Source organism: Rhizobium sp. 10N427, from assembly GCF_056394605.1.
The window spans coordinates 230,687-344,134 of record NZ_JBFTID010000001.1; the positions used below are offsets into that span (position 1 = coordinate 230,687).

Consider the following 113,448-nt stretch of genomic DNA (forward strand, 5'->3'; position numbering starts at 1 on the left):
CGGCGGGGTTTACGCCCTGCCGCATCGCCGGCCCGGTGGGGAGTCCAAGAGACGGTCCGGCAATGAATATCGCATGAATTCTGGTTGGGCCGGGGTGGCCCGGCCCATGCGTCAAACTCGGGAGGAGAAACCATGACTTTTACACGCAGACTGACCCTTGCGGCCTTCGCGGGCGCCCTTTCGCTCGGCGTTGCCATGCCGGCATTTTCGGCTGATCTGATCGCCATCATCACGCCGGCCCATGACAACCCGTTCTTCAAGGCTGAAGCCGTCGGCGCCGAAGCAAAGGCCAAGGAACTCGGCTACGAAGCGCTCGTCATGACCCATGACGACGACGCCAACAAGCAGTCGGAAATGATCGACACGGCCATCGGCCGCGGCGCCAAGGCCATCATCCTCGACAACGCCGGCGCCGACGCCTCGGTCGCCGCCGTCAAGAAGGCCAAGGATGCGGGCATCCCCTCCTTCCTGATTGACCGCGAAATCAATGCGACCGGTGTTGCCGTCGCCCAGATCGTTTCCAACAACTACCAGGGTGCACAGCTCGGCGCGCAGGAATTCGTCAAGCTGATGGGCGAGAAGGGCAACTATGTCGAGCTCGTCGGCAAGGAATCCGACACCAATGCCGGCATCCGCTCGCAGGGCTATCATGACGTCATCGACGACTATCCGGATCTGAAGAGCGTTGCCAAGCAGTCGGCCAACTGGAGCCAGACCGAAGCCTACGCCAAGATGGAAACCATTCTCCAGGCAAACCCTGACATCAAGGGCGTCATCTCCGGCAACGACACGATGGCCATGGGCGCGATCGCCGCTCTCCAGGCTGCCGGCCGCAAGGACGTGATCGTCGTCGGTTTCGACGGCTCCAACGACGTTCGCGACTCGATCAAGGCGGGCGGCATCAAGGCCACCGTTCTGCAGCCGGCATACGCCCAGGCCCAGATGGCCGTCGAGCAGGCTGACGCCTACATCAAGAACAAGACGCTGCCGAAGGAAGAAAAGCAGCTGATGGATTGCGTTCTGATCAACGCCGACAACGCCTCCAAGCTCGAAACCTTCGCGATTTCGAAGTAACCGGCATAAAACACACCGCAGAGGGTCCGGGAAACCGCGCCCTCTGCGGCCTATTTCACGAAATTCGAGGTTCACAGCATGTTGAGGATCAGGGGCGCCCTGATCGCCGCTCTCGTGGCGGCGGCATTGCCAGGCTGCAAGATCATCAAGACGCCGACTGCCGAGGAAAAGGCAGCGGCGGCCGCAAAGACCGCATTCGATCCGAATGCCAAGGTCGAGGCCATCTGGCAGTCGCAGGCTGTTCCCTATTATCAAAAGCGCGCCGGCGAATTGAAGGACGTCGTGGCCGCTGTTGCCGCGGGGCCCGATCAGGCAGGTGAGAAATACGGCAATCCGAGAAAGCAGGCGAGCGCGCCCTGGACCTATGCGGTGAAATTCACCGGCAAGGTCGTGGCTGCGGACACGCAATCGCGCGCCGCAACGCTCGACGTCGATGCCGATGGCGACGGCAAGGCGGATGCCAAGGTACAGATCGGCCCGGCCCTGCGCGGCACGGCGCTGCGCGACACGCTCGACTTCGTCAATTTCAACGAATTCAAGAACCAGATCGAATGGGCCCAGTTCGGCAAGGCCTTCAACGAGAAGGCCAACACCGCTTTCCTGTCGGCCGTGCCGCGTGACGGTATAACCGGCAAGACGGTCACAGTCGTGGGCGCCTTCCCGCTGCCATCGGGGAGCGATCTGCCGCTGGTCACCCCTTCTGAGCTGACGGTGGCGCCATGACTGAAGACGCCGCCAAGGACGATATCATCCTGCGCCTCGACGATGTCTCGAAGGTCTATTCGGGCATCGTTGCCGTCAAGCGCGCCAATCTTGAGCTGCGCCGCGGCGCGGTCAACGTTCTCGTCGGCGAGAACGGTGCCGGCAAGTCGACGCTGATGAAGATCATCGCCGGCGTGGAGCGCCCGACGCTTGGCAAGATCATTCTCGATGGCAAACAGGTCTCCTTCGACAGCCCGGCCGATGCGCAGGCGCACGGCATCGGCATGATCTTCCAGGAACTCAACCTCTTCGCCAACATGACGGTGGCCGAAAACATCTTCGCCACCCGCGAGATCACCCGCGGCGTGCTGGGTATCGACCACAAGGCGCAGGTGGAAAAGGCCAACGGCTTCCTGAAGCGCCTCGACGCAGGGATCGACGCCGAAACCATGGTCGAAGACCTGCCGATCGGCCAGCAGCAGCTGGTCGAGATCGCCAAGGCCATGTCCCTTGATGCCCGCATCCTGATCATGGACGAACCGACCTCGGCGCTTTCTGCGGCCGAAGTCGAAATCCTCTTCAAGGTCATCGGTGAGCTCAAGGCGCAGGGTGTGGCGATTGTCTATATCTCGCATCGTCTCGAAGAGCTGATGCGGATCGGCGACTACATCACCGTGCTGCGCGACGGCCAGATCACTGGCCAGGCGATGGTGAAAGATATCGACACCCGCTGGATCGTCCGCTCGATGATCGGTTCGGATGCCAAGGATTTCGCCAAGGCAGACAATCACGCTCTCGGTGGCGAAATGTTCCGCGCCGAGGATATCTCGCTGCCGCGCCCGACCGGCGGGCTTGCCGTCGATCACGTCTCGCTCTCGGTCAAGTCGGGCGAAATTCTCGGCATCTATGGCCTGATGGGCGCCGGACGCAGCGAGTTCTTCGAATGCGTCATCGGCCGCCACATGCATTCCACCGGCAAGATCTTCATCGACGGCCAGGAAGTCCGCGCCCGCGACACAACCCGGCGCATCCGCCGCGGCCTGGCGCTGATCCCTGAGGATCGCCAGCGCGAGGGTCTGGTGCAGGTTCTGTCGATCGCCAGCAATCTGACGCTGGCAAGCCTCGGCCGCTTCGCCCGCTTCTTCCATATCAGCGCATCGGCGGAGAAGAATGCGATCCGCGAAGCCATCAAGGACCTCTCGATCAAGGCGCCCAACCCGGATTTTGAGGTCACCTCGATGTCGGGCGGTAACCAGCAGAAGGTGGTCATCGGCAAGGCGCTGATGACCAATCCGAAAGTACTCCTGATGGACGAGCCGAGCCGCGGCATCGATGTCGGCGCCAAGGCCGACGTCTTCCGCACCATGCGGCGGCTGGCGGCCAACGGGCTTGCCATCTTGTTTTCGACTTCTGACCTCGAAGAGGTCATGGCGCTTTCCGATCGCATCGCGGTCCTGAGCAACGGACGGCTGATCGCCGTCTTCGATCGCAGCGAAGCGACGGAAGATGCCATCATCGCGGCTTCGGCCAAGGGACACGGACAGCAGACAGGGAAACTCGCGTCATGACGGCGGCTACCACGACTACCACAGCGCCGAAGAGCGCCAACGGCTCCGCACTTCTGACGCTGATGAAGCTCAGAACCTTCATCGCGCTGTTTGCCGTCATCATCTTCTTTGCGATCTTCGCGCCGAACTTCACCTCGACGGGGAACATGATCCTGATGTCGAAGCATGTGGCGCTCAACGCCTTTCTCGCCATGGGCATGACCTTCGTCATCATCACCGGCGGCATCGACCTCTCGGTCGGCTCGATCGTCGGCCTCTGCGGCATGGTCGCCGGTGGCCTGATCCTCTACGGGATCGAACTGCCGATCGGCTATACGATCTTCTTCAATCTCTTCGAGATCGTGCTGATCACGCTTGCCGTCGGCCTCGCCATCGGCCTGATCAACGGGCTGCTGATCACCAAGCTCAACGTCGCGCCCTTCATCGCGACGCTCGGCACGCTCTATATCGCCCGCGGCCTGGCGCTGCTCTCCTCCGACGGCCAGACCTTCCCGAACCTCGTCGGCCGCCCGGAATACGCGACGACCGGCTTCGACTTCTTCGGTGCCGGCCGCATCCTCGGCCTGCCGGTGTCGATCTGGATCCTGATCGTGCTGGCGCTCGTTGCCGCCTATGTGGCGCGCTCCACGCCGATCGGCCGCCACATCTTCGCCGTCGGCGGCAATGAGCGGGCGGCGCGCATGTCCGGCATCCGGGTCGATCTAGTCAAGATCTTCGTCTACATGTTCTCCGGTCTGTGCGCCGCGATCGTCGGGGTCGTCATCTCCTCCGAACTGATGGCAGCGCATCCGGCAACCGGCGAAAGCTTCGAACTGAACGCGATTGCGGCAGCCGTTCTCGGCGGCACCTCGATGTCGGGCGGCCGCGGCACGATCGGCGGCACGATCATCGGCGCGTTCGTCATCGGCATTCTGTCGGACGGACTGGTGATGATGGGCGTATCGTCCTTCTGGCAAATGGTCATCAAGGGCCTTGTCATCATCATCGCCGTCGTCGTCGACCAGGCACAGCGCCGCCTGCAGCAGCGCGTTACCCTCATGCAGATGGCAAAGGCAGGTTGAAATGACGGAATTGAAAGGTGCTCTGATCGGTTGCGGCTTCTTCGCGGTCAACCAGATGCATGCCTGGCGCGACGTCGAGGGCGCTGAGATCGTGGCGATCTGCGACCGCGATCCGGCCCGCCTGAAGGCTGTCGGCGACCAGTTCGGCATCGAACGGCGCTACGCGGATGCGGCCGAACTCTTCGCTGCTGGCGGCTTCGATTTCGTCGATATCGCAACGACCGTTCCGAGCCACCGACCGCTGGTCGAGATGGCGGCCAGGCATAAGGTTCCGGTCATCTGCCAGAAGCCATTCGCGCTGTCGCTGGCGGATGCCAAGGCAATGGTGACGGCCTGCCGCGAGGCCGGCATTCCGCTGATGGTGCATGAGAATTTCCGCTGGCAGACGCCGATCCAGGCGGTGCGCCGGCTGCTCGACGCCAAGGCGATCGGCACGCCCTTCTGGGGCCGCTTCTCCTTCCGCTCGGGCTACGACGTCTTCTCGGGCCAGCCCTATCTGGCCGAAGGCGAGCGTTTCATCATCGAAGATCTCGGCATCCACACGCTCGATATCGCCCGCTTCATTCTCGGCGACGTCAAGACGCTGACGGCGCGCACCAAGCGGGTCAACCCTGACATCAAGGGCGAGGACGTCGCGACGATCCTGCTCGATCACGAAAGTGGCGCGACCTCGGTCGTCGATGTCAGCTATGCAACGAAGCTCGGTACCGAGAATTTCCCGGAGACCCTGATCGAACTCGACGGCACCGATGGCACCATCCGCCTGTCATCCGGGTACCGCCTCGAAGTCACCAACGCGGCTGGCACCGTCGTCTCCGATGCTTCGCCGCAGCTGCTCTCCTGGGCGTCGCGCCCTTGGCACAATATCCAGGAAAGCGTCTATGCGATCCAGGAACACTGGGTCGAGCGTCTCAGGAACGGCGGCGAGCCCGCCACCTCCGGCGCCGATAACCTGAAGACTTTCGCGCTTGTCGAAGCGGCCTATGAAAGTGCGGCCTCCGGCAAGACTGTCGATATCGAGGCGATGCTCGGATGACATCGGAAACCTTCGCCCTCTATGGTACGCACGAGGCCGAAGAGCAGCCGGTGACGCTTTCTGCCGGGCGGCTTTCCGCCGATCTCGCCAACGGCAATCTGCGAACGATCAGATACAATGGTATCGAGGTGCTGCGGGCCGTTTCCTATCTCGTGCGCGATCGCGACTGGGGTACCTACAGCCCGCGCATCGACGATCTGACCGTAGAACAGGGCGATGGCCGCTTTGCCGTTCGGTATACCGCCCATTGCGTCGGCCCTGATGGAAGCACGCTCGCCATCGCCGTGCGAATTGCCGCCACGGAAACCGAACTGACATTCGAGGCCGATGCGCTTTCGGCGACCGGCTTCGAAACCAACCGTTGCGGCTTCTGCATCCTGCATCCGATCGTCGGCGTGGCCGGAGCTCCAGTCAGGGTCGAGGATGTCGATGGCCACGTGGCCGACACGGTCTTCCCCGACCTGATCGATCCCTGGCAGCCCTTCAAGGATATGCGATCCATCACGCATGCCGTTGCCGAAGGCATCCTGGCAAAATGCCTGATGGAGGGCGACACGTTCGAAATGGAGGACCAGCGCAACTGGTCCGACGCTTCCTATAAGACCTACGTGCGCCCGCTGGCGCTTCCCTGGCCTTACAGGATCGGCGCCGGCGAACCGGTGCGCCAGCGCATCGTGCTGTCGATCGACGACCGCCGCAAGGGCTTTGCATCGGCGAAAACGGCGCAGCGTGTGGTCGAGATCAGGAAGGGCGACCGGTCAGGCACGATGCCGCCGATCGGCATCGTCGTGACACCCGAGGAAGCGCGCGCCACATTGGCGGCGAAAGAGATGCTGGACGAGATCGCGCCGCAGCACCTGCTCTTTCATTTCGATCCGCTTGCCGGGCATGGACGCGCGGTGCTCGACGACTTCGCGGCAATCGCGAGAGGCCATCGGGGCTCGGCGACGATCGAAATCGCCTTGCCCTGCGTCAGGTCACCGGCGGAAGAAGCACGCGACATCGCGGCGCTGATGAAGGCGGCACATTTCTCACCCGACGCGATCGTCGTCTCCCCCTCCGTCGATCGCCAATCGACGCCGCCGGGCAGCAAGTGGCCGGAATGCCCGCCGCTGGAAGAAGTCTATGCGGCGGCACGTGCCGCATTCGGCGAGGTGAGCCTCGGCGGCGGCATGCTCAGCTATTTCACCGAGCTCAACCGCAAACGCGTGCCGGCCTGGCACCTGGATTTCGTCACCCATTGCACCAACCCGATCGTGCATGCGGCGGACGACCTGAGCGTCATGCAGACGTTGGAGGCATTGCCTTTCATCACCCGCTCGGTGCGGGCGATCTATGGCAGCAAGCCGTACCGGATCGGCCCTTCCACCATTCCCATGCGCCAGAACCCCTATGGCAGCCGGACGATGGACAACCCAGGCCATGCCCGCATTCCGATGGCCAACAGCGATCCGCGCCAGAATGGCCGTTTCGCCGAAGCCTTCGCTTTTGCCTACGGGATTCAGGTGGCCGATGCTGGCCTGGAATGTCTGACGCTTTCGGCGCTGACGGGACCTTTCGGTCTGATTGCCGGAGACGGCGAGCCGTCACCACCCGGTTCGCCGCGACCACTCTTCAACACGGTCAAAGCCTTGGCCGGCATGGCCGGCTACAGCTGGCGCGAATGCCGGTCGGCAGTGCCGTCAGATGTTCTGGCATTGCTGGTGCAGGACGCTAGCGTGCAGTCGCTGTGCCTCGTCAACATCACGTCGCGTGTTCAGGAAGCCGCTCTCGGAAGCTTCTATCCCGCAGGCGGTGGACAGGGTCTGATCAGACTTGCGCCCTATTCCGTGGAGCGCGTCGGCCTGCCCTGATGGTACCCATTCGCGCATGCGACGGCATGCTGCGTTTGACGCGGATTTCTTCCTTGGCCATCTGCAGAAGATAGGCCAGGAGCTCTGAACCCTCGGCCCTGGTAAGTTTGATGGCGATGTCGAGATGGTCGGCAAGATGAGAATTGCGCATCATGAATTTCCCCGCTCAGATACATATATCAATAATTGCTAATGAATCTTGCGCGGGCATTACCAATGGCATCCAACAACCTAACGTGAGGAATTCATACTCGTAGCCATACGCCTTGTGAACCATCCCTAATAATAGGGATAGTTGACGGAAACGTACAGGATTCGTTCTTTGGTTGTTCTCACGTGCATTAGATCTTTCTAATCTAAAGCAGCCTATACGAGATTTGTACGATCACAGGACAATCTGTAGCTTCACATCATCCGGGCGCGCTTCAACGGCGCGATCGAAAGCCTTGATCGAATCCTCGAAGGCAAAGGTCTCGGAAATCAGTGGCTTGAGATCGACACGCCCGGAACCGAGGAGCGCGATCGACCGCTCGTATTGATGCGCGTAGCGGAACACGGTCTCGATACGGATTTCCTTGGTCGAGGCAGTCGAGACGTCGAAACCAACCGGATTGACCGGCAGACCGACAGCGACGATGACGCCGCCCGGACGCGGCAGCTGCATGATCGTCTCCCATGCCTTCGGCGAACCGGAGCATTCGAAGATCACGTCGGCGCCCCATCCATCCGTCAGCCGCGATACCTCTTCGGCAAGGCTCTTCTCACGGATATTGACCGGAATGACGCCCTGATACTGGGCGGCGATATCGAGCTTCGGCTGCGCCAGATCGGCGACGATGGCACGCGAGCAGCCGCCGGCAAGGGCAGCGATCGCGACCATCGTGCCGATCGGACCGGCGCCGAGCACCACGGCGGTATCGCCAGGCGCAATCTTCGCCTTCGACGCCGCCTGCATGCCAACGGCAAAGGGCTCGACCATCGCGCCCTCGGCAAAGCTGACATTGTCAGGCAGCTTGAACGTGTAATTGGCGGGATGAACGACCTCGGCTGTCAGAACGCCATGAATGGGCGGTGTCGCCCAGAAGGTCACGGCCGGATCGACATTGTACATGCCGAGGCGGCTCGCCTTGGAATTCGGATCGGGAATGCCGGGCTCCATGCAGACGCGGTCGCCGATCTTCAGATGCGTGACGCCCTCGCCGACCTCGATCACCGTTCCCGCTGCCTCGTGGCCGAGCACCATCGGCTCGTTGACGACGAAGGGGCCGATCTTGCCGTGGGTGTAATAATGCACATCCGAACCGCAGACGCCGACCGTATGGATCTTGATCTTCACTTGGCCGGGGCCCGTATCCATCGGCAGATCGATGTCGCGAAGCGCGAGCTCATGCTGACGCTCCAGAACGAGAGCACGGACTTTGGTCATGGCGGTTTCCTTCCCTGTGGCGCTTACGATTCAACTGCGCCGTTGGTCCAGACTATAGAACCGCCCGCAGGCGAAATTCAATCGCGGTATTTCAGCTTTTGCTCACAGCGCGACGAAATGCTCACCTTGGTGCATAAAGGCATTTATAAGATTTTTATATTGGCGCCACCTGGCGCGTCTCGAACCTTAATGCGCTTCGGCCGCATATTAATGCCCGAGAGATCAAACCGATTATCTCCACGCCAGAAAGCATAAAGGTGCCGATCCCAAGGGAACGGCGCCCTTGTCTTGTCTGACTCCAACAAGAACACCAGGAGTCAAGATCATGATGGATATCATTCTACTGGGCACCGCGATAGTCTTTTTCGGACTTTGCTTTGCCTATACCCGCGCCTGCGACAGGCTCTGAAGGAGAGCGACGATGACCCTCGATTATATCCTGAGCGGCGCCGTGACCGTTTTCCTCACCGTTTACCTCACCTACGCCCTCATCCGCCCCGAGCGCTTCTGATAGCGCCGGCCGGATACCCGAAAGTTTCCTCCCATGACCCTCAACGGATGGCTACAGATCCTCGTCTTCTGCGGGATCCTCATTGCGCTCGTCAAACCGCTCGGCGGTTACATGACGCGCGTCTTCAGCGGAGAGCGCACGCTGCTCTCCCCCGTCCTCGTTCCGGTGGAACGGGGACTTTATGCGCTTGCCGGCACCAGCGACCGCGAGGAGCAGCATTGGACCTCCTATGCGTTCTCGCTGCTGATGTTCAACCTGCTCGGCACGCTGGTACTCTATCTGCTGCTGCGCTTCCAGGACATCCTGCCCTATAACCCGGCCGGGATGACCGCGGTCGGGCCGGAGCTCTCCTTCAACACCGCCACCAGCTTCGTCGCCAACACCAACTGGCAGAGCTATGGCGGCGAAAGCACCATGTCCTATCTGTCGCAGATGGCCGGCCTGACCGTGCAGAACTTTGTTTCTGCCGCAACCGGCATGGCGATCGCCATCGGCCTGATCCGCGCCTTCTCGCGCGCCTCGGGCAAGGCGATCGGCAATTTCTGGGTCGATATGATCCGCGCCACGCTCTACGTGCTCCTGCCTGCCTGCATCGTGCTGACGCTTGTCTATGTCTGGCTCGGTGTGCCGCAGACGCTCGGCCCCTATGTCGATGCGACGACGCTCGAAGGCGCCAAGCAGACGATCGCGCTCGGCCCTGTTGCTTCGCAGCTTGCCATCAAGATGCTCGGCACCAACGGCGGCGGCTTCTTCAACGCCAACTCGGCCCATCCGTTCGAAAACCCCGACAACATCTCGAACATGATCCAGATGCTGTCGATCTTCGCGATCGGCGCGGCCTTCACCAACGTCTTCGGCCGCATGGTCGGAAACCAGCGTCAGGGCTGGGCGATCCTCGCCTCGATGGGCATCCTGTTCCTCGCGGGCGTTGGCATCACCTATTGGGCGGAAGCCGCGGGCAACCCGCTGATGCATCAGCTCGGGCTTGCAGGCGGCAACATGGAAGGCAAGGAAGTCCGCTTCGGCGTCGCCATGTCCTCGCTCTTCGCTGTCATCACCACGGCGGCCTCCTGCGGCGCGGTCAATGCTATGCACGGCTCGTTCACCGCACTCGGCGGCCTGATCCCGCTCATCAACATGCAGCTTGGCGAAGTCATCGTCGGTGGCGTCGGCGCGGGCTTCTACGGCATCGTGCTGTTCATCATCGTCGCCGTCTTCGTAGCCGGCCTGATGGTTGGCCGTACGCCTGAGTATCTCGGCAAGAAGATCGAGGCGAAGGAAATGAAGATGGCCGTTCTCGCTATCCTCTGCCTGCCACTCGCCATGCTGGTCTTTACGGCAATCGCCAGCGTCCTGCCGTCTGCCGTCGCCTCGGTCGGCACGGCTGGTCCGCACGGCTTCTCGGAAATCCTCTATGCCTATACCTCGGCTGCGGCCAACAATGGTTCCGCCTTTGGCGGCCTGACGGCCAATACGCCCTGGTACAACATCACGCTCGGCATCGGCATGCTGATGGGCCGCTTCCTGGTCATCGTGCCGGCGCTTGCGATCGCTGGCTCGCTGATCAGCAAGAAGACGGTACCGGCCTCCGCAGGCACGTTCCCGACCGACGGCCCGCTCTTCGTCGGCCTGCTCGTCGGCACGATCCTGATCGTCGGCGGCCTCACCTTCTTCCCGGCGCTGGCCCTCGGCCCTGTCGTCGAGCACCTGGTGATGATCGCAGGGCAGACGTTCTGAGGTGACGCCGATGATCATCCGTCACGCATTCCGCAAATCGATCCACCCACGCCACGGTTCGCCGGGGCGTGGGGCAAGGCCCGGCCTGCGCGGGACCGACGCAATCCTGCTGATGCTGGCTGGCCTGCTCGTCGCGGCCGCCGTTCTCAGACTTTTTCATGGCTGACCGGCCCGGCCGGTTCCGCCTCACTCTTTCAAGCTGGAGTCTCTTATGAGCCAGGCAAAATCCGCGAGTATCCTGAATAGTCGCATCCTCATTCCGGCTGTCGGCGCCGCTTTCAAAAAGCTCAACCCGCGCACGCTGGCCCGCAATCCGGTCATGTTCGTCGTGGCAACGGTCTCGGCGCTGACCACCATCCTCTTCATCCGCGATATCGCCACCGGCGGCGGCAATCTCGGTTTCTCGTTCCAGATCAATCTCTGGCTCTGGTTCACCGTGCTATTTGCCAACTTCGCCGAAGCCGTTGCCGAGGGCCGCGGCAAGGCACAGGCGGATTCGCTGCGCAAGGCGCGCACCGAAACGCAGGCCAAGCTTCTGACCGCCAATAACGGCTCCGGCTACCGCATGGTGCCGGGCACGAGCCTCAAGGTCGGCGATCTCGTTCTGGTCGAGGCCGGCGACATCATCCCGTCCGACGGCGAAGTCGTCGAGGGCGTCGCCTCGGTCAACGAAGCAGCGATCACCGGTGAATCCGCCCCTGTCATCCGTGAGTCCGGCGGCGACCGCTCGGCCGTCACAGGCGGCACGCAGGTTCTGTCGGACGTCATCCGTGTCCGCATCACAGCAGCCGCCGGCTCGACCTTCCTCGACCGGATGATCTCGCTCGTCGAAGGCGCGGAGCGCCAGAAGACCCCGAACGAAATCGCGCTCAATATCCTGCTCGCAGGCATGACTCTGATTTTCGTCCTCGCCACCGCGACGATCCCGAGCTTTGCCGCCTATGCCGGCGGCTCGATCCCGATCATCACGCTGGTTGCGCTCTTCGTGACGCTGATCCCGACCACGATCGGCGCGCTGCTTTCGGCCATCGGCATTGCCGGCATGGACCGTCTCGTCCGCTTCAACGTGCTGGCCATGTCCGGCCGCGCCGTCGAAGCCGCTGGTGACGTCGATACGCTGCTGCTCGACAAGACCGGCACGATCACGCTCGGCAACCGTCAGGCCACGAGCTTCCGCCCGGTCCGCGGCGTCACCGAACAGGAACTGGCCGATGCGGCGCAGCTCGCTTCGCTCGCCGACGAGACACCTGAAGGCCGTTCCATTGTCGTACTGGCAAAGGAGAAATATGCGATCCGCGGCCGCGATATGGCCAGCCTGCAGGCGACCTTCGTTCCCTTCACCGCCCAGACCCGCATGAGCGGTGTCGATATCGGCGGCTCTTCGATCCGCAAGGGTGCGGTCGAAGCCGTGCTGACCTATGTCGGCGCCAACAATGCGCCGTCCAACGGCAATGCTGCGATCGCTCTCCGTCCCGAGACCGATGTCGTGCGCGAACTCCAGGCTATTGCCGACGAGATCGCCAAGGCCGGCGGCACGCCGCTTGCGGTTGCCCGCGACGGCAAGCTGCTCGGCGTCATCCAACTGAAGGACATCGTCAAAGGCGGCATCCGCGAGCGCTTCTCCGAACTGCGCCGCATGGGCATCCGCACCGTGATGATCACCGGCGACAACCCGATGACCGCAGCCGCGATCGCCGCCGAAGCCGGGGTCGATGACTTCCTGGCCCAGGCGACCCCTGAAAACAAGCTGTCGCTGATCCGCGAGGAACAGGCCAAGGGCAAGCTCGTCGCCATGTGCGGCGACGGCACTAACGACGCCCCGGCGCTTGCCCAGGCCGATGTCGGCGTCGCCATGAACACCGGGACGGTGGCCGCCCGCGAGGCCGGCAACATGGTGGACCTCGACAGCGACCCGACGAAGCTGATCGAGATCGTCGAGATCGGCAAGCAGCTGCTGATGACCCGCGGCGCGCTGACGACCTTCTCGATCGCCAACGACATCGCCAAGTATTTCGCCATCATCCCGGCGATGTTCCTGACCTTCTACCCGCAGCTCGGCGTGCTGAATATCATGGGCCTCGCCACGCCGCAGAGCGCCATCATGTCGGCGATCATCTTCAATGCGCTGATCATCGTGGCGCTGATCCCGCTGTCGCTCAAGGGCGTGAAATACCGCGCCATCGGCGCCGGCGCTCTGCTGTCCCGCAACCTCGTCATCTACGGTCTCGGCGGCATCGTCGTCCCGTTCATCGGCATCAAGGCGATCGATATGGCCATCACGGCCCTCGGTCTCGCCTAAGGAGCACATGCAATGTTGAAAGAACTTCGTCCGGCAATCGTCATGATCGTTGCCACCACCGCCATCACCGGCCTGCTCTACCCCATCGCGATGACCGGTGCGGCCCAGGCCCTCTTCCCCAAGCAGGCGAACGGCAGCCTGATCGAGAAGGACGGAACCGTCATCGGCTCGACGCTGATCGGCCAGGCCTTCACCAGCGACAAGTATTTCCACGGCCGCCCGTCGGCCGCGGGCGACGGCTACAACGCCGCCTCGTCCTCTGGCTCGAACCTCGGCCCGACCAGCCAGAAGCTGATCGACCGCGTCAAAACCGACTACGAGGCGGCCAAGGCCACCAACCCTGGCGCCGACGTACCGATCGACCTCGTCACCGCCTCGGGCAGCGGGCTTGATCCCCACATCACCCCCGATGCCGCCTATTTCCAGGTCGCCCGCGTCGCCAAGGCCCGTGGTCTCGACGAGGCGAAGGTCAAGGCGCTGGTGGATGCCGCCGTCGAGGCGCGTGAGCTTGGGTTCCTGGGTGAGCCTGTGGTCAATGTGCTTGCGTTGAACATGGCACTTGATGCACCTATGACGCGTTGAATGTCAGCGCGAATAGCCCCCTCACCCGGCCTCCGCTGCGCTCGGCCACCCTCTCCCCAAGGGGAGAGGAGGAGTGGCAACGACGCGGCACTTCACCTTCTCCCCCTCGGGGAGAAGGTGGCCCGAAGGGTCGGATGAGAGGGCTGCTTGCGCGGACCGCAGAGAAAGACCACCACGCATGCCCGATAGCAGTCGCGATACCGATCCACGGCCATCCCCCGACGCCCTTCTTGAGCGCGCCGAGCGTGAAACACGCGGCCGTCTGAAGATCTTTCTCGGCGCCGCGCCCGGCGTCGGCAAGACCTACGAGATGCTGGTGTCCGGCCGTGCCAAAATTGCCGATGGACTGGATGTGGTGATCGGCGTGGTCGAGACCCACGGGCGCAAGGAAACCGAGGCGCTGCTGGCCGGTTTCGAGATCATCCCGCGCGTCGCGGTCGCCTACAAAGGCCATTCGCTCGAGGAAATGGACCTCGACGGGATCCTCGCCCGCAGGCCCGATCTGGTGCTGGTCGATGAGCTTGCCCATACCAATGCTCAGGGCAGCCGTCATCCGAAGCGCTATCTCGACGTCCGGGAACTGCTCGATCGCGGCATCGATGTCTATACGACGCTCAATATCCAGCATGTCGAAAGCCTCAACGATGTCGTCTCGCAGATCACCCGCATCCGAGTACGCGAGACGGTGCCGGACTCGGTCATCGACGTTGCCGACGACATCGAGATCATCGACCTGACGCCCGACGACCTGATCAAGCGGCTGCATGACGGCAAGGTCTATGTGGCGCGCACGGCCGAGCGGGCGCTGACCAACTATTTCACGCCCGGCAACCTGACGGCGCTGCGCGAACTGGCACTGCGAAAGACTGCCCAGCGCGTCGACGACCAGCTGCTGACCCATATGCAGGCACACGCCATTTCCGGCCCCTGGGCGGCAGGCGAACGCGTGCTCGTTTCCGTCGATCACCACGCGCGCTCGGCCTCACTGGTCCGCTACGCCTCGCGGATGGCAGCACGGCTTCGCGCACCCTGGTCGGCCGTCTATATCGAGACCAATCGCTCGATCAATTTGACGGAAGGCGAGCGCGACACGATTGCCGCGACGCTGCGGCTGGCCGAACAGCTCGGCGGCGAGGCGTTGACGCTGCCGGGCCGCGAGGTCTCGGAAGAGCTGCTGCGCCATGCCGGCGCCAACAACGTCACCCATATCGTCATCGGCTCGCCGAAGAAGCCGACATGGCGGGAATGGCTGCAGCCTTCGGCGACGGACCAATTGATCCGCCGGGCTGGCGATATCAGCGTCCACGTCATCTCGGGAAGCGAGAAGGACACGGCGGCCAAGAGCGGTGTGAAGGCTGCTTCCGCCGCCACGGCCTTCGATATCCGCGCCTATATTCTGGCGACGGGCTATGTGGTCGTGGCGCTTGCCGCAGGCATCGTGCTCGATCAGGTGCTCGATGTCCGCAATCTGGCACTGGTGTTTCTGATGGCGGTGCTGACCTCGGCCGTCATCCACGGCCTGCGCCCAGCGCTCTATACCTGCATCATCAGTGCCCTGACCTTCAACTTCTTCTTCCTGCCGCCGCGCTACACGCTGACGATCAGCGACCCCGAGAGCGTCCTCGCACTTTTCTTCTTCCTCGGCGTAGCGATCATCGCCTCCAACCTGACGGCAACGGTGCAGCGGCAGGCCGCGGCCGCACGGCAGCGCGCCAGAACGACAGAAGATCTCTACCTCTTCTCCAAGAAGCTCGCCGGAACCGGCACGCTGGATGACGTGCTCTGGGCGACGGCGTTCCAGATCGCCTCGATGCTGAAGGTCCGCGTCGTGCTGCTGCTTCCCGAGGATGGGGGCATTGCCGTGAAGGCCGGTTATCCGCCCGATGACACGCTGGATGATGCCGATATCGCCGCCGCCCGCTGGGCCTGGGAGCACAATCATGCCGCCGGCCGCGGCGCCGATACGTTGCCCGGCGCAAAGCGCCTCTATGTGCCGCTACGCACCGGCCGCACCGCCGTCGGCGTCATCGGCCTCGATAGCGACCGGCGCGACGGACCGTTGCTGACACCGGAGCAGCAGCGACTGCTCGATGCGCTGGCGGATCAGGCGGCCCTTGCGATCGAACGCGTCCAGCTCGTCGCCGATGTCGACCGCGCCAAGCTCGCGGCGGAAGCCGATCGCCTGCGCTCGGCGCTGCTCACCTCGATCTCGCATGACTTGAAAACCCCGCTCGCGGCGATCCTTGGTGCGGCGGGAACGCTCCGCGACTATCTGAGCTCGATGACCGAGGAGGATCGCAACGATCTCCTGTCGACCGTCGTCGATGAATCCGAGCGTCTCAACCGCTTCATCGCTAACCTGCTCGACATGACCAAGATCGAATCCGGCGCCATGGAGCCGAACTATGCGCTGCATTATGCAGGCGACATTGCCGGAAGCGCACTGCGCCGCGCCGCCAAGATCCTCGACGGGCACAGGACGGAAATGAGCATTCCCGAAGACCTGCCGATGGTGAAGGTCGATCCGGTGCTTTTCGAGCAGGTGCTGTTCAACCTGCTCGACAATGCCGCCAAATACGCGCCGGAAGCATCGACGATCCGCATCCGCGGCTTCTCCGACGCTTTCAGCGTTGCGCTCGAGGTCTCCGATGAAGGCCCCGGCATTCCCGAGGGTGATCTCGACCGCATCTTCGACACCTTCTACCGTGTCCGCAAGGGCGATCAGGTTCGCGCCGGCACCGGGCTCGGGCTTTCCATCTGCCGCGGCTTCATCGAGGCCATGGGCGGCACCATCACGGCAGGAAACCGGAAGGATCGCCCAGGCGCGGTCTTCACCATCCGGCTTCCCAGACCCAATGACACTCTCAAACTGGATGAACTCAAATGAGCGGTTCGCCCGTCAAAATTCTCGTCGTCGATGACGAGCCCCCTATCCGCAAGCTGCTGCGCGTCGGACTGACAGCACAGGGCTACGAAGTCCACGAGGCCGCCAATGCGCTGGCCGCCCGGCAATCGGTGGTCGATGATCTGCCCGATCTCGTCGTTCTCGATCTCGGCCTCCCGGATACGCCGGGGCACGACCTGCTGCAAGAGTGGCGGGACGACGGGCTGACCATGCCTGTCGTCATCCTCTCCAGCCGCACCGACGAGGCCGGTATCGTCAAGGCGCTGGAGACCGGCGCCGATGATTATGTCACCAAGCCGTTCGGCATTGCCGAACTCGGCGCCCGCATCCGCGTGGCACTCCGACATCGCCTGCAGCAGCAGGGCGAGAAGGCGATCTTCCAGACCGGCGGTCTGTCGATCGACATCGTCAAGCGGATCGTCAAGGTTGACGGCAGGGAGATCAAGCTGTCGCCGAAGGAATACGACATCCTGCGCGTGCTCGCCCAGCACGCCGGAAAGGTGCTCACCCACCAGTTCCTGCTGAAACAGGTCTGGGGGCCGGCGGCCGATGTGCAGTATCTCAGGGTCTATGTCCGACAGCTGCGTCAAAAGGTCGAGCAGGTTCCCGATCAGCCGCACTATATAACCACGGAGACCGGGGTCGGTTACCGTCTTCGCGAGCCCGACTGAGCGGCCGCAGGCCTTCTTCGAAGACAAATGGAAATCACATGAATCTTGCAGACATCATCTTGCCGGAACACACCTTTATCGGCGTTTCGGTCTCGACGAAATGGCGCGCGCTCCAGAATATGGCGGAAAAGGCCGGAAAGGCCTTCGGCGTCGAGGAGCAGGCGATCATCCGGGCGCTCGAAACCCGCGAAAACCTGGGTTCGACAGGCATCGGCAACGGCATCGCCGTTCCGCATGCATCGATCCCCGGCATGACCAGCCCCCGTGGCCTTCTGGTCCGCTTCGCCCAACCGCTCGATTTCGAGGCGATCGACGATGTGCCCACCGATATCGCCTTCATGCTTCTCTTCGGCGAGAACAATCGCGGCGAATATCTGAACGTGCTGGCGGCGATCGCGAGGCGCCTGCAGTCCGAGGGGGTGCTGGCATCGATGCGGAAGGCGCGCAGCGCCGACGAGCTCTATTCCGATTTCATCGCCGACTCCCGGAGCTGACAGGCCTTGAACAACCATTCCTGCGATCTATTCTGCAATTGAATTGGCAGTGGTTCAAAGGCTTGTCCGGTAAGTCCGTTTCAGAAACCTCTTGCAAATGAAATGACATTCCAGAAAGCGACGTTCCAACCGGAAGAACGTTCGTTTCATTATACGACCAAGTTGATAGAGTTTACTGCAGAAACGAAGGAGGTTTTTCATGCAGTCAACTCGGATCACAAGGCTTCTCGCCGCTGCGGTCTTCGCCGGTAGCGTTGCCATCGGCGCCGTTGCTCCGGCTTTTGCCGATCAGCAGCTTCTCAACGTGTCCTACGACCCGACGCGCGAATTGTATAAGGACTTCAATGCCGCCTTCGCTGCCAAGTGGCAGAAGGATACCGGTGAAGCGGTCACGATCCAGGCCTCCCATGGTGGCTCCGGCGCGCAGGCCCGCTCGGTCATCGATGGTCTCGAAGCTGACGTCGTGACGCTGGCGCTGGAAGGCGACATCGATGCGATCGCCAAGGCGACCGGCAAGATCCCGACCGACTGGAAAACTAAGTTCCCGAATAACTCAACCCCCTACACCTCCACGATCGTCTTCCTAGTCCGCAAGGGCAACCCGAAGGGCATCAAGGACTGGGCCGATCTCGTCAAGGATGACGTCCAGGTCATCACCCCAAACCCGAAGACCTCGGGCGGCGCCCGCTGGAACTTCCTGGCAGCCTGGGCATGGGCCAAGCAGGCAAATGGCGGCGACGAAGCCAAGGCGCAGGACTATGTGACCAAGCTTCTGCAGCACGTTCCGGTTCTCGATACCGGCGCACGCGGAGCGACCACCACCTTCGTCCAGCGCGGTCTCGGCGACGTTCTGCTCGCCTGGGAAAACGAAGCCTATCTCTCGCTTGAAGAACTCGGCCCCGACCAGTTCGAGATCGTGACCCCGGCCTTCTCCATCCGTGCCGACCCGCCGGTTGCGATCGTCGACGGCAATGTCGACAAGAAGGGCACCCGCAAGGTTGCCGAAGCCTATCTGAACTACCTCTATTCGGACGAAGGCCAGAAGATCGCTGCCAAGCACTTCTACCGCCCGATCAAGCCTGAAGCTGCCGATCCGGCAGATATCGCCCGCTTCCCGAAGTTGACGCTTGCCACCATCGATGATTTCGGTGGATGGAAGGAAGCCCAGCCGAAATTCTTCGGCGACGGCGGGGTATTTGACCAGATCTACAAGCCGGCCCAATAATAGAGTTCATGAACGCACATAGCCCCTCACGGTGGCGGTTGAAGCGGCCGAGTGTCATTCCGGGTTTCGGATTGGCGCTCGGCTTAACCTTGACCTGGCTCACCCTTCTGATCCTGATCCCCTTGTCGGGGCTCGCATGGCGTTCGAGCGAACTCGGCTGGGAGAAGTTCCTGTCGATTGCGCTCGATCCGCGCACTGTGAATGCCCTGCGCATCAGCTTCGGCGGCGCCTTCATTGCCGCCTGCATCAATGCCGTCTTCGGTGTCATCCTCGCCTGGGTGCTGGTGCGCTACCGCTTCCCCGGCAAGCGCATCATCGACGCCATGGTCGATCTCCCCTTCGCACTGCCTACAGCCGTTGCCGGTATTGCGCTGACGACGCTCTACGCGCCGAACGGCTGGGTCGGCCAGTTTCTGGCGCCACTCGGCATCAAGATCGCCTTCACACCGGCCGGTATCGTCGTCGCCCTGATCTTCGTGGGCCTGCCCTTCGTGGTGCGTACGGTTCAGCCGGTGATGGAGGAGATCGACAAGGAAGTGGAAGAGGCCGCGGCGACGCTCGGCGCCAACCGCTTCCAGACGATCACCCGCGTCCTGCTGCCGGGCCTTGCGCCTGCCGTACTGACGGGCTTTGCGCTCGCCTTCGCCCGCGGCGTCGGCGAATACGGATCGGTCATCTTCATTGCCGGCAACCTGCCGTTCAAATCGGAGATCGCGCCGCTGCTGATCGTCATCAAGCTCGAAGAGTATAATTACGCCGCCGCCACCGGCATTGCGGCCGTCATGCTCATCATCTCGTTCATCATGCTGCTGGTCATCAATCTCATTCAGAGCTGGCGCAGACGGAGGTACGGACATGGCGCTTGATACTGTCTCCGCCTCTCCGAAGGTTGCCTCCGTCGTGACGGAAAGCAGGCTGGCGCGCTGGGCGCTGATCCTGCTGTCGCTGGTCTTCCTGCTGCTGATCCTGTTCCTGCCGCTGGCTGCCGTCTTTGTCGAAGCCTTCCGCAAGGGCGTCCCGCCGTTCTTCCAGGCGCTGCAGGATGCAGAAACCTTCTCGGCGATCCGCCTCACCCTGATCGTCGCCGGCATCAGCGTGCCGCTGAACGTCGTCTTCGGCGTTGCCGCTGCCTGGGCGATCGCCAAGTTCGAGTTCAAGGGCAAGGCGTTTCTGACGACGCTGATCGACCTGCCCTTCTCGGTGTCGCCGGTGATCTCGGGTCTTGTCTTCGTGCTTCTGTTTGGGGCCAACACCTATCTTGGGAAATGGCTCGATGCGCATAGCATCAAGATCCTGTTTGCCGTGCCGGGCCTGATCCTGGCCACGATGTTCGTTACCTTCCCCTTCGTCGCCCGCGAACTGATCCCGCTGATGCAGGAACAGGGAACGGCCGATGAAGAAGCGGCACTGTCGCTCGGCGCCAGCGGCTGGCAGACCTTCTGGTACGTGACGTTGCCGAACATCAAGTGGGGCCTGCTCTACGGCGTGCTGCTCTGCAACGCCCGCGCCATGGGTGAATTCGGCGCCGTCTCCGTTGTCTCCGGCCATATCCGCGGCCAGACAAACACGATGCCGCTGCAGGTGGAAATTCTCTACAACGAGTATAATTTCACCGGCGCCTTTGCCGTCGCGACACTGCTTGCACTGCTTGCCCTTGTGACTCTTGTTTTGAAAACGCTGCTCGAAATGCGATACAGCGCGGAAATCGCTGCCAGCCGGCGGCACTGAAGGATTGAGAATGGAAGTACGCGTTCAAAACATACGCAAGGAATTCGACCGGTTCCCGGCCCTGCACGACGTTTCGCTCGATATCCGCTCGGGCGAACTGATCGCGCTGCTCGGCCCTTCCGGTTCCGGCAAGACGACACTCCTTCGCCTGATCGCCGGCCTCGAAAGCCCGACCGAGGGGAAGGTTTTCTTCGGCGACGAGGATGCTTCGAAGAAGACGGTGCAGGAACGCAATATCGGTTTCGTGTTCCAGCACTATGCCTTGTTCCGCCACATGACGGTGCTCGACAACGTCGCCTTCGGCCTCAAGGTGCGTGACGGCGCCCGCCGTCCGCCGAAGGCCGAAATCCGCAAGAGGGCGCTCGAATTGCTGGATCTCGTGCAGCTCTCAGGCCTCGAAAAGCGCTATCCGGCCCAACTTTCCGGCGGCCAGCGTCAGCGCGTGGCGCTCGCCCGCGCCATGGCGGTCGAACCGAACGTGCTTTTGCTCGACGAGCCGTTCGGCGCGCTCGACGCCCAGGTGCGCAAGGATCTGCGCAAGTGGCTGCGGGAAATCCACGACCGCACTGGCCACACCACCGTCTTCGTCACCCACGATCAGGACGAAGCGATGGAGCTGGCAGACCGCGTCGTCGTCATGAGCCAGGGTGCGATCGAGCAGGTCGGCACGCCGGATGAGGTCTACGACCGTCCGAATTCGCCCTTCGTCTTCGGTTTCGTCGGCCAGTCGAACTGTTTGAACGTCAAGATCGTCGGCGGCGACATCCTGTTCGAGGGCCGGACGCTCGGCCTGAAGGCAGATGGCGAGCCGGATGGCGAGGCGCAGCTTTATTTCCGCCCGCACGATATCGAACTGCTGGACGCGAACCGCGGCGGAATCCCCGGCACGCTCGCCTCCAGCCGCCGCGTTGCGGGAACAAGGCATATCGAAATCGATATCGGCAAGGGGCACCAGCATATCGAGCTGGAAGTTCCGCCGTCGCAGACCGAAGTCCTCGACAGCAAGCACATCGCCTTCCGGCCGACGCGCTGGAAACTGTTCAGGAAGGGCTGACCCTCACTTCGTCATGCTCGGGCTTGTCCCGAGCATCTGCAACGGCTGACGTAGGGGATCGTTGGATCCTCGGCACAGCGCCGAGGATGACGGCTGCGGGCGGTGCGACCGCCCGCTCAGGCACATTCAATAGATTTCCGGCACGTACATCTCAGGCGGAACCGGTATGCGCGAATAGTCGTCGTGGCGCACGCGCGGCGGCAGGACGATATTGTCCTTCGGCACATCCGCGTAGGGGATATGCTGCAGAAGATGGGCGATCATGTTGAGGCGCGCCCGCTTCTTGTCGACGGCCTGGACCACCCACCATGGCGCTTCCGGAATATGGGTCCGGTCGAGCATCTCCTCCTTGGCCTTGGTGTATTCTTCCCAGTGCACGCGGCTTTCGAGATCCATCGGCGACAGCTTCCACTGCTTCAGCGGATCCTGGATACGCATGCGGAAGCGGAATTCCTGCTCCTCGTCGGTGATCGAGAACCAGTATTTGACGAGAATGATCCCTGAGCGAACAAGCATGCGCTCGAATTCCGGTACCGAGCGGAAGAATTCTTCCAGCTCGTCCTTGGTGCAGAAGCCCATGACGCGCTCGACGCCGGCACGGTTATACCAGCTGCGGTCGAACAGCACCATTTCGCCGGCTGACGGAAGATGCGGCGTATAGCGCTGGAAATACCACTGGTTCCGCTCGCGCTCGGTCGGCGCAGGAAGAGCGACGACGCGGCAGACGCGCGGATTGAGGCGCTGCGTGACGCGCTTGATCGCCCCGCCCTTGCCGGCGGAATCGCGGCCTTCGAACAGCACGACGACCTTGAGCTTCTTGTGCTGCACCCAGTCCTGCAGCTTCACCAGCTCATGCTGGAGGCGGAAGAGTTCGCGGAAATAGGTTTTCCGCTCCAACACGTCTTCGATGCCGCCTGGAAGGTTCTCGGCAACGAGGTCGTCAAGCCGGTCTTCCTCCATCTGCATTTCCAGTTCCTCGTCGAAACTGTCTGCAATCTCGTCCTTGATGCGGCGGAGCTGGTCGATTTCTTCCTGAGTCATGGTCCTGTCCCTTTGATCGGCGCCACATCAACAGGGTTTGACGACAGTAATGTGACAATCGCAGATGCGCGAGGCCGCAGGGCCGCGTTACCGAAAAGTTGTGTCATGCAAGCTTCATGGGCGGGACGTAGCCTTGGCTGCTTTTCCATGAAAGGACAAGGACATGGCTGATATCGCCCCCGATCACCCAATGCCTCAGTCCGGTAGCCATCCGCTGCACTCGTCGAGTGCGGGCAAATGGTTCATACCGGTCTTTCTGCTCATTCTTCTCGTCGGCCTCGGATACGTGGCCTATGCGCTCGGCCGCGACCTGACGGAAGCCGCCGCCGCCGTTCCGTGGATCCTGCTCGGACTGGCGCTGCTGATCGCGCTCGGTTTCGAGTTCGTCAACGGCTTCCACGACACGGCAAATGCCGTGGCGACCGTGATCTACACCCGTTCGATGCCCGCCGAACTGGCGGTCATCTGGTCCGGCTTCTTCAACTTCCTCGGCGTGCTGACTTCGTCGGGCGCTGTTGCCTTCGGTATCCTGGCGCTTCTGCCGGTCGAGCTCATCCTGCAGGTCGGCTCCGGCTCCGGTCTGGCGATGGTCTTCGCCCTGCTGATCGCCGCCATCGTCTGGAACCTCGGCACCTGGTATCTCGGCCTGCCGTCCTCAAGCTCGCACACGCTTGTCGGCTCGATCATCGGCGTCGGCCTTGCCAACCAGTTCCTGGCCCCGGCAGGCAGCGCCACCAGCGGTGTCGACTGGTCGCAGGCGACCAATATCGGCCTGTCGCTGCTGATCTCGCCGCTGATCGGCTTCGGCCTCTCGGCGATCCTGCTCGTCGTCATGAAGTTTCTCGTTCGCAAGAAAGAGCTTTACGAGGAGCCGAAGGGCAACCGGCCGCCGCCGCTCTGGATCCGCGCCATCCTGATCTTCACCTGCACCGGCGTCAGCTTCGCCCACGGGTCGAACGACGGTCAGAAGGGCATGGGTCTCATCATGCTGATCCTGATCGGCCTGGTGCCGACGGCCTTCGCGCTGAACCGCACGCCTGATGTCAACTACCTGGAAGCCTACAAGCAGGCCTCCGCACAGGTGGAAACGGCGCTCGGCAAATATGTGAAGCCCGGCGTCATCGTCACCGACTACAAGGCCGAGGTCAGCAATGCCGTGAAGACCAAGACCTGGACGGATGCGACGACCCCTGCCCTGCAGCAATATATCCACCAGACAAGCGCCGAAGTCGCCGCCTTCCCGACGCTGGAAGCGGTTCCGACCAATCTCGTCGGCAACGTGCGCAACGACATTTATCTGATCGGTGAAGCGCTGAAGCTGATCGACAAACAGAAGCTGCTGCCGATGGATGATGCCGACCTGCAGGCGGTGACCGGCTATCACAAGGCCGTCGACAATGCGACGAAGTTCATCCCGCTCTGGGTGAAGATCGCGGTCGCCATCGCACTCGGGCTCGGCACCATGGTCGGCTGGAAGCGCATCGTCGTCACCGTCGGCGAGAAGATCGGCAAGACGCACCTGACCTATGGACAGGGTGCCGCTGCCGAAGTCGTCGCCATGGTGACGATCGGCGCGGCCGATCATTTCGGTCTGCCGGTCTCGACGACACACGTTCTGTCGTCGGGCGTTGCCGGAACCATGGCGGCGAACGGCTCGGGCCTTCAGTGGTCGACCGTGCGCAACATGCTGATGGCCTGGGTGCTCACCCTGCCCGCCTCGATCGCCATCGCCTTCGTGCTCTTCGTCATCCTCCGTCAGGTCTTCTGAGACCTTGGCGGAAGGAAAATCGCGACAAATGCTGCGGCGCATGATAAGCGCGCCGCAACAACTTTTCAGGTACCCGCTCCTCCATGATCCGCATCGAAAATATCAGCAAGCAGAACAGCCACCGCATTCTCTACATCGAGGCGTCAGCCGCCCTGAACAAGGGCGAGAAGATCGGTCTCGTCGGCCCGAACGGCGCCGGCAAGACGACGCTGTTCCGGATGATCACCGGCGAGGAAATCCCCGACGAAGGGCAGATCTCTGTCGAAAAGGGCATGACCGTTGGTTATTTCAACCAGGATGTCGGCGAGATGTCCGGCCGCAGCGCCGTTGCCGAAGTTATGGAAGGTGCCGGCCCGGTCAGCGAAGTCGCTGCCGAGCTGCGCGATCTCGAGGCGGCGATGTCCGACCCCGACCGCATGGACGAGATGGATGCCATCATCGAGCGTTATGGCGAAGTGCAGGCTCGCTACGAGGAGCTTGACGGCTACGCGCTTGAAGGCCGTGCTCGCGAAGTGCTCGATGGCCTGAGCTTCACGCAGGAAATGATGGACGGCGATGTCGGCGCGCTTTCGGGCGGCTGGAAGATGCGCGTGGCGCTCGGCCGCATCCTCTTGATGCGCCCCGACGTGATGCTGCTCGACGAACCGTCGAACCATCTCGATCTCGAAAGCCTGATCTGGCTCGAGGACTTCCTGAAGAATTATGACGGCGCGCTGCTGATGACCTCGCACGACCGCGAATTCCTCAACCGCATCGTCACTAAGATCATCGAGATCGACGCCGGTTCGCTGAACACCTATTCCGGCGACTACGGTTTCTACGAGAACCAGCGGGCGCAGAACGAAAAGCAGCAGCTGGCGCAGTTCGAACGCCAGCAGGCGATGCTTGCCAAGGAAATCAAGTTCATCGAGCGCTTCAAGGCCCGCGCCTCGCATGCCGCACAGGTGCAGAGCCGCGTGAAGAAGCTCGACAAGATCGAACGCGTCGAGCCGCCGCGCCGCCGCCAGACCGTCGCCTTCGAATTCCTGCCGGCGCCGCGCTCGGGCGAAGATGTCATCAACATCAAGAACGTGCACAAGAAATACGGCAGCCGCAGCATCTATGAAGGCCTGGACTTCATGGTCCGCCGCAAGGAGCGCTGGTGCATCATGGGCGTCAACGGCGCCGGAAAATCAACGCTGCTGAAGCTGGTCACCGGCTCAACCGAACCGGATCAGGGCAGCGTGGCGCTCGGCGCCAGCGTCAAACTCGGCTATTTCGCCCAGCACGCCATGGATATCCTCGACGGCGAGCGCACGGTTCTCGAATGGCTTGAAGATTCCTTCCCGCTCGCTGGCCAGGCGCCGCTGCGCGCGCTCGCCGGCTGCTTCGGTTTCTCGGGCGACGATGTCGAGAAGAAGTGCCGCGTTCTCTCCGGCGGCGAAAAAGCGCGTCTGGTCATGGCCAAGATGCTGTTCGACCCGCCGAACCTCTTGGTTCTCGACGAGCCGACCAACCACCTCGACCTCGACACCAAGGAAATGCTGATCAAGGCGCTCGCCGATTACGAAGGCACCATGCTCTTCGTCTCGCACGACCGCCATTTCCTGGCAGCACTCTCCAATCGGGTGCTGGAACTGACGCCGGACGGCATCCACCAGTATAGCGGCGGCTATACCGAATATGTCGAGCGCACCGGCCAGGAAGCGCCGGGGCTGCGGAGCTAAGTCCGGACGCTGAGCGAGATCGTATGGTGGCGAAAATGTCCCCGATCGATCTCGCAAACCGCGAAAGAAGGGGCGTCGGTCAGCAGAGGCGCTGACCGGCTGCCAAGCACAAGCGGATTGGGCTCGCAAAGAGAACCACAGATATAGACCGGTGTTCTGCCAATTCTGCCAGAAATCGGCCGATGGACGTGGCCGCAGACTACCGCCAGCACACCCGAGCCCGCGTTTTCGAGAACCTCTGCAAACGCATCCGAATTTCGGCACATCACCGCGTCCAACGGCACGATACCCGTCTCGATGGGTGGTTGATGCATGAAGATGACGGACGGACGCCCTGGCTCCAGCGCGCGCTGCAGCCAATCGCAGTGCGGAGCTGCGTCTCCGTGGCTAGCCCCGGGCACGGTGACATCGAGCCCCAGGCATGTCAGACCTGCCAGATCACGGCTAAAATGCATCGGCTGGCTGGCGGCACAGAACTCCACCAATTCTTGATGCATCATGTCCCGGCAATCGCTGTTTCCGGGGATGACATGCACGGGGCAACTCATGGTCCGCAAAATAGCGCCGATCGTCTTGTAGCCCTCCTGCCAATCATCATCGACGAGATCCCCCGTGATGACGAGGAGATCTGGTCGCAGACCGTGGAGCCACTCGGCAACCTTGGCCAGCCGGTCGAGGCCTTCAGAACCCGGAGTCGCATGGATGTCGGATATCTGCGCCAAAAGCATCGAACTCTCCGATTACTCAAAATCGGAGAGTGCAACATGCGTCTCGGAGCTGCAACTGCAAGAGCAGCGAGCGGCCTCAGCTCGCCCGGTTGCCTGCCTCATCGAAGATATGCAGATGCTCTGCCGGGAAGGTCACGTTGACCTTCGGTCCTGCAGTCAGCGCTTCGCGGTTGAGCGTGAAGACCTTGAATGGCAGGCCGTGCAGCGACAGGTGCAGGATGATACCGAAGCCTGTGGGTTCGATGAGTTCGACATCGGCGCTCATGCCGGCGCCGCCTGAGGACATGACGACGTGTTCCGGGCGGATGCCGAGGGTGATCTTCGAGCCATTGGCAAGCGACAGCGGCGAAAGCAGCGGGACGACCGTGCCATCCTTCAGCTTTGCGCCACCATTCTCGTAGCTTGCCTCCAGGAAATTCATGCCGGGCGAGCCGATGAAGCCGGCGACGAAGAGATTGGCCGGGCGATCGTAGAGTTCGAGCGGGCTGCCGACCTGCTGGACGACGCCGCCATGCATGGCGACGATGCGGTCGGCGAGCGTCATTGCTTCGATCTGGTCATGGGTGACGTAGATCGAGGTCGCCTTCAGATCACCGTGCAGTTTCTTGATTTCAGCGCGCATCTGTTCGCGGAGGCGGGCGTCGAGGTTCGACAGCGGCTCGTCGAACAGGAAGGCCTTCGGCTGGCGGACGATGGCGCGGCCCATGGCGACGCGCTGGCGCTGGCCGCCAGAGAGAGCCTTCGGGCGGCGTTCCAGCAGCGGGTCGAGGCCGAGCTTCGAGGCGGCGGAGCCGACGGCGCTGGCAATCTTTTCCTTGGCCGTCTTCCTGAGCTTCAGGCTGTAGCTCATGTTGCCCGCGACATTCATGTGCGGATAGAGCGCGTAGGACTGGAACACCATGGCGATGTCGCGGTCCTTCGGATGCAGCTCGTTGACGCGGTTTCCGGCAATGCGGATCTCGCCGCCGGTAACCTCTTCCAGGCCGGCGATCATGCGCAACAGCGTGGACTTGCCGCAGCCGGACGGGCCGACGAGGACGACGAATTCGCCGTCCTTGATCTCGAGGTCGACGTCGTGCAGCACCTGCACATGGCCGTAAGCTTTCTTGACGTTCTTGATATCGATCGATGCCATGTGCCTAACCCTTGACCGCGCCGGCCGTCAGGCCCTGCACGAGATAACGTTGGATGAGCAGGAAGAAGAGGCCGGCCGGAATGAGCGCCATAACGCCCGCCGCCATCATCTGCCCGAAATCCACGGAGAATTTCGAGACGAAGGTGAGAAGCCCGACCGGGAAGGTCGCCGCGTCGTTGCCGTTGATCAGCATCAGCGCGAAGAGCAGCTCGCTCCAGGCCGCGGTGAAGACGAAGCCGAGCGTCGCCGCGATCCCCGGCAGCGTCAGCGGCAGGATGATCTGCCGGAACGCCGTGAACTGGGTGGCGCCGTCGATCATCGCCGCTTCTTCGAGATCCTTCGGAATGCCGTCGAAGAAGGACTGCATCAGGAAGGTGGCGAAGGGCACGTTGAAGGCGGTGTAGACGATGACGAGACCCGTCAGGCTGTTGGTCAGATGCAGCGGCGTCAGGATCTTGAAGATCGGTGCGACCAGCATGACGAGCGGGAACATCTGGGTCAAAAGCATCAGCGCCACGATCCAGTATTTGGCGCGGAAATTGAAGCGCGATAGGGCATAGCCCGACAGCGAGGCGCAGATCGTCACGGTGATCGCCGTCGAACCCGAGACGATCAGGCTGTTCTTGAAGAAGGTCGGGAAGGCACTGTGCTGCAACACGAAGGAATAGTGCTCCCAGGTCGTGCGCGATGGCCACATGCGCACGCCTTCCGAATAGAGAAGATCGTTCGGCGTGACAGAGACCTTCAGCAGCCAGTAGAGCGGGAACAGCGCGAAGGCGATGTAGCAGAGGATCGCCAGACGATGCGCGACGGTGGGGATGATGGATCGCTTCATGGTCTCAATCCTTGTTCAGCAGCGTCTGCCGCAGCAGGATGATCAGCATAGAATAGGCAAGCAGCAGGGCCAGCAGCACCAGCGCGATCGCCGAGGCATAGCCGAAATCCAGTCGCTTGAAGGCCTGGGTGAAGATGTAGCTGGCGACGATCTGCGTGCGATCGGCCGGGCCGCCGCCGGTCATGACGACGATCAGATCGGCGAAATTGGAGATCCAGACTGTGCGGAGAAGCACGGTAATGGCGATGGTCGGCGCCAGGAACGGCAGGGTGATCGAGCCGAAGCGCTGGAACCAGCCGGCTCCGTCGATGGAAGCCGCCTCGTAAAGATCGCGCGGGATCGCCTGCAGGGCAGCAAGCAGCGTGATCGCAAAGAACGGAATGCCCCACCAGACATTGGCGATGATCGGGCCCCACATCGCATATTGCGGATCGGAGAGGATATTGCCCGGCTCGCTCATAAGACCCATTGCGTAAAGCCAATGCGGGATCGGGCCGATGACAGGATTGAAGAGCCACGCCCAGTTGAGGCCGGCTAGGAAGGACGGCACTGCCCAGGGCAGGAAGACCAGCGCCTGGACGATGCCCCTGCCCCAGAACGGTTTGTCGAGCAGCAGCGCCAGGATGAGGCCGAAGGCAAATTGCAGGATGACGGAAGCCCCGGTCCACCACAGGGTATTCTTCAGCGCGCCGTAGAAGGCGGCATCCTTGGAGAGTTCGCGGAAATGCTCGATGCCGATGAAGCCGCCCGAGAACGGGTTCAGCAGCTGGATATCGCGAAACGCATAGGAGATGCCGATCACGAGCGGCACCATCATGACCCCGATAATGAGGATCAGCGAAGGCGCGCTGTAAAGATATGGCTCGGAGGCATCGGCGAGACGCTTCAGCCACGGCCTGCGGTCGCGGCGCCTGTGCGTATCGGCGGTCATGGTCATCGGTGGTCGGCTTTCCGTGTGTTTATACCATTGACCTGCGGCATGCGCGGCCCCCTCATCCGGCCCGAATGGGCCACCTTCTCCCCCCCTTCGATAAACTCAGGAGGGAGAAGGGAACGAGAGGTCACCGCATACTTCCCTTCTCCCCAGCGGGGAGAAGGTGCCGGCAGGCGGATGAGGGGCTCCGGGTAAGGAGCCCGCCTTTACTTACTTCTTCGCCAGGAACTTCTGCTGAGCCTTGGTCAGGTAATCAGCCCACTGGTCAGCCAGATCCTTCGGCGAGATATCGCCGAGGAGGGCCTGCTGCGAGGTCTTGATCGCCAGCGAATCCTTGAAGAAGGCGAATTCTTCGAGGTAAGTCGGCATCACCGTCGGGACAGTATCCTTGTCGGCGAGTTCCTGGAACCAGCCCTTGAACTGATCACCGGCGTAGAACGGATCCTTTTCGGCTGCCGTATAGGCCGGCAGAGCGCCGATCTTCTTGTTCCACTCGATGTTGCCGTCAGGGCTTTCGAGAGTTTCGATCAGCTTCCAGGAAAGGTCCTTGTTCTGGCTCGTCGTGAACATCGACCAGCCGGCATAGCCGATGGTCGGGAACGACTTGCCATCGGGGCCCTTCGGCAGCGGCATGACGCCGAAGTCTTCGGCCTTCATGCGCTCGGCAATGGCGATCAGAGCGTCCGGATCCTGATCGAGGAATGCGCAGGTGCCGGAGTAGAAGCCGGCGACGACTTCGTTGAAGCCCCAGTTGACGCTATCCTTCGGCGCGTAGCCCTTCTTGTAGAGATCGACCATCCATTCCAGACCCTTTGCCCAGCCTTCGCTGTTCATGGTCGAGGTGCCGTCGTCGTTGAAATACTTGTTGGATCCGGCCATCGAAGCGGCGAAGATCATCCAGCCGTTCAGACCGCCCGGGCCGCCGCGCATGCAGTAGCCGTACTTGCCCGAAATCTTGGAGACGGCTTCGGAAGCCTTGGTGAACTCCTCCATCGTCTTCGGCGGTTCTTTCACACCAGCTTCGGCAAGCAGCTTCTTGTTATAGAACATGGCGCGCAGATAGAAGCCGTAGGGCAGCATGTATGCGGTCTTCTTGACGTCGCGGCCGAGCTCGAGCGCGCGCGGGGTCAGGTCCTTTGTGTGCTCCCACTTGGCGAGATAGGGCTCGAGGCTTTCGAGCATGCCGTTATTGCCATAGAGCGACAGCCAGGTATCCGGCATTTCCATGACGTCAGGCGTATCGCCTGCCGATACCATAGTCGCGAATTTCTGGAAGGCTTCGTTCCAGGGCAGCGAGATGATCTCGACCTTGGTGCCCGGATTGGCGGCTTCGAACTTGCCGACGATCGACTTCAGCGTTTCGGTACGTTCCGGGCTGGTGATGACCTCGACGAGTTTCAGCGTCGTGTCGGCGAAGGCCGTTCCTGCCATCATGGTGGCGAAGAGCGTTGCGGTTATCAGTCTTTTCATGCTCAGTTCCCCTTTTGTTGAAGGTGTTTCTCTCACTATTGTCGTCACGAAGCGGCGGCGAGCGCCTCTTCGATGTCTCTCCACAGCGCCTCGGTCCCTTCGAGGCCGACATGGAGACGTACGGACCGCGCATGAATGCCAAAGGTATGCGCGGAGTTCGGTTGCGCTTTCTGCTGAAGCACCACCTCGCCCGGTACGATCAGGCTTTCGTGTCCACCCCAGCTCACGCCCAGTTTGAAGAGCTTGAGGTGATCGGCGAAGGCGCGGATATCGACGCCTTCGCGGAAGATGAAGGAGAACAGGCCCGACGTGCCGTTGAGGCCAGCCGGCAGGCGGTTCGCGAGGCCCGGATGGCAGACCTGCTCGACAACGTCGAGCGCCTGCAGCCGCTGAGCAATGGTCATCGCCGCAGTCTCGTGCGCTTTCATGCGGATCGGCAGCGTGCGCAACCCGCGGATCAACAGCCAGGCATCGAAGGGCGACAGCTTGCCGCCGAGATAGGGATAGGCCTCAGCCTTGATGCGGGCGATCATGTCCTTGGAGCCCGCGACGACACCGGCGACCACGTCGCTGTGACCGCCGAGATATTTCGAGGCCGAATGGATGACGAGATCGACACCCAGGGTGATCGGCCGCTGGAAGATCGGGCTTGCCCAGCTGTTGTCGATCATGGTGACGACGCCGTGCTTTTTCGCAAGCGCCGCCAGCGCGCCGACATCATGGGCTTCCATCACCCAGCTGGTCGGGCTTTCCATGTAGAAGACCTTGGCGCCCGGGAGCGCCTTGGCGACTTCTTCCTCGTCGCGGCCATCGACATAGGTCACCTCGACCTTCATCCGCTTCAAGATGGTGCCGAACAGGCGGAAGGCATCGGGATAGACATGCTTGACGGCGACGATGCGGTCGCCCGGCTCGACGAAGGAGAGCACCGCCGACGAGATCGCCGCCATGCCGCTTGCAAAACCGAGCGCATCTTCTGCGCCCTCGAGCTTTGCCAGCATCTCCTCGAACATGCGCACTGTCGGGTTCAAGCCGCGCGTATAGATCGGCCGCACCTTCTCGCCGCGATAGGAGGCGATCATGTCGTCGTAATCGGAGAAGGTGAAAAGCGATGTCTGAAAAATCGGCGGCACCACTGCTTCGGCAAAATTGCCGTCGTCATGGGCGGTGATCAGCGAAGCGAGTTCGATCGGATCGAGCGAGTTGCTCATTTGGACATTTCCTTGATGTCTTCCTCGACAACGTCGAGAATCTTCAGTGTTTCCTCGCGCGCCGCCTGGGGGTCCTGTGCGGCGATCGCGTTGAAAAGCGTGCGGTGGAACGGAAAGGACCGGCGGGCGAAGTCCTGCCGGTCGAATGGATGGGTCCAGAAACGGACGAAGGTCTCGCGCATCTGCTCCAGAAGCTGGCCGAACATCGGATTATGCGTCGCGTCATAGACCGCCATGTGGAATGCCAGATCCTCCGGACCCGACGTGCCCTTGGCGATATGGACGCGCTCCATCTCGTTCAGTTTCTCTTCGATATTCACGAGGTCACTGGCCGTGCGCTTGCGGGCCGCCACCATCGCCGCCTCGCATTCGATGCCGCGGCGAACCTCCAGCGTCTGCAGCAGCGCATCGCGCAGATTGGCGCCCTCGAAGGAGAGCGGAACATGAATGGTCGCCTTCGAAACCGGTTTCAGCAGGTAGGTACCGCTGCCCTTGCGGGTTTCGATGACGCCGAGCGCCTGGAAGTGGCGGATGGCTTCGCGGATGGTGGAACGGCCAACGGCCAGGGCAGACATAAGCTCGCGCTCGGCCGGCAGGCGGTCGCCCGCCTTCAGCTTCGCATCCTCGACATAATGCGCCAGCGCCTCAGTCACCTGACGCGCACGGTCGATCGCCGGAAGCGGCCGGATCACCGGCCTGTCGCTCACATTTGCCTTCATGGTTCCCCATTTTTCTTGTCAGGCAGTCGACCTTAAATTGGTCTGACATCTTAGCATTTCCCAAGAAACTTTCGCCGTCAAGGGCAGAAGCTGTTCGCCATGATGTCTGTTGAGAAATTGACCGCAGCCGGAAATCCACCGCATAGCCAGAAGCAAATTATGCAAATGATTTTATTTGATTTTTTCCGATGAACTTTTCCACAGGGGATGGCATCGGCTTGCGAGCGAGGCAGGTTGCCGGGCAACTGCGCCGCTTGTGAGCGCCTCAAAACCGAGACCTCATAGATCGGAAGCGCCAGAAAAGCGGGCGGACCATTGGCCCGCCCGCATCATGCTTAGTACTGGGCGACACCGCCATCGACGTCGAGTTGGACGCCGGTGATGAACGCGCTGTCGTCGGATGCGAGGAACACGGCCGTCTTGCCCATATCGTCGGGCGTGCCCATGCGACCGAGCGGGATCGTCGCGGTGATTCCCTCGTAAGCCTCGGCCGGGATCAACCCCGAAAGACCAGGCGTCACGGTATGACCCGGGCTCAAGACGTTGATGCGGAAACCGCGCTCCTTCGTGTCGATGATCCAGCCGCGAACGAGACTGCGGATGGCCGCCTTGGTCGAAGAATAGACCGACATGTTCGGGATGCCCTTCGATGCCGCAATGGATCCCGTCAGGATTACGGACGCACCGTCGCGCAAGACCGGCAAGGCCTTCTGGAAAGCGAAGAGAAGACCGCGCACGTTGGTATTGTAGGTCTTGTCGAAATGCTCTTCGGTGATGTCGCCGAACTTCATGAACTCGTAGAAGCCGGCATTGAGGACGAGAGTGTCGATCTGGCCGCTATTCTTCTTCACGATCTCGTAGAGCTTATCGAGATCGCCGAGCTTCGACGCGTCGGCTTGCACCGCGATGGCGCCGTGGCCAATCACCGCGACAGCCTTGTCCAGTTCGCTTTGACGGCGGCCGGTGATGTAGACAAGTGCACCTTCCGCAGCGAACTGCTTTGCGATGCCCAGCCCGATGCCGGCGCTGCCGCCGGTCACAACGGCAACCTTGCCATCCAACTTCTTGCTCATGGAATTATCCTTCGAATTGATCTGCTGGACCCGCGCTTGCCGACTGTTCAGTCTTTCACGCGGGATGGCACCCGGCGGGTGCCTGCCAATCAGATAAATTCAGCAAAAGCTGCGTTGTAGACGCCAAACTCGACTATAGATTATTCCATAATGGAATGCGCCTGAACTCTCTGCACCTTCGCAGGACGATCTCTCAATACGCCAAAAGGCGCGCGCCGTCGCCGGGCACGCGCCTTGTGTTCTTTGATTGCAAACCGTCAGTCAAGGACGATCCTGACTAGGAAAGACCGGCCCGATCTGCTTTCGAAGCAATCATGTCGCAGGAACCAATGCCGTGACTTTCTCGATCGCGCGTTTGACCGCAGGACGGGCATCAATCTCGCCGTACCAGCGCGCGATGTTTGGTGTCCTCTCGAAGTCAATGCCTGCAAATTCGCGGCGCCATAGCCATCCGAAATGCACGATGTCGGCGATCGTGAACTGGTCTCCGGCAACAAATTTGCGCTCGTGAAGCACGCCTTCGAGCACGGCGAGGACGCGTTCAGCCTCTGTCTGGAACCTTGCGATCGCCAATGGGATCTGCTCGGCGGCTTGCCGCTTGAAGAAGCCGAGTTGCCCAAAGGCTGGGCCAATTCCGGTCAGATGAAAGAAAATCTGTTCGAAGACACGGGCGCGGCCTGCGCCATCGCCCGGAAGCAGCCTTCCCGTCTTTTCAGCAAGATAGACGAGGATCGCCCCGGATTCACTGACGGTGATGGGCTCCCCATCGGGGCCATCGCTATCGATCAACAGAGGAACCTTGCCATTGGGGTTGATGGCCAGGTAGTCCGGCAGTTTCTGCTCGCCCTTGCGGACGTTGATAGGCTTGAGCTCATAAGCAAGCCCGAGCTCTTCAAGGGCGATAGGCACGCGAACACTGTTGGGCGTCGCAAAGGCATAGACTTCGATCATCGTGGTTTCCACTCTGGAGAATTGATGGGGATGCTGCCGCATCGAGCACCGCGCATTATTTGCGCGCGTGGACTTGACGGGGGAAGCCGCGATGGAGACATATGCATCATTCCAAGGAGGAATGGCCCATGAACCGGCTCGCTGCCATGGACGCCTTTGTGCGCGTCGTCGATACCGGATCATTCACCGGTGCCGCGCGGCAGTTGCGTGTCGGGCAGCCGGCAATTTCCAAAATGATCGCTCAACTGGAAGAACGCGTCGGCACCAGGCTGCTGTTGCGGACGACGCAAGGCCTGATGCCCACGGAGGCGGGCGAGAATTTTTATGAACACGCCAAGCGCGCTGTCGAAGAGGCCGACGAGGCCGAGGCCAAGGCGCGGGGCTCAGGTGCCGCTCTCAACGGCCGGCTGCGGATCAGCGGCGCGGTGACATTCATGCGGCTCCACGTGGTTCCCCACTTGCCAAAATTCCTGGCCATGCACCCCGATCTCGATATCGAAGTATTCATGGACGATCGCAACGTCGATCTTGTCGAAGCCGGTATCGACATCGCTCTGCGAATGGGAGATCTGCAGGATTCATCGCTGACCGCCCGCAAGGTCGGACAGAGCCCGCGCGTCGTGGTCGCCTCACCGGAGTATTTTGAAAGCCACGGTGAGCCCACCTCTCCTGCGGAACTGGGGGCACATCAAGCCGTCGTCTACGATCTGCGCAGCGGCGGCACTGTCTGGAACTTCAGCCAGGGGCCGGTTCAAAGCGCCGTGACCATCAAGGAGCGCATCCGGTTGACCGCAGCCGAGGGTGTTCGCGAAGCGGTCTTTGCCGGAATGGGACTGGCCGTCGCCTCTGAATGGATGTTCGCGCCCGAACTGGCCTCCGGCAAGGTCCGGCGCGTCCTCCAGGACTGGGATCTTCCGCCCATCGATCTCTGGGCGGTCTTCCCGAGCGGACGCACGGCGAGTAGCAAAGCGAGAACCTTCGCCGACTTTATCAGGAGCGAACTCGCTTCCGAATTCAGCACCGATGACGACGGCGGAGCGGATTGACGATGCCTGCGCCGAGCTCCATGCGGTAGCCTAGGCCAAGGCGCATTGCCGTCATTGAGGCGCGAGACCCAATGGCTCCCAGCGCAGCCCTTGCCGCCGCTCATTGACGAGCTGCGCCGGTCTCATCATATTGCAGCGATGGCGAAGCTGTCGAACCGCGAAAAAATTCTGAGGGAAGGCCTTAAGGTCGTCGACGAGGTCGGCTTCTCGTCCGCCTCGGTGCGCAGCATTGTCAGCGCAGCTGGCGTGCCCCTGGGCTCCTTCACCAATCATTTCGTTTCCAAGGAAGCGTTCGGGCTCGAGATCGTCGAGCTCTATTTCGCCAACAGCCAGAATGTCGTGCTCGATACGCTGCGCAACGATGCGAAGCCGCCATTGATGCGGCTTCGGGAATACATTGCCGGCAGCCGTTCGAAGGGAAGCTGCGGCGGCCCTCTCGGGGGCCTGCTCGGCAACTTCATTGCCGAAACCGGCGTGGCTGGCGATGCCATACGTCAGCGCGTCAACGAGATCGTCGCTGGCCTCACCGATGCAGTCGCCTATTGCATCGAGGCGGCCGTCAAGGCCGGAGAAGTGGCCCCGGATATCGATTGCCGGCAGGTCGCCGGGTTCATCGTCTCCTCGCATCAGGGAGCGGTGCTGCTTAGCAAATCTCAGCGCAGCCCGGAGCCGATCGAACGGCTTGAAACGGTGCTCTTCTCGATCGTGCTGCGCCCGCTCCACTGACCATCTCCGCACAGAAGCATAGTGTACGATCGTACATTTTTGTTGACACCCATAAATGTACGTACGTACATATTATTCACCTTGCGCGATTTCCGCCGAGGCTTGAAAGGGTTTTCCAATGTCTGCTCCTGTTGTTTTGATCACCGGTGCGCTTACCGGTATAGGCCGCGCGACGGCGATTGCTTTTGGCCGCGATGGCGCCCGCCTTGTGGTTTCCGGCCGCCGCGACGAACTGGGCCGCGAGCTTGTCGAGCAACTCCGCGCCATGGGCGCCGAGGCCGAATTTGTTCGTGCCGATGTCCGCCATGACCAAGAAGTCGAGTCGCTCATCGACCAGACAGTGGCCCGCTTCGGCCGTCTCGACGTCGCCGTCAACAATGCCGGCACCGAAGGTGCGTTCGGGCCGGTAACGGCGCAGACTGCCGAAACTTACGCGGCGACCTTCGACACCAATGTGCTGGGCACCCTGCTCAGCATGAAGCATGAGTTGCGTGTGATGAAGGAGCAGGGAACCGGCAGCATCATCAACGTGTCCTCTGTGCTGGGCAAGGTTGGAACACCGAACGGATCCGTCTATGTCGCCAGCAAGCACGCGGTGGAAGGGCTGACGAAATCGGCGGCCCTCGAGGTCGCAACCACGGCCATTCGCGTCAATGCCGTGGCACCCGGCCCTATCCAGACCGGCTTCCTTGACCGCTTGACGGGCGGATCGGATGACCGTCTCGATTACCTGAAGTCATATGTGCCGATGCGCCGTCTCGGCCATTCGGAAGAAGTGGCGGCGGCGATTGTCTTCCTGGCGTCGCCGCAGGCCTCTTTCCTGACCGGCCACTCGCTTGCCGTCGATGGCGGCAAGCTTGCGGGCTGATGCTCAGCGCGCTCTTCAGTAGCTGGAGAAGGGCGGCAGCATCCTCGCCGCTCTTCTCGTCACTTGCCGACCCCTTGGCTCAGGCCACGGACGAATTGTCGTGAGAACACTACGTAGAGAACGACGAGAGGCAGAATCCCGAGTGTGAGTGCAGCAAGCAGTGCCGGATAGTCGCTGAGAAATTGCCCGACGAACTGCTGGACGCCAAGCGTCACTGTCTGGTTGCTGCGGCCGGGCGACAGGATCAGCGGGAACCAGAGGTCGTTCCAGACGGGCAGCATCGTCAGCGTGGCAACAGCTGCAAGGCCGGGCTTCACCACCGGCAGGACGATCAGGAATGTCCGGAATTCCCCTGCCCCGTCCATGCGTGCCGCTTCCTTTATCTCGGTCGGCACCGTGCGGAAATACGCCATCATCAGCGTCACCGCGATCGGCACGCTCATTGCGGTATAGACCAGGACCAGTGCCGTCAGCGTATCGACCAGCCGCCATGCGATCATGATCTCGAGGATCGGAACGGTGCCGAGGCGGATCGGCAGCATGATGCCGACCACGAAAAGCCCGGCGATCACGGGCGTGATCTTCAGGCGGTATTCCACCAGGCCGTAGGCAGCCAGCGCCGAAAAAACCACCGTCAGTACGATCGTCGAGACGGTGACGACAAGGCTGTTACGGTAGTTCAAGAAAAAATTGCCGCGGGTGAAGACCCGGATATAGCCGTCGACGCTGAAAGTCTTGACGGTCGGCAGATCGAAGGGGCCGCCAAAGATCGCCGGTGTCGTCTTGAAGGAATTCAGGATGACGATGAAGATCGGGCCGAGGGCCAGGAGCACGAAGAAGATCAGCAATCCGTGGACGACGATGCGATCGAGCACCATGCGCTGGCGGCTGGAGCCGTAGAAGCTGGCACTGAGTTTGGCTGACGATGACATCTCTGCTGTTCCTCAGACTTGGTGCGCTTGCAGCCGTCGCTGGACCAGCCAGAAATAGGCGGCAGTGACGAGAAGAATGATGACGAAGATCACCGTTGCGACGGTCGCTCCGAGATCCAGATCGGCCACCTGGCCACTGGACCCGAAAAAGGTGCGGTAGAACAGCGTCCCGAGAATATCCGTGCTGTAGTTCGGGCCTGGTGCTGCGCCATTCAGCGCGAAGACCAGATCAAAGCCGTTGAAAGTCCAGATATAGGTGAGGATGACGATCAGACCGAATTGCGGCGCAATCAGCGGGAACTTGATCGCCCAGAAGATTCGCCAGTTTCCGGCACCATCGATCCGCGCCGCCTCGACGACATCCTCCGGAACAGCAAGCAGCGCGCTGTAGAGGAACAGCATCGGAATGCCGACATATTGCCAGACCGACATCAGAGAGATCGTCGGCAGTGCCGTCAGTTCGTTGCCGAGTAGCGGAAAGCCGACCAGTCCCCAAAGCGGATTGATGATCAGGCGCCAGATGAAGCCGACGATGACGACGGAGAGCGTCGCGGGGATAAAGAGCAGCGTGCGGTAGACGCCTTCGGAACGGTTCAGCAGACCGGAGGTGAGCAAACCCGCCATCAAAAGGCCGATCGGCACTTCGACCACCAGATGGATGATGAAATATTCGAAATTGTTCAGCAGCGCGTTCCAGAAACGCGCGCTCGTGACCGGATGGGTGAAGAGGTAATAATAGTTTTCCAGCCCGACGAAGACGCGCCCGGCCTGACCATCCGTATCGAAGAAGCTCATGACGATCGAGGCGATGAGCGGCAGGACGGCGAAAGCGAGATAGATTGCGAGCGCTGGCAGCACAAAAAGGAAAAGGCTCCAGCGAGCCGTCGCAGGACGTGTCACCCGGTATCTCCGTAGTCTGGTCGCCAGCTGATGCCGGCGGGCATCGGGAGCCTCGCGCACCGGTGTGGTGCGCGGGGCGCTCTTGTTACTTTTTCTGCGGTGCGTACCAGGATGCAAGACCGGCCTGGAGTTCTGCAGTCGCCTTTTCAGGGGTGACATCGTCTCCGATCATCATCGTCTGCAGCACGCGCCAGATTTCGTCGTCGAGCGGCGGATTGCCGGCGCTCAGCCGGTCCAGCGCCAGGCGCGGCGTCAGTTTGGCGTCCTTCTTCAGGTCGGCGAATTTCTGCGCCAGCGCGTTGTTATAGGTTACCGGCGTGCTGCTCATGGCGAAGAAGCCTGGGGCGGCATTGACGTAAAGTTCCTGGAATTCCGGAGATGCCAGCCAGGTGAGGAAGGTCTTTGCGGCATCCTTGTTCCTGCTTGCGGCATTGATGCCGATCGCCATGTCAGGCATTTCCTGCAGGTAGCGCTGACCGCCCTCCTTGGCAGCCGGCGGACCGAAGACACCGACGTTGAGACCCGTTGAGGTCACCTGATTGATATCCCAGGAACCGTCCGGCAGGATTGCCGCGCGGCCGATGGTGAAAAGCTGGGTCATGTCGGCATATTGCAGGCTTGCCTGCCCATTAGGCAGGAACGGCTTCCAGGCTGCGAAGGCTTTGAAGGCCTCGACGAATTCCGGATCCGTGAGCTTCTTGGTGCCGTCGATCAGGCCCTGGCGGCCCTCTTCGCCGTTCCAGTAGGACGGACCGATGTTGTAAAGACCGTTATAGGCGAGCTGCCAGGATTCTGCCGACCCATAGGCAAGCGGCTCGTATTTGCCGCTATCCTTGATCTTTTGCAGTACCTTGACGAACTCGTCAGCAGTCTTCGGAACTTCGAGCCCGAGCTCCTTGAAGATATCGACATTGTAATAGAAGCCAGCGAGCACGGCGGCGATCGGCAAGCAATAGGGCGTGCCTTTGGCGTCGGTCCAGGCGGCCTTCGACGTGTCGTCGAAATTCTTGATGGCGCCAAAGTCCGCCAGGGAGTCAAAATACTTGCGGCTGATCCACTCGCGATTGACGTCGAAGGGGCGGCAGGTCAGGAGATCAGGTCCCGCGCCAGCTTCAATTTGGGATTGCATCGCTGCATTATACTCATTGGTATTGACCGGAGAGAACTCCACCTTGATGCCGGGATTCTTGGCTTCGAAGGCCGGAATGATCTTGTCCTGCCACACTGCGATATCTTCGGTCCGCCAGCTTCCGAGCTTGATGGTGACATCTTCGGCGAAAGCGCTGCCGGCAGCGACCATCGCAACCAGTGAGACAACGGCACCGTTCAGCAATGCGTGCTTTGAAAGCATTTCATAATCTCCCATTCTTGTGACTCAAAACTGCTCCCATGCCGGTTCTTTTAATCTCAGTCCGGCGATTGTTGAGGCGACGATACCTCTCAATACCAGTTGTGACAAGTTATATTTTTTGTTTCCCATTTTTGTCTTATGTGGTATTCGATTGAAAGGAATAAGGACTGTTGCCACAGAGCTTGGAGGGGTGGAAATGATCGGCGTCGGGTTGCTGGGATCGGGTTTCATTGGCGAATGCTATGCCGATGCACTGCTTGACGTCCGCAATGCGGAGTTGCGCAGCTGCTATTCTCGCAGCGGCAAGCGGGCCGAGGAATTTGCGGCCAAGTGGCGGATCAAGACCCATGCCACGATGGATGCCCTTTGCGCCGACCCTTCCGTTGATCTTGTCATCATCGCCCTCCCGAACGAGGTGCATCTCGAGGCGACAAGAATTGCCGCAAAACACAAGAAGGCCGTGGTCTGCACCAAGCCGCTTGCCCGCACCGAAGCCGAGGCCGCAGAGATGCTCAAGCTGGTAACCGAGGCAGGCGTCTGGCACGGATATGCAGAGAGTTCGGTCTTCTCCCCGAACACAGCCAAGGCTTACGAAATGCTGAAGGCCGGCGGCATCGGCAAGCTGCTGACGATGCGTGCTCGCGAGGCCCATTCGGGTCCGCATGCGCCGCACTTCTGGGATGCGGAGACGGCGGGCGGGGGCGCTTTGCTTGACATGGGCTGCCACACCGTAGAATCAGCACGGCATTTCTTCGGAAAGGACAATCCCGTGACCGAGGTGATGGCCTGGGGTTCGACGATGGTGCATGGCGACAAGACGACCGGTGAGGATGCCGCGATCGCACTTCTGAAATTTGCCGGTGGCGAGCTGGCGACCATCGAATCTTCCTGGATCGAAAAGGGCGGCATGCAGCTGCGTCATGAGCTCGTCGGCTCCGAGGGGCGCATCGTCACCGACAGTTCTGTCGGTCCCGTCTGGGGCTTCGTCGGCAAGCCTGTCGGCTATACTGTCGAGAAGGCGGATGCCGAGACCGGCTGGGTGTATCCCGTACCGGAAGAGACGCGCGCCTATGGCTTCTCGCAGCAGATGCGCCATTTCGTCGATTGCTTCGCAGCCGGCAAGGCTCCGTCCGAAACCTACGAAGACGGGGTTATCGTCAACAGGATCATCGATGCATGCTACCGGTCCATGAAAACCAGGCAGTGGGAAAAGGTAGCGGTGAACTGATGATCGGAAATGAAGGCCAGCCGGGACCTTTGCAGTCGGATTCTCCCGAGCCCCTGTGGCAGCAGGCCGCAAAGGCGATCATGAAAGAGATTGCAGCCGGCAAGCTGGCGTCGGGAAACCGTCTGCCGCCGGAACGCGATTTGCTGACCCGGCTATCGATCAGTCGCGTAACGCTGCGCCGCGCGCTGCAGAGCCTGGTGACTGACGGCGTGCTGGTGTCTTCGCACGGCCGTGGCTGGTACGTGGCAACGGAAGCGCATCAGGAATTTCCCCAGACGCTTGAATCCTTCAGCGAAACCGCTGCCCGCCTCGGCCTCGCGCCATCCTCGGACGTGCTGCGTGCCGAAGGGGCGCCCGCAAGCCTCGATGAGGCAGAAGAGCTCGGCATTGCGCCCGGCGCGCCGGTCTTTCATCTCGACCGCATACGTCGGCTGGATGGCGTGCCGGTTGCCGTCGATACGTCGTTCTTCCCGATGATCCGCGGGCTCGATATGTCGGGTGTCGATTTCAAGACGGCTTCGCTTTTCAAGCTGCTGACCGGTGCCGGCTTTGACCTGGCGCGCGCCGAATCGACGATCGAGGCGCACGCCGCAGACAAGACGCTTGCCCGCCATCTCGGCATCGAGCAGGGCATGCCGATCCTCGCCATGCGCCAGCTTGTCGAAGACAGCAGCGGGCGGCCGGTCATGGCATCGACGATCCGCTACGCAGGCGACCGCTACCGCCTGCGGACATCTTTTTCACGCACTGCGAAGACCGGCGGGTGACGCCGTCCGTCCATCCGGCACGCGCTGGCCAAAGCCGCGGCCGCACATCATTTCAGGACCAAGGAGAAGACCGCAATGGTCAAAGGTTATATTTCGCTGGCTGACGCGCGCGCCTCCCAGGCCAATGCGCTGGAAACCGCGATTGCTGCAATTGGCAGCGAAGTTCGCAATGCTTCCAGCGCGCTGAAAGGCGCGGGCCCGATCTTCATGGGTATCGGCGCAAGCTTTGCAGCGAGTTCGGCTGCCGTCTGGGCCTTGCGGTCCCGCGGTGTGCATTCGTGGCGCCTCAATGGCGGCGAATATCCGATCCCCTTCCCCGCATCCAGCCATCCGGTGATCGCCGTCTCGCAAAGCGGCAAGAGCACCGAGACGCTTGCCGTGCTGAACTCGATCGAGCGCAGCCTGCGCATATCGGTGGTCAACGCCAAGGATTCCCCCGTCGCGGCCGCCTCGTCGGCCAATATTTCGCTCGGCGCAATCCCAGACAGCTACGCATCGACGATTGGCTATACGGCAACGATCGCAGCTCTTGGCATGATCGCCGAGGCCTGGGATGGCGGCGCAATCGATACGTCCTGGTCTGATCTCCCCACTGCCTTCCGCACCGTCGAGCAGAAGCTCAAGACGCAGACCGGCGAGATTCTCGCACGCATGACGGACGCGGTATATGTCGATTGCGCCGGGATTGCCCCTTCAGCCGGTTCGGCTGAAGTCGGCGCGCTGCTGCTACGCGAGATCGCCCGCATCCCTTCGACCGGCATGTCGACCAGGCAATATCTGCATGGCGCGATGGAATCGGCCGGCAAGGGCGTGCATATTCTCTTTGGCGACGAGCGGGAGGCGGAATTGGCATCGACCCTGGCAAAAGCCGGTCATCACACGATCCTTGCCGGCCCCGTGCAAGCCGCAGCCAGCGATTGGCTGACCTATATACCGCTACCGCGCGTCAGCATCACCCAGCGGCCAATCCTCGAGGCCGTCATCATGCAGACCATTGCGGTTGAAACCGCGCTTGCCCGCGGGCTCGATCCCGATGCCTTCGTCTTCCACCACAACGACACCAAGGTAGCCTGACGATGGATAGCAGTGAATGTCTTGTGGCGCTTGATGTCGGTGGGACGAAGACGCATCTGGTCGTGGAAACGCTGGCCGGTGCGCGTATTCTGGACACGGTCATCTCCAGTCAGGATTGGGACGCGGAGCCCGCGTCTCACGGCGCCGATTGGCTGGCTTCGCGCCTGCGCGCCACCCTGCCCGCTGGTCTTTCGATCGCCTCCATTGCCTTCGGTGCGCAGGGAATCAACAATCCCTCGATCGGGCGGGATCTTGAAGCGGCGTTGCTCGATCGGGGATATCGCGTTCGAGCAGTCAACGATGCGGCACTCATCGTGCCTGCTGCCGGGCTCCGTCAGGGTATCGGCGTCATAGCGGGTACCGGCGCCATCGCCGTTGGAACGGATGGCTCGGGGCAACCGATTTCGGCGGGCGGATGGGGATGCGTGATTGGCGACGAAGGTGGTGCGGCCGCATTGGTGCGCGAGGCAGCCCGGGCTGCGCTGAGAGCAAATGACGAAGGCAAGCCAGATGACGGATTGCTCTCGGCATTGATTGCCGATTTCGGCGTCGAGGATGCCGAGCGGCTGACCCGCAAGGTCAACGACGACCCGACGGCCGAGAACTGGGCACCGCATTGCACTGCCATTTTCGATGCCGCAGACGGCGGATCGCAACTGGCGGTGAACGTCATCTCGGAGGGCGCCGGCTATCTTGCGGCGCTTGTCGCCCAGCTCAAAAATCGGGGGGCGACAGGCGATGACGTCGTCGTGGCGGGCAGCGTGATCGTTAAACAGGCGCGTCTGCTCGACGCGTTCAAGCGCGCACTCGGCAAGCAGCATCCGCGGCTTGCTGTGCATGTGCTCGACGTCTCACCGGTCGAGGGTGCAGTCTTTCTGGCCCGCGCGGCGATTGGATAATCGGAGATTGGGAGCCGGTCCATGAGGCGACAGAGGCGTCGCCTTGTAAAATCGGCACTCGCGGAAACCTTGCACGCGGCCCAGCATCAAATAAGCTTCCACAACGAGAAGCCAGATGCAGGCGTTCGAGAATTCACCGCGACTATCCTTCGCCACCGACGAAGCAATACTTGTCCGCCGGGCGTCCACAGGCGACGCGCAGGCGATCCGCGAGATCATCCGGTTTCACAATCAGCGGCTCTACCGGCTTGTCCGGGCGGTTCTTCACAGCAATGCGGAAGCAGAGGAAGCGCTGCAGGACACCTATCTCCAGGCCTTTTCAAAGCTTTCCGATTTCGACGGCGCGGCGTCGCTCTCGACCTGGCTTTCGCGTATCGCACTGAATACTGCCTTCATGCGGTTGCGCGCCGAAAAGCGGCTCAAACGCTCGATCCCTCCGTCTGGCCAGCCGCAAGCCGAGATCATCGCGCTCCACCCTTCATCATCCACCATCGACCCGGAGCGCGGCATGGCGCAGCGACAGCTTCTTCAGCTCGTAGAGCAGGCAACCGATGCCCTTCCGGAGGACTTTCGCATCGTGTTCGTTGCCCGCGTCATCGAGGGGCTGGATATCGGAGAGACGGCCACGCTGCTCGATATTCCCGCGGCAACGGTCAAGACGCGGCTTCACCGCGCCCGCAAACTCATTCGCAAGCAGCTGGAAGAGCAGATCGGGCCGATCCTGATGGACGCCTTCCCCTTCGCCGGCAGGCGCTGCGAGCGGTTGACCGAAGCCGTGATCGCCAAACTCGGGCTGAAGAACTGACGGGAACCTCTCCGGCGGCGCGGCATCCAATGCTGCGTACGTTGAAACAGGCGCCGGCGATCCCGCCGCGCCAAGGAGATCCCGATTAAAACCTTCATTTCCGCCATCGCTACGAGCTGCCTTCTCCTCGCCGCCGGCCAATCGCTCGCAGCCGACAAGCCGACCGATCCGCAGATCGCCCATATCGCCTATACGGCAGGCGCGATCGACGTGGACGCCGCCAAGCTTGCCCTTTCGAAGACCAAGAACAAGGACGTCGAGGCATTCGCGCAATCGATGAAAAAGGACCATGAAGCGGTCAACGAAAAGGCGCTCGCGCTCGTCAAAAAGCTGAAGGTCACGCCTGAAGACAACCCGACGAGCCAGGCGCTTGCAAAGGCCGCCAAGGAAAAGCAGACCGAACTCAGCAAGCTGGACGGCGCCGCCTTCGACAAGGCCTACATCGACAACGAGGTTGCCTATCACAAGCAGGTCAACGGCGCGCTGGAAACCGTCCTTATCCCATCGGCAGAGAACAAGGACCTCAAAAGCCTGCTCGAAACCGGGCTGAAGCTGTTCCAGGGGCATGAGCAGCATGCCGAGCATGTTGCCATGGAGCTGAAATGATCTCAGTGCCGATGAAGTGCAGAAGCTTCCTGCTGACGGGAGTAGTCGTTGCGGCCGGCGCATCGCTGGCGCGCGCCCATAACGGCAAGATACATGTGACGGTCGAAAATCTCGGCTTCTCGCCTGCAGACACCGAGGCGAAAGTCGGCGAGACCATCGAATGGAAGAATAAGGATCCGTTCGATCATACCGCCACCGTCAACGGCGGCTGGGAGGTGACCATCCCCGCCGGCCAGAAAGCGACGCACCTGGTCACCGCCGGTGACACGGTGGAATATTTCTGCCGCTTCCATCCCAACATGAAGGGGCACATCAAGGTCGTGTCCTAGAGAAAAAACACGCCGCCAGGGACGCCTCTGGCGGCGTAGCCTTCGGCGAGTGACCATCGCCGTAGCGCGCGCTTGACCGATAGCCGGCATTCGTGTTGATGCAAGGGTTCGAATATCTGAGCCGAGCGAACGGACCGGGCCGAAAAGAGCCGCGCCGCGTGGGGACACTTCTCGCATGTCGAAATCCAATCTGAGGCGGGACGCCGACCTCCTGCTGCATCGTGGTTCGCGGGTCGAAGGCGCCTACCCGGTCAGCCGCTCCCGCAGGCCGGTCGAGGTTCAGCGTCTCATCGGTGCGATCGGCAATCTGATGCTTTCGGGCGATACGCCGATGATGGAGAAATTCGTTGCCGGCAAGATCTTTCATCAGCTGCAGTATCCCGGCGCCGTTTCCAGCCGGCCCGCCTCACATCTGCGGCTTGGGCCGCAGCTGCAGTTCGCCCTGCGCCAGCTGACGCAGAAAGGCCGGGCTTTCGCGGAAGTTGCCGCCGCGATCAACGATCTGGCCAAGAGCCTCGATTGGTCGTCGAGCTCGACCGGTCCCTTCGCCAGCATGAATATCGAAAAGGCACACGCCCATGCCGTCATCGCCGGAGCGGCGGGCCTCGAAGAGCGCGACGATGTCACGCTCGGGCTGACGATCATGGAGCCCTACAGCCGCTTCCCCGATCATGTCCAATACCGTGCCCGGGTTTTCCTGGCGCTGTCGGACTGCGAATTCCTCTGCGACGAAAAAGGCTGGCAGCAGGCTTCGCCGGGGTCGGCCTTCTACAACGAGGCCGGACACACCGTGGCGATGCGCTGCACCTCGCGGCCCCTGCTGGCCGCCTGGTGCCAGATGGAGCGGTAGAGCCCGGCCAGGCTTACCCGGCCGGGTCCGGCGCAGTTTATGCAGCCGCCGGGGTCGGCTCGCCGAGCGACAGCATCAGGCGGTTCGCCCAGTTGAAAAAGGCGGTGCCGTGAATGGCGTCGGCAATCTCCAGATCATCGAAGCCCTCTTCACGCAGGCGGGCAATCTCCGCCGGGCCAAAGCGCGAAGGCGTGGCCGTCAAGGCCGCCGAAACCTCGGCGACGGCGTTCCAGCGGCGGCTGCCGAGCTCGGCCTCGACGCCTTCGTCGAGCAGTCGCTGAACGTCGGCCGTGCGTTTCGAATGATGGGACGCGAACCGCGAATGCACCGAGGCGCAGAAGATGCAGCCGTTGCTGCGGGATGCGGCGGCGGCCGAAAGCTCCCGATCGGCCCGCGGCAAGCCGGCGCGCGTATTGTAGAAGATATCCTTATCGGTCTTCGTCCTCGCTTCGAGAATTTCCGGATCGCGGGCCAGCAGCATGAAATAGGGAGACTTGGAGCGCGAGGCATCGACGAGACCCGCCCAGTGCCGCTCGGTGAGTTCGCTTTCTTCCAGCGGCGTCAGCCACGGTGTCCAGCCAATCTCGGATTGGGTAAATGCGTTGGGGCGATTGTCGATCTCAGGATGATTGACGGTATCGGTCATGACGTTTCTCCTTATTCCGCTGCCGCACGCGTGACGCTGCCCTCGCCCGCCGCGCCGAGCGCGGAAAGGCCGGCAGCAACGCGAATCTGAAACGACAGGAACGCGACGATCTGCGACAGGGTGACGATACCGGTCGTGGTCCAGCCTGCATCAATCAGCTTCTGCAGCGCATCCGGGCTTGCTTCGCGCGGACGGAAGACCAGCAGATGCGTGTGTTCGAGAGCCGCCGACAGCTTGGCGCCGATCACGGCGCGGCTGAAATCCGAGACGGCATAGGTCAGGCCTGGAGCATCTTCCGCCGACAGCGGACCGGCCGGATAGCGGCCGTAAGGGCCATCTGCCGCGCCTTTTTCAATCTCCGTCTGGATCGCAGCTGCGAGCGACGCGCCGCCCTGCAGCTCGGACAAACCGCCGGCGTAGAAGGCCGACGCCGTCCCGGAGCGGTGCAGGCCGCTGACGAATGCGGCGATCGCGAGCCGCTCGGCACGCGTTACGTGATCGTCGGACACCGGCTCGAAGAGCGCGAGATAGCTTTTCTGCGCATTCAGCCGCGTCTCCGGACGTTCGGCACGGAGACGGTCGAGAAAAGACCCCGGCTTGATACCGGCTAGCAGATCAATGATATCGGGTGTGGAAGAACTCATGGATTCATACCTTTTCTGGCGGTGATTATGCTGTAGCGAGGCGCCGCTCGTGGGCGGCGGGTCCGCGTCGAACCCAGCCGAGCGCGGGAGCGACCTCGCTGGCTATCAATTCCAGCGAGCGCAGGATGTAGGCGTGTGGCGGATCGACCGAATGGACCTGGAAGACGAGGTCAGTGACGCGTTCCAACGCGGTGTCAGCCTTCAACGACGCGATCACATCGTCGGGCGTACCGACATGCACGTCGAAGGCCCTGATGAGATCCTCTGTCCTGGTGCTTGCGATCTTATGACCGCTGGCAATGAAGCGCTCGACGCTGCGCTGCAGGCCGATTTCCGCCAGATGCAAAGCCTCCTTGCGATCGTCGGCAACGAACAGGCTGCGCGAACCGAGAATGCGCGGCTGCCGTTCCTTCGGCAGCGCCTTAAGATAGGCGTCGATGATCGGATTCTGCAGCTCCCAGAGCGTTGCATCCGGCGCCTCTGCCGGCCGGGGCTGGGTGCGCGACAGCATCAATCCGTCACCATCCTGGCCGGCCCGGATTCCGCCGCCAACCGAGAACGTTGCCTGCCACACGCGCTCGAGAAGATGCGGGGCTGCCGGATAAAGATGATTGCCGCCCGTCAGCTCCCGCCCGGCCCAAGCATCTCGCACCGTTGCGAGGCTTTTCGCATAGACGGCGGCGCGATCGCCCGTTTCCAGCCCGAAGGGGAGGAAGGCAGCTGGAGTTCCGCCAGTACCGAAGCCGACTTCGAGGCGGCCGTTCGAGAGTATATCAAGCACTGCCGTGTCCTCCGCGACGCGGACGGCACTTTCCATCGGCAATGTGATCACACCGGTTCCAAGCCGGATGCGCGAGGTTCGGGCGGAGAGTTCCGCCAGAAAGATCAATGGCGCAGGAAGACCGCCCTCATCTCCATTGAAATGGTGCTGTGCCACCCATGCCGTATCGAACCCGAATTTCTCGGCATGAATGACCTGCTCGGCGGCCAGCCGGTAGCGGGTCGCAGCATCGGCCTGATCGAGGATACGGCTGAAGAAACCCAGGCGTTTCGGTGCGGTTGATGGCGTCATTGCTGTGTTCCTGTGCTGATCAGGGGAAATGGCTTTGCTGGCAGCCGGTGCTTCTTTCCGGGGATCGCCTCGATGAGTTCGCGGGTATAGGCGCTCGCCGGGTTGCCGAAGACATCGCCGACCGCGCCGCTGTCCACGAGCTTGCCGCCGCTCAAGACCGAGACGGTATCGGCGATCTGCCGCACGACAGCCAGATCATGCGATACGAAGAGATAGGTCAGGCCGAGCTCGCGCTGCAGTTTGCTGAGAAGCGCCAGAATCTGCGCCTGCACGGTGACATCGAGCGCCGACACGGCCTCATCGAGCACCAGGATCTGCGGGTTCAGAATGAGCGCGCGGGCAATGGCGACACGCTGTCTTTGCCCGCCCGACAGGGCATGCGGGCGGCGGCCGAGGACATCCGGCGGAAGGCCGACTTTCTCGATGATCGCCGCGACACGCTCCGTCCGCTCGGCGCGCGGAACCGGCTCGAAATTCAGCAATGGCTCTTCGACGATCCTGGCAATCGACTGGCGCGGATCGAGCGAACCGAACGGGTTCTGGTAGACGAGCTGAATCTTCCTGCGAAACAGCCGCAGCGTTTCCCCGCGCAAGGTAGAAAGGTCGAGCCCATCGACGATGACCCTGCCCGAGCTCGGCTTTTCGAATGCCGAGACGATGCGGATGCTCGTCGTCTTGCCGGAACCGGATTCGCCGACCAGCGCATGCGTCGTCCCGCGCCGGACGCGAAAGGAAACATCGTCGACGGCGCAAAAGCGCGAATAGCCGCCAAGGCCGAAGTCCTTGACGAGGTTTTCGACGACGATGATGTCGTCGCTTTCCGTCGCGGGAGTTTCCTTTGCCACGGTGGCCGGACGCGGCCGGATATTCAGCGACGGCGCATCCGACAACAGCTGGCGCGTATAGGCATTCTGAGGATTGCCGATGACATCCTGGGTGCGGCCCTGTTCCTGGATGCGGCCATGCTTGAGGACGATCAGCCGGTCGGAACGATCGGTGGCGACACCGAGATCGTGGGTAACGAGAAGCACTGCCGTGCCATACTCGCGGCGAAGCTCGTCGATCAGGTCGAGGATGTGCTTCTGTACCGTGACATCAAGCGCGCTTGTCGGCTCGTCCGCGATGATGAGCGACGGCTTCAACGCGATGGCGATGGCGATCAGCACCCGCTGCTTCATGCCACCGGAAAGTTCGTGTGGATATTGCTGCGCCCTCAGCTTCGGCTCGCTAAGCCCGACGCGTTCGAGAAGCGCGATCGCCTGCGTATAGGCAACAGGGCCGGAGGCTTCGCCATGAATGGCGAGAATTTCCGCCACCTGCTTGCCGATCGTCTTGACCGGATTGAGCGAATTGCCGGGGTCTTGAGGGATCAGGCTGATCACCGAACCGCGAATACCGTCCAGCCGCCGCTGCGGCCAGCCTGCGATCTCCTGATCGTTCAGGCGGATGCTGCCGCTCTCAAGTTTCCCGTTTTCCGGCAGCAGCCCGATGATCGCCTGCGCCGTCGAGCTTTTGCCCGAACCGGATTCGCCCACCAGCGCGACGACTTCTCCCGGGTTGACGTGGAAATCGATGCCATGGACAGCGGTGCGCGCGCCGTTCCTGTCGCTGTAGCTGACAGTCAGGCCGGAGACGGCGAGAACAGGAGACGGTGGGACAGCTGCTTTCGGCAGGTCGACAGGCTGTATCGTCATCTCTCTATCCTTCCAAATGCCTGGCTGATGCGATTGACGGAGAGCACCACCAGAACCACGGCGATGCCAGGGGCAGCCGTCAGCCACCAGGCGGTTGCGATATAATTGCGGCCCTCGGCGATCAGCAGCCCCCATTCCGGCGTCGGCGGCGGTGCGCCGTAACCGAGGAAGCCAAGGGTCGAGAGCTGCAGGATTGCCCAGCCGACCTGCAGTGCTGCAAAGGCGATGACCGAGGTCAGGGAGTTGGGAAGCACGTGGCGGATCAGCACGCTGAGGAAGGTACCGCCGCTGCCGAAGGCCGCTTCGACATATTCGCTGCGGCGAACAGTGATGACTTCGGAACGCACGATACGGGCAAAGCTCGCGACCGAAGTGATACCAACGGCGATCGCCGCGTTGATCGTCCCGAAACCCAAGAGAATAATGATGCTCAGGGAGAGCAGCAGCGCCGGTATCGACAGCAGAACGTCGGCAAGACGCATGATGGCCGTGTCCGTGCGCCCGCCGATCGAGCCTGCGAGAACACCGAGCGCTGTACCGGCGAAAAGCCCGATACCGACGGCTGCAAGCGCGCCCGACAGAGAGTGGACCGCGCCGTACACCAGGCGCGCATAAAGATCGCGGCCAAGTGAATCGGTTCCCAGCAGATGCGCGGCGCTCGGCGGTTTCAGCTGCTGCCCTGGCAGACCCTTGATCGGATCGTAGGCGGTGAACAGCTGGGGTGCGACCGCGAAGAGAAGCACGATGACCAGCACCGCGCCTGCCAGCAGAAGGCTGATATCGATCTTCCGGCTGCTTCGGCGCGGCGTGGCATCTTCGGCGGTTTGGCTCGGCAGCCAATCGTTGGTCTCTGCCGTCTCCAGGTCGAGATGGCGTTCAGCGACATCGAGGCTGGTCATCGAGCGGTCTCCGGCCTTGTTTTGAGCCGCGGATCGATGATCGGATAAAGAAGATCGATCGCGAGATTGATGGTGACGAACGCCGCCGCCGAGAGAACGACGATGGCCTGCAGGACGGCGACGTCCTGAAAATTGACCGCCTGTTCGGTAAGACTGCCGAGCCCGTTCAAGCCGAAGACCGTCTCGGTGATCACGGCGCCCGCCAGAAGCTCGCCGAACAGAACACCGGCAACCGTCAGAACCGGCAGGAATGCGTTCTTCGCCACATGCCGCCACAGCACCCATGCATGCGAGGCACCCTTTGCTCGGGCGACGGCAACGAAGGGCCGCGTCTGAACGTGATCGATGTTGCGCAGCAGGATCTGCGCCAGCGGCGCCGAGATCGGAATGGCTACAGTCAGAACCGGCAGAATCAGGCCCTCCCAGGGGCCGGGATTGATGACGGGCACCAGACGCAGCCGGAACGAGAATATCTGGATCAGCATGATGCCGAGCCAGAAGGTCGGCACCGAAACGAAGAGCGAAGGCACGGATTGGACGACATTACGCAATCTTCCGAAGCCATGGATGTTGGACAGGATCGCCAGCAGCACCGCGATCAGCGCCGCGACGATGAAGCCGAAGCCGGCCAGCCGGATCGTCGGCGGCAGGCTGGCAGAGAGCTGCGCACTGACGGCAACGCCTGCCTGCAGCGAATAACCGAAGTCACCGATCAGGAATTTTCCGGCTGTGTGCAGATATTGGCTGACCACGCTCCCGTCGGCCGCATAGGCGGCGCGGATATCAGCGATCTGTTCGGGACTGAGGCCGTATTCCGGATTCTGGAATTTGATAAGAACGGCATCACCGGGCATCGCCTGCAGCAGCACGAAGGAGATCGTGAAGGCGGCCCAGAGAACGAGCAGCGCCTGTCCTATGCGGGATATGATGTAGCGGGTCATGCCGATCCTTTCAGGTGACGGGTGGCCCGGCTTGCGCCGGGCCATGGCCTTCAGTGTTCAGCAAGCCAGGTGTTGTAGAAGCTCGGGCGACCGACAGCTTCGAAACCGACGCCCTGCACATAAGGCGCACCGGCAAAGGCCTGCGGCTCCTCGAAGATCGGGATCGCATAGGCCTGATCGATCACGTAGTTCTGGACCTCGCCGGCGATGGCGAGACGCTTTTCGCGATCGGGCTGCGAGGAAAGCTGCTCGAGAAGACCGTTCAGCTTGTCATCGACGAAGGATTTCACCTTGTCGCTCGGACCGCCCTTCTGGCGCAGCACGTCGCGGTTCTTCGGATAATACTGGCTCTTGATGACGTCAGGATCGGCCCGGCCAACCATTGCCGGCGACACCGGCGTCTTGGCCGGATCGAGATCGTCGACGGTCTTGCTGCCGGCATCACCCGCCAGCACATTCAGCGTAACGCCGAGCTTTGCCCATTGCTGCGCGACAAGCTGCAGCGTTGCCTTGTTCTGCGGCTGCGGCGGAGATTCATAGGCGGTCAGCACCAGCTGCTTTCCATCCTTCTCGCGGACGCCATTGGCGCCGACCTTCCAGCCAGCTTGATCCAGCAGCTCGGTGGCCTTGGCTGCATCGTAGGTCAGCTTCGGCGACAGATCGAGATAGCCCTGCGCCGTCGATGCGATGATCGACTTGGCTTGCGGATAGTTGGCCGAGAACAGCGTCGATATGATTTCCGCGCTGTTGGTACCGTGAAGCAGCGCCTGACGGACGCGGACATCGGACACCAGTGGATTGTCAGGGCGGAAGACGACGCTGTTGTTCACGCCGCGCGTCGGTGCTGCATAAATCTTGTAGCCTTGGCTCTCGACCTGTTCTTCATCATAGGCCTGTACCTGGCGAATGAAATCCGCCTGGCCAGAGAGCAGCGCACCGATACGCACGCTGTCTTCGCCGGTGATGATATACTTGATGCCGTCGAGATAGGCGCGGCCCTGATGCTCCTGCTTTGCCGGACCCCAATCGTAGTCGCCGCGGACCTTGAGGTTCAGCTCCTTGCCGAGTGTCTCGCTGTCAACGACGAACGGGCCGGAACCGACGATCTTCGTCGCGTCACCCAGCTGGTCGAAAGGCAGCGCCAGCGTCTTCAGCGATACCAGGCCGGAGCCGATCACCGACGTACCCTGCAGGAAGCCTGGGGACGGCTTCTTGAAATAGAACTTGACGGTCAGAGGATCGACGACCTCGGAACGGTCGTAATTGTTGATGACTTCCGAGACCGGCTGCTTCAGCTCCTTGTTGCCGAGACCGAACGTATCGTAGTTCTTGGCAACTGCGGCCGCGTCGAGCGGCGTGCCGTCAGAGAAGGTTACGCCCTTGCGAAGCTTGAACGTATATTCGGTGGCCTCGGCGTTGACGGTCCAGGATTCGGCAATCCATGGCTCGATCTCAAGTGTCTTCGGATTCTGATAGGTGAGCTTGTCGGTAATCTGATTGAGCACGCCACCGTTCGGATAGAAGCCGCCGGCCGGCGGATAGAGATTGGTATGCGGCTGCTGCTCAAGATAGATCAGCGTGCCGCCCTGAACCGGTTTGGCAGCCTCGTCTGCCGCAGCCGCCAGTGCCGTAAACGACACGGACAGGGTGCTCGCAAGAAGCAGGGTCTTAATCGTTGCCGTAAAGCTCATCTGTTGTCCCTCAATAACTAATGGTGACAACGGTAGCGGCATATAAATTTAGTATATAGAATTAGTATTCTATTTTCGGGACGCACACCGGAAATTCTATGGCGCCCGCCGCGGGCAGCACTTACAAATTGCTCTAGCAGCTTTGGCTCGACCGCAAAGGCGCTGTCTGCCCGGCATTACGGGACGCCAAGCTGCTCGCCCGTGGATTTGTTCGAGGCGTTGGCTTCAAAAACCGGCGAAAGCGGATCGGCTATTCCTTCTCACTTGCAAGCTTGCGGATCTCGGCCGCGGTCGCAGGATCGACCGGATTGTAAATCACCAGCCCCAGATCCGGCCTGCCATCGACGGCAAAGGCGGAATATTCGAGATCGATCGTTCCCAATTTCGGATGTTTTAGGCGCTTGACGCCATCGCCATGCACGCGGACGTCGTTTTCCTGCCAGAGCCGTTCGAAATCCGGGCTGACGGCACTCAGTTCCTCGACCAGCTTGCTGACTTCAGACCCGGCGCCGGCCCGCGCGACATCCGCCCGGAAAGCGGCAACCACGAAGCTGGCAAGCGTTTCCCAATCATGCTGCTTGGCGCGGATCGCCGGGTTGGAGAATATCAGTCTGAGGATATTGCGTTTCTCCGGCGCAATCGTGCCGTAGTCGGTCAGCACGACGGCGGCAGCGCGGTTCCATGCGACCACATCCCACATCGCGGTCTTGATCAGCGCAGGACTTGCCTCAAGCGAATCCAGCAGACGTTGCAGCCGCGGGGTCACGCCTTCCGCCGGCCTGTAGCGCACTTCGGGAGGCCGCCCCAGCCCGAGCATGAAGAGGTGCTCGCGCTCCGGCTCTGTCAGCATCAGCCCGTTGGCGATCCGGTTGAGAACATCCGCAGACGGCGCCCCGCCGCGGCCCTGCTCCAGCCAGGTGTACCAGGTCGGGCTGATATTGGCCCGCTGCGCCACTTCTTCACGGCGCAAGCCGGGCGTCCGCCGCCGGCCCGACAGGCCGAAAGCGGACGGATCGAGTTTCACACGGCGGTCTTTCAGGAAGGCTGCAAGCGTGCCCGGCGTGTTGATCGGCATGGTGATCCTGTTAGCTATTATAATAGGATAAAGTCACTACTTTAACAGGATGAACTCTAGCCGATATTCTCTTCGGAGTAAAACACGCAAGGAGACATTGCTGTGCGCATTTTTTTGACTGGAGCAACCGGCTTTATCGGCTCGGCGCTGGTGCCGGAACTCATTGGCGCGGGCCACGAGGTCATCGGCATGACTCGATCGGACGAAGGCGCGCGCGCGCTCGAAGCCGCAGGCGCTAAGGTCTATCGCGGGACGCTCGAGGATCCCGAAAGCCTTCGCAAGGGCGCGCTGGAAGCAGATGGCGTGATCCACACCGCCTTCGACCACGATTTCTCGCGGTTCGCCGAAAATTGCCAGAAGGATGCCCGGGCGATCGCCGCGTTGGGTGCGGCACTTGCCGGGTCGGACAGGCCGCTGATCATCACCTCGGGCACCGGCATGGGCAATGCCGAGTTCGGTGAATTGGGAAGCGAGGACGTGTTCAACACCAGCCACCCCAACCCGCGTGTCGCGTCCGAGCTTGCAGGGCAGACGCTGCTGGATGAAGGCATCAATCTTTCCGTCGTCCGGCTTCCACAGGTGCACGACACGTTCAAGCAGGGGCTCATCACGCCGCTGATCGAAATCACCCGCCAGAAGGGCCTCGCGGCCTATGTCGGCGAAGGACGCAATCGCTGGCCGGCCGGGCATCTGTCGGATGTCGCCCGTCTCTACCGTCTGGCGATCGAGCGAGCCGAAAGTGGCGCGCGCTACAACGCCGTCGCCGAAGAGGGCGTAGAGGCACGCGAGATCGCCGAGGCGATCGGCCGGGGCCTCAAGCTGCCGGTCAGATCGATCTCCCGTGAGGAAGCCGCAGCGCATTTCGGATGGCTGTCGATCTTCACCACGATCGACTTCCCGGCATCGAGCGCCAAGACGCAGGCCGTGCTCGGATGGCGTCCGACCGGACCGTCGCTAATCTCCGATCTCAACGCGATGCAGTACTAATGTTACAAGCGGGCGGACGCTATTGATGGCGCCCGCCCGCAGTTCTATCACAATGCCGCCGCGCGGATCACATGCCCGCGCCGCCAATCGTCCGCTGCTTGCAACGCCGACTGGATCCGCTCGTCGGTAAACGGCTTGCCGACCACCGCGAAGGCGCCATCGAAACCCTGCGAGACCGCCTGCGGAGAGCCGGTCACGAAGATCACGCTGATCCCGAAACGGTCGATCAGCCGCCGGGCGAGTTGCGTTCCGCTTGTCCCGTCCGACAGCCCGACATCGACAAGTGCGGCATCAGCCCGAGGCGCGAAAGCCAATGCCTGCTCGATCGTCGAGGCCGGGCCAAGCGCGCGATGACCAGCCTCGACGGCAATTCTTTCCAGTTCCAGGGCGATGAACCCTTCATCTTCGACAATCAAGACGTTCATGAATCTATCTCCTCGCGTCACGAAGAAATTGCTCTGCCAAAGACGTTTTCAAGCGGGATCACGATGTTTTTCACCGATCGCGAATGCATCAGGATTTCGATGCAGAAGGCTGCAATCCGGGAGACGAAATCCCATGTAAAGGGGATGACGGCTCAGGTTACCAAACGGGAAAAGGAAATTCTCACGCTGATGTGCGCGGGAAAGACGGCGCAGGAAATCGCCCTCATCCTCGGATGTTCGGTGCACACCGTCCGCACCCATATCGAGGCGCTGAAGACGAATTTCGCGGTCTACAAGGACACTGCGCTGGTGGCCGCCGCTTTGCGGCAGGGCGTCATCGACTGACGAGGCCTCGACGTCACTCACACAAATATCTGAAAAATGAGGACTATTCTCGGACAGGGCCGCCATCGGCCCTTTTGCGATCAAAGCGCTGCCCCTATGATCTCGCTATCAAAGGCTGCGGAGTGTGACATGAAAGCGAAAAGCATAGGCTTCGTCGGTACCGGCGCGATCACGGAGGCGATGGTCAGAGGTCTGCTCAGCGAACCCGCCTATCCCACCGAAGTCCATCTCTCGCCCCGGAATGCAGAGATTGCCGCAAGGCTGTTCAGCGAGTTCGCGGCCGTCAGCGTTGCGCCCGATAATCAGACCGCCGTCGATCGCAGCGACCTCGTGGTCCTCGCGATCCGCCCGCAGGTTGCCGAAGCCGTCATCGGCGAACTGACGTTCAAGCCGGGGCAGTCGGTGGTCAGCATCATCGCCGCCACCGAGCGCGAAGTCCTGCTGAAATGGATCGGCACCGATATCCATCTGGTGCAGGCCATTCCCCTGCCCTTCGTTGCCGAGCGCCAGGGCGTGACCGCCATCTATCCTCCGGACCCCGCCGTCGCTGCCATGTTCGACGCGCTTGGCAAGGCCGTCCAGTGCGAATCCCGCAAGGAATATGATCTCCTCGCTGCGGCAAGCGCGTTGATGTCGACCTATTTCGGCATCATGGAATTCACCACCGGATGGCTGGAAACCAACGGACTGGAGCGGACGAAGGCCCGCGCCTACCTCGCGCCGCTGTTCGAGAGCCTGGCGCGGCGCGCCAACGGCCCGCATGCCGGCGATTTCAACGCCTTGAGCGAAGAATTTGCCACCAGAGGTGGATTGAATGAACAGGTTCTCCGCGACTTCGACGCCGATGGCGGCAAGACCGCTTTGACTGCAGCACTCGACCGGGTCTTTGCCCGTATCGAGGGCCGGTAACCGGACGTCTGCTCAGAAAGGCTTTTCGCAGCAGATGGCATAGCGATGCTGCAGCCCGCGTGCGGCCGCTTTCAGGATATTCCAGTTGGCGGCCTGCGCCTTGTGTACCTGCCGCAGATCCCGGTCGATCTCGATACGCTGAAAGCCGGCGGCCGCGAGCAAGGCCGCGACCTCATCGGCTCTCGCACCGCCTGAGAAATAGACCTGCCGGAGAATCTCTTCGTGCTTTCCGGTCAGCTCCGGCGGCGCGTGCTTCGGGTCGGTCCGCAAGAGCCCCACCTTCTCCAATATGCCTGCTAGCTTCTTGAGCAGGCGTTCGGCCCGTCCCGTATTGACGAAATCGCCATCGACGATCAGCAGGCGGCCGCCGGGCTTCAGCACCCGCAGCCACTCGCGAAAACAGCTCTCCGGATCGATCAGCGTCCAGACGAGATGGCGCGTGATGACCACATCATAGGCGGCATCCGGCTCCATCGTGTGCTCGGCATCGGCGATGCGAAAACGGATGTCGCGGCCGCGCTGCCGGGCCTTGGCGCGCGCCCGCTCCAGCATGGCTTCCGACCAGTCGAGACCCGTTACCTTGTAACCGGCGTCGTCCATCAGATGCGAGATCACCGCGGTACCGCTGGCAAGGTCGAGCGCGCCGCGGCCATCGCCGGGACCGAGATGCTTGGCGATCAGATCGCGCCAGGCGCGGCGCTCGTCCTCGGAAAAAATCTCATGCCCTGGAGAGGCATCGAAGGTGGCGGCCCGCGCCGACCAGTAGGCCTTGATCTCCTCCTTCAGGTGATAGTTGGTGCCGTTCACTGCGCTCATTCCGGTTCTGCCGCTCATCCGTTCTCAGTCTTGAATTGCTCTAAAAGATAAAACTTGACTATTGCAATCATAAAATAATAGAGCCCCCTAGATTTTCACGGGGGACCACTCAATGCACATTCAATTCAAAGCCGCAGGCCTCTCTGCAGCACTGCTGCTTGCCACCGTCTGGCCGGCACTTGCCGAAAAGATTTCGTTGAAGGACGTAACCGGCCGCGACGTCGAGGTCGAGGTTCCCGTCAAGCACGTCATTCTCGGCGAAGGACGGCAGATCTACTTCCTGGCGGCGCTCGACAAGACCAATCCATTCGAACACGTCGTCGGCTGGCGCGACGATCTGCCCAAGGCCGATCCCGAGACCTACAGGGCCTATCTTGCCAAGTACCCTGATATCGCCAAGCTGCCGACCTTCGGCGGCATGAAGGACGGCACCTTCGACATCGAACAAGCCGTCACCCTGAAGCCCGATGTCATCCTGATGAATGTCGACGCCAAGACGGCGACCGAGGAAGCGGGCTATATCGAAAAGCTCGCCAAGGTCGGCATTCCGCTCGTCTATGTCGACTTCCGCGAAAAGCCGATGGAAAACACCGAGCCGAGCATGCGCGTCATGGGCAAGCTGATGGGCAAGGAGCAGCTGGCAGAGGACTTCATCAAGTTCCGCGCTGACTCCATCAAGGTCGTGACCGACAAGCTGGAAGCGGCCAAGCCCGCCCGCCCCGTTGTCTTCGTCGAGCGTGCAGGCGGCTACTCCGACGATTGCTGCATGTCGTTCGGAAACGAGAATTTCGGCATGATGGTCGAGATCGCCGGCGGCACCAACATGGCGAAGGATATCATTCCCGGAACCTTCGGCACGGTAAACCCGGAGCAGATCGTCGCTTCGAACCCGGATCAGATCATCGTCACCGGCGGCATGTGGGAAGCCTTCGTTCCTGGCGGCGCCTGGGTTGGCGTCGGTTACGGCGCCGATCTGACAGAAGCCAAGCGCAAGCTCGAGGCCCTGACCAAGCGCCCGGCCTTTACCGGCGTCAAGGCCGTCGAAGACGGAAATGTCCATGCGATCTGGCACCAGTTCTACAACAACCCCTACCAGTTCGTCGCCATCCAGGAGATCGCCAAGTGGCTGCATCCGGATCTCTTCAAGGACCTCGATCCCGAAGCGACCTTCAAGGAGTTGCATGCGCGCTTCCTGCCGCTCGACTACAAGCCCGGCTACTTCGTCTCCCTGAAGGGCGAGTAACCGATGGCCGGGACGGCTCTTACCGCTGACATCGCAGGGCGGGAGCGCTATCGCGCTCTCGCCTTCCGCCGGATCGTCATCCTCGTTCTATTGACGGCAGCACTCTGCGTCAGCGTCGCCGCCGACATGGCACTCGGTCCGGCGAATTACGAAATCCGCCAGGTTCTTCTGGCCCTGTTCAACCCGGAAGTCGCCGGCAACCAGCTAAGGGTCGTCATCTGGGATATCCGCATGCCGATCGCCTTGATGGCGGTCACCGTGGGTGCGGCCCTTTCCGTTGCCGGCGCGCAGATGCAGACCATCCTGTCGAACCCGCTGGCCAGCCCCTTCACGCTCGGGATTTCCGCGGCGGCAAGCTTCGGCGCAGCACTGGCGCTGGTAACAGGTGTCGCCGTCTTTCCGGCGGCCGTCCAGTATATGGTTCCGATCAACGCCTTCCTGATGGCGATGCTGGCATCGCTCTTCATCTATTTCGCATCAACAATGCGCGGCGTCAGCGTCGAAACCATCGTGCTGCTCGGCATCGCGCTGGTATTCTCCTTCAACGCCGCCTTGTCACTGCTGGAATATCTCGCCTCGGAACAGGCTCTGGCAGCGGTGGTCTTCTGGACGATGGGCAGCCTGACGAAGGCGACATGGGCAAAGGTCTACGTCACGGCTGCCGTGCTCGTCGTGACAGTGCCGCTCTTCATGCGCGATGCCTGGGCGCTGACCGCATTGCGGCTCGGCGACGACAAGGCGGCCAGCATGGGCGTCAATGTCCGCCGCCTGCGTCTGCGAACGATGCTGACCGTCAGCCTGCTTGCCGCCATTCCGGTCTCCTTCGTCGGCACGATCGGCTTCATCGGTCTCGTCGGTCCACATATCGCCCGCATGGTCGTCGGCGAGGACCAACGCTTCTTCCTGCCTGGCTCGGTGATCTGCGGCGCGCTGCTGCTGTCGGCGACATCGGTCGTCAGCAAGATGCTCATTCCGGGAGCGATCCTGCCGATCGGCGTGATCACGGCGGTGGTCGGCGTTCCCTTCTTCTTCGCGCTCATCTTCAGCAACAGGAGACGGTCTTGGTAGAGCTGGCACTCAGAGACGTCGGCGCCAATTATGGCCGCGTCACCGTTCTGTCGAAAATCGGCATTGGTACGCTCGAAAGCGGCAGCCTGACGGCCGTCATCGGCCCGAATGCGGCGGGCAAGTCAACGCTCTTCAAGCGCATTGCCGGATTGATATCGGGGCCCGGCGTGGTCGAGCTGTCTGGCACCGAACGCGGAGACCGGGCTGTCTGCTACATGCCGCAGGATACCGGCGCGAACGCCGTGCTGACCGTCTACGAGTCAGTGCTGCTTTCGGCAAAGCAGGGCGGCGGATGGCGCGTCCAGGACGGAGAACTCGATGAGATCGACGCGATCCTGAAGGCCCTGAGGATCGATGACCTTGCCTTCCGGGGACTTGGCGAACTTTCCGGCGGCCAGCGCCAGCTGGTATCGCTGGCGCAGGCGCTGGTCCGCAAACCCGAAGTTCTCTTGATGGACGAGCCGACCTCGGCACTCGATCTGCATCGCCAGATCGAGGTTCTGGCTTTCGTCGAAGGTCTGGCAAGCCGGACGGGGATGATCGTGCTGATCGCCCTGCACGATCTCAATCATGCGCTGCGCTATTGCCACAACACGATCGTGATCGCCAATGGCGCGATGGCGACGAGCGGTCCGACCCGCGACGTCATAACCTCAAACATGCTGAAGGACGTCTACAAGGTCGAAGCGCGGATCGAGACATGCTCCCGCGGCCACCCCTTCATCCTCGTCGATGGAACGGTTGCCGCAGGCTGATGCTTTGGGCCGGATCCGTCAGTTCCGGATATCGGGCTCGACCAGCCGGGCGAGGTTCTTCAGCGATTCCTGCCAGCCGAGATAGCAGGCTTCGGCCGGGATGAGATCGGGAACGCCCGCCTGAGTGATATCGACCTCGGTACCAACAGAAACCTTTTTCAGGATGACGGTGACTTCCATTTCACCGGGCAGGTTGGGATCGTCGAAAACATCGGTGTAGCGAACACGTTCGCCGGGCACGAGCTCGCGATATTCGCCGCCGAAGGCATGGCTGTCGCCTGTCGTGAAGTTGCGGAATGACATTCTGAACGTACCGCCGACAGACGCTTCCAGATGATCGACCGTGCAGGCGAAGCCGTTCGGCGGCAGCCACTTGGCAAGCGCGTCGGCCTCGATGAAGGCGCGGTAGATCTTGTCGGGACTGGTCGCCAGGACACGGTGCAGACGGATGGTGCTCGGCATGGTGTTCTCCTCCTTGCTGATGGAATGGAYATCCCAAGGACGAACATGCCTTCAACGATCCGACACGTCACCGGCATTTTTCCGAAAAATTCGGCGTAATCGTGCTGCCCACGGGCCGGGACGTCAGGAATCCCGCAGTTTGCGCGAGAGCGTCTGCAACTCTTTGAAGCCGTCATAGCGTTTCAGATGCAGCCCGGCGATGTCGCCACCCGCCGGTGCGAATGTCTGCTCGACGGAGGAGAGGCTGGTCATTGCCTCCGCCACATCGGCAAACTGACCACCGGCCACGGCAGCGAGAATGGCAGCGCCAAGCAGCACCGGCTCCCCGGCTTTCGTGGCCACGACCGGTTTGCCGCTCGCATCGGCCAGCAACTGGCGAACGAAATCGTGCTGGCCGGCGCCGCCGCTGACGACGATGTTGTCGACGGTGACGCCCGCATCGGCCTGTGTGTCGACGATCTGCCGCAGCCCGTAGCCGATGCCGCAGAGGCCTGCGACGTAGAGAGCAACGAGACTATCGATATCCCGCTCCATGCCGAGACCGGCAATGACGGCACGGGCATGCGGATCGGCGAAGGGCGCGCGATTTCCGAGAAATTCCGGAACGACATGCAGACCAGTGGCAAGCGTGACGGCACCGGAAGCACTGCCCGCCCTTTCGGCTGCCATATCGGCCAGCAGCACCGGCAGCGGAATACCGGCGCGCTTAGCAATATCCTTTGCCTCGCCGGCGGCCGGATGAAAGGCGAGCAGCTGGTCGATTGCCGCGCCCGCAGCACTCTGGCCGCCCTCGTTCAACCAGAGCCCGGGAACCATCGCGGAATAGTAGGGACCCCAGACGCCCGGCACGAAGGCAGGCTCCGATGTCGATGTCATCGTGCAAGAGGATGTGCCGAAGACATAGGCGAGATTGGTCTGCGGCCCGCCACCGATCCCGACAGTGCCGATCCCGCCGGCATGCGCATCGATAAGACCGGCCGCAACCGGCGTCCCGGCGAGTAGCCCAAGCTCCTCTGCAGCTGCAGCCGTCAAGCCTTGACCCAGCGCCGAGCCGGGCTCGACGATCGTCTGGCCGATACGGGCAAAGCCTTCCGCGGCCAGCTCGCCAAGACCGACCTGCTCGAAATATCCGGCGTCCCAGCGCTGCTCATGGGCCAGATAGGTCCATTTGCAGGTGACCGTGCAGGTCGAGCGCGCGATATCGCCTGTCGACCGCCAGGTGAGGAAATCGGCGAGGTCGAAAAACTGCCATGCCGCGTCGAAGACCTGCGGGCGGTTTTCCTTGAGCCAGAGCAGCTTCGGCGTTTCCATCTCGGGCGAAATGCGCCCGCCGACATAGCGGAGCACATCGTGGCCGAGCGCGTTGATGCGCTCCGCCTGAGGAACGGCCCGGTGATCCATCCAGACGATGATGTTGCGATCCGGATCTTCCGACGGCCCGACCGGCAGCGGCCTTCCGCCCTCACCAAGCACCACCAGCGAACAGGTCGCATCGAAGCCGAGACCGGCGACGGTCGCGGCATCGATACCTGCAATGGAAACGGCTTCGCGCACGGCCGCGCAGACTGCGGCCCATATTTCCGTGCTCGACTGCTCGACGATCGAACCCGGCGCATGGAACAGCGTGATGTCCCGCTTGGCCGATGCCAGCATCCGGCCGGTGAGGTCGAAAATGCCGGCGCGGGCGCTGCCGGTGCCGACATCGACGCCAATGACATGTTTGCCACCCGCTTGCGGCGTGTGAGATGTGTCGCTCATGGTCTCTCGTTTCAATCTGGCAGGAACAGGGGCAATCGGGACGGCGTCGTCAATCTCAGAGATCGACGCTGTTCGGCAAGATCACCAGATCACGGATCGTTACGTTGCGCGGACGCGACAGCATGAAGAGCACGGCATCGGCCACTTCCTTCGGCTGCATCAAGCTGCCATTGGCCAGCGCATCGTCGAGCTTCGCCTTCGGCCAGTCGTCGAGCAGAGCGGTGACCACCGGCCCCGGCAAAACGGCGCCGACGCGAACGCCGTGCGGCGCCACCTGGCGGCGGGTGGAATGGACGAAGGCCTGAACGGCGAATTTCGAAGCGGTGTAGATCGGCTCCCAGACCACAGGCACGACGCCGGCGATGGAACTGGTGAACAGGATGTCGCCGGACTTTTGGGCAATCATGTGCGGCAGCACGGCATGAACCGAGCGGAAAGCCGCGTTGATGTTGAGGTTCAGCATCCGGTCCCACGCATCGGGATCGCCTTCCGCCACCGGGCCGCCGATATAGGCGCCGGCATTGGCGTGGAAGATATCGAGACCTCCGGCGATCTCCAGGATCCGCGGCAGCATGCCGGAAACCTGCTTGCCGTCGAGAAGATCGACGACGAGCGGCAGGGCGCCCTCACCGATCTCCTTGCACAGCGCCTCAAGCTTGTCCGCGGCGCGATCGACGAGCACGACGGTTGCGCCTTCTGCATGAAGCGTACGGGCACATTCGAGCCCGATGCCCGACGCAGCGCCGGTGATGGCAGCAACCTTGCCCTTCATGAGTTCAGTCATGGAAATACTCCTTCATAAAATGCGGATCAGGCGCGTCCATGGCTGACACGGGAGCGGCGGGCGAGCGAATCGACGATGACGGCGATCGCAAGAACGGCCCCTGTTATCATGTAGCGCAGCGACGAGCTGAGATTGAGAAGCGTCAATCCGTTGGAAATCGCCTGGATCACGATGATGCCGAGCAGAGCGGAATAGGCGCTGCCGCGTCCGCCGAAGAGGCTGGTACCGCCGATGACGGCTGCAGCGATGGCGTTGAGGTTGACGTCGCCAGTGCCGGCCTGCTGGCTGGAAGAGGCCAGCCGCGAGGCCGAAAGGATGCCGCCGATCGTCGCCAGCGTCGAGCAGAGCATGAAGGCGCTGAGATAGATACGGCGGACATTGATGCCGGCGCGGCGCGCCGCTTCCCGGTTGCCGCCGACGGCGAACATCGAGCGTCCCCACTGCGTCCGCGTCAGCGCGTAGTTCAGCACGACGGCAATCAGGACGAAGAGGCCGAACATCCACGGCACGCCGCGGCCGAGATTGAGATAGTAGGCGGCAAATTCGAGAGCGGCGGTCAGCACGGCGGCCTTGATCACCAGCGCGCCGAGCGGCTGCTGGGAGAGATTGACCGACTGACGCTGCTGGCGTTTGCGCATACCGTTCACGATCAGCACCAGACCGGGCAGAAGCGCCAGCAGATGCGAGAGCCAGAAGGGCATGACGAGGATCTGGCCGAAGCGGACCAGCGGCGAGGCGAAGGGCAGATTGATACTGCCTGTCGGCCCGAGGATATAGAGCTGCATACCGAGAAGCGCGAGCAACCCGGCCAGCGTCGCAACGAAGCTCGGCATGCCGAGCCTGTTATAGAGAACCGCATAGAGCGCACCGACGACCATGCCGGCGATAATGGCAACGATGATCGCCAAAGGCAGCGGCCAGCCGGTATTGACCCAGAGGACGCCGAGGATTGCCGACGAAAGGCCGCTCATCGATCCCACGGAGAGATCGATTTCGCCGAGCATCAGCACGCAGACGATGCCGAGCGAAATGACGCCGACCGTCGCACAGTCGAACAGCAGATTGACAAGATTGTTCGGCGCCAGGAAGATCGGGTTGAGGATCGAGAACACCGTCGAGATGACGATCAGGCCGACGGCGACCGGCAGCATGCCGAGATCGCCGGAGCGCACGCGGTCGAAGAATGCCTTGATCATCGCGCCGATGCTGTCGTCGTGCCGCACACGCTCGTCGCTGCGATCAAGTGTGGCAGCCGGCGCAAGTGTATTGGATGGTTTCTGGCTCATGCCGGGCTCCCGCTGTTTTCCTGGGCTGTGCTGCTCTTTCGTTCGAGCCGCCGGGATACGGAATTTTCGGTCGCACCCGTGATCGAGGCGACGAGTTCCTGGTTGGAAGCATCAGGCGTGAAGACGCCGTTGTTGCGCCCGAGGCGAAGCACGACGATCCGGTCGGCAACCGCACGCACGTCTTCCATATTGTGGCTGATGATGATGACGCCGAGGCCACGCTCGCGGACGCGCTCGATCAGGTTGAGAACCTCGGCCGTCTGTGCGACGCCGAGTGCGGCGGTCGGCTCGTCGAGCATGATGATCTTCGGATCGAGCAGCAGCGAGCGGGCAATCGCCACCGTCTGGCGCTGGCCGCCCGACAATGAAGCGATGGGCTCCCGGACCGAGGGAATGCGGGCTGCAAGTTCGCGCAGCAGCGTCCAGGCACGCACTTCCATCGCCACCTCGTCGAGGCTCCAGGGCGACAGCTCGTGGCCGAGGAAAAGATTGGCGACGACGTCGAGGTTTTCGCAGAGCGCCAGGTCCTGGAAGACAGTTGCGATACCGAGCTCAAGGGCTCGGCCCGGGCTGTCCAGCGTCACGGTCTGGCCGCAGAATTCTATCGTTCCGGATGACGGCTGATGCACGCCGGCCAGAACCTTCACCAGTGTCGACTTGCCCGCGCCGTTATCGCCGACCAGCGCCACGACCTCACCGGCCTTGACCTCAAGTTCGATGTCGGTCAGCGCCGAGACCGCGCCGAAATTCTTGGAAACATTGCTCAACCGGAGGATCGTTTGTCCCTTCTCCGGCATGCCCTTATCGGTAACCATGGCTGAAGCCCTTCTTGCCCGGGAAACCTCCGGCCGCCATCAACGCGGCCGGAGAATATAGGCAGATTTAGTTGGTGATGCCGAGCTTCTTGCAGCCGTCGGCATATTCGCCGGTGCAGATCTGCTCAGCCGTCTGGATCTTCTTGTCGAAGATTTCAGCCTTGATGTTCTCGGCTGTGACGACAGCCGGAACAAACAATTCGGACGGCGTCTTGTAGAGCGTCGTCTTGGCTTCAGGCGTTTCACCCTTCAGCATCTGCACGGCAACCTTGGCAGCAGCCGCGGCAACCACTTCCGATGGCTTCGAGATCGTGTTGTACTGGTCACCGGAGATGACGAGCTGTAGCGCTGCGATCGTCGCATCGTTGCCCGTCACCGGCGGAACGGGCTTCACGCCAGCGGCCTTGAAGGCGGCAATCGCGCCGCCGCCGGTGCCGTCGTTGGCGGCAACGACGCCCTTGATGTCAGCGCCGAAGCGGGTGATCTGGCCTGCAGCCCATTCCTGAGCCTTCGGCGGCGCCCATTCCGGCGTATCGTATTCGGCAAGCGTCTTGTAGGCAGATTCCTTCAGGCCACGATGGACGCCATCACGAATGAGGCCTGCTGCGGCGTCTGTCGGCGAACCGTTGATCTGCAGAACGCCGGCGCCATCGGCCACACCTTCCTTCTTCAGGTGTTCGACCAGCGACTTGGCGATCGCGTAGCCGATACCCTCGTTGTCGAAGGAGACGTAGAAATCGGCCGGCTTGTCGGGGATCGGACGGTCATAGGCGATAACCTTGACGCCCTGCGACTGGGCGATCTCGACGAGACCAGCAGCGGCGGCGGAATCAACCGGATCGAGCACGATTACCTTGGCGCCCTGGGCGATCACCGAATTGAACTGCTGCTGCTGCAGCGAGGCATCGGCATTGGCGTTCTGATAGACGACCGTGCACTTGGCGCAAAGCTTTTCCATCTCGGCCTTGAAGCCTGGGAAGTCGTGCTGCTCGTAGCGCGTCGACGCCTGGTCAGGCATCAGGAAAGCGACGGTCGAGGCTTCCTGGGCAAAGGCCGTACCGGCAAATCCCATCGCGATGGTCGCCGACGCCATAAGCAAATTGCGATATTTCATTCTCTCCTCCTTGGTGTGTTCAAAGACAGGCCCAGGCATTACCGCCGGTCACCGCAGCCGCCCTCTCCTCGCCACTGCCCATCGACGCCATCAAGACGGCATGCGACGCGCCCCGCAAAGACCGGGCTATCCGCAGATTCTTAGAAAATACCTCCCTGCACCGGCACGAAGCCAGCTTGTAACATCGATTGCGCAAGCTTGCTCAATCGATGAAGCAAGAATTGCCACTTCTTCAGTTTGATGTCAAGTTAGCGAAAATGGAGAAACCAATTTTGAATCACGTAAAGCAGGCCAAGAGGACAACGATTTACGATCTGGCGGAGCTTGCCGGCACATCCGCCAGCGCCGTCAGCGCCGTCCTCAACGGCAATTGGAAGAAGCGCAGGATCAGCAGCCAGCTCGCCGAAAAGATCATGAAGATAGCCGAGGAACAGGGCTATGCGCTCAATATGCAGGCGAGCCTGCTGAGGCGCGAAAAGTCCCACATCATCGGCATGATCGTTCCGAAATATGACAACCGCTACTTCGGCTCGATCGTCGAGCTTTTCGAGGACATGGCCCGCGCGCGCGGGCTTTTTCCGATCATCACCTGTACCCGCCGCGACCCCGAACTTGAGATCGAGGCCGCCCGCACGATGCTTTCCTACCAGGTCGAATGCCTGATCGCGACGGGCGCCACCGACCCGGACAGGATCACGGAGATGTGCGCCGCAGCCGGCGTCCGCAGCCTCAACCTCGACCTGCCCGGGGCGCTCGCCCCCTCGATTATTTCTGACAATTTTGCCGGCGCCCGCGAACTGACCCGGCGCATTCTGGTGAACTGCGAACGGCGGCTCGGAAAGAAGGGCCCGCTGCTCTTCATCGGCGGCCGCGGCAGCGATCACAATACGGCAGAACGCATCCGGGGCTTTCGTGCTGCCCACTCCGATCTCGGCCTCGCCGTTGCCGAGGAACATATCCTTGCCTGCGGCTACGCACCGGAGAAAGCCGAGAAGGCGCTGGACGATCTAGCGCTCAAGGGCGATGCCAATGTCGGCGGCATGTTCGTCAACTCGACCATTTCGCTCGAAGGCGTCATGCGCTGGGTGCGGCGGTCCGGGCACCTCAACGACGACAGTCTCGTTCTCGGCTGTTTCGACTGGGATCCCTTCGTCTCGCTGCTCGGAAACGAGATAGAGATGGTGCGGCAGGATGTGCCTGAGATGCTGAAAAAGGTGTTCGAAGTCATCGAATCGGGCGTCAGCAAGCCTGTCGTCATTCAGGTGCCGCCGCTCATTCCGCAAATGTAACGGCGCAATCCTGTGCGGGGTGGCCGTCCCGCGCCTTCTGCCGCAGGCGAGCTTGTCAGCGCTAGCACCGGCTTCCAGCTGCACCGGACAGACACCCGCCGCTCTCAAGGTAAGTCTCTGCTGCCTGCCTGTGCCCTGCGCGGACTAGTCTTCTCCCTTCCTCCGAAAACTTAGAAAATATAATCTATAAAATAAATATACATTGTGGAAATCTGATTTGGACGTCGCCGCTGTGGCCGACGATGAACATTGAGGGTGGCACATGCGCATCAAAACATTGCTTGGAACGATCGGTCTGGTCGCGTCCTTTATGACCGCCGCACATGCGGATGAAGCCAAGAAGGTTGTTATCGCCTATCAGACCGGCGCTGTGCCGTATCTGGTCGGCATCGCCAATGGCGAACTCGCCAAGCAGACCGGCTGGGATATAGAATTCCGTCGCTTCAACTCCGGCGCCGACATCTTCGCGGCGATCGCATCCGGCGACGTCCAGCTCGGCGACGTCGGCTCGAGCCCCTATGCTGCCTCGGTCAGCAAGGATCTCGACGTCAAGGGCATCTACATCACCGCTGGCGCTGGCGACAGCGAAGCCCTGGTCGTGCGCAACGACATCAAGTCCTCTGCCGATCTCAAGGGCAAGAAGTTCTCCGCAGCCCCGGTTTCGACCGATCACTACCAGCTGCTCGCCTACCTGAAGCAGGAAGGCCTCACCGAGAAGGATTCGCAGGTTATCGCAATGCCGCAGCCGCAGATCGTTGCCGCCTGGAAGCGCGGCGATATTGACGGCGCCTTCGTCTGGGACCCGGCTCTGAGCGAACTGAAGAAGGACGGCAAGGTTCTGGTGACCTCGGGTGAAGTTTCCAAGCGCGGCGCGCCTGTGTTCAGCGCCCTCGTTGTCACCGGCGAGTTCGCCAAGAAGAACCCCGAGTTTCTGACGAAGTATGTCGGCCAGCTCGACAAGTACTATGTCGACTTCGCAAAGAACCCGAAAAACTGGGGTCCGTCCTCCGAGAACATCAAGGCGATTGCCAAGCTTCAGGGTGGCACGCCTGAAGAAAATGCCGGCTGGCTGAACACGACCGTGGTCGTCCCCCTCCAGGAACAGGTCACAGCGGCCTGGCTCGGCGAAGGCGACAAGGGCAGCGTCGCCAAGACGCTGAAGGACACCGCGCAGTTCCTCAAGGAGCAGAAGAAGATCACGGCGGTGAAGGACAGCTACGCCGGCTTCGTGGATCCGCAGTTCGCGGCAGCGGCTCTCGCTTCGAACTGAGATCATTCTCAGACACAAATGGCGGCCCGATGGGCCGCCATATCTCCTTGTCAGGACTCTCCCCATGCTCGAAGTCAGAAACGCGACCGTGAAGTTCGACGCAGCCGACGGAACCTCCGTCCATGCGCTCGACAACGTCTCCTTCAATATCCCGCAGGACTCCATCGTTGTCGCGCTCGGCGCATCCGGCTGCGGAAAATCCACCCTGCTAAACGCCATTGCCGGCTTCCAGCCGCTGACGGAAGGCGAGATCCTGATCGACGGCGCGCCCGTGTCGCGCCCAGGCGGCGACCGCGGCGTGGTGTTCCAGAAGGACACCCTGCTTCCCTGGTCGAGCGTTCTCGACAATGTGGCTCTCGGGCTGCGCTATCAGGGCGTGGGAAAGAGAGAGCGATATCAACGCGCGCGTGAACTTCTCAAGCTGGTCGGTCTCTCTGACTTCGAATCCAAGCCTCCCTACGAGCTCTCCGGCGGCATGCGCCAGCGCGTCGGCATCGCCCGGGCACTGGCGACTGATCCGAAGGTGCTTCTGATGGACGAACCGTTTGGCGCGCTCGACAGCCTGACCCGCGAAACCATGCAGCAATTGCTGGCTTCGGTCTGGTCGGAAACCAGGAAGCAGGTGTTCTTCATCACCCATTCGATCGAAGAGGCCCTGACGCTCGGAACCCATATCCTCGTCATGTCGCCGCGCCCCGGCCGCGTCGTGGCACGTTATGAAGCCGGCTTCGTTCGCCAGTTTGCCAGCACCGGTGACATCGGCCCGATCCTCGCCGATCCCCGGTTCGTGACGCTCCGCGAAGAGATCCGCTCGATCATTCACAAACCCGCACATGACCGCCGCGCCGCCTGACGGCTGGCGCATGACAGCGAAGACAGGCACCAAGGAATTACCCCATGAGCGTATTGGCAGAGCACTCGACGGCAATAGAGGGTGAAGTCGCCTCGCCGCGCAAACCGCGCAGCCGCACTCCCGCGACCGGCACATTCGCCATCAGCGCCGGCACCCTGCTGGCGCTCGTCCTCGGCTGGGTGATCGCCACCCGCTATCATCTCGCCTCGCCGCTCTTCCTACCGTCGCCAAGCGAAGTCCTCGTGCAGTTTCAGGCAATCGCCTCTGACGGCTATGCGAACGGCACGCTGACGGAACACATTCTGGCAAGCCTTGGACGCATCAGCGTATCGCTCGCCTTCGGCATTGTCCTTGGCGTCCCGATCGGTCTGATCATGGGGCTTAACCGCTGGGCCAAGGGCGTGCTCAGCGTTCCGATCGACATCTACTGGGGCCTGCCGCCGCTTGCCTATCTGCCGCTGTTGATCATCTGGCTCGGCATCGGCGAGTCCTCGAAGATCCTGCTCCTCAGCCTCTCAGCCTTCGCCCCGATCTGTTACGCCGCACAGGCCGGTGTCCGCTCGGTCCCGCAGGAGCGCATCAATGCCGCGCAGTCGCTCGGCGCCAACACCTTCCAGCTGTTCACGACGATCGTGCTTCCTTCGGCCCTTCCGGAAATCCTGACCGGCCTGCGCATCGCAATCGGCGCCACGCTGTCGACACTGGTGGCGGCCGAACTGATCGCTGCGCAGTCGGGCGTCGGTTACATGATCATGTCGGCTGCCAACTTCCTGGCGACGGACGTCGTCTTCGTGGGCCTGATCGTCATCGCCATCTTCGCCTTCGCCTTCACGGCCGCAATGCGCTTTCTCGAAAAGCAGCTTGTGCCCTGGAAGGGCAAACTCTGACACCGGACCGATCGATATGAGCAAGAATGCAAACCCGCCTCTGAAGATGTTCTGGTACCTGCCGACGCATGGCGACGGCCCCTATCTCGGAAGCGAGGAACGCCACCGTCCGCCGACATTTGGCTACATGCGCGATATCGCCCAAGCCGCAGACCGGCTCGGCTTCGAGGGCGTGCTGCTGCCGACCGGCACCTATTGCGAGGATGCCTGGATCACCGCCGCCGCGCTGGTACCCCTGACCGAGCGCCTGCGCTTTCTGGTCGCGCTTCGCCCGGGTAGCGGGACGCCGGCGATGTTTGCCCGCCATGCCGCAGCGCTCGACCGCGTCTCGGGCGGCAGAGCGTTGTTCAACGTCGTGACGGGCGCCGACCCCGCCGATCTGGCGGGCGACGGCAACAAGCTCGGCCATGGCGAACGCTATGAACAGACCGACGAGTTCCTGACGATCTGGCGACGGATCCTATCCGGTGAGGACGCCGATTTCGAAGGCAAGTACCTGTCCTCCCACGGCCGCGGCCTGTCATTCCCGCCGGTCCAGACGCCGCATCCGCCGATCTGGTTCGGCGGATCATCAGACTCAGGTATCGCCGTCGCCGCCAAACATGCGGACGTCTATCTGAGCTGGGGAGAGCCCGCCGATCTGCTCACCGAGAAAATCATCAGGGTCAAGGAGCGGGCACTGGCCGAAGGGCGCAAAATCCGCTTCGGTCTGCGCATCCATTTCATCGTTCGCGAGACCGAGGAGAAGGCCTGGGCGGCAGCCGACGATCTGATCAGCAGGGTGACCGACGAACAGGTCGCCGCCGCGCAGAATGAATTCCTCAACGTCTCGCAGTCCGTCGGCCAGAAGCGTATGTCCGCGCTGCATCAGGGGCGCCGCGACAAGCTTGTCGTTGGACCAAACCTCTGGGCCGGCCACGGGCTGGTGCGTGGCGGCGCCGGCACGGCTCTCGTCGGCAGCCCGGAAAACATCGCAGTGCGGCTGCGTGAATATCAGGAGATCGGTATCGAGACGATCATCGGCTCCGGCTATCCGCATCTCGAGGAAGCCTTCAATGTTGCCGAGCTGCTGTTTCCGCTCATCGGCGTCAAGGGCGAACGGTCCTATGGCGTCGGCGAAGACAACCAGACTTTCGAAAGCGGACTGCGCTCCAAGCGCCCGGCATAGGACCGGGCGTCACGACAGTGTTGGCGACACCTCCGATAGCAGCCATGTCTGAAACTGGTCGGCGGCCGGGTGGCTTTGCTTGTTTTCGGGGCGAACGACGTAATAGGCGTTCTCCGTCGGCATCGTGATATCCAGCAGCGTGACGAGCGCTCCCGACTTGAGCTCGTCTTCGATCAGGTAGGTTGGCAGAAGCGCGACGCCGAGGCCTGCCGCCACAGCCGTAACGATCATCGAGAACTGGTCGAGACGAAGGCCGAGATAGGCATTCTCGACCGACGCCTGCTGCATCTGAAACCAGTCTGCCCAGAGCTTCGGCCTGGTGGTCAGATGCAGCAATGGCGCTTGCGACAGGTCTTTCGCCGCACTGATCTTCAATTGTCCGGCAAGGCTTCGGCTCGCCACCGGCAACACCGTTTCATGGCACAGGAAGGTGGGAACGCCGCCTGCCCAGACCGGCTGGCCGAAGTGAATCGCGAGATCGAAACTGTCCTCGCTGAAACTAAAGGGCTTCGAGCGCGATTCGATGGTCAGCGCCACATCCTGATGATCGGCGAGAAATCGCCCAAGGCGTGGCACCAGCCATCTGGCGCCGAAGGTCGGAAGCGTCGCGATCTTCAATGACGCGCGCATCCGCCCGGCCGCCGCCGCTTCGATCATCAGCCGTTCGGAGCGCAACAGCAGGTCTCTCACCTCTGGAAGTAACCGCTGCCCGGCCTCCGAGAGGATGACCCGCTGGCGGACGCGCTCGAAAAGCTTAAGACCAGTCTGCAGCTCCAGATCGGCGATCTGCCGGCTGATGGCGCTTTGCGTCAGACTGAGCTCTTCGGCCGCGCGCGAGAAATTCTCGTGACGCGCGGCGCATTCGAAGGCCTGCAGCGTGACGATGTCAGGAACGAGGCTTCGGCGCATGGCTATTCCGTTTCCGCATCAAGTTAAACGCATAAGTCACAACATTGACATCGATGGGAGGAGTATATCCCACTTTCAGCATCAAGTGACAAATCCATTTAGGGCCACGCACATGACAAAACACGTCACATCGAGCGACATCCGGTCAGCCTTTTCCGCCGCCATGTCAGCCATGTATCGCAACGAAGTGCCGGCCTATGGCACGCTGATGGACCTCGTTGCCCGCGTCAACGCAGAGGCGCTCGCAAACGAGCCCGATCTCAAGGCACGCCTGGAAGCAACCGACAATCTCGATCGCATTTCCGAAGAGCGCCACGGCGCCATCCGTCTCGGCACTGCCGGCGAACTGGCGATGATGCGGCGCGTCTTCGCCGTCATGGGCATGTATCCGGTCGGCTATTACGATCTGTCGACCGCGGGCGTTCCGGTTCACTCCACCGCCTTCCGCCCGGTCGGCGATGAAGCGCTGAAGCGCAATCCGTTCCGCGTTTTCACCTCGCTGCTGCGCCTCGATCTGATCGCCGATCAGGAACTGCGCAAAGACGCCGCCCGCATTCTCGAAACGCGCCGGATTTTCACGGCGGGCGCGGTCGAACTGACAGAGAAGGCCGAAAAAGACGGCGGCCTGTCGAAAGACGATGCCGATCGCTTCGTCGCCGAAGTGTTGGAAACCTTCCGCTGGCACGACAAGGCGATCGTCGATGGCGAGATGTATCACCGCCTGCACGACGCCCACCGGCTCATTGCCGATGTCGTCTCCTTCAAGGGCCCGCATATCAACCACCTGACGCCGCGCACGCTCGATATCGACCGTGTCCAGGCCCTGATGCCTGACTACGACATCGCGCCCAAGGCAATCGTCGAGGGCCCCCCGGCCCGTAGATGCGCGATCCTGCTGCGCCAGACGTCGTTCAAGGCATTGGAGGAAGCAGTCGCCTTCGAAGACGGCAAGGGCGGCTGGCAGACCGGATCGCATACGGCCCGCTTCGGCGAGATCGAACAGCGCGGCATCGCGCTGACGCCGAAGGGCCGCGGCCTCTACGACACGCTTCTCGACGCTTCCCGCAAGGTGGTTCGCCCGGCCGCCGACGGATCCAACGCCAAGGCCTACGAGACAGCACTGATCGAAACCTTCCAGGCGTTCCCGGATGACTGGAAGACGATCCGCGCCGAAGGTCTCGGCTATTTCAGCTATTCGCTGACCGAAAAGGGAAGCAAGACGTCCATCCCTGCTGGTTCCGATGTCGATGCGCTTATCGCCGACGGCCTGATCCAGTTCGATCCGATCGTCTATGAGGACTTCCTGCCCGTCAGCGCCGCCGGCATCTTCCAGTCGAACCTCGGCGATGGTGCACAGCAGGACTTCGTGGCGAGCCCGAACCAGCAGCGCTTCGAAAGCAATCTCGGCGCCAAGGTGCTCAACGAATTCGACCATTATGCAGGCATCGAACAGTCGTCCCTCGACGCCTGCCTCAATGCACTGACCAGACGCCCGGCCGCCGAGTAAATTCCGGCCACCGATCCGAGACGTTTCCGAACTGGAGTTCCATCAGATGAATATTGCCGTCAAATCCGTGTCCGTCGCCGAAGAAGCCGTGACCATCCTCGATCGCCTGGGTGTCGCCAAGTCCGCCTACACAGGCGGCGACATGGACGCCTTCTCGCCCGTCACCGGCGAGCGCACCGGCCAGCTGAAAACAGTCTCACCGGCGAAGGCCGTCGAGGCCATCGACCGCGCCCATGTGGCATTCCAGAAGTGGCGCCTCGTTCCGGCGCCGAAGCGTGGGGAACTCGTTCGTCTGCTCGGTGAGGAACTGCGCGCAGCCAAGGCCGATCTCGGCCGTCTGGTTTCAATCGAAGCCGGCAAGATCCCGTCCGAAGGCCTCGGCGAAGTGCAGGAAATGATCGACATCTGCGATTTCGCCGTCGGTCTTTCCCGCCAGCTCTATGGTCTCACCATCGCTACCGAGCGTCCCGGCCACCGGATGATGGAAACCTGGCATCCGCTCGGCGTTATCGGCATCATCTCCGCCTTCAATTTCCCGGTCGCCGTCTGGGCCTGGAATGCTGCGTTGGCGCTCGTCTGCGGCAACAGCATCGTCTGGAAGCCGTCCGAAAAGACGCCGCTGACGGCGCTGGCATCGCAGGCAATCCTGGAACGGGCCCTGAAGCGCTTCGGCGATGCGCCTGAGGACCTGTCGCAGGTGCTCATTGGCGACCGCACGATCGGCGAAGCGCTGGTCGACCATTCGAAGGTCGCTCTCGTCTCCGCAACCGGCTCGACCCGCATGGGTCGCGAAGTCGGACCGCGCCTTGCCAAGCGCTTCGCGCGCTCCATCCTCGAACTCGGCGGCAACAATGGCGGCATTGTCTGCCCGTCGGCCGATCTCGACATGGCGCTGCGCGCCATCGCCTTCGGCTCCATGGGCACGGCCGGTCAGCGCTGTACCACACTGCGCCGCCTCTTCGTCCACGACAGCGTCTACGATCAGCTCGTGCCGCGCCTCAAGAAGGCCTATGCGAGCGTCTCGGTCGGCAATCCGCTGGATGGCGCAGCCCTTGTCGGCCCGCTGGTGGATAAGGCAGCCTTCGACGGCATGCAGAAGGCGCTCGGCGAAGCTGCCAAGCATGGCGGGGCGGTTCATGGCGGCCAGCGGGTCGATACCGGCAGCGAGAACGCCTACTACGTGAAGCCGGCGCTGGTCGAAATGCCGAAGCATGAGGGACCGGTCCTCGAGGAAACCTTCGCGCCGATCCTCTACGTGATGAAATACAGCGATCTCGACGCCGTCATCGCCGATCACAACGCTGTCGGCGCTGGTCTTTCCTCATCGATCTTCACGCTTGACATGCGCGAGGCAGAGCGTTTCCTTTCTGTCGAAGGCTCCGATTGTGGTATCGCCAATGTCAACATCGGCACATCCGGTGCGGAAATCGGCGGCGCGTTCGGCGGTGAGAAGGAAACCGGCGGCGGGCGCGAGTCCGGGTCGGATGCCTGGAGAGCCTATATGCGCCGCGCCACCAACACGGTGAACTACTCGAAGGCCCTGCCGCTGGCACAGGGCGTCTCCTTCGACATCGAATAGGGCTCTGAGAAAATGACCGTCACCACCGAGATCAAGGAGGCTGGGTTCCGCCCGGCCTCGCGCATCGCCACCGTTGGCGTTTCGAAGATCCTGCAGATCGGCGCCAAGGCGGCGGCGATGAAGCGCGACGGCCTGCCGGTCATCATTCTCGGCGCCGGCGAGCCGGATTTCGACACGCCAGATAACGTCAAGCAGGCGGCCAAGGCCGCGATCGATGCAGGCGACACGAAATACACCGCGCTTGACGGCACACCCGCCTTGAAAAAGGCCGTCGCCGAAAAATTCCGCCGCGAAAACGGCGTCGATTACGCCGTCGACGAAGTGACGGTGGCCACCGGCGCCAAGCAGATTCTCTTCAATGCCTTCATGGCGACACTCGATCCCGGCGACGAGGTCATCATCCCGACGCCCTACTGGACCTCGTATTCGGATATCGTCGAAGTCTGCGGCGGCGTGCCGGTTCTGGTTCCCTGCGATGCGGCGGCCGGATTCCGCCTTCAGGCGGCGCAGCTGGAAGCGGCGATCACGCCGAAGACCCGCTGGGTGCTGCTGAACTCACCCTCGAACCCATCGGGCGCGGCCTATGCCGCAGCCGACTATCGGCCGCTGATCGACGTTCTGTTGCGCCATCCGCATGTCTGGCTGATGGTCGACGACATGTACGAACACATCGTCTATGACGGTTTCGACTTCGTCACCCCCGTTGCCCTTGAGCCGCGCCTCAAGGAACGTACGCTGACGATCAACGGCGTGTCGAAAGCCTATGCCATGACTGGCTGGCGCATCGGCTATGCCGGCGGGCCGAAGCCGCTGATCAAGGCCATGGCCGTGATCCAGAGCCAAGCAACCTCCTGCCCAAGCTCCGTCAGCCAGGCAGCCGCCGTCGAAGCCCTGAACGGCCCGCAGACATTTCTGAAAGAACGTCAGGAAAGCTTCCAGCGCCGCCGCGATCTGGTCGTCGGCCGGCTGAACACGATCGATGGCCTGGAATGCCGCACACCGGAAGGCGCCTTCTACACCTTCTCGGGATGTGCAGGCATCCTCGGCAGGACGACGCCGAAAGGCAAGCGGATCGAAGCCGATCACGACTTCACCGACTACCTCCTCGAGGATGCGCATGTCGCAGTCGTTCCGGGTTCGGCCTTCGGTCTGTCGCCGTTCTTCCGGATATCCTATGCGACATCGGAAGCCGAGCTTGCCGAGGCACTCGACCGCATCGAACGGGCATGCGCGGCTTTGAAGCCCTGATGGAAGCGGTCTAGCGACCTTGGACCGGCACGCATGATCCCGCGCCTCACATCGCACCTTGCTCCCGCATCTCCAGCCGGCTTCTTCGAGCGTCTCGTCGAAGCCGGTTTCAGTGGCGACGCCGAGAGCCGTGCGGGCGCCCGCACGGTCTATGCGACCGACAATTCGATCTACCAGCTGGAACCGGCGGGCATCCTGTTTCCGAGGGGTGCCGATGATCTGAAGATCCTCGCGAAGGTGCTTAGCGAGCCGGCTTTCAGCGGCATGACCATCACCCCGCGCGGCGGCGGCACCGGCACCAATGGTCAGTCGCTTACCTCGGGCCTCGTGGTCGATTGCTCACGGCACATGAACAAGATCCTGGAGATCGACCCGGTCAGGCGCATCGCACGTGTCCAGTCCGGTGTCGTCAAGGACCAGCTGAACCGCGCCCTGAAGCCTTACGGCCTGTTCTTCGCTCCGGAACTCTCAACCTCCAACCGGGCAACGATCGGCGGCATGGTCTCTACCGATGCCTGCGGACAAGGCTCCTGCCTTTATGGCAAGACCTCCAACCACGTTGTCGGCCTGCGCATCGTGCTGGCCGACGGTTCCGAATGGTGGTCGCGCGCGCTCAGCGAAACGGCGCTTGCCGAGATTCTTCAACGCCAGGACAGGATCGGCGAGATCCACCGGACCGTCGATGGCATCGCGCGAGAAAAGCGTGAGCGGATCGAGACTGTCTTTCCGAAGCTCAACCGCTACATGACCGGCTACGATCTGGCCCATATCCGCCAGCCGGACGGCCGCTTCGATCTGAATGCCATCCTCTGCGGGTCCGAAGGCACGCTGGCGATGATCGCAGAGGCAGAGCTCAATCTGCTGCCGCTCCCCGCCCATGCCGCATTGATCAATATCCGCTACAACGATTTCAATGCGGCGCTGGAAGATGCCCGGACGCTGACGGCGCTGAAGGTCGCGTCCGTCGAAACCGTCGACGAGAAGGTGCTCGGGCTCGCGAAGACGGATATCGTCTGGAACGACATCGGCCAGTTCTTTCCCGATGACGCGGCCTCCCCTGCCAACGGTATCAACATCGTCGAGATCCTGGCGGATGACGAAACCGAACTGGAGCGGAAGCTTGGCGAGGTGACCGCCGCGTTCGGCAACGCCAACCCGGATCGCCTCGGCCACACGATCGCACGCCAGCATCGCGACATCGAGGCAATCTGGACGATGCGTAAACGCGCCGTCGGCCTGCTCGGCAATGTTGACGGGCCGGTGCGCCCGGTTCCGTTCGTCGAAGACACCGCCGTTCCGCCGGAGAATCTGGCCGCCTATATCCGCGAATTTCGCGCGCTGCTTGATAGCGCCGGGCTGTCCTACGGGATGTTCGGCCATGTCGATGCAGGCGTTCTGCATGTACGCCCGGCGCTCGACCTCACACGCGATGATCACACCCCGCTCGTCCGGGAGATCAGCGATGCCGTCGTCGCCCTGACGAAGAAATATGGCGGCGTTCTCTGGGGCGAGCACGGCAAGGGCGTGCGGTCGGAATATGTTCCCGAATTCTTCGGCGATCTCTATCCTTGCCTGCAGCAAATCAAGCGGGCCTTCGATCCTCAGAACAAGCTGAATCCCGGCAAGATCGCCGCGCCGTCAGTCGAGCCCCTCCTGAAGATCGACGGCGTGCCCCTGCGCGGCGGCGTCGATCGTGCCATTGGCAACGAGATCAGAGCCGCCTTCGACAATGCCGCCTATTGCAACGGGAACGGCGCCTGTTTCGATTTCGACGAAACGAGCCCCATGTGCCCCTCCTACAAGGCGACGCGTGACCGGCGTTTTTCGCCGAAGGGCCGGGCGGCGCTGATGCGCGAGTGGCTGAGGCTGCTGGCGGACAAGAGCATCGACCCGCGCGCCGAGGCAAAACGTCTGCGCCGCGGCAGTTCGCTCGCAACCCTGCCGAAGCGGATCTTCAACTCGCTCGATCCGCGCAACCGCGACGACTTTTCGCACGAAGTCCGCGAAGCCATGGATACCTGCCTCGCCTGCAAGGCCTGCACCGGGCAGTGTCCGGTCAAGGTCAGCGTGCCGGCCTTCCGCTCGAAATTCCTCGAACTCTACTACAGCAGGTATGCGCGCCCGCTGAAGGACCTGCTTGTGGCCGCGATCGAGACGTCACTGCCCTGGATGGCGCAGGCGCGGCCGCTCTACAATCTGATGGCAGGCACCGAAGCAGGCAGACACGTGATGCGGCTTTCCGGTTTGACGGCGCTGCCGCTGCTGCCGCCTCGGCCGCTCAAAGCCGAAGCCCGAAGGCTCGGCGTAGCCGTTGCCACGCAAGAGCTGATCGAAGGCCTGCCGGAGCAGGAGAAGAAGCGCGCCGTGGTCTTCGTCGCCGACGCATTCACAGCCCATTTCGATCCGGGCGTTGCGCTTTCGGCAATCAGTCTGGCGCGAAAAATGGGGCTGATCCCCTATCTCGCCGAAGGCAAGCAGAACGGCAAGGCGATGCATGTCCACGGATATCTCGGCCGCTTCGAGGCGAATGCAACAAAGACAGCCCGATATCTGCAAGACCTCGCTGCCGCCGGCGCCACACTGGTGGGCCTCGACCCGTCGATGACGCTTGTCTATCGCAGCGAATACAAGGGATTATGGGGCAACGGCGTGGAGGCAACGGTACTGCTGCCGCAGGAATGGTTAGCTGCCAATCTCGACAGGCTCTCAGCCCAACCCCAAAAATCGGCCTCACCCGTCTACAGCCTGCTCCCCCACTGCACCGAGCGCAGCAATGCACCGTCGGCGACGGCTCAGTGGAAGACTGTCTTCAAGGCGCTTGGCATCCCCCTTGAAATTGCCAGTACCGGCTGCTGCGGCATGGCCGGCACATTCGGCCACGAGGTCCGCAACCGTGCCACGTCCGAAGCGCTCTATGCCATGAGCTGGAGCAGCCACATTGCCGGCACGTCTTCCGAAACGGTGACGATGGCGACCGGATATTCCTGCCGCTCCCAGGTCAAAGCCATCGACACCAAGTCGATCCCCCATCCGCTGGCGATTATCGACGCTCTCACCGGCTGAACGGCAGAAGGCCGCAATCGCAGGATTGCGGCCTTCTGCATTTCATTCAGATCGACCAGAGAGCGCCACCGTCGCAGGCAACCGCCTGGCCGGTGATGTAGCTTGCACGATCGGAGGCGAGGAAGGTCGCGAGGGCGGCGAATTCTTCCGGGCGGCCGATGCGGCCCATCGGGATCATCTTGCTGACCTTTTCAAGGTCGAGCTTCGCCTCGGCCAGCCGCTCCGTCATCGTGTAACCCGGCATCAGCGCATTGACGGTGATGCCGCTTGCGGCGAATTCACGGCTCAGCGTCTTCGTCAGACCATGCAACCCGGCGCGCAGCGCGTTCGAGATCGTGAAGTTGTTGATCGGCTCCTTGGCGGCGATCGATGTCACCAGAAGGATGCGGCCCCATTGGCGCTCGCGCATGCCCGGCATCGCCGCAGCGATGGCGTCGGTTGCGCTGACGAACAAGCCCTCGAAGGCGTTGCGCCAGTCGTCCGAACCGATGTTTTCGAAGGGCATGGTCGGCGGACCGCCGGTATTGACCACGAGAATATCGACCTTTCCGAGCTTGGCCGCAGCCTGCTCGACCACCTGCCGTCCGGCCGCGGGCTGCCGCAGATCGGCGGGCAGGGCGACGACCCCGAGACGCTCTGCTGCGTCATCCAGCCGGGCTGCATCGCGGGCGCAGATGGCAACCTTTGCACCTTCGGCAACGAGTTCCCTGGCAATCGCAAATCCGAGCCCTTTGGAAGCGCCCATGACGAGGGCAGACTTGCCGCTCAAACCAAAATCCATTTTACAGCCTTCCTATTACGTCATTCAAAATCGAAGCACGGTTGCCGGGGGTCACCTGCCGCTGACTTCGACGCTACCGATACCGGAAACGTCGAACCGGTAGCTGAATGGTCCCGACGGGAACCGCGTCGTGACGATGCTGCCGGTCATTACCAGATCACCCTTGCGCAAGATCCTGCCGCTGGCGGCAAGATGATTGGCGAGCCACGCCAAGGGCACATAGGGATGTCCGAGAACATCGGCACCCATGCCGCGGGCAATCTCTTCGCCGTTATGATAGGCGATGCCTTCTGCGCCATCGAGACCTTCAGGCGGCGGGGTGAATGTACCAACCACGATCCCGGCGTTCCAGGAATTGTCAGCGATCAGCGTTCCGCAATGCAGCACGCTATAATCGGCATGGCGGTCTTCCACCAGCTCGATCGCAGCCGCAACCGCATCGACAGCAGCGCCGGCGCTCTCGGGCGTGAACGGCGTGGCGCCCGGCAGCAAGTCCTGGCCGAGCCGTACGCAGATTTCGAACTCAAGGCCGAGATGGTGATAGTCGGAAAGCTTCAGCTGCGCTCCCGTCGATCTGACGCGGCTGGAGAAGATGGTGCCCTGGATCGGCTGATCGATACCGCACATCGCCTGCATGCGCTTCGATGTCAGGCCGATCTTGTAGCCCGCAGTCTCTTCGCCACCACGGATCGCCGCGATATAGGCGTCCTGCACCCGATAGGCATCTTCGAGGTCGTTTATCCCGTCGATCCTGTGAAACTTCGTGCTGCTGCGATGTTCGGCAACAAGCTGGCCGGCAATATCGGCGATCGTCTCTGTCAATAGTCATCCTCCCGTTATGAACGGACTGGCAATCACAATTTCCAAGGCAGTGCGCGCGCCTTCCGCGGCACACCGGAAGGAGACCGGCCCAGCTGTCCGTTTCGCTGCGCCGATTCGCCATGGCCCGCAAGCTTAGCGTGCCGGCTCTGATGGTGCCGAGTGAATTCTGAACATTCCTATGCATTCGCATCGCTGCCGGAGGCCGATGGGCCAAGCGATGCCGCCTCTATGCGATAAGCGGTTCAGCAGCCTCGTCAGCAGACAGGGCGCTGGCCGAAGCCAGCATCACGGCAGGGGCCGCACGGACAAACAGCGATGAGTGCGAATTGATGATCCGCCCGCTTTCAAGCTTCAGGAGCGGTCCGTCAATATCAACGACATTATCCGTGAAGCTGAGTTCGCCCCACCCGTCAGACGTCCCCTCGATCAGGACGAAGGAATACTTTTCACCAATATTGAACATCTACTCTCCCCAAAGCCGATATCGCTATATTTCCACTCTACTCTAATTGAGCATCAACTCATAATATCGGATTCAGACCGAATAATTCATCTGCACCCGGCTGCCCGTCTCGGAATGCTGCAGACGTTCCAGAGCAAGACTTCCTTTTCCGCAGCGATATTGAGAACCAGACATAGCCTGTCTGAGATCCTTACAGTCGGTTCCCGGCGCAATCATGCGGCGCCTCGCGGCTTAACGCCTTGCTGGTCAGTCAAAGCGGCCCTGATCTTGCCCGGCGATCTTCCGGTCGCGTCATCCGCGAAATTGCCGCATCTTCGATACCGAGATTGTGCTCGCGCTGATTGAACCATTCCTCCTCCAGTCGAAGGGAACCGACATGATAAACGCGATCAACAACGCCGTCGGCAGGCCGCTTGCTTACAGTGGTACCTCCACCGCATGGTTTTCCGCCACCAAGTCCGGTCCGGTGCAGACGGGGACTGCCGGAAACGACTCGATGTGGGGCGACAGCGCCGTCAACGTCACGATGAAGGGCGGAACCGGCGACGATGTCTACTATCTCTATTCGAACATCAATCGCGCCGCCGAGGGGGCAAATGCCGGCACCGACACCATCAACACCTGGATGGACTACACACTGCCGGATAATTTCGAGAACCTGACGGTCACCGGCAACGGCCGCTACGCCTTCGGCAACAATCAGGACAACATCATTTCAGGCGCGTCCGGCAGCCAGACGATCAACGGGGATGCCGGCAACGATGTGCTGATCGGCGGCGGCGGCGCCGACACGTTCGTCATCGATCGCGGCAATGGCAGCGATCTGATCACCGACTTCGGTTCCGACGATGTCGTCCGCCTGGACAGTTTCTCGTCGTTTGCCCAGCTGCTGTCGCACGCCACACAGGACGGCAGCAATGTCCGGCTCGACATCGGCGGCGGTGAGAGCCTGGTGTTCGCCAATACCCAGATGTCGGCACTGAAGGCGAACCAGTTCCAGCTGACCCTCGATCGATCACAACTCGCCCTCACCTTCGAGGACAATTTCGACACGCTGTCGCTGCGCAATGGCGATAAGGGAACCTGGGATGCGAAATTCTGGTGGGCGGCTGATCGCGGCAGTCCGCTGACCGGCAACGGCGAGCAGCAATGGTATGTCAACCCGTCCTACGGGCCGACGGCGTCAGCCAATCCGTTTTCGGTCAAGAATGGGGTTCTGACGATAACGGCCAAGCCGGCCCCGGCAGCGCTTCAGCAGCAGATCGACGGTTACGACTATACGTCGGGCCTGCTCAACACGCATTCGTCCTTCTCCCAGACCTACGGCTACTTCGAGATCCGCGCCGACATGCCGTCGGAGCAAGGGGCGTGGCCGGCATTCTGGCTTCTGCCCGAAGACGGCTCGTGGCCGCCCGAACTCGATGTCGTCGAGATGCGCGGACAGGATCCCAACACCGTCAATGTCACCGTCCACAGCGATCACGGCGGCTCCCACCTGATCGACACGACACCGGTGAAGGTCGCCAGCACGGAAGGTTTCCACACCTACGGCATGAAGTGGGACGAGGATCATATCACCTGGTATTTCGACGACGTTGCCGTTGCCCAGAAGGCAACGCCCGCCGATATGCACAGCCCGATGTACATGCTGACCAATCTTGCCATCGGCGGCGCCGCCGGTTCGCCCAAGGACGGCCTCAAGAACGGATCGCAGATGTCGATCGACTATATCAGAGCCTATCAGCTGGCCGACGCCTCGGCTCAGCCGGACAGCGATCAGGAACGGACGATCGACTGGACGCTGTAGCTCTAGACGACCGTCTCGCCGCCATCGACGACGAGGATCTGGCCGGTCATGTAGGATGACCGGTCGGAGACCAGAAAGAGGATCGGTTCGGCGATTTCGGAGACATCCGCCCAGCGGCCGAGCGGCACCTTGTCGGCGATGTAGCTTTCGATCGCGCCGCGGCCGCCCATCTGGGCGATGAAGGGCTCGTTGAAGGGCGTATCGACCCAGCCCGGGCAGAGCGCGTTGACACGAACGCCCGATCTGGCGTAGTCGCCCGCCATCTGCCGGGTCATGGCGATGACGGCGTGTTTCGTGGTTGTGTAGGCGATCATTTCGCGGTCGTAGAGCACGCCCGATGAGGACGAGGTGTTGAGGATCACGCCTTTACCCGCCTGTTTCATGACGGGCATCACAAAACGCGCTGCCATGAAATGCGCCCGGACATTGAGGCTCCAGGATTTGTCGAAGCCCTCGACAGCAACCTCTTCCAGATCGCCCGCCACCTGCGCGCCGGCATGATTGTGGAGAATGTCGATCCGCCCGTGACGGGCGGCGATCGCCGAGATGCCGGTTTCCAGCGCCCGGTCGTCGGTAACGTCGACAACCAGGCTTTCCGCGCTTCCACCGGCGTCAGCGATCTGGGTGACGGTCTCTTCGGCATTGATGAAATCGATGTCGGCGACGACGACATGGGCGCCCTCGCGCGCCATGATCAGCGCTCCCGCTCGGCCGATGCCGGAGCCCGCGCCGGTGACGATTGCAACGCGATCCTTGAGTATCATGACATTTCCCCGGTCAGTTTGTTGTTGCCTTTTCGCGCATCAGGAAGCGCGCGATCAGGATGAGAATGAGCGAGGCGATCAATACAATCGTCGCGATCGCATTGATTTCAGGCGTCACGCCACGGCGGATCGAGGCGAAGACATAGATCGGCAGCGTCGTGTTCGAGCCGGCGACGAAGAAGGCGATGATGAAATCGTCGAAGGAGAAGGTGAAGGCGAGCAGGAAACCTGCCAGCACCGACGGCATGATCTGTGGCAGCACGATCTGCCGGAAGGTCGTCAGCGGCGTTGCGTAGAGATCGCTCGATGCCTCGACAATGTCGCGGCCAAGGCTGGCGATGCGCGCCTTCACGATCATCGTCACCAGCGCCATGGTGAAAAGCCCATGTGCGGCGATGATCGAGCCGTAGCCGAGTGCCAGCTTCGGCGGCTGAGCGCCCGGCCAGATTGCCGCGATCACCGGATTGATGAAGCCGAAGACCTCGACCAGTGCGACCAGCGTGGCAATGCCGATGACGACGCCGGGAACGACGATCGCCGCGGCGAACAGGCCGTCGAAGACAGCGCGCGCCCGCGGCCCGAGCCGCTCCATGCCCATTGCCGCCATCGTCCCGAAAATCGCCGCCAGCGCAGCGCTGGTGAAGGCGATGATCAGGCTGTTTTGCAACGCTTCCATCAGGAAGGTGTTGGAGAGCGCCCGGCCATACCACTCGGTCGAGAAGCCGACGAACTCGCTGGCATTGCGGCCGGAGTTGAAGGAGAACAGCACGACCAGCGCGATCGGCGTGTAGAGAAACAGGTAAACGAAAGTGACGAGCGCGCGCATCAGACGAGATCCACCTGACGGGTGCCGGCGACACGCCAGGCGATGCGCATGGCGACCAGCAGAATGACGACGACGACGGCGACCAGCGTCACGGCGATCGCCGAGCCGAACGGCCAGTTGCGCGATTGCAGGAAGAGATCGACAAGCGCATTGCCGATGAAGAACACCTTGCCGCCGCCGAGAAGCTGGGGGATCAGGTATTCGCCAAGCAGCAGGATCGTTACCAGCGCGACACCGGTCATCACACCCGGAAGAGACAGCGGCAGGGTAATGCCGAAGAAGGTCGAGACCGGCTTGGCGCCCAGATCGGCGGAGGCTTCGAGAAGCCGCCGGTCGAGCTTTTCGAGGCTGACATAGATCGGCATGATCATCAGCGGCAGATAGCCATAGACGATACCGAGCAGCACAGCGCCGGGGGTGTTGATCAGCCTGACATTCTCGATGCCGAAGATTTCGAGCAAATGCGGAATACCGCGGGCACCCAGCAGATACATCCAAGCATAGGTGCGCACCAGCAGGCTCGTCCAGAAGGGAACGACGACGAGCGAAACCAGCAGCAGCCGGCGTTTCGGGCTGGCCTTCACGGCGAGATAATAGGCGACCGGATAGGCAACCAGCAGGCAGGCCGCCGCACCAATCGGCGCCAGGATCAGCGTGTTGACGAAGGCCGCCGATCGCGAGCCCAAATTGGCGAACTGCGCGAAGGTGAACGCCGCCTGATAGCCGCCTTCGGGTGCCCGCTCGCCGAAGGCGAAGACGATGATGGCGATGAAGGGCAGCACCAGAAACACGAACAGCCAGATGCTGGCCGGCCCGACAAGGGCGGCAGTGACAAGGCGCCGTTTTGTGGCAAGGGTCAGGGGCATCGAAACGTTCTTTATCCGGCGGTTCTGAGCACTAGACCGGTCCCTGACTGCCGAGGCAGCCGGGACCGGAATTGCATGACGGCAGGTTAGGCAGACTTGAAGCGTGCCATCAGCTCGGCACGGCCCGGATCGGTCAGCGTCACGGCGGCGCCGAATTCGAGCGGTGTCAGTGCGGCTTCATCCGGATAGACGATCTTGTTCGAGGTGACTTCCTTCGGCAGCAGCGCGATAACGCGGCTGTCGGTGGTCGGCGCGCCGTTGGCGATATGCTCCTTCACCGCATTCTGCGGATCCATCAGGTAGTTGAGCAGCGCGTAGCCGGCAGCCTTGTTCGGCGCATCCTTCGGGATCGCGTAATAGTCGGTCCAGATCTCGCCGCCATCGGTGCCGAGCACATAGGCAAGCTCCGGCATATCGCGGTTCAGCTGCGCGCCGTCATTCGTCCAGCACATCGTCAGCCACGCATCGGTGGAGCGCATCGACGGCTGGTAGTCGGAATTGATGGCGAAGAGATGCGGCTTGACCTTGATCAGCAGTTCCTCGGCCTTGGCAAGTTCATCGGGCTTGATCGAATTGAAGCCGTAGCCGAGCGAGACGAGCGCGCTGCCGATCGTCGTCAGCTGGTAGTCGTGCACCATGGTGCGGCCGTCGCCTTCGGTCTGGGCGATCTCGAAGAAATCCTTCCAGCTCGAGAGCTTCGTCTTGATCTTCGAGGTGTTGACCGAGAAGCCGGTCGTGCCCCAGTTCTTCGGCACAGCATATGTCTTGCCGTCGATCTGGCCTTCCTTGGTGAAGCGCGGGCTTTCAGTCGCCTGGCTGAAATTCGGGATCTTCGAGAGATCCAGCTCGTCGATCAGGCCGAGCTTGTGATGGGTCGAGATCGTATAATTGGTCGGCACGAACAGCGACCAGCCGGAAGCGCCGGCCTGCAGCTTGGCGAGCATCTCTTCGTTCGAGCCGAAGACGTTGACTTCGACGGCGACGCCGGTCGCGGCCTTGAAGTTTTCGAAGGTCGCAGGATCATGGTAGTTCGGCCAAGTGGCGATCGACATCTGCGTGCCCAGATCCTCGGCGGCATAGGCGGGCGTCGACAGCGCGCCCGGGAAGCGCGACATCACCGCCGTTGCCAGACCGAGGCCGGTGATGCCGAGGAAATGGCGGCGGCTGACGGAGCCGCGCTTCAGGCGCATGAATTCGTCCATGAAGCCTTCGGCGGAGATGGGGAGATTGTCCTTGTAATCCTTGCTCATGATGCTGTTCCCTTGTTTTGGTTTATGCATTCGATGCTGGAAAGACATGTATTGCTGACGGGTCGAAGCAGAGGAAAACCGCTTCGCCAGGCTCGACCAGATCACTCTCGCTCATGCTGCGGCGGTCGGCGGTGATCAGGAAATCGCCGAGGCCCGGCACGTTCACCGCATATTCCGCCGACGAGCCCAGGAAGATGCGATGCGTGACCGTGCCCTTGAACGATGAACCCGAAGCCGGCTGGCTGCGTGTCATGCGGATCGCTTCCGGGCGCAGGGCGGCAATCACCTCTCCCGGCGACAGCCGCTTGCTCGACGAAACGGCGGAACCATCTGCCAGGCGAAGCGTCACCCCGTCGGCTTCCATGGTCGCAGCAATCCGGTTCGTCTTGCCGACGAAATCGGCGACGAAGAGATCGGCCGGGCGGTCATAGACCTCCTGCGGCGTTCCGAGCTGGCGGATACGCCCGGCACTCATGACGCAGACGGCATCGGCCATCGACAGCGCCTCTTCCTGGTCATGGGTGACGAGCACGAAGGTGATGCCGAGTTCGCGCTGCAGCGTTTGCAGCTCGATCTGCATAGCCGAGCGCAGTTTCTTGTCGAGCGCCGCCAGCGGCTCATCCAGCAGCAGGACGGATGGTCGATTGACGATGGCGCGCGCCAGCGCCACGCGCTGCTGCTGGCCGCCCGACATTTCATGGATCCGCCGTTTGGCGAAACCGTCCAGACGAACCATTTCCAGCGCCTCGGCGGCTCGCCGGTTGATTTCTGCAGCGCCGATTTTCGGGCGCATCTGCCGCAGGCCGTAGGCGACATTCTGCTCGACGTTGAAATGCGGAAACAGCGCGTAGTGCTGGAACACCATGTTGACGGGGCGGCGATAGGCGGGAACGCCGTTCATCTCGCACCCGTCGATCAGCACCGTGCCCTCGCTCGGCTGCTCGAAGCCGCCGATCATGCGCAGGCATGTGGTCTTGCCACAGCCCGAAGGGCCGAGCAGCGCCAGAAACGCGCCCTTGGGCACATTGAGATTGATGTCCGTCACGGCGGTCACCGCGCCATAATTCTTGGTGACCGAACGGAATTCGATATCGTTCGTCGAAGCGGATGCCACGTCTGTTCCCTGCGGTTGGTTTGGAATTGGCAGTCTATCGCCGCCTTATTGCCACCGTCGTTAAGGAAAGAGTAAGCCTGAGCTTCCCGCACGGTATATACCCCGAGAGAGGTATTTTAGCGCACGATGCTTCGTGGAAGGTGTATATAGGGCCACGCGGAATGGCGTGGGGCGGAAGAGGGAGCCCGTCAGATGAGCACCGACCTGGAAGCGCTGTTTGGTGCATTCAACGCCACGATCGGCTGTCCGAAGATGACTGATGCCGAATTCGGCGAGACCTTCCGTCAGATGATGGCGGCGCTGGTGCGCTTCGACTACGTGGTCGTTTTCGCCTATCGCGGCAAGGAACGGCCGATCGACCTCTACAGCACCTTCGACCCGGAAGAGAACGTCGTCTTCGTCACTCTCTACCAGGCGGGACCATACCTGCTCGACCCGTTCTATCATACCGCCCGCGAGCGCCGCGAAGGCGTGCTCCGAATGCGGGAACTGGCGCCCGACCGGTTCTTCTCCAGCGAATATTACCGCACCTACTACGTTCAGACCGGGCTTGCGGAAGAGGTGGGCTTTTTCATCAACACCGATGAAGAGATCACCGTCGTTCTTTCGCTGATGCGGAGGGAAAAGACCGGACCGTTTCCGGCGGCCGAATTCGCCACGCTGAAGAAGGTCGAGCCGCTGGTGGCCAGCATGGTCCGCCACTATTGGGCCGGGCTGGCGCCGCGTTTCGACGCGCAATTGACCGCCGGCAGCAAAAGCCGCCGGAAGCAGGGCCAGAGCGGCAATCTTCCCGCCGCCGACACTGTCTGGCGGGACCTCAACCTGACGGGTCGCGAAACCGCGATCGTCGATTTGGTGCTGCAGGGCCATTCGTCCGAGTCGATCGGGCTGAAGCTCAACATTTCGACCGGCACCGTGAAGGTCCACCGCCGCAACGTCTACCGCAAGCTCGGCATCTCCTCGCAGACGCAGCTTTTGTCGATCTATTTCAACAACCTGCTATCGTCAGGATAGCGGGCCGCCGTGGCTGATTAGAGACACCGGATGGGATTGAAGCGGCGCCAGGGCCATCCGGGTACAACGGTTCCTTGCTATCCCCCGCCGGGTCGTGCAACCAACCCAGCCGAACGCATGAGACAAGCAGCATAAGGTTGGGGGATCAGAGATGCGCATAGAGCCGCAACAGCGCATTTACATATGCTTCTTTCTATTTGCGGTATCGATGGGCGCGCTACTGTCGCGGCTTCCCGATCTCCAGGTGTCGCTCGGGATCAACAAATCCGAGCTTGGGCTGACACTGATCGGCGCAGCCGTCGGCGCGCTGATCTCGCTGACCTTCTCGTCGCCGCTGATCATGAAGCTCGGCGCCCGGAATACCGCCTTCGCCACCGTTCTCGGAACCTCTCTGATGATCGCGCTCGTTCCCTGGCTCGGCTATGCGCCACTGGTGTTCTGTGTGCTGTTTTGCGAGGGACTGCTCGCCGGTGCGCTTGAAATCAACCTGAACGTCGAGATCGACCGTATCGAGGCGCAGCTCGGCCGCGGCGTGATGAATCGCGCTCATGGCTTCTGGAGCCTCGGCTTTTTCGTCACGGCGCTGGCATCGTCATTCATCCGGCAGGCGGGCATCTCAATCCAACTGCATCTGGCCGTAACCTTCGCCATCGTCGTGGTGGCCGGAACGATCGCCATCAGGGGAATGCAGAATGCCTCCGCCCCCGCGCCTTCTCAGACGGAAGGCGCCCATATGGCGTTGCCGACATTGGGGATGCTGCCGCTTTGTGTCATCGGCGTCGGCGCCTTCCTCGTCGAAGGTGCCGGGATCGACTGGTCGGCGATCTATATGCGCGACGTCTTTGCGGTCGAGCCTTTCGTCGGCGGAATGGGTCTCACGCTCTTTGCATTCTTCATGGCGCTGGTCCGGCTTTTCGCCGACCGCTTCGTCGACCGCTATGGCTCGCGGATCGTGGCGCTGGTCTCGCTTGCTCTTGCGGCGATCGGCATCGCCTGCGTCTGGCTGGCGCCGGTCCCGGAGATCGCGCTTGCCGGTTTTGCCATGATGGGCGCAGGATGCAGCGCAGTCTATCCGCTGGCGGTTTCCGCCGCCGCGCAGCGTGATGACCGCGGTGCGCATGTCAACGTGGCCGCCCTCGCCCAGATGTCTTTCGTCGTCTTCTTCCTGGCACCGCCACTGCTTGGTTTCGTGGCTGAGCATGCCGGTATCCGCATGTCCTATCTCGTCTGCCTGCCGATCATCCTTGCGGCTCTCTTCTCCACCCGGGCGCTTGCCCCGAAACGCATCGCCATGGACGCGGAAAAGCAAAGGGCGGCGGAATAGGACAGGCTTTAGACGCCGCTTATCCCCATATTGACCTGACGTCTCGACCACCGGCGGCAATCGCAAGCAGGCTTTGCACGCGGCGCGTTCATGCGCGCGAAAAAGCCCGTTTTTCCTTCATGGTTGCATAAGAGGTTGCGGATATTGTTCCCGCAAAATGAGCGAGAACACGGCAATGACAGAGCAAGCGGCACCCTCTCCGGCAGAGATCGTCATCCCCTCTGATGACGCGCGCGACCTTCAAAAAATGATCGATCTCCTGCGCGTCCAGCACGCCAATCTCGCCGAACGCTACGAGTGGCTGGAGGCGATGATCAATCATGTGCCCGATTTCATCTACGCGAAGGATCTGCAGGGCCGCTTTCTGTTCGCCAACCGGGCGGTAGTCGCCAACAACGGCTTCGCCAAGGTCGACGACCTCATCGGCCTGACGGATGGCGAGATCCATCTCGAAGCTGATGCGCATGGCATCGACGAAACGGAACAGCGGGTCATGGAAACCGGCCGGCCCGATCTCGGAGTCGAGGAGCCTCGCTTGAAGGGCGAAGGCTGGCTGATGATGTCACGCGTCGCGTTGCGCGACCGGACCGGCGCGGTGATCGGCGTCGTCGGCGCCTCACGCGACATCACCGCGCGCAAGCGCGCAGAAGAGCTGATGGCAGCGCAGACGAAGCTGCTCCACGATGTCGCCCGCGGCGTTGAACTCAATTCGCTTCTGAAGGATGCCGGGCAAATCCTCGAACGGCTTCTGCCCGGCCGCGCCGCCGGCTTCGACCTGGACGGCCCGGCGCGAAGCCACATCGAAGCGCCGCGGAAGGACTTTTCGATCAACTGCCGCGACGGCAGCCGGCAGGGCGCGCTTGCCGTGTCGCTGCAGCCGGGCGAGATCGATGCCGGGCTTGCCGAATTCCTGACAGGCGTGGCGCAGACCATCGGCATCGCGATCGACCGGAACCGCGACATCGCCCGGATCGCCTATCTGGCCGAACACGACGCGCTGACCGGCCTTCCGAACCGGACGCTGCTCGACCGCAAACTCGGCACGCTATTGGCTGGCAGGACCCGCGCGGTGGCGGTTGCCTTTCTCGACCTCGATCATTTCAAGCTCGTCAATGACAGCCTCGGCCATGCCGCCGGCGACGAGCTTCTCAAGGTCGTGGCTTCGCGCATCCTCAGTGAAATCGGCGAAAGCGGCATCGTCTCGCGGATCGGCGGCGATGAGTTCATCATCGTGCTTGAGGCCGGGATCGACGACGCGCTGAACCGTCTGCAGGCAATCTCGGCGCATATCGCCCGCCCCTGCAGTATCGACGGCGTCGATATGCAGGTGACCTGCAGCGTCGGCGTCGCCTCCTCGCAGGCCCATGGTTCGATCGCCGGAGAACTGATCGCCAATGCCGACATGGCGCTCTATCGCGTCAAGGCAGCCGGCCGCAACGGCATACAGATGTTTACCCCGTCGATGGCCGAGGAAGCCCGCCACAAGCTGCTGCGGATCGAGGAGCTTCGCCGGGCGCTGGCACAGGACGAATTCGTGCTGCATTTCCAGCCGCAGAAGGACATCGCGACCGGAAGAATTTCCGGCGTCGAGGCTTTGGTCCGATGGCAGCATCCACAGGCGGGCCTGCTTGCGCCGGCGGAGTTCATCCCGCTTGCTGAAGAAACCGGGCTCATCGTCGAACTCGGCGAAGTGGTGCTCGGCAAAGCCTGCAGGCAGATGCGCGCCTGGCTCGACCAGGGCATTCCGGCCATTCGTGTTGCGGTGAATGTCTCGGCGCGGCAGTTCCGCGAGCCGTCGCTCTGTGACAAGGTTTCGGCCGCCCTCTCGGCTGCGGGGCTCGACCCCGCGCTGCTCGAACTTGAGGTCACCGAGAGCCTGATCATGGAGGATGTCGAAGGTGCGATATCGCGCATGCTGGAGCTGAAGGCACTCGGCGTCAGTCTTTCCATCGACGATTTCGGCACCGGCTATTCCAGCCTCAGCACGCTGAAGCTATTCCCGTTATCCCGGCTGAAGATCGACCGGTCTTTCATCGCCGATATTCCCGGCCAGTCGGGCGACATGGCGATCACCGCGGCGATCGTCGCGCTCGGGCAGACGCTCGATCTGGAAGTGATTGCCGAGGGCGTCGAGACCGAAGAGCAGGCGCGCTTCCTGGCGGAGACGGGATGCGAGATGTTCCAGGGCTATCTTTTCGCCAAGCCGCTACCGGCAGCCGAGATCGCCGGCATGCTGCAAGCCAACAGCCTCTCAGCATCCGCATAGCGATACGGCGTCATCCGCCGCTCTGCACGAGGCCCACGATCGGGCCAAACCCGCCATGCCACGAGAAGTCGTTCATCCCGAGCGCCGGCTGATAGATGCCGGTGCCATGACCGCCATCCAGGAATAACGCATTCGGGCACCCCAACTCGTCGCGAAACAGACGGGCGAAATCGTGGAAATTGACGTCGCCATCGCTGATGGCGAAGCGAACGATCCCGCTGCCGCAGACCCCCACCCCGCTCCGCCGCGTCCGGTCCGTCGATCCGGGAATCAATGCAGGATGCAGCTTGCCTTCGATGACCAGCATCGGTCCGGATTGCGTCGCGAATGCCGCCTTGAGGCGGCGTTTCAGAAATTCGTCGGTCGTCAGGATCTCTGCACCGTTATCGCCAAGCAGGAAGACACCGTTGGGCTTCTTGTAGAAATTCGGCACCTTGCCCGGAGAGCCCTTGATCTCGGTGGTGTCGGCAGGACGGAGTTCCGCGCCGTGCTCGATATAAAGACCATCGGCGTGAAATCGTCTCGGTACATGCCGGCATTCATCGCGAAGACAAGGACCTGCCCGTCCTCCTTCAGCGCATCCGCCAGATTCGAGAATGTTCGAAACGGCTGCCCGTCGGCGCCCCTCCAGAATAGCCTGAGGTCATCTTTTCCCGGCGTGACAGAGCAGACGATATAGCCTGAATTTTCAAAGACCTTCCGCTCGCAAACTTGTGCAGGCGCAGGCTGCGCCGCGGCACTTCCCGCGGCAGAAACCAATGCGGCCCAGAGCAATGCGGCCCAACGATCGATTTTCAAAGCAGCTCCGTGACGTCAGAGAGGAGGGTTAGACCTCCATAGCACACCGTTCCACGATCACCGCATTCAGCAAGAGAATATACCTCGTCTGACCGCTCGATTGGGCTGAAAGCATTTTCAATAATTGCGCGATCGGGCGATTATGGTGTTGCCGATGAACATGAAGGCCAGTCCTCCCGGTCTTTCGTCGGCGGTTCCCCTCTGGAGGTTTTTTGAACTCTCCAAATTTGGGCCATCGGTTGATGGCCCATTTTTTTGGCCACGGCTTGAATGTTACTCCGCTGCAACCGCTGCAACAGCGATCCGCGCCAGTTCCAGCGCCGCTTCGCGGGTTGCTGCAGCGGCGATGAAACGGCCTTTGTGGCAGAAGCTTGCGCCCGCCACACCGGAGGCGCGTTCCAGATCGCCGCCGCTCAGGCCCGCCCATTCCAGCGGCAGATCGGCCCGCAGTTCAAATCCTTCATCGCCTCGGCGAATGCCCGTAACGCACCAGTCATTGTCGCGCGGATGGACGACGAACAGCAGATGCTCGGCCTTCGCCTTCACGATCGCCGGCCGGAACGGCATGCCCATCGGCAGCTCCAGCACCTTGTTATCACCGGCCGCAACGATCGCGTCGAGAACCATGGCCTCGGCCCGCAGCTTGGCATCCTGCACGGCGATGCCCGCCTCGACGAAGCGGCGGGCGATCGCCAGCGCCGAATGGAACGCCTGATCGGTGGCATCGGCACCCTTCGCGTCGAACGGCGGCTTCAGCGTTTCCAGCAGTGCCGGAAGCGTCAGCCCGGCCAACTCTCCGGCAACGGACGGGTCGAGCGCGCCGTTATCGACCAGATCCACAGGCAGCACGAACTTCTTGTCGAAGGCCGCATGCACCCGCGCGACATGCGCCTCCGGCACACCGGCCGCCGCCAGATAATCGGCGCCGTAGTGCTTCCAGATCAGTCCGAAGGAGCTGTAGGGCCGACCGTCTTCACGCACCGGCGCGCCGCGCTGGTGATGGTCGAAGATGGTGTTTTCGGGTTCGTAGCGTCCACCGACGTCATAGATGATGCGGCCCGCAGCCGGCGCTATCCATTCGGCATCTCGCGTCCGGATCAGCTTGGCAGCGGGAAATAGCTGCGTTAGCACCACGCTCGACAGCAGCTCATCGGCATGGAAGCCGCCGGAATGGGTCACCAGAAATTCAATTTTCACTTCAAGGTCTTTCTAGACGGGGAGATCGCGATCGAGCGAATAGCCGCGATCGATGAATATCTCAAGACGCAGGCGCCGATGCTTCGCGGACTATGGCTTTGTGGGCCGCGCTTTCCTACATATTCATCAGCAGCAGGGAGCGGAAACGTGGTCGACAAGATTTCCAGGGTTTCAGCGACGGCAGCGACCGCGGCAACACAGATCCAGCACAGTACTTCCGTCGCGGAGCCCGATGTCGCCTGGGCCGCCGATCGCCAGGCGGCAATCGACGAGGCGCTGCATCGCCGCCATGGATCCGGCGGCCACCGGCCCTCGCCCGCCGAAGAGACGGAAGAGGATGGCGGCAACGCCAGCCGCCACCTGGATCTTCACGCGACAGAGCAAAGCGCCACAGGTGATGAGTCCGATGAGGAACGTCTTTCCGGCGAGAGCGAGCGCATAGGCACCGGCAATCTGGATGAGGATGTGCCCTTCGGCGATCACGCGGGCTATATCTAGGACAGCGCTGGTCAGACCAGCGATTTGCGCCTGAGATAATTGCCCTGGCCCATTTTACCCGTTGTTGCAGCGCCATCGACGATGGTCTTTCCGCGCAGCAGAACGCGCACCGGCCAGCCGGTGACATCAAGCCCCTCATAGGGCGTGTAGTCGGCGCCGTGATGCAGGATGTCGTTGGTGATCGTCATCGTCTTCTGCGGATCCCAGAGCGCGATATCGGCGTCCGAACCGATGGCGATCGTCCCCTTCTGCGGATAGAGCCCATACTGCTTGGCATGATTGGTCGATGACAGCGCGACGAAGCGGTTGATGTCGATCCTTTTCTTGCTGACACCTTCGGAAAACAGGATCGGAAGCCGCGTCTCGACGCCGGGTATCCCGTTCGGGATCCAGCGGAAATTCCGCTTTCCCCTCTCGTTCAGCTTGCCGCTGTCGTCATCATAGCGGAATGGGCAGTGGTCGGACGAGAACAGCTCGAACGTGCCGTTCTGCAAGCCTTCCCAACAGGCAATCTGGCTCTCCTTATCCCTTGGCGGCGGCGAGCAGACGAATTTCGCGCCCTCAAGTTCGGCGGCATCGAGATCGTCGGCTGTCAGCAGCAGGTATTGCGGGCAGGTTTCGCCCGCCACCTTGCTGCCGCGCTTGCGGGCGCGCTCGATCTCTTCCATCGCCTGACGGTTCGAAACGTGGACGATGACCACAGGCGTATCGGTGATTTCGGCAAGCGATAGCGCCCGATGCGTCGCTTCCCGCTCGGCCGCGACCGGCCTGCTCAGCGCATGGAATTTCGGTGCAAGCTCGCCTTTCTCCTCGTGCCTGCCGATCAGATAGCGGATCGCGTCTTCATTCTCGCAGTGAACCATGACGATCGCGCCCGAACGCCGGGCACTGTCCAGCGTATCGAGAATCTGGTCGTCGCGAAGACGCAGGTTCTCGTAGGTCATGAAGACCTTGATGGAGGTGTAGCCGTCCTCTACCAGTGCCGGCAGCTCCTGGCCGAGCACGTAGGAAGTCGGGTCGGTGACCACCAGATGGAAGGACACGTCGACATAGCACTCGCCGTCGGCCTTTGCATGGTAGTCCTTCAGGGATTCGCGCAGCGTCGTTCCCTTCTCCTGCATGCAGAAGGTCAGCACGGTCGTGTTGCCGCCAAAGGCTGCAGACAGCGTGCCGCTGGCGAAATCGTCGGCCATGACGATACTGTCGCCGGACGGCTGGGCGAGATGGACATGGCTGTCGATACCGCCGGGCATGACATAGAGGCCGGTGGCATCGATGATCTCGCCAGCATCACCAAGATCGTCAGCGAGCGCCGCAATCTTGCCATTGCGGATACCGACATCGCTTCGAAACGTGTCGCTGGCCGTGACGACCGTGCCGTTCTTGATGATCGTGTCGAACTGCATCTAGGCGGCACCCCTGTTTTGAAGCGCACCGTTGCTGCCGAGTATCTGGTCGAGCGCAGCGGTCAGGCGATCGACTTCCTCGATCGTGTTGTAATGGACCATCGAGACGCGGACGGCGCCGTTATATTGCGGCAGGCCGACATGATCACCCAGCCGGCGCGCATGGAAATCGCCGAAACGGATGGCGATCTTGTAAGCGTCCATCGCCTTGCAGATATCCTCTGAATTCTGCCCCTCGAAGACGAAGCTGATCGTCGGAATACGGCGGCCGTTGCGGTTCGCGGTCTCGCCGATGATGCGGCAATCGTTGCGGCTGCGCAGATAGGAAAGCAGGCGCTCGGTCAGGGCATTTTCCTGGATGGTGATCGCCTCGAAGGCCGCAAGGATCAGCTCGCGCGGCGAACCTGATCCGCCCGACCTGGTGCCGAGTTCGCAGAGGTAATCGACGATCCCGGTCACCGAATAGGCAAGTTCATAGTTCGGATTGCCGGGTTCCAGCTTTCCCGGAACCTTATCGCGGCCATAGAAGAAATGGTAAAGCGGATCGAGCTCCAGAAGGTGATCGTATTTCCCGTACATCATCGCGTAATGCGGGCCGTAAGTCTTGTAGAAGCTGAAGACGTAGTAATCGACATCCATGGCCTGAACATCGACGGCACGGTGCGGCGCATAGGCGACGGCATCGACACAAATGCGCGCGCCATGCGCATGCGCAACGGCTGCGATCTCGGCGATCGGATTGATGGCGCCCAGAATATTCGACACATGGGTGACGCAGACGAGCTTGGTCTTCTCCGTCAGAAGCGGCTTTAGCTCGGCGATATCGAGTTCATAGGTCGTCGTATCCAGCGGCCAGAACTTGATGACGATGCCCATGTCGCGCAGACCGTCCCAGGGTCCGATATTCGATTCGTGATCCGAGATCGTCACGATGATCTCGTCGCCCGCCGATAGCTGGCTGCGCATGGCGCGGGCGAGGTTTTGCAGCAAAACGGTGGTCGAGCTGCCGAAAATGATCTCTTCCGGCCGCGCCGCATTGACGAGATGCGTCGCCGCAATACGGCTGTCCATCAGCGCCTTGGCCGCCTGTTGCGAGACATCATAGCTGCCGCCGATCTGCACGTTCTTATCATAAAGGAACGTGGTGATCCGATCGACCGTGCGCGTCAGGATCTGCGAGCCGCCGGCATTGTCGAAAAACACCCAGCCGTGATCCAGTCCCGGGAATTGGCTCCGGACGAAATCGATGTCGAGTTGGCGTTGCGTTTCCATGGGGTCCTCCGGAACCTTGTCTTTCTTGTCAGTGATTGAGAACGGCGCGCAGGAAGCTCCTGGTACGTTCTTCCTGCGGGTTGTCGAAAATCTCGGCTGGCGTTCCGGCTTCTACGATGCGGCCGCTGTCCATGAAGATGACGCGGTCGGCGACCTGGCGGGCAAAGCCCATCTCATGGGTGACGACGATCATCGTCACGCCGGTGCCGGCGAGCTTGCGCATGACATCCAGAACTTCGCCGACCATTTCCGGGTCGAGCGCCGATGTCGGTTCGTCGAAGAGCAGCACGCGCGGTTCCATGGCCAGTGCCCGGGCGATCGCCACGCGCTGCTGCTGGCCGCCGGACAGCTGCTCGGGATATTTTTCGGCCTGTTCGGTGATACCGACGCGGGCCAGAAGCTCTTTCGCCTTTCGTGCGGCTTCGCCCTGCGGCGTGCCGCGCACCCGCATTGGCGCGATCATGATGTTCTTCAGCACGCTCAGATGCGGAAACAGATTGAACGACTGGAAGACCATGCCGACTTCGGCCCGCACCTGCGCCAGGTTCCTGCCGCGCTCGACCTTGATGCCATCCACTTCGATACGGCTTTCGCTGGGGAAGCTCTCGAGGTGATTGATGCAGCGGATCAGCGTGGATTTGCCGGAACCGGACGGGCCGATGACGCAGACCACTTCCCCTTCGGCAATCGCCAGGTCGATGCCGTGCAGCACCTGGAAGTCGCCATAGGACTTGTTGAGATTCTGGATGCTGACGATGGTTTTCATCTGCGCCTCCCCGCACTGAAGCGTTTTTCGAGACGGGCAACGATGACGACCATCGGCCACAGGAAGGCGACGTAGATGATGGCAGCGCCGATCAGCGGCGACGGGTTGGCGGTCAGCGCCTGGGCCTGGGTCGCCTGCTTGAGAAGATCGGGCATCGCCACGACGGATGCGAGCGCCGTATCCTTCATGACGTTGATGCAATTGTTGGTGAGCGGCGGAATGACGATCTTGATCGCCTGCGGCAGGATGATCTCCGCCATCATGTGCCGATAGGAGAGGCCAAGTGCTTCCGAAGCCTCGAACTGCCCGCGCGGGATGGCCTCGATCCCGGCACGAAAGATCTCGGCCGTATAGGCGGTCGAGACCAGCGTCAGCGCGCTGACCGCGGAAAGGAACGGCGAAAGCCGGATGCCGACGAATGGCAGGGCATAGTAGATGACGATCAAGAGAACGAGCAGCGGGATCGAACGGAAGATGTCGATATAGATCTTGGCAATCGCCTGCACCACCGGATGGCCGTAGAGCCGCAGCAGCGCAAGGACGAGGCCGCCGATCAGGCCGCCGACGATGCTGACGACGCCGAGTTCAAGCGTGATCCAGAGGCCTGACAGCAGAAGCGGAAACGATCGCTCCAGCACCGCCAGATTGAAGAAGGTCGTGAATATATCCATTGAGGCACCGGTCAGTCGTTACGGGGCGGATGACGGGCGAACCCGCCATCCGTAACCTGGACCATCCGGTCTTATTTTGCGGCAGGCATGTCGGCGACCTTGACGGTCGAGGTCGTGTCCTCGGCCTTGGCGCCGAACCAGGTCTCATGCAGCTTGGCGATGAAGCCTTCGCCCTTCAGCGTGGTGATCACGTCGTTGACCTGCTTGGCAAGCGGATCGCCCTTGTTGAACATGATCGAGTATTTTTCGCCGGTCGGAATGCGCTCGACGACTTTGATCTCCGGCTTGTCCTTGACGTAATACTGCAGCGCCGGGATATCGCTGATATAGCCGTCGATGCGGCCGGCGGCCAGATCGAGCATGGCAGGCTGCAGGCCCTCGAAGCGGCGGATTTCGCCGAGACCGTATTTGGCCGTGTTGTTGGTGGCCCACATGTCGCCGGTCGAGCCGGTATCGACGCCGACGATCTTGCCGCTCATGCCCTTCAGGTCCTTGATGCCACTTGCGGCCATCACGGTCAGCGACTGGTCGCTATCATAATAGGGCTGGGCGAAGCTGACGGATTCCAGGCGCTTTTCAGTGATGGTGATCGACGAGACGGCCATGTTGATACGGCCGGACTGTACGGCCGAAAACAGACCGTTGAACGGGATGTTGACGAATTCGACTGACTTGTTGAGGCGCTTGGCAACCTCGGTGACGAGATCAACCTCGAAACCGACTGTCTTGCCGGTCTCGTCCTGGAACTCCCACGGGACGTTGCCGATATTGGCGCCGACGGCGAGATCGGCTGCATGGGCGGCCACTCCGGCGAATGCCAGAACGCCCGAGAGCAAGGCTGTTTTCAGAATTGAAAAACGACGCATTTAGGTTCCCCTTGTTTTATGGTGCGCATTTTTGCTATTGGTCTAACCGGTCTGACCAGTCAGGCCAAATCAAGCATGGTCTCTTGTCATTTGCAAGCGACTGATGGATTTAAATGTTACGGGCAATGTAAGCGCCGAACCGGCGCGCCAAGAGAATGGAAAGAATGCTGAACAGGACCTTGGTACCGCAATCCGCAGCGCGCCTGATACAGGACATGATCCAGAGCGGCGAACTTGCCGCCGGCCAGAAAATTCCGTCTCAACGCGACTTTTCGACGAAACTCGGCATCAGCCGCGCCTCCTTGCGTGAGGCACTGCTGACCCTGGAGACGCTGGGCCTCATCAAGACCGAGGCCGGGCGTGGCACCTTCGTCGCCGAGCGCGGCAGCGCCGCAAATACCGGCATGGCGCCATGGCGCTACTCCGACAGCTACTCGGTGTTCGACGTCTTCCAGACACGCATCATGCTGGAGGGCAACATTGCCGGTCTGGCCGCCGGCCGGCTGACGGGGAACCAGCTTCAGGCGATGGAAGCCGCGACCAAGCAGATGGAGGATTGCTGGGCAAAGCAGGATCTTCTGGCCAATGTCGAGGCCGATCTCGAATTCCACGGCATCATCGCATCGGCCTGCAGCAACACGATGATGCGGGCGCTCTATCAGGTCGTGCGCGAACAGCTGACCGAGACCCAGCGCCAGCCGATCCCGATCACCGAACCGGCCCGCATGAAAGCCTCGATTTCGGAACACCGCCGCATCATCGCCGCCCTTCGCGACAACGATGCAGCCCGCGCCCGGCAGGAAATGGAAAACCATGTGCTAAACACCGCGCGCTGCGCCGGGCTCAATCCCTGACGTCATCCGTGACGCGATCGGATCGCGTCTTACCGATTGAATTTGCTGCCCATACCGGCTTACGTTGCGCGTATCGAAGCGCAACCGGTGAGCATCAGATGACAGAGACGGCCGACATCATCATCAGCAACGGACGGGTTCTGACTTTGGACCCGGACGCTCCGCGGGCCGAGGCCGTGGCTCTCTCTGGTGGCAAGATCATCGCCGCCGGATCGAACGCTGACATCCAGCGCCTGCGCGGCCCGCACACCCGCGTGATCGACGCGCAGAACGGCTCCGTCCTGCCGGGCTTTTCCGAAAATCACATGCATCTCTTTTCGGGGGCTGCGGAACTGGACCATCTGCAGCTGACCGGCGTGAAGGGCCTTGCCGCCCTGACCGAGACGGTTCGCACCTATGCTGCCAGCCGCAAGACGCAGAAAGTGCTGTTCGGACAGGGCACCGACTATGAGATCCTCGGCCATGGCGAGGGGCTGACCCGCCGGCATCTCGATGAGATCCTGCCCGATCAGCCCCTTGTCGTCTTCGCCCCGGATCATCACACCGCATGGGCCAACACCAGCGCGCTCGAGCTGGTCGGCATCCTGCACGGCGCGAACCTTGGCCCCGGCAACGAGGTGGTGATGGGCGCAGACGGGCTGGCGACCGGCGAGCTCAGGGAAATGGAAGCCTTTAGCCCGTTGCAGGCTGCCGGGGGCTTCGATCGCTATCGTCTCGGCCTTTCGACCGGCGGCGAACCCGATCCCTATCCCGATGCAGCGCAGTGGGCGCAGGATATCGCCGTCATGCGCCGCGGCCTCGCCTATTGCGCCCGCCATGGCATCACCACCGTCCAGAACATGGATGGGAATCTCTACCAGCTGCAATTGCTTCAAGCCATCGAACAGGAAGATGGCCACCTGCCCTGCCGCGTGCAGATCCCCTTCCATTTCAAGAACTTCATGCAGCTCGAGATGCTGGAAAAGGCCTCCAGCCTTGCCGCCCGGTTCAACAGCGACTGGCTGTCGTCGGGCATCGTCAAGCTCTTCTATGACGGCGTGATAGAGAGCGGCACGGCTGTTATGGTCGAGCCCTATGCCGACAAGCCGGGCGATCGCGGCGAAGGCCTATTCACGCCCGAGAGCTTTCGCGCTGTCGCGGTCGAGGCAGACCGGCGCGGGCTGCAGATCGCGGTGCATGCAATCGGCGACGGCGCCGTGCGCGCCGTGCTCGACGGATACGAAGCGGCGCGGCGGGAGAATGGCGCCCGCGACAGCCGCCACCGCATCGAACATATCGAAGTGGTCCACCCCGACGATATCGCCCGCTTTGCCGAACTCGGCGTCATCGCGTCGATGCAGCCACCGCACCCGCCGGGTTGTGCAGGTCTGCCGCTGGAACCGACGATCTCGCGCATCGGCCGCGATCGCTGGCCGGTCAGCTATGCCTGGCGCACGCTGAAGAATGCCGGCGCACACATCTGCTTCGCTTCGGATTGGCCGGTCTCGCCAATCGATCCGCTTGTCGGCCTGAAGGCGGCGGTGACCCGCAAACGCTGGAGCGAAAGCGATCCCGACCAGTCCTTCTCGCTGATCGAGGCACTTTCGGCCTATTGCGTCGAGGGTGCGTTTGCCGAGTTCAAGGAAGACAGGAAAGGCATGCTGAAGAGCGGCTATGTCGCCGACGTCGTCATCCTCGACCGCGATATCGAAACCGTCGATCCCGAGCATCTGGACAGCGTCAGGCCCATCACAACGATCTGCGGCGGACACATAAGTTTTTCCGTATGATAAATATTTTCCACTTCGGAAAGAGAAAGCGGTTGTCAACGCGCGGGCCGTGTGATCACCTTAACAAAAGCCTAAAAAGGCGGGGAACAGCAGCTTTGCAACGGTGAGTGTGCCGCATATGGCGGAATTGAACGCGATTGAAATTCGCAGTGTTTCCAAGGTATTCGGGTTTGGCGAGTTCGCCTTTTCCGCAGTCGACAACGCATCGGTTTCCATCCGGCAAAACGAATTCTTCACGCTTCTCGGCCCGTCGGGATGCGGAAAGACGACGCTGCTGCGGCTGATCGCCGGCTTCGAATTTCCAACCTCCGGCGAGATCATGCTGAACGGCGAAGACATCGCCGCGATGCCGCCCTTCAAACGGCCGATCAACACCGTGTTCCAGAGCTACGCCCTCTTTCCGCACATGACTGTCGCCGAGAATATCGGCTTTGGCCTGACCATGCTCGGCAGACCCAAGCAGGAGATCAAGGACCGCGTCTCGACGATGCTGAAGCTGGTGCGCATGGAGGCATTGGCAGCCCGGCGGACGAGCCAGATATCCGGCGGCCAGCAACAGCGTGTGGCGCTCGCACGCGCATTGGCGCCGCAGCCGAAGGTGCTCCTGCTCGACGAGCCCCTTTCTGCACTCGATTACAAGCTGCGCAAGGACATGCAGATCGAGCTCAAGCGCCTGCAATCGGAAACCGGCATCACCTTCATCTTCGTCACCCATGACCAGGAAGAAGCCCTGACCATGTCTGACCGCATCGCCGTGATGTCGGCGGGCAAGATCTTGCAGGTCGGCGGCCCGCGCGAAATCTACGACGCACCCGCCGACCGTTTCGTCGCCGACTTTATCGGCGAGACCAATTTCCTGAAGGGGCGTATCCGCTCAGTCACCGCTGGAATAGCCGAAGTCGAGACACCTGCGGCCGGGCGCATCTCTGCAACGATGCCCAAGGATTTCCACGCGGACGGCGATGTGACGCTGGTGCTCAGGCCCGAGCATGCAGTGCTCTGCGCGCCTGCCGAACGCCCGGACTGCCAGATGATGGGCACGCTCGAGAACGTCGTCTATTTCGGAACCGATACGCATTACCACGTGCGGCTCGCAGACCATGAGACCGTGTTCACCCTGCGCGAGCAGAACAAACCGTTGCAGGGCGCCAGGTTTGCCGAGGGTGACAGGGTCGGCATTGCGATCGAGCCCAACGCAGCCAGGATCTTGAGGAACTGATATGGCAGACGCGGTTGGAACGATCGAAGCGGAAAAGAGCCGGGACATCCGGAAACGCTGGCTTCTCTCGCTCCCAGCCCTGCTGATCATCCTGATCGCCGCCACCGGCCCGCTTCTTATCGTCGTCGTCTATTCCTTCCTGACGCCCGGTCCTTACGGCGATGTCGTCTGGACGCCGTCCATCGATGGCTGGATCAATGTGGTGCTGCAGAAGGATATCTTCGACGACACGCTGTCGCTTGCCGACGCGCATATCTCGATCTTTCTGCGCTCCACCGTGCTGTCGCTCGTCACCACGGTCCTGACGCTGCTCGTCGGCTTTCCGACGGCCTATTTCATTGCCACACGGCCGCAGTCGACACGTGAACTCTGGCTGCTGCTGATCACCATTCCCTTCTGGACCAATCTTCTGATCCGCACCTTCGCCATCCTCGAAATCATTCGCAACGACGGCCTGATCAACGGCCTGCTGCTGAAATTCGACCTGATCGCCAAGCCGATCCAGATGCTGTTCACGGATGGCGCCATCCTGACCGGCATGGTCTATGTCTACCTGCCGCTGATGGTTTTGCCACTCTATGCCAGTATGGAAAAGCTGGACTTCCGCCTGGTCGAGGCCGGCTACGATCTCTATGCGACGCCTTTCAAGGTTCTCCGCCGCATCATCATTCCTCTCGTCAAGCCCGGCATCATCGCGGGCTCGATCCTCGTCTTCATTCCGGCGCTCGGCGCCTATGTGACGCCGAGCATCCTCGGCGGCGGCAAGAACCTGATGCTCGGCAATCTCATCGAACTGCAATTCGGGCAGGGCCGGAACTGGCCGCTCGGCTCCGCCCTGTCGATCTCGCTGATGCTGATCGTCATGGTCGCCTTGCTGTTTTACGTCCGCAATGCAGGCTCGCAGGAGACGAGGCATGGCTAGCTTTTCCGTCCGCCGCCAGCGTGGCTTCACGACCATCGCGCTGCTTTGCTTCGCCGCGCTCTATCTGCCGATCGCGGTGCTGGTCTTCTATTCGTTCAACGCGGGTGAATCGCTCGCCTCCTTCGACGGCCTGTCGCTTCGCTGGTTTGCGAAAGCCTTCGAGAACCAGCAGGTCATCGATGCCTCGATACGCTCCCTGCAGATCGCCAGCGTTGCCGCAGTCGTCGCGACGATCGCCGCAACCATGGCGGCATTGGCGACCACCCGGACCGAACCCTATCGCGGCCTGACGGTGAAATACGCCTTCATCAACCAGCCGCTGATGATTCCGGAAATCGTGACGGCCGTCGCGCTGCTCATTTTCTTTGCGCGCATCAAGATCTGGACCGGCTATTCCGGGCTTGGCTACCTGATCGCCGCCCACACCGCCTTCTGTATTCCCTTCGCCTATCTGCCGATCCGCGCCAGGCTGGAGAATATGGATCTGACGCTGGAGAAAGCCGCGGCGGATCTTTATGCGACACCCTGGAATGCCTTCAGATATGTGACGCTGCCGCTGCTCTGGCCGGGTATCCTCGCCGGTTTCATGCTGGCTTTCGTCATTTCGCTCGATGACGTGGTGATCACCGAATTCGTCAAATCGGCCGGCCAGGATACGCTGCCGACCTACATGCTCGGACAGATCCGCCGTTCCATCACCCCTGAAATGAACGCGATTTCGACGCTGTTTCTCGGCCTGTCGATCTGCGTCGTCACCGTGTTCTTCATCGTCAATCGAAATCGTGCCTGAACAACAAGAGAGGGAACATAAGCATGAAACGGATGACTGCGACCATTGCCATGACGGCAGCGCTTCTTGCGTCCACCGGCCTTGCCCGGGCGGAAGGCGTGCTGAACATCTACAACTGGGGCAACTATACCAGCCCCGAGATGATCAAGAAGTTCGAGGACAAGTACAAGGTCAAGGTGACCATCACCGACTACGATTCCAACGATACGGCGCTGGCCAAGGTTCGCCAGGGCGGCTCCGGTTTCGACATGGTCGTGCCGTCGCAGAACTACATCCCGATCTGGATCTCCGAAGGCCTGCTTCTTGAAACCGATCCGGGCAAGATGGAGAACTTCAAGAACGTCGCCAAGGAATGGGCCAATCCCGATTTCGACCCCGGCCGCAAATACACCGTGCCGTGGGCGATGGGCATCGTCGGCACGGTGGTCAACACCGATGTCTACAAGGGTGACATCAACACCTGGGGCATCATCTTCGATACGCCGGACGAGCTGAAGGGGAAGGTAAACGTCGTCCCGGAAATGACCGATGTCATCGACGCGGCCGTCCTCTACAACGGCGGCAAGAAATGCACCGGCGACCTGACGATCCTCAAGAAGGTGCGCGACACGCTGCTGAAGGCGAAGCCCAACTGGGTGGCGATGGAATACGGCACGATCGAGAAGATGGGCTCAGGCGACTTCGCCGCCTCCAGCGACTGGAACGGCTCCGCATTCCGCCAGCGCCTGAAGAACCCGGCCATCAAGTTCGGCTATCCGAAGGAAGGCTTTGTCAACTGGAGCGACAATCTCTCGGTGCTGAAAGACGCCAAGAATGTCGAGAACGCAAAGCTCTTCCAGAACTTCATGATGGATCCTGAAAACGCCGGCATGAACTCGGGCTTCCATCGCTATGCGAACGGCATCGCCGGTTCCGACAAATACATGCCTGCCGACATGAAGGGTGCGCCTGAAATCAACATTCCGGCCGAATTCGCCTCGGTCGGCGTGCCCTCGATGACCTGCCCGCCGGAGGTTCAGGCGCTCTACACGAAGATCTGGACCGAACTCCAGAAGTAGACCCTCCCATCTCATCGCGCCCCGCCCGAAACGGCGGGGTGCTGTTGACCTTGCCGTTGATGGACGCTTTTCATGAAGACCGTTTTTTCGCCCCGCCATCGCGGGCATGCCGAGCAATTGGAACTTGTCGCAGGCGCCATCGTGCCCGGCTTCGAGCTGACATCGCGCGCCGAATATGTCGCGGCGCGCATCAAGGCAGTCGGGCTGGGCGAGATCCTCGAGCCAACCGAACATGACCTCACGACGGCGGCCCGCATTCATCATCAGGACTACCTGGATTTCCTGCCGACGATCTGGGACCGCTGGACCGCCGAGGGCCGCTCGGGCACTGCTCTGCCATTCACCTGGCCGACCCGGGGGTTGCGCGGCGACGTCAGACCCGAATTCATCGACGGCCTGCTCGGCTATTATTCCTTCGATGCCGGCTGCGGTATCGTCGAAGGATCCTGGGATGCGATCAAGTCTTCGCATGATACGGCGCTCACCGCCGCCGCGATGGTGCAAGGCGGCGCGCGCTCCGCCTTCGCGCTCTGCCGTCCGCCCGGCCACCACGCGGGCGCGGGCTTCATGGGCGGCTATTGCTACATCAACAACGCTGCTGTTGCGGCACAGTCGCTGCGCGACGGCGGCGCAAAACGCGTGTCGATCCTCGATGTCGACTATCACCATGGCAACGGCACGCAGGAAATCTTCTATGCGCGCGCCGACGTGCAGGTCATCAATCTGCACGCCGACCCGATGCAGGAATATCCCTATTTTCTCGGTCATGCCGACGAGCGCGGCGCGGGCGATGGCGAGGGTTTCAATCTCAATTACCCCATGCGTTTCGGAACGGCCTGGGACCGCTGGAGCCAATCGCTCGATGACGCCTGCGCCAAGCTGCTCGCCTACGCGCCTGACGTTGTGGTCGTCTCTCTCGGCGTCGATACGTTCGAGAAAGACCCGATCAGCAAATTCAAACTGAAGACCGAAGACTTTCCGAAGATCGGCGAGAAGATCGCCGCACTCGGCCTGCCGACCCTGTTCGTGATGGAGGGCGGCTATGCGGTCGCTGAAATTGGCGTAAACGCCGTCAGCGTTCTCACCGGTTTCGAAGGCGCCTGATCATGATAACGGCAGGATCGACCATCACGCTCGGCGTCGTCCAGTTCGCCTGCTCGGATGATATTGCGGAGAATATCGCAACGGCCTCACGGCTGATCCGGGAGGCGGCCGCCGGCGGCGCGAATATCGTGCTGGTTCAGGAGCTGTTCGAGGGTCTGTATTTCTGCCAGACGCAGGATCCGGTTCACTTCGCCCGCGCCCATCCTGTCGAAGAACACCCGGTTATCGAGCCGATGCGCGCGCTCGCCCGCGACCTCGGCATCGTCTTGCCCGTCTCCTTCTTCGAGCGGAAGAACCAGGCCTTCTACAACAGCATGGCGATGATCGACGATAGCGGCGGCATTCTCGGTGTCTATCGCAAATCGCACATTCCGGATGGTCCGGGCTATAGCGAGAAATTCTACTTCCGCCCCGGCGATACCGGCTTCAAGGTCTGGCACACGCGTTTCGGAACCATCGGCGTCGGCATCTGCTGGGACCAATGGTTTCCCGAGGCCGCCCGCGCCATGGCCTTGATGGGCGCCGAGCTCATCCTTTACCCCACGGCAATCGGCTCGGAACCCGCCAATCCCGCCCTCGACACGATGGAGCACTGGCGGATGGTCATGCGCGGGCACGCTGCCGCCAATATGGTTCCGGTTGCGGCAGCCAATCGCATCGGTTCGGAAACAATCGCCGGGCTATCTCAATCCTACTACGGCTCCTCCTTCATCTCGGGACCCGACGGCCAGCTCGTTGCCAGCGCGTCACGAGACCAGGAACAGGTGCTGATCGCCAGCTTCGACCGCTCGGCCCTTGCCGCCAACCGCGCCGCCTGGGGTCTGTTTCGCGATCGGCGCCCGGACCTTTACGGCACACTCGCAACAGCCGACGGAACTCAACGCCCATGACGGAATTTTCCCGCGCCGACGTTTCGCTCTCCAACTGGCGGACCGCACCCTATAGCCGCTGGTCGTTTCAGAATGTCAGCGAGATCGTCCCATCTGCCGTCATTTCCGCCGGAGGCGGCAGGGCACCACAGGGTCGCAAGCCCCTCGGCTCGTTCGCAAAGCTCGACGTTGCCGCTTCCGACGGGACACGGATGCCGCTCGAAAGCTTTCTGACGGCGAGCCAGACCGACGAGCTGCTGGTGATGCGCGACGGGCAGATTGTTGCCGAATGGTCGGCACCGCATTCCGATCCGGCACGCCCGCACATCATATTCTCCGTCTCCAAATCGCTGACCGGGCTGCTTGCCGGGATACTGGCCGGTAAGGGTTTCCTTACGCTCGACAGGCCGATCATCGACTACGTGCCCGAGACCGCAGGCTCCGCTTATGCGGATGCGACGGTGCAGCAGCTGTTCGATATGGAGATCAGCGTTGCCTTCATCGAGGACTATCTCGACACGTCGGGTGGCTTCGAGCGCTACAGGCGCGCCACCGGCTGGAATCCAGACAGGCCCGAGGCCCCGGCTCCCGATCTCAGGAGCTTCATCTGCAGCATCGCGAAAGGTGGGCAGGAGCACGGCGAACATCACGCCTACCGCTCGCCGAACACCGATCTTGCCGGCATTGTTCTGGAGCGGGCGGCCGGCGCGCGTTTCGCATCCTTGATGAGTGACCACATCTGGAAACCGCTGAGCGCCGGTGCGGACGCGATGGTGACGGTTGACCGCATCGGTACGGCACGCGCCGCCGGCGGCATTTCGGCGACGGCGCGCGATCTTGGCCTCGTTGGCGAGGTTATCAGGGCGCACGGCGCCGGTCTTGTCGAACCGGAATTCGTGGCGGACCTCTGGTCGCGAAAGCGCCGCGCCGCCTGGGAGAGCGGCGATCAGCGGGAGCTGTTTCCGCAAGGGAGTTACCGGAACTACTGGTACGAGACCGGGCACGGGGAACT

General features: G+C 61.8%; 105 protein-coding genes and 1 pseudogene (1 of these 106 running past the window's edge). 60 read left to right on the forward strand and 46 right to left on the reverse strand.

From position 1 onward, the window contains the following. Positions 1–132 precede the first annotated feature (132 nt). The 6 genes from AC1DIJ_RS00975 to apnL all read left to right on the forward strand — a co-directional run bounded on the left by AC1DIJ_RS00975 (position 133) and on the right by apnL (position 7,294). Positions 133–1,074 (forward strand): D-ribose ABC transporter substrate-binding protein, encoded by a 942-nt coding sequence (locus tag AC1DIJ_RS00975; protein ID WP_112388479.1) that lies wholly within the window; start codon positions 133–135, stop codon positions 1,072–1,074. A gap of 78 nt (positions 1,075–1,152) precedes the next feature. Next, a complete protein-coding gene (locus tag AC1DIJ_RS00980) occupies positions 1,153–1,797 on the forward strand; it encodes a DUF2291 family protein (protein ID WP_112388480.1) in 645 nt (214 codons plus the stop codon). Further along, positions 1,794–3,344 carry a sugar ABC transporter ATP-binding protein gene (locus AC1DIJ_RS00985; protein WP_112388481.1) on the forward strand — a complete coding sequence of 517 codons (1,551 nt, stop codon included), beginning with the start codon at positions 1,794–1,796 and terminating at the stop codon, positions 3,342–3,344. Before AC1DIJ_RS00980 ends, AC1DIJ_RS00985 begins: the two co-directional genes overlap by 4 nt. Further along, complete coding sequence (locus AC1DIJ_RS00990; RefSeq protein ID WP_112388482.1) at positions 3,341–4,405, forward strand: ABC transporter permease; 1,065 nt, start codon at positions 3,341–3,343, stop codon at positions 4,403–4,405. The genes AC1DIJ_RS00985 and AC1DIJ_RS00990 overlap by 4 nt, the downstream gene beginning before the upstream one ends. 1 nt (position 4,406) lies before the next feature. Beyond that, positions 4,407–5,441: a Gfo/Idh/MocA family protein gene (locus AC1DIJ_RS00995; protein ID WP_112388483.1), complete on the forward strand. Its 1,035-nt coding sequence runs from the start codon at positions 4,407–4,409 to the stop codon at positions 5,439–5,441. Beyond that, positions 5,438–7,294, forward strand: coding sequence for a D-apionate lactonase (gene apnL / locus AC1DIJ_RS01000; RefSeq protein WP_112388484.1), 1,857 nt, complete (start codon positions 5,438–5,440; stop codon positions 7,292–7,294). The genes AC1DIJ_RS00995 and apnL overlap by 4 nt, the downstream gene beginning before the upstream one ends. 385 nt (positions 7,295–7,679) lie before the next feature. Here the strand turns inward: apnL and AC1DIJ_RS01005 are convergent, their stop codons facing one another. Further along, complete coding sequence (locus AC1DIJ_RS01005) at positions 7,680–8,720, reverse strand: NAD(P)-dependent alcohol dehydrogenase (protein ID WP_112388485.1); 1,041 nt, start codon at positions 8,718–8,720, stop codon at positions 7,680–7,682. 421 nt (positions 8,721–9,141) lie between these two features. Here AC1DIJ_RS01005 and AC1DIJ_RS01010 point away from each other — a divergent pair, with 421 nt between their 5' ends. From AC1DIJ_RS01010 to AC1DIJ_RS01065, 12 genes are all read left to right on the forward strand, one after another. After that, a complete protein-coding gene (locus tag AC1DIJ_RS01010; protein ID WP_016556800.1) occupies positions 9,142–9,231 on the forward strand; it encodes a K(+)-transporting ATPase subunit F in 90 nt (29 codons plus the stop codon). A gap of 33 nt (positions 9,232–9,264) precedes the next feature. Next, positions 9,265–10,968, forward strand: coding sequence for a potassium-transporting ATPase subunit KdpA (gene kdpA, locus AC1DIJ_RS01015; protein WP_112388486.1), 1,704 nt, complete (start codon positions 9,265–9,267; stop codon positions 10,966–10,968). Between the two features lie 10 nt (positions 10,969–10,978). After that, positions 10,979–11,134, forward strand: coding sequence for a hypothetical protein (locus tag AC1DIJ_RS01020; protein WP_310291017.1), 156 nt, complete (start codon positions 10,979–10,981; stop codon positions 11,132–11,134). A gap of 45 nt (positions 11,135–11,179) precedes the next feature. After that, positions 11,180–13,267, forward strand: coding sequence for a potassium-transporting ATPase subunit KdpB (kdpB, locus tag AC1DIJ_RS01025; RefSeq protein ID WP_112388487.1), 2,088 nt, complete (start codon positions 11,180–11,182; stop codon positions 13,265–13,267). Positions 13,268–13,279: 12 nt separating this feature from the next. Continuing rightward, positions 13,280–13,849 carry a potassium-transporting ATPase subunit KdpC gene (gene kdpC / locus AC1DIJ_RS01030; RefSeq protein WP_112388488.1) on the forward strand — a complete coding sequence of 190 codons (570 nt, stop codon included), beginning with the start codon at positions 13,280–13,282 and terminating at the stop codon, positions 13,847–13,849. 178 nt (positions 13,850–14,027) lie between these two features. Further along, entirely contained in the window at positions 14,028–16,736 is a 2,709-nt protein-coding gene (locus tag AC1DIJ_RS01035; RefSeq protein ID WP_112388489.1) for a sensor histidine kinase, read from the forward strand. Further along, positions 16,733–17,425: a response regulator transcription factor gene (locus AC1DIJ_RS01040; RefSeq protein ID WP_112388490.1), complete on the forward strand. Its 693-nt coding sequence runs from the start codon at positions 16,733–16,735 to the stop codon at positions 17,423–17,425. Before AC1DIJ_RS01035 ends, AC1DIJ_RS01040 begins: the two co-directional genes overlap by 4 nt. A gap of 38 nt (positions 17,426–17,463) precedes the next feature. Beyond that, positions 17,464–17,919 (forward strand): PTS sugar transporter subunit IIA, encoded by a 456-nt coding sequence (locus tag AC1DIJ_RS01045; protein ID WP_112388491.1) that lies wholly within the window; start codon positions 17,464–17,466, stop codon positions 17,917–17,919. A gap of 199 nt (positions 17,920–18,118) precedes the next feature. Further along, positions 18,119–19,144: a sulfate ABC transporter substrate-binding protein gene (locus AC1DIJ_RS01050; RefSeq protein ID WP_112388492.1), complete on the forward strand. Its 1,026-nt coding sequence runs from the start codon at positions 18,119–18,121 to the stop codon at positions 19,142–19,144. A gap of 8 nt (positions 19,145–19,152) precedes the next feature. Then, positions 19,153–20,010 carry a sulfate ABC transporter permease subunit CysT gene (gene cysT / locus AC1DIJ_RS01055; RefSeq protein WP_112388493.1) on the forward strand — a complete coding sequence of 286 codons (858 nt, stop codon included), beginning with the start codon at positions 19,153–19,155 and terminating at the stop codon, positions 20,008–20,010. Next, complete coding sequence (cysW, locus tag AC1DIJ_RS01060; protein WP_112388494.1) at positions 20,000–20,872, forward strand: sulfate ABC transporter permease subunit CysW; 873 nt, start codon at positions 20,000–20,002, stop codon at positions 20,870–20,872. The genes cysT and cysW overlap by 11 nt, the downstream gene beginning before the upstream one ends. A 10-nt stretch (positions 20,873–20,882) precedes the next feature. After that, positions 20,883–21,926, forward strand: a complete 1,044-nt coding sequence (locus AC1DIJ_RS01065) for a sulfate/molybdate ABC transporter ATP-binding protein (protein ID WP_112388495.1) — start codon at positions 20,883–20,885, stop codon at positions 21,924–21,926. A 126-nt stretch (positions 21,927–22,052) separates the two neighbouring features. Here AC1DIJ_RS01065 and ppk2 read toward each other — a convergent pair whose 3' ends face one another. Further along, entirely contained in the window at positions 22,053–22,967 is a 915-nt protein-coding gene (gene ppk2 / locus AC1DIJ_RS01070; protein WP_112388496.1) for a polyphosphate kinase 2, read from the reverse strand. Between the two features lie 163 nt (positions 22,968–23,130). On the opposite strand from ppk2, the gene AC1DIJ_RS01075 reads away from it, so the two are divergent. Both AC1DIJ_RS01075 and AC1DIJ_RS01080 read left to right on the forward strand, forming a co-directional pair. Next, complete coding sequence (locus tag AC1DIJ_RS01075; RefSeq protein ID WP_112388497.1) at positions 23,131–24,735, forward strand: inorganic phosphate transporter; 1,605 nt, start codon at positions 23,131–23,133, stop codon at positions 24,733–24,735. 83 nt (positions 24,736–24,818) lie between these two features. Next, complete coding sequence (locus AC1DIJ_RS01080) at positions 24,819–26,441, forward strand: ABC-F family ATP-binding cassette domain-containing protein (RefSeq protein ID WP_112388498.1); 1,623 nt, start codon at positions 24,819–24,821, stop codon at positions 26,439–26,441. On the opposite strand, the gene AC1DIJ_RS01085 is transcribed toward AC1DIJ_RS01080, so the two are convergent. The 9 genes from AC1DIJ_RS01085 to AC1DIJ_RS01125 all read right to left on the reverse strand — a co-directional run bounded on the left by AC1DIJ_RS01085 (position 26,438) and on the right by AC1DIJ_RS01125 (position 35,497). Further along, positions 26,438–27,169, reverse strand: a complete 732-nt coding sequence (locus AC1DIJ_RS01085; protein WP_112388499.1) for a metallophosphoesterase — start codon at positions 27,167–27,169, stop codon at positions 26,438–26,440. The genes AC1DIJ_RS01080 and AC1DIJ_RS01085 overlap by 4 nt on opposite strands. A gap of 76 nt (positions 27,170–27,245) precedes the next feature. Further along, complete coding sequence (locus AC1DIJ_RS01090; RefSeq protein ID WP_112388500.1) at positions 27,246–28,304, reverse strand: ABC transporter ATP-binding protein; 1,059 nt, start codon at positions 28,302–28,304, stop codon at positions 27,246–27,248. A gap of 4 nt (positions 28,305–28,308) precedes the next feature. Further along, positions 28,309–29,139 (reverse strand): carbohydrate ABC transporter permease, encoded by an 831-nt coding sequence (locus AC1DIJ_RS01095; protein ID WP_112388501.1) that lies wholly within the window; start codon positions 29,137–29,139, stop codon positions 28,309–28,311. A 4-nt stretch (positions 29,140–29,143) separates the two neighbouring features. Next, positions 29,144–30,076 (reverse strand): carbohydrate ABC transporter permease, encoded by a 933-nt coding sequence (locus AC1DIJ_RS01100; RefSeq protein ID WP_112388502.1) that lies wholly within the window; start codon positions 30,074–30,076, stop codon positions 29,144–29,146. Positions 30,077–30,283: 207 nt separating this feature from the next. Further along, the gene (locus tag AC1DIJ_RS01105; RefSeq protein WP_112388503.1) at positions 30,284–31,543 is read right to left on the reverse strand and encodes an ABC transporter substrate-binding protein; all 1,260 of its coding nucleotides are present in this window, start codon (positions 31,541–31,543) and stop codon (positions 30,284–30,286) included. Between the two features lie 44 nt (positions 31,544–31,587). After that, positions 31,588–32,754 carry a PLP-dependent transferase gene (locus AC1DIJ_RS01110; RefSeq protein WP_112388504.1) on the reverse strand — a complete coding sequence of 389 codons (1,167 nt, stop codon included), beginning with the start codon at positions 32,752–32,754 and terminating at the stop codon, positions 31,588–31,590. Next, entirely contained in the window at positions 32,751–33,473 is a 723-nt protein-coding gene (locus tag AC1DIJ_RS01115) for a FadR/GntR family transcriptional regulator (RefSeq protein WP_112388505.1), read from the reverse strand. Before AC1DIJ_RS01115 ends, AC1DIJ_RS01110 begins: the two co-directional genes overlap by 4 nt. A 335-nt stretch (positions 33,474–33,808) precedes the next feature. Beyond that, a complete protein-coding gene (locus AC1DIJ_RS01120; protein ID WP_112388506.1) occupies positions 33,809–34,546 on the reverse strand; it encodes an SDR family NAD(P)-dependent oxidoreductase in 738 nt (245 codons plus the stop codon). A gap of 312 nt (positions 34,547–34,858) precedes the next feature. After that, complete coding sequence (locus tag AC1DIJ_RS01125) at positions 34,859–35,497, reverse strand: glutathione S-transferase family protein (protein ID WP_112388507.1); 639 nt, start codon at positions 35,495–35,497, stop codon at positions 34,859–34,861. 128 nt (positions 35,498–35,625) lie between these two features. On the opposite strand from AC1DIJ_RS01125, the gene AC1DIJ_RS01130 reads away from it, so the two are divergent. From AC1DIJ_RS01130 to AC1DIJ_RS01140, 3 genes are all read left to right on the forward strand, one after another. Then, positions 35,626–36,543 carry a LysR family transcriptional regulator gene (locus AC1DIJ_RS01130; RefSeq protein WP_112389006.1) on the forward strand — a complete coding sequence of 306 codons (918 nt, stop codon included), beginning with the start codon at positions 35,626–35,628 and terminating at the stop codon, positions 36,541–36,543. Between the two features lie 90 nt (positions 36,544–36,633). After that, the gene (locus AC1DIJ_RS01135) at positions 36,634–37,269 is read left to right on the forward strand and encodes a TetR family transcriptional regulator C-terminal domain-containing protein (protein ID WP_310290984.1); all 636 of its coding nucleotides are present in this window, start codon (positions 36,634–36,636) and stop codon (positions 37,267–37,269) included. Between the two features lie 118 nt (positions 37,270–37,387). Then, complete coding sequence (locus AC1DIJ_RS01140) at positions 37,388–38,137, forward strand: SDR family NAD(P)-dependent oxidoreductase (RefSeq protein WP_112388508.1); 750 nt, start codon at positions 37,388–37,390, stop codon at positions 38,135–38,137. A gap of 59 nt (positions 38,138–38,196) precedes the next feature. Here AC1DIJ_RS01140 and AC1DIJ_RS01145 read toward each other — a convergent pair whose 3' ends face one another. The 3 genes from AC1DIJ_RS01145 to AC1DIJ_RS01155 all read right to left on the reverse strand — a co-directional run bounded on the left by AC1DIJ_RS01145 (position 38,197) and on the right by AC1DIJ_RS01155 (position 41,320). Beyond that, positions 38,197–39,069 carry a carbohydrate ABC transporter permease gene (locus tag AC1DIJ_RS01145; protein WP_310290981.1) on the reverse strand — a complete coding sequence of 291 codons (873 nt, stop codon included), beginning with the start codon at positions 39,067–39,069 and terminating at the stop codon, positions 38,197–38,199. A 12-nt stretch (positions 39,070–39,081) separates the two neighbouring features. Then, positions 39,082–39,969, reverse strand: coding sequence for a carbohydrate ABC transporter permease (locus AC1DIJ_RS01150; RefSeq protein ID WP_112388509.1), 888 nt, complete (start codon positions 39,967–39,969; stop codon positions 39,082–39,084). Between the two features lie 85 nt (positions 39,970–40,054). Beyond that, entirely contained in the window at positions 40,055–41,320 is a 1,266-nt protein-coding gene (locus AC1DIJ_RS01155) for an ABC transporter substrate-binding protein (protein WP_162698695.1), read from the reverse strand. A 196-nt stretch (positions 41,321–41,516) separates the two neighbouring features. On the opposite strand from AC1DIJ_RS01155, the gene AC1DIJ_RS01160 reads away from it, so the two are divergent. The 8 genes from AC1DIJ_RS01160 to AC1DIJ_RS01195 all read left to right on the forward strand — a co-directional run bounded on the left by AC1DIJ_RS01160 (position 41,517) and on the right by AC1DIJ_RS01195 (position 47,878). Continuing rightward, positions 41,517–42,548, forward strand: coding sequence for a Gfo/Idh/MocA family protein (locus AC1DIJ_RS01160; protein ID WP_112388511.1), 1,032 nt, complete (start codon positions 41,517–41,519; stop codon positions 42,546–42,548). Further along, positions 42,548–43,315, forward strand: a complete 768-nt coding sequence (locus AC1DIJ_RS01165; RefSeq protein WP_112388512.1) for a GntR family transcriptional regulator — start codon at positions 42,548–42,550, stop codon at positions 43,313–43,315. The genes AC1DIJ_RS01160 and AC1DIJ_RS01165 overlap by 1 nt, the downstream gene beginning before the upstream one ends. Before the next feature lie 75 nt (positions 43,316–43,390). Further along, a complete protein-coding gene (locus AC1DIJ_RS01170) occupies positions 43,391–44,389 on the forward strand; it encodes an SIS domain-containing protein (RefSeq protein ID WP_112388513.1) in 999 nt (332 codons plus the stop codon). A gap of 2 nt (positions 44,390–44,391) precedes the next feature. After that, positions 44,392–45,288, forward strand: coding sequence for an N-acetylglucosamine kinase (locus tag AC1DIJ_RS01175; protein ID WP_112388514.1), 897 nt, complete (start codon positions 44,392–44,394; stop codon positions 45,286–45,288). A 115-nt stretch (positions 45,289–45,403) separates the two neighbouring features. After that, positions 45,404–46,093, forward strand: a complete 690-nt coding sequence (locus AC1DIJ_RS01180) for an RNA polymerase sigma factor (protein ID WP_112388515.1) — start codon at positions 45,404–45,406, stop codon at positions 46,091–46,093. Positions 46,094–46,177: 84 nt separating this feature from the next. Next, complete coding sequence (locus tag AC1DIJ_RS01185) at positions 46,178–46,699, forward strand: DUF4142 domain-containing protein (RefSeq protein ID WP_112388516.1); 522 nt, start codon at positions 46,178–46,180, stop codon at positions 46,697–46,699. After that, positions 46,696–47,028: a cupredoxin domain-containing protein gene (locus tag AC1DIJ_RS01190; protein WP_310290963.1), complete on the forward strand. Its 333-nt coding sequence runs from the start codon at positions 46,696–46,698 to the stop codon at positions 47,026–47,028. The genes AC1DIJ_RS01185 and AC1DIJ_RS01190 overlap by 4 nt, the downstream gene beginning before the upstream one ends. Positions 47,029–47,203: 175 nt before the next feature. Then, on the forward strand, positions 47,204–47,878 hold the full coding sequence (locus tag AC1DIJ_RS01195) for a dimethylsulfonioproprionate lyase family protein (protein ID WP_112388517.1): 675 nt from the start codon (positions 47,204–47,206) through the stop codon (positions 47,876–47,878). A 37-nt stretch (positions 47,879–47,915) separates the two neighbouring features. On the opposite strand, the gene AC1DIJ_RS01200 is transcribed toward AC1DIJ_RS01195, so the two are convergent. From AC1DIJ_RS01200 to AC1DIJ_RS01235, 8 genes are all read right to left on the reverse strand, one after another. Next, on the reverse strand, positions 47,916–48,524 hold the full coding sequence (locus tag AC1DIJ_RS01200) for an alkylhydroperoxidase domain protein (protein WP_112388518.1): 609 nt from the start codon (positions 48,522–48,524) through the stop codon (positions 47,916–47,918). Between the two features lie 11 nt (positions 48,525–48,535). Beyond that, the gene (locus AC1DIJ_RS01205) at positions 48,536–49,168 is read right to left on the reverse strand and encodes a CMD domain protein (protein ID WP_112388519.1); all 633 of its coding nucleotides are present in this window, start codon (positions 49,166–49,168) and stop codon (positions 48,536–48,538) included. 25 nt (positions 49,169–49,193) lie between these two features. After that, positions 49,194–50,240, reverse strand: coding sequence for a putative FMN-dependent luciferase-like monooxygenase (locus AC1DIJ_RS01210; protein WP_112388520.1), 1,047 nt, complete (start codon positions 50,238–50,240; stop codon positions 49,194–49,196). Further along, the gene (locus AC1DIJ_RS01215) at positions 50,237–51,934 is read right to left on the reverse strand and encodes a dipeptide ABC transporter ATP-binding protein (protein ID WP_112388521.1); all 1,698 of its coding nucleotides are present in this window, start codon (positions 51,932–51,934) and stop codon (positions 50,237–50,239) included. Before AC1DIJ_RS01215 ends, AC1DIJ_RS01210 begins: the two co-directional genes overlap by 4 nt. After that, positions 51,931–52,833, reverse strand: coding sequence for an ABC transporter permease (locus tag AC1DIJ_RS01220; protein ID WP_112388522.1), 903 nt, complete (start codon positions 52,831–52,833; stop codon positions 51,931–51,933). The genes AC1DIJ_RS01215 and AC1DIJ_RS01220 overlap by 4 nt, the downstream gene beginning before the upstream one ends. Next, positions 52,830–53,774: an ABC transporter permease gene (locus AC1DIJ_RS01225; protein WP_112388523.1), complete on the reverse strand. Its 945-nt coding sequence runs from the start codon at positions 53,772–53,774 to the stop codon at positions 52,830–52,832. The genes AC1DIJ_RS01220 and AC1DIJ_RS01225 overlap by 4 nt, the downstream gene beginning before the upstream one ends. A 50-nt stretch (positions 53,775–53,824) precedes the next feature. Beyond that, on the reverse strand, positions 53,825–55,465 hold the full coding sequence (locus tag AC1DIJ_RS01230; protein ID WP_112388524.1) for a TIGR04028 family ABC transporter substrate-binding protein: 1,641 nt from the start codon (positions 55,463–55,465) through the stop codon (positions 53,825–53,827). Positions 55,466–55,715: 250 nt separating this feature from the next. Then, the gene (locus AC1DIJ_RS01235) at positions 55,716–56,540 is read right to left on the reverse strand and encodes a helix-turn-helix transcriptional regulator (RefSeq protein WP_162705999.1); all 825 of its coding nucleotides are present in this window, start codon (positions 56,538–56,540) and stop codon (positions 55,716–55,718) included. 102 nt (positions 56,541–56,642) lie between these two features. Here AC1DIJ_RS01235 and AC1DIJ_RS01240 point away from each other — a divergent pair, with 102 nt between their 5' ends. Continuing rightward, positions 56,643–57,527, forward strand: a complete 885-nt coding sequence (locus AC1DIJ_RS01240) for an SDR family oxidoreductase (RefSeq protein ID WP_112388526.1) — start codon at positions 56,643–56,645, stop codon at positions 57,525–57,527. A 47-nt stretch (positions 57,528–57,574) separates the two neighbouring features. Here AC1DIJ_RS01240 and AC1DIJ_RS01245 read toward each other — a convergent pair whose 3' ends face one another. Continuing rightward, the gene (locus tag AC1DIJ_RS01245; RefSeq protein WP_112388527.1) at positions 57,575–57,952 is read right to left on the reverse strand and encodes a response regulator; all 378 of its coding nucleotides are present in this window, start codon (positions 57,950–57,952) and stop codon (positions 57,575–57,577) included. Positions 57,953–58,015: 63 nt separating this feature from the next. On the opposite strand from AC1DIJ_RS01245, the gene AC1DIJ_RS01250 reads away from it, so the two are divergent. Both AC1DIJ_RS01250 and AC1DIJ_RS01255 read left to right on the forward strand, forming a co-directional pair. Then, positions 58,016–58,297, forward strand: a complete 282-nt coding sequence (locus AC1DIJ_RS01250) for a response regulator transcription factor (RefSeq protein WP_405049559.1) — start codon at positions 58,016–58,018, stop codon at positions 58,295–58,297. Positions 58,298–58,426: 129 nt separating this feature from the next. Next, the gene (locus AC1DIJ_RS01255) at positions 58,427–59,206 is read left to right on the forward strand and encodes a pyrroline-5-carboxylate reductase (protein WP_112388528.1); all 780 of its coding nucleotides are present in this window, start codon (positions 58,427–58,429) and stop codon (positions 59,204–59,206) included. A 12-nt stretch (positions 59,207–59,218) separates the two neighbouring features. On the opposite strand, the gene AC1DIJ_RS01260 is transcribed toward AC1DIJ_RS01255, so the two are convergent. Beyond that, positions 59,219–60,022 (reverse strand): class I SAM-dependent methyltransferase, encoded by an 804-nt coding sequence (locus AC1DIJ_RS01260; protein WP_112389011.1) that lies wholly within the window; start codon positions 60,020–60,022, stop codon positions 59,219–59,221. Positions 60,023–60,134: 112 nt separating this feature from the next. Here AC1DIJ_RS01260 and AC1DIJ_RS01265 point away from each other — a divergent pair, with 112 nt between their 5' ends. The 3 genes from AC1DIJ_RS01265 to AC1DIJ_RS01275 are packed head-to-tail and all read left to right on the forward strand — an operon-like array spanning position 60,135 to position 63,088. Beyond that, positions 60,135–61,265: an ABC transporter substrate-binding protein gene (locus tag AC1DIJ_RS01265; protein WP_112388529.1), complete on the forward strand. Its 1,131-nt coding sequence runs from the start codon at positions 60,135–60,137 to the stop codon at positions 61,263–61,265. A 3-nt stretch (positions 61,266–61,268) separates the two neighbouring features. Then, the gene (locus AC1DIJ_RS01270; RefSeq protein ID WP_112388530.1) at positions 61,269–62,333 is read left to right on the forward strand and encodes a FecCD family ABC transporter permease; all 1,065 of its coding nucleotides are present in this window, start codon (positions 61,269–61,271) and stop codon (positions 62,331–62,333) included. Beyond that, positions 62,327–63,088 (forward strand): ABC transporter ATP-binding protein, encoded by a 762-nt coding sequence (locus tag AC1DIJ_RS01275; protein ID WP_112388531.1) that lies wholly within the window; start codon positions 62,327–62,329, stop codon positions 63,086–63,088. The genes AC1DIJ_RS01270 and AC1DIJ_RS01275 overlap by 7 nt, the downstream gene beginning before the upstream one ends. A gap of 18 nt (positions 63,089–63,106) precedes the next feature. Here the strand turns inward: AC1DIJ_RS01275 and AC1DIJ_RS01280 are convergent, their stop codons facing one another. From AC1DIJ_RS01280 to AC1DIJ_RS01305, 6 genes are all read right to left on the reverse strand, one after another. Then, on the reverse strand, positions 63,107–63,550 hold the full coding sequence (locus AC1DIJ_RS01280) for an SRPBCC family protein (protein WP_112388532.1): 444 nt from the start codon (positions 63,548–63,550) through the stop codon (positions 63,107–63,109). A 123-nt stretch (positions 63,551–63,673) separates the two neighbouring features. After that, positions 63,674–65,308 carry an FGGY-family carbohydrate kinase gene (locus tag AC1DIJ_RS01285; protein WP_112388533.1) on the reverse strand — a complete coding sequence of 545 codons (1,635 nt, stop codon included), beginning with the start codon at positions 65,306–65,308 and terminating at the stop codon, positions 63,674–63,676. A gap of 55 nt (positions 65,309–65,363) precedes the next feature. Then, a complete protein-coding gene (locus AC1DIJ_RS01290) occupies positions 65,364–66,092 on the reverse strand; it encodes an SDR family oxidoreductase (RefSeq protein WP_112388534.1) in 729 nt (242 codons plus the stop codon). Positions 66,093–66,118: 26 nt separating this feature from the next. Continuing rightward, positions 66,119–67,378: a sugar ABC transporter permease gene (locus tag AC1DIJ_RS01295; protein WP_112388535.1), complete on the reverse strand. Its 1,260-nt coding sequence runs from the start codon at positions 67,376–67,378 to the stop codon at positions 66,119–66,121. Next, entirely contained in the window at positions 67,375–68,193 is an 819-nt protein-coding gene (locus AC1DIJ_RS01300; RefSeq protein WP_310290944.1) for an ATP-binding cassette domain-containing protein, read from the reverse strand. Before AC1DIJ_RS01300 ends, AC1DIJ_RS01295 begins: the two co-directional genes overlap by 4 nt. Positions 68,194–68,260: 67 nt before the next feature. Next, complete coding sequence (locus AC1DIJ_RS01305; protein WP_112388536.1) at positions 68,261–69,307, reverse strand: ABC transporter substrate-binding protein; 1,047 nt, start codon at positions 69,305–69,307, stop codon at positions 68,261–68,263. Positions 69,308–69,579: 272 nt separating this feature from the next. Here AC1DIJ_RS01305 and AC1DIJ_RS01310 point away from each other — a divergent pair, with 272 nt between their 5' ends. From AC1DIJ_RS01310 to ssuD, 5 genes are all read left to right on the forward strand, one after another. Then, positions 69,580–70,596: a LacI family DNA-binding transcriptional regulator gene (locus AC1DIJ_RS01310; RefSeq protein WP_112388537.1), complete on the forward strand. Its 1,017-nt coding sequence runs from the start codon at positions 69,580–69,582 to the stop codon at positions 70,594–70,596. A gap of 262 nt (positions 70,597–70,858) precedes the next feature. Next, entirely contained in the window at positions 70,859–71,866 is a 1,008-nt protein-coding gene (gene tauA, locus AC1DIJ_RS01315) for a taurine ABC transporter substrate-binding protein (protein ID WP_112388538.1), read from the forward strand. Between the two features lie 64 nt (positions 71,867–71,930). After that, a complete protein-coding gene (locus AC1DIJ_RS01320) occupies positions 71,931–72,719 on the forward strand; it encodes a taurine ABC transporter ATP-binding protein (protein WP_112388539.1) in 789 nt (262 codons plus the stop codon). Positions 72,720–72,763: 44 nt separating this feature from the next. Continuing rightward, entirely contained in the window at positions 72,764–73,606 is an 843-nt protein-coding gene (locus AC1DIJ_RS01325) for an ABC transporter permease subunit (RefSeq protein ID WP_112388540.1), read from the forward strand. Positions 73,607–73,622: 16 nt separating this feature from the next. Next, positions 73,623–74,774 carry an FMNH2-dependent alkanesulfonate monooxygenase gene (gene ssuD, locus AC1DIJ_RS01330; RefSeq protein ID WP_112388541.1) on the forward strand — a complete coding sequence of 384 codons (1,152 nt, stop codon included), beginning with the start codon at positions 73,623–73,625 and terminating at the stop codon, positions 74,772–74,774. Between the two features lie 9 nt (positions 74,775–74,783). Here ssuD and AC1DIJ_RS01335 read toward each other — a convergent pair whose 3' ends face one another. Continuing rightward, complete coding sequence (locus AC1DIJ_RS01335) at positions 74,784–75,683, reverse strand: LysR family transcriptional regulator (RefSeq protein WP_112388542.1); 900 nt, start codon at positions 75,681–75,683, stop codon at positions 74,784–74,786. Positions 75,684–75,795: 112 nt separating this feature from the next. Here AC1DIJ_RS01335 and hglS point away from each other — a divergent pair, with 112 nt between their 5' ends. The 4 genes from hglS to ydiJ are packed head-to-tail and all read left to right on the forward strand — an operon-like array spanning position 75,796 to position 83,080. Then, complete coding sequence (hglS, locus tag AC1DIJ_RS01340; RefSeq protein ID WP_112388543.1) at positions 75,796–77,190, forward strand: 2-oxoadipate dioxygenase/decarboxylase HglS; 1,395 nt, start codon at positions 75,796–75,798, stop codon at positions 77,188–77,190. 46 nt (positions 77,191–77,236) lie between these two features. Continuing rightward, a complete protein-coding gene (amaB, locus tag AC1DIJ_RS01345; RefSeq protein ID WP_112388544.1) occupies positions 77,237–78,769 on the forward strand; it encodes an L-piperidine-6-carboxylate dehydrogenase in 1,533 nt (510 codons plus the stop codon). A gap of 12 nt (positions 78,770–78,781) precedes the next feature. Then, on the forward strand, positions 78,782–80,017 hold the full coding sequence (locus AC1DIJ_RS01350; RefSeq protein WP_112388545.1) for a pyridoxal phosphate-dependent aminotransferase: 1,236 nt from the start codon (positions 78,782–78,784) through the stop codon (positions 80,015–80,017). 33 nt (positions 80,018–80,050) lie between these two features. Then, complete coding sequence (gene ydiJ, locus AC1DIJ_RS01355) at positions 80,051–83,080, forward strand: D-2-hydroxyglutarate dehydrogenase YdiJ (protein ID WP_112388546.1); 3,030 nt, start codon at positions 80,051–80,053, stop codon at positions 83,078–83,080. A gap of 46 nt (positions 83,081–83,126) precedes the next feature. On the opposite strand, the gene AC1DIJ_RS01360 is transcribed toward ydiJ, so the two are convergent. The 3 genes from AC1DIJ_RS01360 to AC1DIJ_RS01370 form a co-directional block, all read right to left on the reverse strand. Beyond that, entirely contained in the window at positions 83,127–83,861 is a 735-nt protein-coding gene (locus tag AC1DIJ_RS01360) for an SDR family oxidoreductase (protein ID WP_112388547.1), read from the reverse strand. 51 nt (positions 83,862–83,912) lie between these two features. Next, the gene (locus AC1DIJ_RS01365; RefSeq protein ID WP_112388548.1) at positions 83,913–84,683 is read right to left on the reverse strand and encodes a 2-keto-4-pentenoate hydratase; all 771 of its coding nucleotides are present in this window, start codon (positions 84,681–84,683) and stop codon (positions 83,913–83,915) included. Between the two features lie 226 nt (positions 84,684–84,909). Continuing rightward, positions 84,910–85,146 (reverse strand): hypothetical protein, encoded by a 237-nt coding sequence (locus AC1DIJ_RS01370; RefSeq protein ID WP_112388549.1) that lies wholly within the window; start codon positions 85,144–85,146, stop codon positions 84,910–84,912. Positions 85,147–85,522: 376 nt separating this feature from the next. Here AC1DIJ_RS01370 and eglC point away from each other — a divergent pair, with 376 nt between their 5' ends. Beyond that, a complete protein-coding gene (gene eglC / locus AC1DIJ_RS01375) occupies positions 85,523–86,953 on the forward strand; it encodes an endo-1,3-1,4-beta-glycanase EglC (protein WP_112389013.1) in 1,431 nt (476 codons plus the stop codon). Between the two features lie 2 nt (positions 86,954–86,955). Here eglC and AC1DIJ_RS01380 read toward each other — a convergent pair whose 3' ends face one another. The 5 genes from AC1DIJ_RS01380 to AC1DIJ_RS01400 form a co-directional block, all read right to left on the reverse strand. After that, entirely contained in the window at positions 86,956–87,717 is a 762-nt protein-coding gene (locus AC1DIJ_RS01380; protein ID WP_112388550.1) for an SDR family NAD(P)-dependent oxidoreductase, read from the reverse strand. A 13-nt stretch (positions 87,718–87,730) separates the two neighbouring features. Continuing rightward, complete coding sequence (locus tag AC1DIJ_RS01385; RefSeq protein ID WP_112388551.1) at positions 87,731–88,543, reverse strand: ABC transporter permease; 813 nt, start codon at positions 88,541–88,543, stop codon at positions 87,731–87,733. Next, positions 88,543–89,409 (reverse strand): ABC transporter permease, encoded by an 867-nt coding sequence (locus tag AC1DIJ_RS01390; RefSeq protein ID WP_112388552.1) that lies wholly within the window; start codon positions 89,407–89,409, stop codon positions 88,543–88,545. The genes AC1DIJ_RS01385 and AC1DIJ_RS01390 overlap by 1 nt, the downstream gene beginning before the upstream one ends. Positions 89,410–89,495: 86 nt before the next feature. Then, positions 89,496–90,659: a polyamine ABC transporter substrate-binding protein gene (locus AC1DIJ_RS01395; RefSeq protein ID WP_112388553.1), complete on the reverse strand. Its 1,164-nt coding sequence runs from the start codon at positions 90,657–90,659 to the stop codon at positions 89,496–89,498. 22 nt (positions 90,660–90,681) lie between these two features. Then, on the reverse strand, positions 90,682–91,773 hold the full coding sequence (locus AC1DIJ_RS01400; protein ID WP_112388554.1) for an ABC transporter ATP-binding protein: 1,092 nt from the start codon (positions 91,771–91,773) through the stop codon (positions 90,682–90,684). 192 nt (positions 91,774–91,965) lie between these two features. Here AC1DIJ_RS01400 and AC1DIJ_RS01405 point away from each other — a divergent pair, with 192 nt between their 5' ends. The 3 genes from AC1DIJ_RS01405 to AC1DIJ_RS01415 all read left to right on the forward strand — a co-directional run bounded on the left by AC1DIJ_RS01405 (position 91,966) and on the right by AC1DIJ_RS01415 (position 96,377). Further along, the gene (locus AC1DIJ_RS01405) at positions 91,966–92,787 is read left to right on the forward strand and encodes a helix-turn-helix domain-containing protein (RefSeq protein ID WP_112388555.1); all 822 of its coding nucleotides are present in this window, start codon (positions 91,966–91,968) and stop codon (positions 92,785–92,787) included. Between the two features lie 151 nt (positions 92,788–92,938). After that, positions 92,939–94,111 (forward strand): MFS transporter, encoded by a 1,173-nt coding sequence (locus AC1DIJ_RS01410; RefSeq protein ID WP_477831160.1) that lies wholly within the window; start codon positions 92,939–92,941, stop codon positions 94,109–94,111. Positions 94,112–94,286: 175 nt separating this feature from the next. Next, the gene (locus AC1DIJ_RS01415; RefSeq protein ID WP_477831161.1) at positions 94,287–96,377 is read left to right on the forward strand and encodes a putative bifunctional diguanylate cyclase/phosphodiesterase; all 2,091 of its coding nucleotides are present in this window, start codon (positions 94,287–94,289) and stop codon (positions 96,375–96,377) included. Positions 96,378–96,387: 10 nt separating this feature from the next. Here the strand turns inward: AC1DIJ_RS01415 and AC1DIJ_RS01420 are convergent. Together AC1DIJ_RS01420 and AC1DIJ_RS01425 are read right to left on the reverse strand one after the other, a co-directional pair. Continuing rightward, positions 96,388–97,169: pseudogene (locus AC1DIJ_RS01420) on the reverse strand (phosphodiester glycosidase family protein). Positions 97,170–97,448: 279 nt separating this feature from the next. Then, on the reverse strand, positions 97,449–98,372 hold the full coding sequence (locus tag AC1DIJ_RS01425) for an MYG1 family protein (protein ID WP_112388557.1): 924 nt from the start codon (positions 98,370–98,372) through the stop codon (positions 97,449–97,451). A 147-nt stretch (positions 98,373–98,519) separates the two neighbouring features. On the opposite strand from AC1DIJ_RS01425, the gene AC1DIJ_RS01430 reads away from it, so the two are divergent. Further along, positions 98,520–98,870, forward strand: a complete 351-nt coding sequence (locus AC1DIJ_RS01430; RefSeq protein ID WP_112388558.1) for a hypothetical protein — start codon at positions 98,520–98,522, stop codon at positions 98,868–98,870. Positions 98,871–98,881: 11 nt separating this feature from the next. Here the strand turns inward: AC1DIJ_RS01430 and hydA are convergent, their stop codons facing one another. The 5 genes from hydA to AC1DIJ_RS01455 all read right to left on the reverse strand — a co-directional run bounded on the left by hydA (position 98,882) and on the right by AC1DIJ_RS01455 (position 103,851). Next, on the reverse strand, positions 98,882–100,276 hold the full coding sequence (gene hydA / locus AC1DIJ_RS01435; RefSeq protein WP_112388559.1) for a dihydropyrimidinase: 1,395 nt from the start codon (positions 100,274–100,276) through the stop codon (positions 98,882–98,884). Continuing rightward, a complete protein-coding gene (locus AC1DIJ_RS01440) occupies positions 100,277–101,548 on the reverse strand; it encodes a cysteine desulfurase-like protein (RefSeq protein ID WP_112388560.1) in 1,272 nt (423 codons plus the stop codon). A gap of 28 nt (positions 101,549–101,576) precedes the next feature. Then, complete coding sequence (locus AC1DIJ_RS01445; RefSeq protein WP_112388561.1) at positions 101,577–102,314, reverse strand: amino acid ABC transporter ATP-binding protein; 738 nt, start codon at positions 102,312–102,314, stop codon at positions 101,577–101,579. Further along, entirely contained in the window at positions 102,311–102,985 is a 675-nt protein-coding gene (locus tag AC1DIJ_RS01450) for an amino acid ABC transporter permease (RefSeq protein ID WP_112388562.1), read from the reverse strand. Before AC1DIJ_RS01450 ends, AC1DIJ_RS01445 begins: the two co-directional genes overlap by 4 nt. A 71-nt stretch (positions 102,986–103,056) precedes the next feature. Then, positions 103,057–103,851: a transporter substrate-binding domain-containing protein gene (locus AC1DIJ_RS01455; protein ID WP_112388563.1), complete on the reverse strand. Its 795-nt coding sequence runs from the start codon at positions 103,849–103,851 to the stop codon at positions 103,057–103,059. A 164-nt stretch (positions 103,852–104,015) separates the two neighbouring features. On the opposite strand from AC1DIJ_RS01455, the gene AC1DIJ_RS01460 reads away from it, so the two are divergent. The 9 genes from AC1DIJ_RS01460 to AC1DIJ_RS01500 form a co-directional block, all read left to right on the forward strand. Further along, a complete protein-coding gene (locus tag AC1DIJ_RS01460) occupies positions 104,016–104,705 on the forward strand; it encodes a FadR/GntR family transcriptional regulator (RefSeq protein ID WP_112388564.1) in 690 nt (229 codons plus the stop codon). Between the two features lie 98 nt (positions 104,706–104,803). After that, entirely contained in the window at positions 104,804–106,474 is a 1,671-nt protein-coding gene (locus tag AC1DIJ_RS01465; protein ID WP_112388565.1) for an amidohydrolase, read from the forward strand. 109 nt (positions 106,475–106,583) lie between these two features. Then, complete coding sequence (locus tag AC1DIJ_RS01470; protein WP_405049566.1) at positions 106,584–107,693, forward strand: ABC transporter ATP-binding protein; 1,110 nt, start codon at positions 106,584–106,586, stop codon at positions 107,691–107,693. A gap of 1 nt (position 107,694) precedes the next feature. After that, positions 107,695–108,615, forward strand: a complete 921-nt coding sequence (locus AC1DIJ_RS01475; RefSeq protein WP_112388567.1) for an ABC transporter permease — start codon at positions 107,695–107,697, stop codon at positions 108,613–108,615. Next, positions 108,608–109,405, forward strand: coding sequence for an ABC transporter permease (locus tag AC1DIJ_RS01480; RefSeq protein WP_112388568.1), 798 nt, complete (start codon positions 108,608–108,610; stop codon positions 109,403–109,405). Before AC1DIJ_RS01475 ends, AC1DIJ_RS01480 begins: the two co-directional genes overlap by 8 nt. Positions 109,406–109,428: 23 nt before the next feature. Then, positions 109,429–110,463: an ABC transporter substrate-binding protein gene (locus AC1DIJ_RS01485; RefSeq protein WP_112388569.1), complete on the forward strand. Its 1,035-nt coding sequence runs from the start codon at positions 109,429–109,431 to the stop codon at positions 110,461–110,463. A gap of 72 nt (positions 110,464–110,535) precedes the next feature. Beyond that, on the forward strand, positions 110,536–111,567 hold the full coding sequence (locus AC1DIJ_RS01490; RefSeq protein WP_112388570.1) for a histone deacetylase family protein: 1,032 nt from the start codon (positions 110,536–110,538) through the stop codon (positions 111,565–111,567). 2 nt (positions 111,568–111,569) lie between these two features. Then, positions 111,570–112,457: an N-carbamoylputrescine amidase gene (aguB, locus tag AC1DIJ_RS01495; RefSeq protein ID WP_112388571.1), complete on the forward strand. Its 888-nt coding sequence runs from the start codon at positions 111,570–111,572 to the stop codon at positions 112,455–112,457. Beyond that, positions 112,454–113,448, forward strand: partial view of a serine hydrolase domain-containing protein gene (locus AC1DIJ_RS01500; protein ID WP_112388572.1) — the 5' portion only. Its footprint extends 154 nt past the window's final position; the window shows 995 of its 1,149 coding nt (coding positions 1–995); the start codon lies at positions 112,454–112,456; its stop codon lies beyond the right edge, outside the window. The genes aguB and AC1DIJ_RS01500 overlap by 4 nt, the downstream gene beginning before the upstream one ends.

Excerpts from the sequence above, each read along its gene's own strand:
- AC1DIJ_RS00990 (WP_112388482.1), top strand. The coding sequence starts at position 3,341 with ATGACGGCGGCTACCACGACTACCACAGCGCCGAAGAGCGCCAACGGC.
- hglS (WP_112388543.1), top strand. The coding sequence starts at position 75,796 with ATGACAAAACACGTCACATCGAGCGACATCCGGTCAGCCTTTTCCGCC.
- AC1DIJ_RS01370 (WP_112388549.1), bottom strand. The coding sequence starts at position 85,146 with ATGTTCAATATTGGTGAAAAGTATTCCTTCGTCCTGATCGAGGGGACG.
- kdpB (WP_112388487.1), top strand. The coding sequence starts at position 11,180 with ATGAGCCAGGCAAAATCCGCGAGTATCCTGAATAGTCGCATCCTCATT.
- AC1DIJ_RS01320 (WP_112388539.1), top strand. The coding sequence starts at position 71,931 with ATGCTCGAAGTCAGAAACGCGACCGTGAAGTTCGACGCAGCCGACGGA.
- AC1DIJ_RS01205 (WP_112388519.1), bottom strand. The coding sequence starts at position 49,168 with ATGAGTTCTTCCACACCCGATATCATTGATCTGCTAGCCGGTATCAAG.
- AC1DIJ_RS01455 (WP_112388563.1), bottom strand. The coding sequence starts at position 103,851 with ATGCGTCGTTTTTCAATTCTGAAAACAGCCTTGCTCTCGGGCGTTCTG.
- AC1DIJ_RS01410 (WP_477831160.1), top strand. The coding sequence starts at position 92,939 with ATGCGCATAGAGCCGCAACAGCGCATTTACATATGCTTCTTTCTATTT.
- eglC (WP_112389013.1), top strand. The coding sequence starts at position 85,523 with ATGATAAACGCGATCAACAACGCCGTCGGCAGGCCGCTTGCTTACAGT.
- AC1DIJ_RS01335 (WP_112388542.1), bottom strand. The coding sequence starts at position 75,683 with ATGCGCCGAAGCCTCGTTCCTGACATCGTCACGCTGCAGGCCTTCGAA.
- AC1DIJ_RS01465 (WP_112388565.1), top strand. The coding sequence starts at position 104,804 with ATGACAGAGACGGCCGACATCATCATCAGCAACGGACGGGTTCTGACT.
- AC1DIJ_RS01100 (WP_112388502.1), bottom strand. The coding sequence starts at position 30,076 with ATGACCATGACCGCCGATACGCACAGGCGCCGCGACCGCAGGCCGTGG.
- ssuD (WP_112388541.1), top strand. The coding sequence starts at position 73,623 with ATGAGCAAGAATGCAAACCCGCCTCTGAAGATGTTCTGGTACCTGCCG.
- AC1DIJ_RS01460 (WP_112388564.1), top strand. The coding sequence starts at position 104,016 with ATGCTGAACAGGACCTTGGTACCGCAATCCGCAGCGCGCCTGATACAG.
- AC1DIJ_RS01210 (WP_112388520.1), bottom strand. The coding sequence starts at position 50,240 with ATGACGCCATCAACCGCACCGAAACGCCTGGGTTTCTTCAGCCGTATC.
- AC1DIJ_RS01145 (WP_310290981.1), bottom strand. The coding sequence starts at position 39,069 with ATGTCATCGTCAGCCAAACTCAGTGCCAGCTTCTACGGCTCCAGCCGC.
- AC1DIJ_RS01075 (WP_112388497.1), top strand. The coding sequence starts at position 23,131 with ATGGCTGATATCGCCCCCGATCACCCAATGCCTCAGTCCGGTAGCCAT.
- AC1DIJ_RS01405 (WP_112388555.1), top strand. The coding sequence starts at position 91,966 with ATGAGCACCGACCTGGAAGCGCTGTTTGGTGCATTCAACGCCACGATC.
- AC1DIJ_RS01280 (WP_112388532.1), bottom strand. The coding sequence starts at position 63,550 with ATGCCGAGCACCATCCGTCTGCACCGTGTCCTGGCGACCAGTCCCGAC.
- cysT (WP_112388493.1), top strand. The coding sequence starts at position 19,153 with ATGAACGCACATAGCCCCTCACGGTGGCGGTTGAAGCGGCCGAGTGTC.
- AC1DIJ_RS01250 (WP_405049559.1), top strand. The coding sequence starts at position 58,016 with ATGTTTTTCACCGATCGCGAATGCATCAGGATTTCGATGCAGAAGGCT.
- amaB (WP_112388544.1), top strand. The coding sequence starts at position 77,237 with ATGAATATTGCCGTCAAATCCGTGTCCGTCGCCGAAGAAGCCGTGACC.
- AC1DIJ_RS01285 (WP_112388533.1), bottom strand. The coding sequence starts at position 65,308 with ATGAGCGACACATCTCACACGCCGCAAGCGGGTGGCAAACATGTCATT.
- AC1DIJ_RS00975 (WP_112388479.1), top strand. The coding sequence starts at position 133 with ATGACTTTTACACGCAGACTGACCCTTGCGGCCTTCGCGGGCGCCCTT.
- AC1DIJ_RS01095 (WP_112388501.1), bottom strand. The coding sequence starts at position 29,139 with ATGAAGCGATCCATCATCCCCACCGTCGCGCATCGTCTGGCGATCCTC.
- AC1DIJ_RS01350 (WP_112388545.1), top strand. The coding sequence starts at position 78,782 with ATGACCGTCACCACCGAGATCAAGGAGGCTGGGTTCCGCCCGGCCTCG.
- AC1DIJ_RS01170 (WP_112388513.1), top strand. The coding sequence starts at position 43,391 with ATGGTCAAAGGTTATATTTCGCTGGCTGACGCGCGCGCCTCCCAGGCC.
- aguB (WP_112388571.1), top strand. The coding sequence starts at position 111,570 with ATGATAACGGCAGGATCGACCATCACGCTCGGCGTCGTCCAGTTCGCC.
- AC1DIJ_RS01490 (WP_112388570.1), top strand. The coding sequence starts at position 110,536 with ATGAAGACCGTTTTTTCGCCCCGCCATCGCGGGCATGCCGAGCAATTG.
- AC1DIJ_RS01380 (WP_112388550.1), bottom strand. The coding sequence starts at position 87,717 with ATGATACTCAAGGATCGCGTTGCAATCGTCACCGGCGCGGGCTCCGGC.
- AC1DIJ_RS01140 (WP_112388508.1), top strand. The coding sequence starts at position 37,388 with ATGTCTGCTCCTGTTGTTTTGATCACCGGTGCGCTTACCGGTATAGGC.
- hydA (WP_112388559.1), bottom strand. The coding sequence starts at position 100,276 with ATGCAGTTCGACACGATCATCAAGAACGGCACGGTCGTCACGGCCAGC.
- AC1DIJ_RS01360 (WP_112388547.1), bottom strand. The coding sequence starts at position 83,861 with ATGGATTTTGGTTTGAGCGGCAAGTCTGCCCTCGTCATGGGCGCTTCC.
- apnL (WP_112388484.1), top strand. The coding sequence starts at position 5,438 with ATGACATCGGAAACCTTCGCCCTCTATGGTACGCACGAGGCCGAAGAG.
- AC1DIJ_RS01105 (WP_112388503.1), bottom strand. The coding sequence starts at position 31,543 with ATGAAAAGACTGATAACCGCAACGCTCTTCGCCACCATGATGGCAGGA.
- AC1DIJ_RS01020 (WP_310291017.1), top strand. The coding sequence starts at position 10,979 with ATGATCATCCGTCACGCATTCCGCAAATCGATCCACCCACGCCACGGT.
- AC1DIJ_RS01080 (WP_112388498.1), top strand. The coding sequence starts at position 24,819 with ATGATCCGCATCGAAAATATCAGCAAGCAGAACAGCCACCGCATTCTC.
- AC1DIJ_RS01190 (WP_310290963.1), top strand. The coding sequence starts at position 46,696 with ATGATCTCAGTGCCGATGAAGTGCAGAAGCTTCCTGCTGACGGGAGTA.
- AC1DIJ_RS01260 (WP_112389011.1), bottom strand. The coding sequence starts at position 60,022 with ATGAGCGCAGTGAACGGCACCAACTATCACCTGAAGGAGGAGATCAAG.
- AC1DIJ_RS01090 (WP_112388500.1), bottom strand. The coding sequence starts at position 28,304 with ATGGCATCGATCGATATCAAGAACGTCAAGAAAGCTTACGGCCATGTG.
- ydiJ (WP_112388546.1), top strand. The coding sequence starts at position 80,051 with ATGATCCCGCGCCTCACATCGCACCTTGCTCCCGCATCTCCAGCCGGC.
- AC1DIJ_RS01130 (WP_112389006.1), top strand. The coding sequence starts at position 35,626 with ATGAACCGGCTCGCTGCCATGGACGCCTTTGTGCGCGTCGTCGATACC.
- AC1DIJ_RS01115 (WP_112388505.1), bottom strand. The coding sequence starts at position 33,473 with ATGAAGGCAAATGTGAGCGACAGGCCGGTGATCCGGCCGCTTCCGGCG.
- AC1DIJ_RS01245 (WP_112388527.1), bottom strand. The coding sequence starts at position 57,952 with ATGAACGTCTTGATTGTCGAAGATGAAGGGTTCATCGCCCTGGAACTG.
- AC1DIJ_RS01480 (WP_112388568.1), top strand. The coding sequence starts at position 108,608 with ATGGCTAGCTTTTCCGTCCGCCGCCAGCGTGGCTTCACGACCATCGCG.
- AC1DIJ_RS01395 (WP_112388553.1), bottom strand. The coding sequence starts at position 90,659 with ATGAGCAAGGATTACAAGGACAATCTCCCCATCTCCGCCGAAGGCTTC.
- AC1DIJ_RS01445 (WP_112388561.1), bottom strand. The coding sequence starts at position 102,314 with ATGAAAACCATCGTCAGCATCCAGAATCTCAACAAGTCCTATGGCGAC.
- AC1DIJ_RS01235 (WP_162705999.1), bottom strand. The coding sequence starts at position 56,540 with ATGCCGATCAACACGCCGGGCACGCTTGCAGCCTTCCTGAAAGACCGC.
- AC1DIJ_RS01040 (WP_112388490.1), top strand. The coding sequence starts at position 16,733 with ATGAGCGGTTCGCCCGTCAAAATTCTCGTCGTCGATGACGAGCCCCCT.
- AC1DIJ_RS01125 (WP_112388507.1), bottom strand. The coding sequence starts at position 35,497 with ATGATCGAAGTCTATGCCTTTGCGACGCCCAACAGTGTTCGCGTGCCT.
- AC1DIJ_RS01270 (WP_112388530.1), top strand. The coding sequence starts at position 61,269 with ATGGCCGGGACGGCTCTTACCGCTGACATCGCAGGGCGGGAGCGCTAT.
- AC1DIJ_RS01195 (WP_112388517.1), top strand. The coding sequence starts at position 47,204 with ATGTCGAAATCCAATCTGAGGCGGGACGCCGACCTCCTGCTGCATCGT.
- AC1DIJ_RS01290 (WP_112388534.1), bottom strand. The coding sequence starts at position 66,092 with ATGACTGAACTCATGAAGGGCAAGGTTGCTGCCATCACCGGCGCTGCG.
- tauA (WP_112388538.1), top strand. The coding sequence starts at position 70,859 with ATGCGCATCAAAACATTGCTTGGAACGATCGGTCTGGTCGCGTCCTTT.
- AC1DIJ_RS01180 (WP_112388515.1), top strand. The coding sequence starts at position 45,404 with ATGCAGGCGTTCGAGAATTCACCGCGACTATCCTTCGCCACCGACGAA.
- cysW (WP_112388494.1), top strand. The coding sequence starts at position 20,000 with ATGGCGCTTGATACTGTCTCCGCCTCTCCGAAGGTTGCCTCCGTCGTG.
- AC1DIJ_RS01035 (WP_112388489.1), top strand. The coding sequence starts at position 14,028 with ATGCCCGATAGCAGTCGCGATACCGATCCACGGCCATCCCCCGACGCC.
- AC1DIJ_RS01175 (WP_112388514.1), top strand. The coding sequence starts at position 44,392 with ATGGATAGCAGTGAATGTCTTGTGGCGCTTGATGTCGGTGGGACGAAG.
- AC1DIJ_RS01155 (WP_162698695.1), bottom strand. The coding sequence starts at position 41,320 with ATGCTTTCAAAGCACGCATTGCTGAACGGTGCCGTTGTCTCACTGGTT.
- AC1DIJ_RS01385 (WP_112388551.1), bottom strand. The coding sequence starts at position 88,543 with ATGCGCGCGCTCGTCACTTTCGTTTACCTGTTTCTCTACACGCCGATC.
- AC1DIJ_RS01475 (WP_112388567.1), top strand. The coding sequence starts at position 107,695 with ATGGCAGACGCGGTTGGAACGATCGAAGCGGAAAAGAGCCGGGACATC.
- AC1DIJ_RS01325 (WP_112388540.1), top strand. The coding sequence starts at position 72,764 with ATGAGCGTATTGGCAGAGCACTCGACGGCAATAGAGGGTGAAGTCGCC.
- AC1DIJ_RS01160 (WP_112388511.1), top strand. The coding sequence starts at position 41,517 with ATGATCGGCGTCGGGTTGCTGGGATCGGGTTTCATTGGCGAATGCTAT.
- AC1DIJ_RS01255 (WP_112388528.1), top strand. The coding sequence starts at position 58,427 with ATGAAAGCGAAAAGCATAGGCTTCGTCGGTACCGGCGCGATCACGGAG.
- AC1DIJ_RS01065 (WP_112388495.1), top strand. The coding sequence starts at position 20,883 with ATGGAAGTACGCGTTCAAAACATACGCAAGGAATTCGACCGGTTCCCG.
- AC1DIJ_RS01220 (WP_112388522.1), bottom strand. The coding sequence starts at position 52,833 with ATGACCAGCCTCGATGTCGCTGAACGCCATCTCGACCTGGAGACGGCA.
- AC1DIJ_RS01005 (WP_112388485.1), bottom strand. The coding sequence starts at position 8,720 with ATGACCAAAGTCCGTGCTCTCGTTCTGGAGCGTCAGCATGAGCTCGCG.
- AC1DIJ_RS01485 (WP_112388569.1), top strand. The coding sequence starts at position 109,429 with ATGAAACGGATGACTGCGACCATTGCCATGACGGCAGCGCTTCTTGCG.
- AC1DIJ_RS01225 (WP_112388523.1), bottom strand. The coding sequence starts at position 53,774 with ATGACCCGCTACATCATATCCCGCATAGGACAGGCGCTGCTCGTTCTC.
- AC1DIJ_RS01440 (WP_112388560.1), bottom strand. The coding sequence starts at position 101,548 with ATGGAAACGCAACGCCAACTCGACATCGATTTCGTCCGGAGCCAATTC.
- AC1DIJ_RS00985 (WP_112388481.1), top strand. The coding sequence starts at position 1,794 with ATGACTGAAGACGCCGCCAAGGACGATATCATCCTGCGCCTCGACGAT.
- kdpA (WP_112388486.1), top strand. The coding sequence starts at position 9,265 with ATGACCCTCAACGGATGGCTACAGATCCTCGTCTTCTGCGGGATCCTC.
- AC1DIJ_RS00980 (WP_112388480.1), top strand. The coding sequence starts at position 1,153 with ATGTTGAGGATCAGGGGCGCCCTGATCGCCGCTCTCGTGGCGGCGGCA.
- AC1DIJ_RS01010 (WP_016556800.1), top strand. The coding sequence starts at position 9,142 with ATGACCCTCGATTATATCCTGAGCGGCGCCGTGACCGTTTTCCTCACC.
- AC1DIJ_RS01415 (WP_477831161.1), top strand. The coding sequence starts at position 94,287 with ATGACAGAGCAAGCGGCACCCTCTCCGGCAGAGATCGTCATCCCCTCT.
- ppk2 (WP_112388496.1), bottom strand. The coding sequence starts at position 22,967 with ATGACTCAGGAAGAAATCGACCAGCTCCGCCGCATCAAGGACGAGATT.
- AC1DIJ_RS01215 (WP_112388521.1), bottom strand. The coding sequence starts at position 51,934 with ATGACGATACAGCCTGTCGACCTGCCGAAAGCAGCTGTCCCACCGTCT.
- AC1DIJ_RS01390 (WP_112388552.1), bottom strand. The coding sequence starts at position 89,409 with ATGCCCCTGACCCTTGCCACAAAACGGCGCCTTGTCACTGCCGCCCTT.
- AC1DIJ_RS00995 (WP_112388483.1), top strand. The coding sequence starts at position 4,407 with ATGACGGAATTGAAAGGTGCTCTGATCGGTTGCGGCTTCTTCGCGGTC.
- AC1DIJ_RS01265 (WP_112388529.1), top strand. The coding sequence starts at position 60,135 with ATGCACATTCAATTCAAAGCCGCAGGCCTCTCTGCAGCACTGCTGCTT.
- AC1DIJ_RS01450 (WP_112388562.1), bottom strand. The coding sequence starts at position 102,985 with ATGGATATATTCACGACCTTCTTCAATCTGGCGGTGCTGGAGCGATCG.
- AC1DIJ_RS01050 (WP_112388492.1), top strand. The coding sequence starts at position 18,119 with ATGCAGTCAACTCGGATCACAAGGCTTCTCGCCGCTGCGGTCTTCGCC.
- AC1DIJ_RS01110 (WP_112388504.1), bottom strand. The coding sequence starts at position 32,754 with ATGAGCAACTCGCTCGATCCGATCGAACTCGCTTCGCTGATCACCGCC.
- AC1DIJ_RS01045 (WP_112388491.1), top strand. The coding sequence starts at position 17,464 with ATGAATCTTGCAGACATCATCTTGCCGGAACACACCTTTATCGGCGTT.
- AC1DIJ_RS01200 (WP_112388518.1), bottom strand. The coding sequence starts at position 48,524 with ATGACCGATACCGTCAATCATCCTGAGATCGACAATCGCCCCAACGCA.
- AC1DIJ_RS01085 (WP_112388499.1), bottom strand. The coding sequence starts at position 27,169 with ATGCTTTTGGCGCAGATATCCGACATCCATGCGACTCCGGGTTCTGAA.
- AC1DIJ_RS01120 (WP_112388506.1), bottom strand. The coding sequence starts at position 34,546 with ATGAGCAAGAAGTTGGATGGCAAGGTTGCCGTTGTGACCGGCGGCAGC.
- AC1DIJ_RS01305 (WP_112388536.1), bottom strand. The coding sequence starts at position 69,307 with ATGAAATATCGCAATTTGCTTATGGCGTCGGCGACCATCGCGATGGGA.
- AC1DIJ_RS01165 (WP_112388512.1), top strand. The coding sequence starts at position 42,548 with ATGATCGGAAATGAAGGCCAGCCGGGACCTTTGCAGTCGGATTCTCCC.
- kdpC (WP_112388488.1), top strand. The coding sequence starts at position 13,280 with ATGTTGAAAGAACTTCGTCCGGCAATCGTCATGATCGTTGCCACCACC.
- AC1DIJ_RS01300 (WP_310290944.1), bottom strand. The coding sequence starts at position 68,193 with ATGGTTACCGATAAGGGCATGCCGGAGAAGGGACAAACGATCCTCCGG.
- AC1DIJ_RS01230 (WP_112388524.1), bottom strand. The coding sequence starts at position 55,465 with ATGAGCTTTACGGCAACGATTAAGACCCTGCTTCTTGCGAGCACCCTG.
- AC1DIJ_RS01295 (WP_112388535.1), bottom strand. The coding sequence starts at position 67,378 with ATGAGCCAGAAACCATCCAATACACTTGCGCCGGCTGCCACACTTGAT.